Here is a 113,139-nt window from a genome sequence, read left to right on the forward strand (position 1 = left end):
TGTGGGGGATGCCCGCCATCATCGCCTCGTTCTGGGCCTGCCCGATCAGGCCCTCGGTTCCGGTCAGATAGACCTGCAAGCCCATATGCGCGTCCTGCAAAACCCGGCGGATGCGGGACACGGACGCGGCATAGCTTGGCCCTTCATAGAACTGGGCGGGGTTCAGCGCGCGCAGATCGTCGGTGAACGCAGCGCCGCGCGGGATGTAGATGACGTGGGTTGTCGCCATCAGATCGGGGGTGGCAATCCCTAGGATCGCCTCGGCCCCTTTGGCATCCGCAATCATCAGATGCGCTTTGCCCGGTCGCGCCTCAAGCGTGCCGTAGACCGGGCGGCTTTTGATCGACGGGGGAAATTCGAATTTCGACATACCTGTCCTCGTCTCGTGAAAAGGGCGCGCGGAATGACCCCGCGCGCCCTTGAAAGATATTAGCCCTTGGCGGTGCGCACGGACTTGTCCTTGTCGTAAAACGGCATCTCTTCGGCGGTGGCGGCCAGTTCCGTGCCATCGGGCTGCACCACCGTCAGCTTGGTGCCAGGCGTGGCGACGGACGGGTCAAGCCGCGCAATCGCAACCGAATAGCCGTTCAACTCCGAAGACAGACCATACGTGATGACGCCGACGTCCTTGCCGTCGTGGTGCACGCGGGCGAACATTTCCATCTGGTCCATGGCGTCGCCTTCCAGCTTCACCCCGTAGATCTTGAACCGCTCCTTGCCCTTCATGGCATAGTGGTTTTCGGCCCCGATAAAGCCGACCTTGCCGGGCGAGACGGTGAAATCCAGCCCCAGTTCCCACAGGCTGTCACCCGCAGGCGCGCCATCCTCGAACGGGAAGGTTTCGGAGTTGTCGCCGGGATAGAACAGCAGATAGCTTTCGATGCGCAGCATATCGAGGGTGCTGAACTGCGTGGGGCGCACATCGTCACCGCCGGTTTCAAGCACGTTGTCCCAGATGTGCACCGCATCCTTGGCGCGGCAGAAAATCTCGTACCCGCGCTCGCCCGTGTAGCCGGTGCGCGAGATCATCACGTCGCGGCCAAAAAGCCGCCCTTGCCAGATGCCGAAATATGCCAGATCACGGATGCCGGGGATTTCCTTGGCAAGGATATCGACCGCTTTGGGCCCCTGCAGCGACATGTCGTGCAGGTCGTCGTCCATGATCACCGAACAATTCTTGGCGGCGGCCACGGTCGTCAACTGCTCCATGCCGATGCCGGTGCCATGCACGACCAGCCATGAATTGACGGCGATGTGGTAGATCACGCAGTCGTCCACGAACAGCCCGCGATCATCGAGCATACAGGCATAGACGGCGCGGCCCGGTGCGATCTTTTCGACGTTGCGGGTTGTGACCCGGTCGATCACATAGGCGGCGTCCTCGCCCACCACATGCACCTTCTTGAGGCCCGACACATCCATCAGGCCCGCCTTGGTGCGGATCGCCTCATAGTCGGCCTTGGCGCGCTCGGGCGTGTCGTCATAGAACCACGCGGTGCCCATGCCATTCCAGTCTTCCAACTCTCCGCCGATCTCGGCGTGACGTCCGGCAAGTGCCGATGTTCTCCATAGAATGGCCATGGTGGTGTCCCCTGTGCGTTATGAGTCTTGTTTGGGCGTATTGAGCCTCAGCCCATTTTGAAAAGCAAGAATGCGATGCAACTTTTTTTCCTGATGGGCAAATTTGAACGAGAAAGGGGCGACCCGTGGCCGCCCCTTTGTGCAAGTTATGCGCGCTTACTTGTCGTATTGCTTGGTTTTGGCACGCTCGGTCTTTTGGCCGAACAGCAGGACCGCGACACAGATGCCTGCCGCGATCAGGGTGTAAAGGCCCGGCATCGCGCTGCCCCAGCCCATGAACATGGCCCCGTCAACAACCGACCAGCTTGCTTCGTCATATGGAAAACCCATGGTCTTCTCCTTTTCTGTTCAGTTACTCACCCGGCGCCAGATTGACGCCCGGTGCGGGGATGCCTTCGGGATAGCCTGCGGCCGGGACCTTAACCATGTCCATGCCAGCCAGTTCAGCGCCCTCGGGGATGCGCAACATGCCCATCATCTTGAGGATCAGCGACACGACATAACCGGGCACAAATCCAAGCAGGAAGAAGACGACCGCGCCCACGATCTGACCGATCAGGCTGATGGTCGGCACCTCGCCCGCAGCGCCTTGCAGCGCAGGATAGCCCGACGCAAAGACACCCAGCATGACAACACCGTAAAGGCCGATGGTGCCGTGCACTGTGACCGCACCCACCGCATCATCGATGCCGCGGCGTTCCAGCCAGTCTGCACAGGGTTTCAGGATCAAACCTGCCGAGAAGGCGACGATGAAGGTCAGTGCAGGGTAGTAGATATCGAGGCCAGAGGCGGTCGAGATGATCCCGGCAAGTGCGCCCGACATCATCCAGAACGGATCACGGGTCAGCACCCACGCGCCGATGATGCCACCCGCGACAGCCATCAGAATGTTAAAGGCCAGCGCCGACAGCGTGATGGGTGTCCCGTAAATGGTGGATGGCTTGTCCGCAAACCAGCTCCACGCTTCACCCGGCACGATTACGCAAGCCATGAGGAAGCCCCAGAAGCCCACGATGATCAGCATCAGCCCCGTCACAGTCAGCGGCATATTGTGCCCTGCGATGTGGTTGGCGCTGCCGTCTGGGTTGAACTTGCCGATGCGTGGGCCGAGGTTGATCAGAACGCCAAGCGCAAAGAACCCGGCAACCGCGTGTACAAGGCCCGCCGCGCCAAAGTCGTGCACACCCCATTGCGTGACCAGCCAGCCATCCGCGTGCCAGCCCCATGCGGCGGCCACGACCCATGCGAAAGACCCCAGAACCACAGCCAGAATGACAAAGCCGACCGTCTGGATGCGTTCGATCACGGCACCCGACATGATGGAGGCCGTCGTGGCGGCAAAGAGCGCAAAGGCGCCAAAGAACACGCCGGACGCCTGATCGGCGATGTTCGGGCCCATATATTGCGCGCTCTCGCCCCAGCCCCATGCGATCGCGTTGGCATATTCGACGCCCGAGATGCCCGCAGGCCCCGCAGCGCCCGGCAATCCCGTGGGAAAGCCCCAATAGACCCACCAGCCAAAGAAATAGAAAGTCGGGATCATAAAGGCGAAAGCCAGAATGTTCTTTACCCCCGAACTCAGCACGTTCTTGAGGCGCGAGGCCCCCATCTCGTAAGCCAGAAACCCCGCATGAATGATAATCATCAGCGGGATGGTCAGATAATAGAATGTTTCGGCAAACATGGTGTTTGTCACACCGCTCTTGCCCTGCAGCGCGGCAATCTGGGCCGTCAGCTCTGCGATTTGCTCTTCCACGATGAACCCCCGTGTTGGACTGTTGGCATTGTGCACCGTCGTATGCGTGTCGCGGCGCTGGCCAAATTGAAGCACGTGAACTTTATTCTGGCGACTCTTTTTTTAACTGAAGTGAAAATTAGTTTCCCATTGGTTGAGCATGTGATGTAACGATGTTAGCGTTCGAGTCGAACGACAGATCACTTTTTGGGAGGGCCTTCGCCATGTGCGGGATCGTCGGACTTTTTCTGAAAGACACCTCGCTGGAGCCCCGGCTTGGCGATATGCTGACCGACATGCTGATCACCATGACCGATCGTGGCCCCGACAGCGCCGGCATCGCGATTTATGGTGATGAAACAGTGGGTAACGCAAAGCTGACCGTGCAGTCGAGCGCGCCGGAAACCGATTTCGACAAGCTGGACAATGACTTGCGCAAACGGGTTCAGGGCAAGGTTTCGATGGCCGTCAAAGACACCCATGCGGTGCTGTCGTTGCAGGCGGATCAGGTCGCCGCCGCGCGTCAGATCCTTGCCGAAATCCGCCCCGATGTGCGGGTGATGAGCCACGGATCAACCCTTGAGATCTACAAAGAGGTCGGATTGCCTAAAGATGTGGCAGACCGCTTTGATATTCGGCAAATGTCCGGGACGCACGGGATCGGGCACACCCGCATGGCGACCGAGTCGGCGGTCACGACCATGGGCGCGCATCCCTTCAATACCGGGATCGACCAGTGCCTTGTGCACAACGGATCGCTGTCCAACCACAACTCGCTGCGCCGCAAGCTGCGCCGCCTTGGCGTGCATATCGAAACGGAAAACGACACCGAAGTCGGGGCGGCCTACCTGACGTGGAAAATGCAGAACGGCTCGACCCTGGGCGAGGCGCTGACATCTAGCCTTGATGATCTTGACGGGTTCTTTACCTTTGTGGTCGGCACCAAGGACGGGTTCGGTGTGGTGCGTGATCCGATTGCGTGCAAGCCCGCCGTGATGGCCGAAACCGATCAATTTGTGGCATTCGGCTCGGAATATCGCGCGCTGGTGAACCTACCGGGGATCGAGACCGCCAAGGTGTGGGAACCCGAGCCCGCCACCGTTTATTTCTGGTCGCACAACGCGGCCCCCACCGCGCAAGAGAAAGCGGCGTAAATGCAGACATTCGACATTGAGGCGGAGGGCCTGCGTGCCCTCAACTCCACGCTTCACGCCCAAGCGGCAAACACCAACCAGACCCATTGGGAAATCGTGAACCCCAAAGGCAGCCACGCCATCGCCGTCGGCCTTGATGCGCCCATAGAGGTGAATATCAAAGGCTCGACCGGGTATTACTGCGCGGGCATGAACAAGCAAGCGACCGTACATGTGCACGGCTCGGTTGGCCCCGGCACGGCGGAAAACATGATGTCCGGCATGGTCGTGGTCGAAGGGGACGCCTCGCAATATGCAGGCGCGACAGGCCATGGCGGCACACTGGTGATTAAGGGCAATGCATCCTCGCGCTGCGGTATTTCGATGAAGGGCATCGACATCATCGTACACGGCAATATCGGGCACATGTCGGCGTTCATGGCGCAGTCCGGCAATCTGGTTGTCTGCGGAGATGCGGGTGAGGCCCTTGGCGATTCCCTTTATGAGGCGCGCCTGTTCGTGCGCGGTTCGGTCAAATCCCTCGGGGCCGACTGCATCGAGAAAGAGATGCGGCCCGAACACCTGACCCTGCTCGAAGAGTTGCTGGGACGTGGCGGCTGCGATGCCAAGGCGTCCGAGTTCAAGCGGTATGGGTCTGCGCGCCAGCTCTACAATTTTAACATCGACAACGCGTATTAAGGGGCGACCATGAAAGACGAGCAAAAGGGCGCGCCGCGCAATACGGGCCCTCACGGCGCTCCGCGCACGATGCCGATCCAGTCGGCCACCTTTTCCAACCCGGTCAATGCTGAAATCCGGCGGGCTGCGGCCACCGGCATCTACGACATTCGCGGTGGCGGGGCCAAGCGCAAGCTGCCCCATTTTGACGATCTGCTGTTTCTGGGCGCGTCCATGTCGCGCTATCCGCTGGAAGGGTATCGCGAGAAATGCGAAACCTCCGTCACGCTTGGCACCCGCTTTGCCAAGAACCCTATCCAGCTTGATATTCCGGTCACAATCGCGGGCATGTCCTTTGGGGCATTGTCCGGCGGTGCGAAAGAAGCCTTGGGGCGCGGGGCCACAATGGCGGGCACGTCGACCACCACGGGCGATGGCGGCATGACGGAAGAGGAACGCGGCCATTCCAACAAGCTGGTCTATCAATATCTGCCCTCGCGCTATGGGATGAACCCCGACGATTTGCGCCGCGCGGACGCGATTGAAATCGTGGTGGGCCAAGGCGCCAAACCCGGTGGTGGCGGCATGCTTTTGGGCCAAAAGATCAGCGACCGCGTAGCCGAGATGCGCAACCTGCCCAAGGGGATCGACCAACGCTCTGCCTGTCGTCACCCGGATTGGACGGGACCGGACGATCTGGAAATCAAGATCCTCGAGTTGCGCGAGATCACCAATTGGGAAAAGCCGATCTATATCAAGGTCGGCGGCGCGCGGCCCTACTTTGACACCACACTTGCGGTGAAGGCCGGCGCGGATGTCGTCGTTTTGGACGGGATGCAGGGTGGCACAGCCGCCACACAGGATGTGTTTATCGAACATGTCGGCCAGCCGATCCTCGCCTGTATCCGCGAGGCGGTGCGCGCGCTGCAGGACCTCGATATGCACCGCGAGGTGCAACTGGTCGTGTCGGGCGGTATCCGGACCGGGGCGGATGTCGCCAAGGCCATGGCGCTTGGTGCGGATGCGGTTGCCATCGGCACCGCGGCCCTGATCGCGCTTGGCGACAACGACCCGAAATGGGAGGCCGAGTACAACGCGCTTGGCACCACGGCGGGCGCCTATGACGACTGGCACGAAGGACAGGACCCCGCCGGGATCACCACGCAAGACCCTGAGTTGATGGCGCGTTTTGACCCCATCGAAGGGGGACGGCGGCTGAACAACTACCTCAAGGTCATGACGCTTGAGGCGCAGACCATCGCGCGGGCCTGCGGCAAGAACCACCTGCACAACCTCGAACCCGAGGACCTGTGCGCGCTGACGATGGAGGCGGCGGCCATGGCGAAAATCCCACTGGCGGGCACAGACTGGTATCCCGGCAAGCCCGGCACCTCTTACTGATCACCAAAACGAAGGGCGCGGCCATTACGGCACGCGCCCTCACCACATAAAGACCAACAGGAACAGACAGATGACCACTGATCTTGCCAAGTTCGCCGCCGACAACGGCGTCAAGTATTTCATGATTTCCTTCACCGACCTTTTCGGGGGCCAGCGGGCCAAGCTGGTGCCTGCGCAGGCCATCGCGGACATGCAGGAAGATGGCGCAGGCTTTGCCGGTTTCGCCACCTGGCTTGATATGACGCCCGCGCACCCGGACATGCTGGCCGTGCCTGATCCGTCCTCGGTCATTCAACTGCCGTGGAAACCCGAGGTCGCGTGGGTTGCGGGCAACTGTGTGATGGAGGGCGAGGATGTCGCCCAAGCCCCGCGCAACGTGCTGCGCCGCCTGATTGACGAGGCCGCCGCCGAAGGGTTGCACGTCAAAACCGGGATCGAGGCCGAGTATTTCCTGATGACACCGGACGGCAATCAGATCAGCGATGAATATGATACCGCCGCCAAACCCTGCTATGATCAGCAGGCCGTGATGCGTCGTTATGACGTGGTGCGCGAGATCTGCGACTACATGCTCGATCTGGGCTGGGGGCCGTATCAGAACGACCACGAGGACGCGAATGGCCAGTTCGAGATGAACTGGGACTTTGACGACGCGCTGCGCACCGCCGACAAGCACTCGTTCTTCAAACTCATGACCAAGTCCGTCGCTGAAAAGCATGGCTTTCGCGCAACCTTTATGCCCAAGCCGGTTGAGGGGCTGACGGGCAACGGGTGTCACGCGCACATCTCGGTCTGGGACGCACCCGGCGGGGATGCCAAAACCAACGTGTTCGCGGTGGAACCCAATGACAGCAGCCAGACGGCTGAACTGGGCCTGTCGGAAAAGGGTCGCCACTTCCTTGGTGGGATCATGAAACATGCGAGCGCGCTTGCCGCGATCACCAACCCGACTGTGAACAGCTACAAACGCATCAACGCGCCCCGCACCATGTCCGGCGCCACCTGGGCCCCGAACACCGTTACGTGGACAGGCAACAACCGCACCCATATGGTGCGCGTGCCCGGCCCCGGTCGGTTCGAGTTGCGCCTGCCGGACGGGGCGACGAACCCCTATCTGTTGCAAGCGGTGATTATCGCTGCCGGGCTGGATGGTATTCGCACCGAGGCAGATCCCGGCAAGCGGCATGACATCGACATGTATGCTGAGGGCCACAAGGTGCGTGGCGCGCCCAAACTGCCGCTGAATATGCTGGATGCGCTGCGTGAATACGACAAGGATAAGAGCCTCAAGGCGGCGATGGGTGAAGAATTTTCAGCGTCTTATGTGAAGATGAAGACGCAGGAATGGAATGATTTCACCGCGCATTTCTCGCAGTGGGAAAAGGATAACACGCTCGACATCTGAAGGCAGGCGCGGTTCAGCGCAGCCAGTCCTTGCGCGCGGCAATCGTGGCATACCAGAACAGTGCGGCCCAGACCAAAAGTGCCAAAAGGGTGCTTGGGGTCATGCCAAGCGCGGACGTCGTCTGGATGACTGTCACCACTGTTGCAACCAAAGAGAATGCCAAGACCGGCGCGGCAACACTGCGGCATAGCAGCATCAGGATGCACCCGACCGCGCCGCCAAAAACGGCAAAGCCAAAGGCGAGCGTGGCCCATAACGCGTTCTCCGTTCGTCGTGATGACTTGCCTGAAATCAACAAGATGGGATCGAAAAAGTCACCTGCACAATTTCACTGCTGTGCAAATTAGTTGACTTGCAGGGATGATCGCAGTCGAATTGTTGCGAACCGAAACCAGTCAGGAGAGTCGCACCATGCCCAAACGTATCGCCATCATCGGGGCCGGACCATCAGGGCTGGCGCAGCTGCGCGCGTTCCAATCCGCAAAGCAAAACGGCGACGATATTCCCGAGATCGTCTGCTTTGAAAAACAGGCAAATTGGGGTGGGTTGTGGAATTATACTTGGCGCACGGGCGTCGATCAGTACGGGGAGCCGGTGCATGGGTCGATGTATCGGTATCTGTGGTCAAACGGGCCGAAAGAGGGTCTTGAGTTCGCCGACTACTCTTTTGAGGAACATTTTGGCAAACAGATCGCATCCTACCCTCCGCGTGCGGTTCTGTTTGACTACATTCAGGGCCGCGTCGAGAAGGCGGGCGTGCGCGACTGGATCCGGTTTGAAACAGCGGTGCGCCGGGTCGAATTCGAGGACGGCATGTTCACCGTCACGGTCAAGGACCTGCCTGCGGACAACGAATACAGCGAAACATTCGACCACGTGATCTGCGCCTCGGGCCACTTTTCCACCCCGAATGTGCCGGAATTCCCCGGCTTTGACAGCTTCAAGGGCCGGGTGCTGCACGCCCATGATTTCCGCGACGCGCTTGAGTTCAAGGATCAGGATATCCTGATCGTCGGCACCAGCTATTCGGCCGAGGATATCGGGTCGCAATGTTGGAAATACGGGGCCAATTCGATCACGGTGTCGCATCGGACGGCGGCCATGGGCTACGACTGGCCCGACAACTGGGCCGAGGTGCCGCTGCTGACCCACGTGGATGGCAAGACGGCGCATTTCAAGGATGGCAGCAGCCGCGATGTGGACGCGGTGATCCTGTGCACCGGCTACCAACATCACTTCCCCTTCATGGCCGAGGATTTGCGGCTGAAGACCGCCAACCGGTTGGCGACGGCAGACCTTTATAAAGGGGTGGCGTGGGTGCACAATCCCGCGCTGTTCTATCTGGGGATGCAAGACCAGTGGTTCACCTTCAACATGTTTGACGCGCAGGCGTGGTGGGTGCGCGATGCTGTCATGGGCAAGATCACGATGCCGTCGAAGGCCGAGATGGAGGCTGATGTGGTGGACCGGATTGCGCGCGAGGATGCGGGCGAAGATGACTATGACGCGATCTGGTATCAGGGCGACTACATCAAGGAATTGATCGCCGAAACGGACTATCCCTCATTCGATGTCGAAGGGGCCTGCAAGGCGTTCAAGGAATGGAAAAGCCACAAGAAGCAGGGGATCATGACCTTCCGCGACAATGGGTACACATCCGTTATGACCGGGACGATGGCGCCCAAACATCATACGCCTTGGGTCGATGCGCTGGATGACAGTCTTGAGGTCTATTTGCAGAATTAGGGTTGAGATCCCTAGGGGGGCGGGGCGACGCGCAGAAAGATGAACGTCTGCTGCAGTGCGCCCTTGTCTTTGATCGACACGCCGATGTGCGCCGTGTCCGTTTTGAATGTGCGCAAGTCGTAGCTGTCGGGGTGGTTGACGCCTTGGTCGGTGACGCCGTCAGTATCGAGGCATCGCGCCGTCGCGTCGAGCAATTCGGCGAAGGTATCCGTTGCGGCCCGTGCGCGATAGCCGAAAGGCCACCGGCAGTTGAGAGCGCGCGCGCCCATCAGATCCTGCGATACGGAGCACGTGCCAGCCGCACCAGATGGAAGGGCAATTTCGGTGACACTGCCGTTTGCAAGCGCGGTCAGATCAGCACAATACGTATCCGCATGGACGGCAGTAGCGCCAAGCATCATGGTGAATGCACAGCGGATCACCGATTGACCAACTGTTCGCCCTCGACCAGTTCAAACGGCGTGGGCGGTGTTTTCTTGCTGACCCAGTAGAACGTGCCTGCCCATTCCATCACGAACCACCCCTCCCAATCGGCATCTCGGGGCCAGATGCTTTGGTATTCATCCTTTTCCGCGTCGATGCGCCATTCACCGCGGGCCGAGCGTGCGCCTTGCTGTGCATAGATCGTGGTTCCGTCCGCATCGAAATACTGCCGATAGGATGCACCGTCCCATTTGCCGATGGCGGTATTGCCGGACAACAGCGCGTCGATCTCGTGCGCTTGCAGTTTCACCGATTGAGCGTGAGCGGGCAGGGCGAGGGTCAAAAGGCCGACCAGAAAAGCGCGGCGGATCATGAGCGGGGCCGCTCCTTTTTCGGGTCGTAATGGGCAAAGGGGACAATCTCGGCGGGCAGCCGTTTCTGGTGGCCGTCGAGCTTGCCGATCTCGACCTGCGTGCCGATATCCGCGTGGGCCACGTCGATGCGGGCGAGCGCAATGTTCTTGTCGAGCAATGGCGAGCGCATCGACGACGTCACCTCCCCGATTTGCGCGCGTCCGATATGGATGCAATCGCCGTGATCGACCTGCACATTGCTGTCGACATGGAGGCCAACAAGTTTGCGGCTTGGGTGTTCCTTGCGCCTGATCAGAGCGTCGCGACCGATGAAATCGTCGGGCTTGGATTTGAGCGGGACGGTAAACCCGATACCCGCCTCGAACGGGTCGGTCTGGTCGGAAAAGTCATACCCGGCAAAGATCAGCCCCGCCTCGATCCGCACCATATCGAGCGCCTCAAGCCCCATGGGGCGCAGGCCGTGATCCTGACCCGCCTCCCAGATCGCATCAAAAATTTCAGGCGCATCCTTGGGGTGGCACATAACCTCGTATCCCAACTCACCCGTATAGCCGGTGCGCGAGACAACAAAGGGCGTGCCGCTTTCGTTCATCAGCCGTGCGGGCGTAAAGCGGAACCAGCCAAGCTGGTCGAACTCGGGATTGTGTGGCGCGGTCCACACGATCTTGCGCAGCAGATCGCGGCTTTCCGGGCCTTGCACGGCGACATTGTGCAGCTGGTCGGTGGAGGAGCGGACCAGTACTTTCAGCCCCAGTTTGTCCGCCTGCTCGCGCAGCCATTCGCCGCCATAGTCATTGCCGCCGATCCAGCGGAAGTTGTCCTTGCCCAACCGGAACACGGTGCCGTCGTCAATCATGCCGCCATGTTCATAGCACATCGCGGTATAAACGACGCCGCCCACCGCCAGCGTCTTCATATTGCGGGTGAACACGTATTGGCACAGCGCCTCGGCGTCCGGGCCGGTGATCTCGAACTTGCGCAGAGGGGACAGGTCCATGATCGCTGCCTTTTGGCGGCAGGCCCAGTATTCTTCAATCGGGCCAGCCTCGGCAAAGCAGTTGGCCAGCCAGTAGCCATTATATTCGACAAAGTTGCGGGTGTGCTTGGCAAAACTGTCGTGAAAGGCGGTTTGTTTGGTCATTTTGGGGTCCGCATCAGGGGTGGGCCGGTAGGCGGCGCTGCGTTGAAAGGTCTCGCGCCCGCTATAGGTGCGCACGTGGATGTCGGTGGGGTTCCAGCCGTTGGCCGCCGTGGTGTCATCCGGGCAGGCGGATGAGACGCAGACGATGTCGGTCAGTGCGCGCAATAGCACGTAGTCGCCGGGCCGCGACCACGGTTCGTCCGAATACAACACACCGTGTTCGTCGAGATAAGTGTTGAAGAAGAAGTTGATCGCCATCCAGCCGGGGCGGCCTGTGACGTTGAACTTTGACAGGGCGGTGTTGAAATTTTCCGAGCAGTTGATGTGCCCGGGATAGCCGATGTCGTCATAATATTTCGCCGAGCAGGCCAGCGCAAAGGCATCATGTCGCCCGCATGTGTCCTGCACCACCTCGACCAGCGGCAGCATTTCCTGATCGTAGTATTTCGCGTGCAGCCCCGGCATGGGATAGGCGTGGCCCATCAGCGTGCGGGTGGTTGTCACATCCAGCGCGTGTTCGATCCCTTTGTCGAGCTTGCGCGCCGAGAAGCATTCAAAATCCGTACACTGGCGGCCATCCACATCGATGATCTGGATGTAGTCGCCTGCTTTAACGAAAAACGCCTCGGCTGTTTGCGTGTGGACGCGGATGTCGGCCACAGGGTCGGCCAGCGGGTCGGGCAATTCGAACTTGACGTGGCTTTTGATCGTGGCCCGCTTGATCATCACGGTCAGTGGAGTGACAGTGTTCTGCGCCTCGAAATCCATGGCCCCGCCGGGGGCGGCAATGATCAGAGCGCCATCACGCACAACGCGCATCGCCTGTTCTGCGCCAGCGCGGGTGGCGTCATCAAACAGACGCACAGCACGGGCCGCCGCGATATCCACTTTGCGCGCATCAAGGCCCATGCGCAGCCCACGTAGTGACCGGTCGTCGCCGTCAAGCAGGGCGCGCAATCCATCTGCGGGCGCGTCGGCGGACTGATCGAGCAGGCCTTGATCCGCGCGCCCTTGCGCGTCAGCCCCGATAACCTCGCAGACCTGCCCGCCCTCGTCATTGATGATCGTCACCTGATCACCCGCTTCGACCGGAACAAGTACCGCGCCGCCCCCTTGCACCACATAGCGTTCGGTGCCGCGCGGCATCGAAAACTGCGCAGGCTCAACGATCCGGCTGGGTCGCGGCGGGCCGGGCCTGACGTTTGGATAGGGGGAGTCGAGCATCTTGGCCTCCGAACGCTGCACGAATTTGCACTAGCGGAAAAAAAATTTAACTGTGAGAATACTCGGGACGTACATTCGCTGCAAACAAAAGGGGCATCGCCGCGTGAGAAAATCAATCCTTTCTGCGCGGTCCGGCCCGTGGGTGCACTGACTCTTGGGCTGATCGCGGCCCTGTGCTGGGGCGTGCATGACACGCTAGTGCGCTACATTTCGCAGCGGGTCGGCGTGTTTCAATCCCTATTTCCCGTTCTCGTGAGTGGATGCGTCGCGACCGGGTGTCTTGCAATTGCCCTCGGTGTGGGCGGCCTTGAAGGGCGCGCGGGCGCTTATGCAGCGGCGTCGGGCGTCGTGTTCGGGTTGACCGGGCTGGCGTTCTACCGCGCGCTGGCCATCGCACCGGTCCGGGTGGTCGCGCCCATTGTCGCGGCTTTTCCCATCCTGTCGGTGGGATGGGCGGTCGTGAACGGGCAGGACGTCACGGCGCTGCAGTGGATTGCGGTGCTGGTCGTGGTGGGAGGATGCGGGTTCGTTGCGGCAACATCCAAAGACGCGGACGGCGCTGGCGCGCAACCTGCCGCCATCCTGTGGTCGGTCGCGGCGGCCATTGGCTTTGCCGTGTCCTTTGCCTTGGGCCAGTTGTCGGTCGAGGGCGGGGCAGAGATGACCGCAATCGCGGTGGCGCGCATCGGCGCTGTCGCGATTGTCGGTGTGCTGGCATTGATGTGGCGTCAGCCCGTGATACCACACCTCTCGGCCCTGCCGGTCCTCATGGTGATGGGGGCGCTGGATGCCATTGCCATCGGGGCAGTGATGCTGGCCGGATCCTACGCTTATCACGCTTTTGCCTCGGTTGCGGCCTCGACCTTTGGTGTGTTAACAATCATCATGGCCGCCGTGTTTCTGCGTGAAGCGGTGGCGCGCATCCAGTGGATTGGAATGCTGATCGTCTTTGCAGCGATTGGCTATCTGGCCGTCTGACGCCCTTCGTAGGTGAGCAACTGAATGCTTTTGCGCGACCGCATCTGAGAGGGTGTTGCGCCATATTCCCCTTTGACCGCCTTGGCCATCGTCGTGCACGAGCCAAAGCCACAGGCTATGGCAATGTCGATCATGGGCAGCAGCGACTCTTCGATCATCGTGCGGGCGCGCTTGACCCGCAGGCGTTTGTAAAAGCGGGCAGGGGTATCATCGAAAGTCGCGCGGAACACCCGTTCAAGATGCCGGGTCGAGATCCTGACGCGCGCTGTGATCTCGTCCATGGACAAGGGATCGTTCACCGTGTCCTCCATTAAACGGATGACTTCGGTCAGGCGCGCGTCGAACAGACCCTCGTTGTCAGCCATGCATTTGGGTTGCTCGGCATCGCTTTTGCGGATGGTCTGCAGCAGCAGGTGATTTCCCAGTTCCGCTACCTGCGGGCCAGTCAGGTGCGGCGCAATCAGGCCGACCATGAGTTCAAGCGTTGCACCGGCGCCCGCTGCCGTGATGATCCCGTCAGAGTTTTCGCTGAGATGCGTAGTCAGTTTCGGGTGATAGCCCGTTTCGACCAGCGCAGTCACGTCGCGCCAGTGGGTGGTAACACGGCCTGCCGGCAGCTTGGTCGCCTGGATATAGGCCGTAGCGGCGTCAGATAGCAGCACGACCGTGCGGGCCTTTCGCTGCATGGCGCGGGCCCGTGGCAACCATGCGCCGATGATCGCGCCTTTGCCCCCCACAACAACCATCATATCGGCCAATCGGTGATCCGTGATGGCGGGTTCGGCGCGCACAAGAGCGCCCTGATCACCCGTGATGATCCCAGGCGCGTCTGTGGTGTAGCGCCAGGAAAACTGATCACGGCCCAGAAGTGTGTTGGCGGTGGCCAGCACGTGGGTGATAGAAGTCAGTTCAAGCCCGCTGAACCCTTTGGACACGTGAATTTCGATCACTCGCGATCGCGCTTGGGTGTCTATCGCGGCGGCGACGTCGAAACGGTTGTGCGGTTTTCCGATCTTAGTCCATCCATCCTGCGGCGACCTGGCGCTGGTGTGCCAGCGTTGCATTGCGCATCAGGATCGCCATGGTAACAGACCCCACGCCACCCGGCACGGGAGTGACCCAGCTTGCAATTTCGGCTACCGCGCCTGTGTCTACATCGCCCACGATCTGGGGCGGGCCGTCTGGTCCGTCGATCTGGTTGATGCCGATATCGATCACCGCCGCGCCCGGTTTAATCATATCGGGGCTAAGGAAGTGCGGGATGCCCATGGCCACCACCCCAACGTCCGCCCGCCGCGAGTGCATGGCCACTGACCGCGTCACATGGTGGTAGACGGTGACAGTGGCCCCTTCGGCCATCAACATCATGGCGGCAGGTTTGCCGACGATTTCCGAGTGGCCGATCATGATCACTTCGAGCCCTTTGAAGTCGAGGCCGGTTTCCTTGATCAATTCCACGCTGGCGGCGGCGGTGCAGGGGGCGAGCGCCACGTTAGAGTAAACGATGCTGCCGATGGAGGCGGGGTTCATGCCCTCGACATCCTTGAGCGGGTGGATGGCCGATTGCAGCGAGCGCAGGTTGATGTGGTCGGGCACTGGGCGTTGCAGAATGATGCCCAGAACGTGGCGATCATCATTCATGGCCTGGATGCGGGCCTTGGCCTCGTCCTGCGTGATGTCGCCGGGCCAGAAGCGGGTTTCAAAAGGCAGTTTTGCGCTCGCCGCCCCGCGCTCCTGATTGCGCACATATACTTCGATTTCGGGCACGTCGCCTATAGAGACCGAAACAAGGCAGCCCCTTGGGCCGTTGGTTTCGATAAATGCCCGGCACTGATCAAGGATCCGTCCGGCGACGCGGCGACCATCGATACGGTTGTGGCTTTGAGTGTTGTCTTTCACGCGGTGTACAGCTTTGTGATGGCTATGTGTGTCTGCGGGACCGTTACAAGCTATTTCATAAAATACAACTTTTTTTCCTATGGGTGCATAAACTCTTCCGCTTGATGGGTTGAGAATCGTGAGCCCGTTGATTTTGAAGTGCGACACCAAGCGTCCAATGCTCCTTCGAAAAGCTACGCCGCCGCTAGCCGATGTGGGTTAGGATCACCGGAATTGCCTGTCCGAGATCCCCTGTTCAGAGGCATAGGAAATTGAGCGATTTTTTTCTTTGAAGTACGGGCGGGAATCGGAAGTTCGCTGCAAGCGCAGCCAGCAAAGCAGGGGTTCGCAATACCGGACTTTCGTGAGCCTTAAGTTCGATGGACTTTTTGCTAATGCTGTCTGTGGCTCAGATTTCTCAAGTAGTCGAAGACTCCGCAAACAACGCACAAAAGAAAGAGCACTGCTAGAAATACGGAGGCGACTAGCGGGCTTTGCTCGGGGTTGGCGGTGAAGTTCCAAAAGAAAGGGAAGGGAGCAGTACGCCCATCTACGAAAAAGAAGTAGCTGACGCCGAAGTGTGAGCCGTACAGAATTGTGGCAAGTAGCGCCATTGAGAACGCTCTTCCGTACCGGTGCTGGTGGTCGAAGTACATCGCCAAGCCAACCACGATAGCTGCAGCTAGCGCACTCAGCGATAGTAATTGGCCGGTAGTCAGGTCTGTAAAGTTCCAGAACAGCAACGCAGATATCAGAAAGCTACCACATCCGGTCAGTAGTGGTTTGACAACTTTGGCCAAGAACGGTTGCTCCAGATTTTGCGCAATTTTCCTGCGGTTCATGTTGCTGATGAGCTTCTTAAGCGCGGAAGCAAAATTCGGATTACTGTCTCTGATCTCACGAAACACGCGCCCTGGAAGAACACGTGTTCTCAGTCTGTTTGAACTTGCAATCACAGATGCAGTTCTGGGTTGGCCAGGTTCGTCTGCTGCCAACTCTCCGACTGTGGAAGGTGTGCTGAGCTTATCCAGCCTACCTTTACCTTTTCGGATTACCTCCACTTCGCCAAAAAGAAGAAAATACACATCGTCAGCCTGTTCGCCCTCACCAATTAGCCGATTACCCTTACTGAAGGTGTGGACTTCCGATTCATCCAGAATTTGCTGCGCTATTTCTTCGTCTCCAGCAATGAGTTCGTTGCGCTTCAGCGTTTCCAAGTCCCGCTCAATATCGTCAGCGGCAAGAGTAGAATTGGCCTGAACTTCTGGAGGTTGTGTTAGCTTCTTCGACGCAAACATTCCTCAACCTCCTTGGAATTCAAGACCTCCAGCTGGAAGCTACTTACATTGCGCATCATGCCGTCATCGTCTCGATCGTAGGGATTGAAGCCGTATTGACGCAGTACGTAGAAGAGCATCGCCTTTGTTGTCGGAACTTCTAGGGTCCCGCACTCCATTTCATATTCATGCTCAAGCTGCTTTCTGCGCCATTCATTGAGAGTGGTTGCCGCTGACAACTTCACCGTGATTTCTTCATCCCAATCATCATCGGGCGGTATGGCCTGATCAGGCTTGGCTAACACCTTTGGAGTCGCCATGCGCGTCAGTACAAAATCGGAGAAGCGCTTTTTCTCGAAGTCGTAGGCTCTGACGTGCCAGCGATGCCCGTCACTGACCAGTGCGGTTGGAACCAGCGTGCGCTCGCTGTCTATGCCGGAACTGATGGATGCATAGACGCAATGTAATGCTGAACTAGTCGTTATCGCTTGAACCACTGTTCGAACAATCCGTTTGTCGAGAGGACGTGAAGACACCGACACCGTCGAAACTTCCGGAAGCTCTTTAATCCAAATTTCTTCCTTGGTTCTGAAGCCTCTAGAGAACATCTCAAGATGCATGAAATATTCAGATGCTTCGCCTGAAATCAGTTTGGGTTTAAAGCCTGGACTAGTGACGTACGCACGTTCCCTTGGGTCATACTGCATGTTTCCAGGGCAGCCGTCCAAATAGTTGGTCAGATCATTCGTGGCTTGCTGCGGCGAAATTCCAAACTGATTCTGCAGTTGTGGGCGACCAACGTGCCCACTCCAATTGAGGCAAAACTCGATGAACTCGAAACGTCGTTTGATGCTTGTTTTTAGGTCTTTGAATGGGTTCAAGGCGGTTTCCTCCCGTTGTACCAGATTGTAGCACCTTGACAAAAATTACTGAAGTCCTATTTTCTGTGGTAGACATACTAAATCTTACCGCCTTGTGCTGCGCGAGGTGTCATGAATAGGAGCTGCCATGCCTTGGCGACACAATGTTGCGCAGAAGCGCATAACAAAGCTCATTGATGAAGCGCCCGCTATCGAAGTCCAGAAGTTCCATGAGGACTACCTTCCCCAATTCTTGGAGAGACGCAAAGCGCTGCTAGCGGAGGGTCATCAGGGAACTCCTCCGCTCTATGAGCTGCCCAAGGGTCGCGCCGTCGTTGTGGACGCGGTGCATGTCTATGTGACTTTGGTGAACTACGACGACTACCGAATGGAAGAGCACAGGGAAACGGAAGCATCGCATGCGAAGGCGCTGAAGTTCTTACATCTGCACTATAGTGCTTGCGACCGTGCGATGGAGTTCAGCCCCGCTCAGAGGGTGGATTTTCATGGCGGCCGGATGCATGCTGTCGTTGTCGCGGAAGGGGAAAACGGCGTCACTGAGGAAACTGTGTCAAACGCCTTGGCCTTCGTACGAGACCTTCGTTATGTCGCTGAGCAGGCTAACAAAGAACTCGCAGATGGTGAATTTGAAGCGCGTTTCCGTATCGGAGTAGATGCAGGGCGCTGCGTTGCGATCAACAATGGGACCGGGCACGAGCAGGAGCCTATGTTCCTGGGCAGTCCAGCGAACCATGCAGCCAAGCTAGCAGATGGTGACGAACCGGGCATCTATCTTTCAAATCGCGTGAGGGCTGCAATAGGCCAAGCTGAACTTAGTTCGAGCTTCGAATCCCTGCTCCAGTTGGACGAGGCGACCTATGGGCGTCTTGTCGCATCAAGGGATGTCCGTGAGGGCATCGAGCTCGGCTTCGATCAGATGCCGCGCTCACTTGACGGGGTAATCAATGAATGGCGGACGGCCATCCAAGCACGTTCAGTGCCCGATCCGACCAATCCGAATTTTGTATTTCACTACAAGCGCCCGCCGCTTGCTGAGATTAAGTTCGAGGACATCTCTCCGAGCAAGTCGATTAGGATGCCGCTTGCATCAATCTATGCTGACCTGTCGGGATTCACGGACTACATCGACCGTGCTATCGCGCTTGGCATGATCGCCGATGCCGTCAAAGCCCTGCATGTGTTCCGAGAAGAGTTCCAAAACGTCGTTCATGATGACTTTGGCGGCCGCAAAGTGCGTTTCATTGGAGACTGCATTCATGCATTGCATGCGGAAGGTGATCACCGCGAGACAAGCTCTGAAGAAACCATAATGGAAGCAGCCAAGTGTGCTGGCGCAATCCGGTCTTCGTTTGAGCTGTGCAAGTCGGCTTTGATGGGCGTGAATGAATTGGGATTGGCCATTGGTGTTGAGTACGGTCAGACGCCTATCTCCAAGATCGGAATACAAGGTGACCGCTCGGTTCGTGTTGCATCAAGCAAGACCACGAGCGTCTCTGAAGCTATGCAAAAATCCTGTGATCATAACGAAACGCGTTTTGGACCAGAGGTGCTCAAACTTGCTCCTGTGGCTTTGAACGATCTGATTTCCAGTGACGGGATGGCCGGGGACCTTCAGTTTGACGATGTCAGCACAGCCGTAAGTGCTCCGGCAGTCGCGGAAGTTGCCGCACCATACGCGCGAGCCCACGCACCTTCGGTTGTTACGGATACGCGCGCGCACTTTGAGAAGAAATGAACTCGCTTGATGAACTACTCCAACAGGTACCCGAATGGGTTGAAGTCGAGTCCAGAAAATCAAAAAAGGCAGTAATCAGGGCTACCTGTGTTCGCGATAGCGGAGCGCTTGGTGACGTTTATTCACTCGCAGTCGAGCAATTGGCTTCTGATCGAATAAAAATCTATGAGACCAAGGCCGAACAGAAGTTGCCGAAGTGTTGCGTCGAGCGTCACATCAATTCCGACTCTAGCTTCTGCTTACATTTGGACTCCTCGAAGCCAGTTGGTAGCCCAAAAGCCGCGCGCGATTGGTGGAATAGTCTGGCGAGATATCTTTCCAATCAAGAGTACGCAGCCAGATTTGGTCGTTGGCCGATCAATCAAGGCTTAAGCCACGGAGATGCGGCTACCACTCAAGTTGAAATGGAACGCCTGGCAGACACTGTTGGTTGGAGAGACGAAGTTTTAAGCTCGATCTTTCGAGGGACGGGATTTCTACACGATGCGCCGCTTCGGTTAAGCAAGGACAAATCAAGATTTGTGAACCTGAGAACACCTTGCCCTCGCGGATGCAAGAGGCTTCATTTTCCATACCGCAAGAGATCCTGTGAACGTCACGAGTGCAAAACCGATTGCCAAAGAGACCATCACCCAATCTTACGCGCAAGTTGCCCGAACCGGGACGTTATTGAGAGGCTTAATCGTCTTGAAATCAAACGCCGATCCCAAGAACGGGAGTTACTGAACGATCTCAAGCAGTCAAAAACGTCGTGTTGCGGGACCATGAAGGACTGTCCTTTGGCTTAGCCGTGGTCTGAGCAGGCTGTCTCTCAGCAAGACTGGGGCGGTGAGTTTTGCTTGAAATGTGGCGCCTCGAAGCGCGATTGCGCCGCAGTACGCTAAAGAATCTGAACATGGGCATCGTATCAGCCGAATTTTCATCCTATGTTGGTTGAAAGAGAGATCAAGGAGCGGATACCTAGTGCAGATCCAATGCAACCATAGGCAAGACGGAGAGTGCATCCCAAGGTGGGTTTGCGCACCGACTTTGATGCATATGGCTGATGCAACACCAACTTTGCGCTCCGATGAAGACCTCCGTCTGAGAGATCGCGTTGCGAATGCGCTCTTGCAGACTGTGCCTCTAAAGCGATTGGAGGGCATTGGGTTTTTAGGAGCGATCGACTACGCAAAAAAAGGGTCGGGTCGACAGCCCCATCGGCGTCGCCACAACCGCAAAGAGCATTCGATTGGTGTGGCGAAGCTAGCTGAAACCTATGCCCTTGAAGTTGAGATAGAAGAAAGAGATCGCAAGACACTTGTATGCGCCGCGTTGCTCCACGATATCGGACACGGCCCGCTGTCTCATACTTTAGAACCAGTTTTTGAAGAACGATTTGGGATAAACCATCACCGGACAACCCGAGACATTGTCAAAGGCTCCACCCGATTTGGGTCGCAGATTCTCGACATCTTGAAGGAGTTCGAAGTTGATCCCGATGACGTGCTTGCTTTGATCGAAGGGCAACATGATGGAAAGCAAGCCTTTTTGTTCTCTGCGCCGATCAATATCGACACGCTCGAAGGTATTACGCGATGTCGGGCATTCGTAGGTCCGAGGTCCGCCTTTGGAAGTGCAAGCGCTGCAGTCAGGCGTTGGGCCACATCAGGTCGACTGCCCCAGAATGACTTCGATGATTTTTGGTCGTTAAAGAACAGTGTCTACAATCTGGTGATCAATGCTCCGCTTGGCCGACTGCTTGATACGGTCGCTCAGTCCTATATGGCGGCCAACATCGACAGATTTGGGCCAGACGATTTTCTGAAGACCGAGAGAAGCTTTAGGGCTTCGCATGCGGAACTCTTTTCCTATTTGAATATCGTAGTCAACGACGAGGACGATTTACGGTCGCGGTTGCCGAAATCTTGGTTGGCCGTTGATGTCAAAATTAATGATCGTAAGTTCTTCGTGGACGAAAGCGTCGAACTTGCTGGTCCCCATCAAATCGACGCACGATACAAGCAGACCCGCTCTCGCTATTCCGTGAAGCTCGAAGACCTCATTCAGGGATAGTTCGATGAAGAGTGGTGATACGTCGCCGATTTTAGCGGCTTGCAAAACCGAGTCCGAGCGCCAACTGAGTCAAATGCGGAAAATCGCAACGGACATGTTTGGAGAGCACCCGAACTATCTCTTCGGCGTAAACGGAAGTGTCGCCCGGCGGGAGTGCACAAGTGGTTCGGATGTAGACCTTTTTTTCTTGATCAATGGCAAAGTCACTATTTCTGACGCGCGCAAGGCGCAGGATGCTTATCGGTCAAAGCTGAAGGATGTAGGGCTTGTTATGCCTGCTAATGGGGGCGTTTTTGAAAACCCGTTGAAGATCAACAATCTCCTTAGGACCATTGGGGGAGACGAGGACACCAACGAGTTCATCACACGTCGCATGTTATTTCTGCTCGAAGGTGAGTGGACCTTCAATCGACAGCTGTTCGAGCAGACGCGCACCCGATTGATTGAGCGCTACGTCGCAGACGACTTAGGCGATCACAAGTTAAGCCTCTTTCTTTTGAATGACGTGATCAGGTACTGGCGCACGATCTGTGTGGATTTCGAGCATAAGACGGCGGCGGCAGACAAGCCGAGAGCAATCCGCCTCATTAAGCTGCGGTTTTCCCGCATGCTTCTTTACCTGGGAGGGGTCGCAGCGGTCAGCCAAACGAAAGGACTTGAAGTCGCTGAGAAGCGTCAGAGGCTTGAAGAGCTTTTTGCAATGTCGACGATCGCGCGCTTGCAGGCAATTTTTGGCCCGGCAATAGAAAAGCCGCTTGCGCGATACGGCCGGTTTCTTGCGCAACTCGATGACGCGGACATCCGTACGCAGCTCAAGCTACCAGGCGAACAGGGTTTGCAAACCGCCGCCTATCAGGGCCTGTCCGACGAGGCGCGCGAGTTCAAAAAAGACCTGCTCGACATGTTGATGGATGGGCTTGGAGCAGAGCACGATGTCGTCAAAGCGCTCCTGCTTTAAGCTGAGAGCATGGATCAAAGCTCTGCGTTGAAGATGCCGATATCGCTAGTTTTCCTCAGGCATGCCAGGACGCCTTGGAACAGTGATGGGCTGACGATGGGACAGTCGGACATCCCGCTTTCTGATCTCGGAAAAACGGAAGCGGACCTGGCGGCGACTGCCTTGCAAGAGTATCCGATTGACATGATCGTATGCAGCCCGCTGACTAGATGCCTAATGACGATTGCGCCGTTTCGCGCAACTGGCGATCATGAGTTCGTCTTAGAGCCCAAATTGGCTGAACGAGCTTGGGGCGTTTATGAAGGTGTCCCAAAATCGCAACGAGGTGTCGAGAAAGACCCTGAACTTGGTGAGACGGAGGGTGAATTCCGGCGTCGCGTCACTGAAGCTCTAAGCGCGCTACCAATCGAGAGAAACATCCTCTTGGTCTCACATTCCGGAGTTTTTCGCGAAATCTGCAACCTCGGTTACATTCCTAGTGTAGCTCATGCGAAGCTTCCGCACGCAATTCCTCTAGCTCTTAGTCGTGTTGCAGCGAATGTCCGCAATCTGGGCTGCACGCACAGCAATTGAAGGCTATCATCAACGGCAGCATTGGGCCGCTCGTATCACCAGCCAAAGCCAGAATTGAACAGATGCTACACCCCATCCGATGATCGTCCAGCGCCTGTCCCTCGAACTAATCGTGGGAGTAGGTACGCGCCGACACGTTGCCTTCCAACATGGAAGGGAGAATTAGCGTGTTGTCGTATGCGGCAATATCGGCAAGCCCGGCAGGGTACTCTGCCACGACCGTATGAGTGCCATCCGCGCCGACCTCGAAGAGCTGTCCCGTGATCCAGTCGCTGACCAACAGCGTGTCACCGATCCGCACAATGCCGTCGAGGTTTCCAAGGCGCGGAACGATGGTACTGATCGATTGGGTCTCAAGATCTACCGAAAGCAAAGCGCCCGGTATTTCCGTCGAGAAGTCGTCGCGCAACCCTTGTCCCCAAGACCCGATGACAAGCCGCTCTTCATCCAAGAAAAGGCCATTCGGATGCGCCAATGCCTCCTCTTCAAGCCAGACGGTCATGTCGCCTGCCTGATAGTGCCAGATTTGATTGCCCATCAAGTCGCTGACATAAGCCTGTTCGCCATCGGACGTAATATCATTGAGGAACACCGCGCCCCCGACATCCAGGCTGCGCAAAAGAGTTCCCGCCGCCAAGTCGATCTCGTGCAAACGTGTGAGATCGGCGACAAGAAGCGTTTCCCCTACAATCGCCATGCCTTTGGGCGCATCCAGCCCCGTGATCCAGCTTGGGTCTAAAATCTCGCCATCCAGCGACAGCAAGGCCAAGTGCCCGTTTCCGTCCGCTTCGCCGGGGTGCCCGTGGATGACGCTGACGATGATACGGTCGTGCGTTGCGTCGAAAACCGCACTTTCGGGCATATCGAACGGACCAGCAGTCCAACTTGCCGGATCGGCATGCAAAGACGAGGTCAGACCGATCAGAACAGTCGCGATAGATGTTGAGGCGCGGCTCATGGGTTACTCCTTCTTTCGTAAGGTAACCTCTAGTTTTTAGATACGTGTATCGCAATTCGTCTCTTTCTGGTATCTAAATACGATACCTTTTGTTTCCTTTAGCATTGCGAGGCCATCATGCAGGCGGAACTTTTCGAGCTACTGAAATCTGTCCTGAAAGCGCGCAGGATGACTTATGCCACCTTGGCCGAGCTGTTGGCATTGTCGGAGCCAACCATCAAACGCATCTTTTCGGAGCGGGACTGCAAGCTCAGCCGCATGAACGAGATTTGCGCCGCACTTGGCCTGACGCTTGATGATCTGGTAGCGGAGTCAAATCGCGTCGAGGTGCGGCCAACCCGGCTTACGGACAGCCAGGAGGCAAGACTCGCTGAGGACCGCCCAGCCTTCAACCTGTTTCTTTTGCTTCTGGATGGCATGACGATTGAAGCGATCCATGAACACTATCAGCTAGAGAAGCAGAGGATCTTCAAACTGGGCATGACGCTGGAAAAGATCGGGCTTGCCGAGGTCATGCCGGGCAACCGCATCCGACTGACCGTGCAAAGCCCAGTCGAGTTTCGTCGCGAAGGCCCTCTCCATCAGGCCCTTGTGACGTTGAACATCGCGTTTCTCCGCAGCACCTATCTTGCACAGGATACGGAACACTCGGCCTACCTGACCCAAACTCGCCGCACAACGCACCAGACAGCTCAGCACATTCTCTCGCGTCTTCGTGATGTCCAGATCGAATTGTCGAGCCTCGCCCGAAGAGATCAACTCACCCAACCTGATGATGCGCTCAGAAGCTTCAAGGTGGGCATTGCGCTCTCACCTATCGTGTTTTCCGAACTGCTTTCGCTGGAAGAAGAAGGCCCGTAGTGCCGAAGCCCATAGGTTTTTAACAACTGTCTGACGTCAGCACCAATGGGACAGATTAGGGCGATTTGATAAGAGAGGTTTTCGGGCACATCGTAACCACCAAGGAGTGGAGATTAGACAGAAACCCGGAGCACGAAAGAGCCTCGGCGAGAAGGTCTTTCGAGACATCCGTCGTGCTACCCGCAAACAGTATTCGGCGGAAGAGAAGATCCAGATCGCGCTGGACGGCCTGAAGGGCGAGGCTAGCATTGCCGAGTTGTGCCGCCGTGAGGGTATCGCGCAGAGCCTATATTACAGTTGGTCCACCGAGTTCCTCGAAGCGGGCAAGAAGCGCCTGGCCGGTGACACGGCGCGTGCGGCGACATCGACTGAAGTCAAAGACTTGCGGCGGGAATCCCGTGATTTGAAAGAGGTCGTCGCTGAACAAGCCTTAGAGCTGCCGCTGCTCAAAAAAAGCATGATCACGGATGGGGACGACTACGACTGAGGTACACCATCGCTGCTTTTTAGTGCCTCCCGATAGGTCGGTCGAAAAACGGCTGTGTCACTTGGGAGTGGGCAAAAGTTGGGGGTGTTCGGTTAAGCTACAGGAGTTTTTCAATTACTGGAGGCTGACATGGATGTTCGGATTACCGTGGAGACAAGTTCCGAGACTGGAGAGAAGCGGACGGAAGAGCTTCTTCATCTCAATCTAGCCGACAAGTGTCATAGCCATTTGGGGCTCCGGCTCGAACAAGCGAAAGCACTTCTGGTGCAACTCCAAGGATCAATTCTACGACACCAGATGGAAGAAATTTCTGCGGCGAGCCGGACCTGCCCCTGCTGTGGTCGCACCAGACCCGTTCACGATTACCGGACCAGAGTGCTCGACACGCTCTTTGGCAGGTTTCGGTTGAGGGTCCTTCGGCGTCGCAAATGTTCTTGTCGCTTGGGAGAAGGCGACGCCCTCTCACCCTTTGCACAGGTCCTCCGTGACCGCGCGACACCTGACTTGAGGATGCTTCAGGCCGAGCTCGGTGCCCGCCATTCGTTTCGGGAAGCTGCCCGGATCTTGGAGACGTTTCTGCCCTGCGCTCGGCAACACAATACGACCGTGCGGAACCGCCTCGACATAGTCGCGAAAGACATCACCGACGCAAAGCCGCCGGTGAGCAAAACCCTCTCCTCACAACCTTTAACCGTGTTCATTGACGGAGCTCACATTCGGTGCAGGCCAGAGTATCAGAAACGGCATCTCGATGTTGTGGTAGGCAAGATTGAAACCCACGACATGTGCCGCCGCTTCGGTCTTGCGCCACAAGCTGCGACTTCGTCTTCCAATCAACTTCGGCGCGATTTGGACGCCCTCGGCTGGGACGGTCGGCGACCCGTCACCGTGATTTCGGACGGGGAGGCCGCGCTCCCGAATCTCATTCGCGGGGCAACCAAAGGAAAGATACGACACATCCTCGATTGGTGGCATATCTCGATGCGGGTTCAGCATGTGCAGAACGCCATCAAGGGCCTCGTGCAGAGGAAGGACTTCCCGGGAACAACCGCTCTTCTTATGACCCCCGTCGAGACATTGAGATGGAACCTTTGGCACGGAGAAATTCAGGTTGCCGCGACCCATCTTCAATGGCTGATCGTCGATTGCGCGAGGCTTGCAAAATTCGAAACCGCGTTTCGAGACCAAGCACAGAAAGCGCTCGCCCGCTGCCATGATCTGTATAGCTATCTAGCCAACAACCTCGGCTCGCTCGTCGACTATGGTCGAAGGTATCGACGGGGCCTGCCGATCTCAACTTCTCGCGCCGAAGGGTGTGTCGACGACATCGCAAACGCACGCATGAGCAAACGTAGTCGTATGAGATGGTCGCCACGCGGAGCCCACAATGTGGCCGTCACCAGAGCCGCTGTTCTCGATGGGCGTCTGTCAGTCTCCAATCATAGGATCGCTGCATAACACCCCCAGCTTTTGCCCACTCCCTAAGTCCAGCCTCAATTATCAAAGTAAGTGCTAATTCGCATATTTAAGTGAAAAGCTAAGATGTTGAAATTGCGTAGAACAAATTATCAGCTTTAAGAGCTAAGTCACATCATAATCGCGGTGGCTGTTTGCCGGATAGAAGGTGACGCGAGCTCACCAATCTGGAGTAATAATCGGATGCTTCACTTCATCAAAACTTTCATATCGGTGGTGGCGATTGCGGGCATGCTTTGGAGTCCCACGCCGAGGGCTGCCTCTGCCGAGGACGCTGCCCCAAATCCCGCATCGCCTGCTGTCGATCTGATGTGGAACCGAACGGGGCTGGCGGCGATCTTTCTGTTGCTGGTCAAGTCGCCGCAGAGGCGGGACTATGTCCTGACGTTGATTGACAGAAAGACCGGCGCGAAGGCTTTGACAGCTTAAGTGGAGGATGGCGCGCTGTTTCCAGGTGCTGGTGCCGCCGGGCCGCTTTCGTGTGCGCTTCGCTGCACGTCGGGTCTGGGGGGGCGATGAGAAACGCTTTGGTCCGGGCGCGCTAACTGAGCGGTTTGAGTTGGAAGCGCCGCTCATCTTCGAAGTCCGCGACCCGGGCATCAAGGCCGGGCATATCATCGACCTGTCCATGGCGGCGATCGGGCAGATAGCGCAGACGTTGGCGCTTTTGGTATGTCAGACTAATCGATCGAACGTCTTCCGCTTGCCCGTTGGTCGTGAGATCGATCTTGCGTTCCCGAATGTGGAGAGTCGGCATTTGATCCCATCCTGGCGCGGGCAGTTGGTCTTTCTGAGCGGCACAGTAGTAAGGTGCTTCGTCCCCCAATCCATTTCGCGTGTCGCGGGTTAGGGCAGCATCACGCCTTGTCGACGGGGGTCTGTGGGGGATAGTGAAGCTTGGGGCATGGGGTGTGCGGGGCGTGGCAAGGTCTCGCGTTAACCATATTTGAGAAATATGGTGAATTAGTTAATGCTCGCGTTTAACGATAACTGGACTGTGATAGCGTGCGAGGCAGGAATTCCGAGCCTGTGTGCAAAGAAGTTTTGGCGCGTATTTGATCCAGGTCAAGGTCCGCATCTTGGTAAGCGTCACAGCTTAGCTTTGGGTAGGGTATGATGGGCTGCAATTTAGATAGGAATTTAACAAAGAGCGGGTGAGGGTTTTAGAACAGAAAGCAACGCAAAGAGCTTTCTTTGACAGAAGTTTCGGAGATAAAGAGGTTTTGGCGAGTTCAAAAGGAAAAGACGCCCACAATAAAGCTGGGCAAATTTAGGTTGAATGCAAAAAGTGAGTAGCTCTATTTTTCACAGTCGCCGCAACAATCCGCATACAGCGAACTAAGGTTTGGACCATGCAGGAGTAAAAGATGAAGTTCAATAAAACAAGGCAAAAACAGTTATGTTTTTTTGTCGCCGCTTGGAGTGTATTCCTGTGGTTCAAAGTATTTCCAGAATCTAGGCCAGAAAGATACTCTGATTCAGAGTATATCTTTGATTTCGGGGTTTTTGTATTTCCTATTATCGTGCTTCTGGCCTTTTTAAAGGAGCATTCTGATGGGAAAGGGAAATAGGGATCTTTGATTTCGGTGAAATATCTTCTAGGCAAGCAAACTTTGATTCATTATCAGATTAGGCATTTGTTATGTAGAAGTTTGCCTAAGACCTAAAAATCGAAACCATATATTGAGCCAAGTCTGCCAAACCCGAGTTTGCTAAGGATCCTAGAATACTTCTCAATTTCCACGCCTGTGGATTGACTGAGTATGACCCGAGAGGCTCCTCTGTGCTTAGCCCACTTCAGGTATGCTTTTGAGATTTTGCTTATCGGGAGATTCTTAGAAGATTTAGAGCTTGAGAACATTGCAATATCGACTGCGAGAAGTTCATCCGAGAAGATAAATGGAACAATTTCGGCGGCGAAGAAACCAGATGCCCATTCGCCATCAGTGGCTACCAATAACAAAGTATCTTCGTCGCCTAACAGAAACTCGAATAAGTTCGATATCTTACTGGAGTTTGGTTTGAAGTGGCGAAATTCACTGCTCTCCAGCATTTCATGAGCTAGCCGCATCAAATCAGGAAGATCGGATTCACTGCCTTCCCTTAACCTCATCAACATCCGAAACCTCACCCGAAAGAAACCACTATGCCTAAGTTGTCATATGAACTCCTACTCGTCCATCGACCTATCAACTGGTGCCCAAACGGTGGCGGTCGCTCGAGAGGGCGCGATGCGCGCACTCCTGACCAGCCGTCGTCAGAGACGCAGACTCGCGAGCATGGATATGATGACCTTGACGGTGCGCTATCAAGTCTCGGATCGTCCTCAGATCGCCGAGGTCAAGATCGACCATCCTCTGGCGATCGTGATCATGGGTACGACGATTTGGGTGATCGACTTGGCAGCCTGGGCGTGCCTTCAATGTCAAGTGATCGCGACCGTGGAGAAAGTGGTTCCGGTGGTCCCAAGGGGCGCGCGAGCGATGCGTTTCACAACGCGAATCCCGGAGGTCGGTATGGGGGCGACAGCAGAGATCAAAGTAAGAATGGAAAAAACTATGGCTTGAGCCCTGATCTACAAACAGCAATTAGTGCGGCGGCCGATGCCGTAGGCGATTTTGTAGACAATGTCTCTAACCGCCTCGATGACAGCATATTCGGCAAGGCTGTCAAGATAGGTTCGAAGATGCTTGGGGTTTTTGGTGGGACGGCTGCAAGTACTGCCCTTGCTTACGCTGACGATGGTGCAATTGATAGAATCGAGAAGGGCGGTATCGTCGGCGGTGGGCTTGGTAGCCTCGCTGCTGCGGGAGCGGTTGTTACAACTGGCATCGCTACTGGCCCTGTCGGTTTGGTGATCTCGGCAGGTGTTGTCGCGGTGGGGGGCATCCTTGGCAGTAAATTGGGGGAGGACCTAGCCGGATGGTCAGCTAAAGATAACTTTAGCCCACCCGGTAACATTACCGTCGAAGTTGAGCTGCCAGATGGCCAGATTGAAACACAGACACATACGCTGGCCGGCGAAAACCGGAATGCCGTTACCGGAGAGCACTCATATGAATACGTCAGCACATTCAAAAAGAGTGGAGAAAAACAGGGCCAAACAATACGTCAGACCTTTGATAAAAAAGATATGCGCGGTATCGCCAAAGGCTGGGAAGAAAACCAATTGGGCAAGGACAAGGACCCGGCTCCCGAAGCCCCATTTGATAGTATTATTCAGGACCTTCGGTCAACCATTGCGGAAGCGCAAAATATCCGAAATTGGACGAACTTAGACCCGGCAGACCACTATAACTGGAGGGGCTCTCTCAAGCCTGTTCTTCTTGACTTGGATGGCAATGGCATCGAAATCACCGAGCTGAGCAAATCGACGATCTTCATGGATGCAGGCGGCGATGGGCTTCTGCACCGCACTGCCTGGGCCGGCGCGGGCGACGGGGTGCTCTTCATCGATGATGACGGCGATGGCGCGATCTCGGAGAAGCGGGAGTTTGTCTTCACCGAGTGGGACCCGACTGCAACGGATGATCTGGCAGCACTGCGGGCGGTGTTCGACAGCAGTGACGATGGTGTACTGGACGCCTCGGACGACCGCTTCGCGGACTTCAAGGTCCTCGTGACCAACCCGGACGGATCGACTACAGCGAAGACGCTCACCGAATTGGGCATCACCTCAATCGACCTGACCGCGGACACCACCCGGATTGAGCTGCCGGATGGGTCGATGATCACTGGCGAGACGACGTTCACCCGCGCAGACGGCACAACCGGCAAAGTGGCCAATGCAACGCTCGTGGCCGAGGCGCAAGGATACCGGGTAGAGCAGTCCGAGGGCATCGATGGCGCGGGCAACCGGGTGGTCGTAAACACCGCCTTCAGCGCCACGGGCGATATCGCCTACGTGATCACGTCTGTGACAAGCCCGGACGGCGCGCAAATCACCAACAGCTATGATGACAACGGCGATGGTGTGGTGGATCGCCTCCAGAAGATCACCACCTTGACGGATAATAACGGGAACAAAACAGAAACAACCTCAAGTAGTATCGGCTCGGATCCGGCAACCGCCATTCTTGTCAGCCGTGTGGTCACGACCACAAGCGCGGATGGTTCGGATGTAACGATCCAGCGGGACAGCACCGGCGGTGGCTGGTTCGATCAGGAAGAGATCCGCACGACGGCACCCGACGGCAGCCGCAGCATCGTAATCAACGATCTGGCGCAGGACGGGTCGGTCATTCGCGGCTCGAGCGAGACTACGTCAGTCAACGGGCTGATCCGCACAAAAGGGACCGATGAGGACGGTGATACCGTCGCAGATGCCACGGTCAGCCACAGCATCACCGAGCATGCGGACGCGAGCCGCACTGAGAGCACCGACACACGCAATCAGGACGGCAGTCTGCGGTCCTCCGAAGTGATGGTCGTCGGCCCCGATGGCGAAAGCAAAGTGATCCGGCGAGATGCGGACGGTGACGGGCTCGCGGAAACCGTCGAGGACCTTGCCATCACGCTCAATGCCGGAGGTGACAGCACATCGCTGCTGCGGGTCGAGAATGGTGACGGCAGTCTGCGCAGCGAAACGACCCAGACCCAGTCAGCGGACGCGCTGACGAAGACGATTGCATCGGATGTGGACGGTGACGGCGACATCGACAGCACAACCGTCGATGCGACCGTGATCCACGGCGACGGGAGCCGAGAGAATACGGTGACGGTGACCAACACGGATGGTTCCGTTCGGTCGATGCAGAAGAAAACCCTCGGCGCAGACAAGGTCAGCTCGGAAACCTGGGTTGATCTGGATCAGGATGGTGTCTTCGACGCGGACGAGCGGATCCGTTCAGTCACGATCGACACGGTCACGGAGGAGCGGACCACACTGGATCAGACCCGTGCTCTCGATGGAACCGTGCTGGCCAGCACCACAACGCTCTCCTCGAAAAATGGCCTCACGATCACCACCTCTGTGGATGCGGACGGGGATGGCGATGTCGACACGATCGTCTCCGACACGACAGCGATGAATGGCGCAGGCGTGTCAATGCAGACCGTCGAGACGCGCAACCAGAATGGCACGTTGCGCGACAGAACCGTGGAGATCACCAGCACCGACGGGCTGACCACGACAACGACGGCGGATCTCGACGGGGATGGCGTGCTCGACAGCCAGACCTTGGACGTGCGGGTCCTGGAGGCGGACGGTGGCGTTACCCGCACGGTATCGGCCTATGCCGGCGATGGCACGACCCTGTTGAACCGGACGACCTCGACGGAAAGCGCGGATCGCCGGATCAAGACGACCGATCTGGATACCGATGGCGATGGCATCATCGACGAGCGGACGACCTCCACCGAGGCAGTGGACGGCGCGACGGTTGTCAGTGGCGTCAGGTCCAGCGCCGACGGCACGAAGATTTCCGCCTCGCTGACGTCGGTTAGCGCCAACGGCCTTGTCTCGAGGACCGAGCGGGACCTGGATGGAGACGATGTCGCCGACGTCATCGAGGAGACCGCTACCGTCCTGAATGCGGACGGTAGCCGGACAACCACCACGACAGTTCTGAACGGCGATCTGAGTTTGCGGGGGACGACCATCTCCACTGTCAGCGACGACACGCTGACCGCGCGCGCGCAGCGGGATGCGGATGGCGATGGCGTCTTCGAGCGGGACCAGACCAGCACGAGCCTGCTGAACGCCGACGGCACGTGGGTCACAGCGGATGAAACACGTGCGGCCGACGGCCGTCTGCTGACATCGATTGCGACCGCGGTGAGCGACGATGGTCTGACCACGCGCATGCGCTACGACAGCGATGGCGACGGCATTGCGGACCTCGAGAGCGAGGCAACGACGGTTCTGCACGACGACGGGGGTCGCACGGTGACGCGCGACTTGCGGGAAGCCGGCGGTGGTCTGCGTGACAGCACCAGGACAACTCGGAATGACAATGACAGCTCCGTTCTTGTCGAAGCGGATGTCAACGGTGACGGCGTTGTTGACATGATCACTTCGCGCGTGCTGGCGGAGAGCGGCATCCTGACCGAGACCGTCACGGAGCTTTCCGCCATGGGCGATCTGCAAAGCCGTAGCGAAACGGTCACGAGCGCCAATGGCCTTACAGTGACATCCCGGCTGGACGAGGACGGCGACGGTGTGTTCGAACGCACCAGCCAGGCGACATCCGTGCTCGACGCAGATGGCTCCAGGACCACCACGATTGTGGAAACCGGTGCCGATGGCAGCCGTTTTGCAGGATCGGCGGTGACGGTCTCGGATGATGGCACCACGACGACAGAATTGGTGGACGCAGACGGCAACGGCGCCGATGAGCGCACCACCACCTCGTCGCTGTCCTGGTCTCTCGATGGGATCTGGACCGAGACCGTTCAGGCGACGGCCGAGAACGGAGACCCGCTGAACAGCCGATCAAGCGTGACCAGCGCAGACGGTCGAACCGTCACGACAAGCCTCGACGCGGATGGAAACGGGTTTGACGACGAGATCGTCACCACATCACTCGGTGATGACGGGGCGGTCACGACGGAAACAACCTACCATTCGACGGGCGGCGCTCTGATCGCCAAACAGTCTTCCTTGCTGTCGGCAAACGGCCTGACACGGCTCACGACCCTGGATCGCGACGGCGATGGCACGTTCGAGTTGCGCAGCATGGATCGCACGACGCTGAAGCAGGACGGGGCCACGCATCGTGTGGTGGAGCACCGTGATGGTCACTATGTGGCGCTCGGTCGAGAAGAGTACCTAACCAGCGATGATGGTCTGTCGGTCACGGCGCATCTGGACCTTGACGGCGACGGTGTGGAGGAGGCCTTCACCACCGACGTCACCGAACTGCGCTCGGACGGGGGTGCCGTTCGTGCACAGTTGAGCCGAGACGCGACCGCAACGCTCATGTCCGAGATCACAACGACCACGAGCGGAAACGGCCTCGAAACATTTGTGGTCGCAGATTACGACGGCGATGGCAGGGCGGACCGCCACGTCTCGCGGATCGAAAGCGGTACTGGCGCGGTGAAGCAGACGACCCAGGACTTCGGGGCAGGATATACCCTGACCCGCGCTATTGCCGAAACGATCACTGGCGATGGACGCGCACGCACCCAAACGATCGATCTTGATGGCAACGGATTTGAGGACCGGCGTGTACAATTCAACGAGGATCTCAGTCGTGGGCTGACGTCGGTTCACTCTGACCTGAAAATGGATGGCTCGATATCTGCTGAAGTAAAGACCACGCAATCTGCAAACGGCATGGCCCGGGCGCAGCATTTTGACTTTGACGGGGACGGCTCCGCCGATCGCAGCCGGACGTGGGACACAACGTTCGCTGATGATGGCAGCGTGGTTGTCAGTTTTGCCGAGCGTTTTGGTCAAAGCAGCGTCGCGATGCGCGAAACTGTCACGACCTCCGCCAATGGCTACCGCACGGTGACCGAGACGGACATGGACGGCGACGGCGTCATCGACGGTACAAAGACCACCCTGACGACATATGGCGCGGATGGCAGCACGACCACGACGGCGGTGACGCGCTATGCGGACGATGAGCTGCGATCCAACGTCACGATCACGACCAGCGCTGACGGTCGGACCAGCAGCGAGATTGCGGACTACGACGGCAATGGCATTGCCGACAAACAAATCTCGCGCAGCCTACGATCCGACGGGCAGGAAGTGGTCATCGAGCGGTCGTTCAACGAAGGCGGCAGCGAGACCAACCGGTTCGTGACGACGACCTCGTCCGACGGGCTCGTGACCACCTTCCTCCGGGACGGCAATCTGCAAACCATCACCCGCTCCGTCGTGGATCCTCGTAGCTATGTCTGGGACAACGGCGTGACTGCCTCGGTTTCAGGAGAAAGAATCGTCGTTTCACACGAGTTCGACACGTTTGGAATCGAAACCTGGACGAGCGAAAAAAGCTATTACAGCAGCTCCGGCGTGCTTTTGAGGGAGACCGCTGAAGCGCGCCTCGATCAATCCGCCATGAACCGGGTCCTGGATGAAGCGGCGCGCATTTTCGATACGGTTCTTGATAGGGACATGGACTTCAACGAGATCGAAACTCTGGTCGAGTGGGTCGAGGATGCAGAGCTCAAGCTGGAGGATCTCGCGAGCGAACTGCTGTCATCATACGAGTTCTCGACCCGTTATGGCACCCAATCCAATGCCGAGTTTCTGACGCAGATCTACCTCAATTCCTTCGGACGGGCGCCAGACCTTCAGGAATTGCATCGCGATCTGGACGCGCTTGCAACCAGTGCCCTGTCGAAGACCGATCTTGCCTTAAGGCTGTCGGAATCAATTGAGCATCTGATCATCGGCAATGAACACCGCTCTACCAACAACTTTGACGTGATCATCAACCCTGCGGAGTTCGAGCGGACCCTCGACCGGGCCTATGTCGAAAGTCTGGTCAAAAGCCTGATTGACGTCACCTACGACCGTGACGCCACCGCGCAAGAGTTGGCTCATTTCAGCGATCTGCTGTTGGAGGATACGGACAAACTCGATGACATTGCAGTCAAGCTGCTCGCGGCGGATGCCAATATACAAGGAGTTGCCTCCACAAGCCTTGCTGGCTTGACTGGTACGGCCCTTGTTCAACAGGCGTTCCTGAACGCGCTCGGGCGTGCGCCGGATCCATCGGAGCTTGCCACGTGGGAACAGAACCTATCTTCGGGGCGGCTATCGGCTGCGCAGTTCATTGCGTCTCTTGCGCAGAGCCCGGACCATCTGGCCATTGGCAGGGCGCATGTCGCGAATACGTCCGAAACCATCACCGTCAGCACAGGATCCGCTGCGGTGAACGTGCTCACCGGTGGTGCGGGACAGGACGATCTTCGCGGATTTGATGGCAACGATACACTGACAGGTGGGGCCGGGAGCGACCGGCTCACCGGTGGTGCGGGTAACGACTACCTGAACGGTAGTTCGGGCAACGACATCTACGTCTGGTCACGTGGTCACGGGAGCGACACGATTTACGACGGTGCGACGTCTTTGTCGGACACGGACAGTCTTGTTCTGACTGACCTGACTTCCGGCGACGTAACACTGACGCGGCCCAACGATTCCAGCTACGGCATGGTGCTGGCAGTCAAGGGCTCAAACGAGGTCCTGACGTTCCAACAACAGTATTATTTCTACGATACCCGTGGTTACGGTATCGAGATGATCGAGTTCAGCGATGGAGAGGTTTGGACAAAGGAGCGGATCGAGGCAGAAACAAAAACCGAAGGCACGAATGGCAACCAGGGCCACATCGTAAACACCTTTGCGGATGACGCTCTCTACGGCTTGGGCGGAAACGATACCTTTGGTGGCGGAAAAGGTGATGACCGTCTCGTCGGTGGGCTGGGTGATGACAGAATGAACGGCGGTGAGGGCAGCGACAGCTACGTCTGGACGACGCTGGACGGCAACGACACGATCAACGACACGGCGACATCGCTTACCGATGTTGACATGCTGGTTCTAACGGACGTGAACCACGATGATGTCACGCTGATCCGTCCTAACGACAATAGCTATGATCTGCAGCTGACAATCGATACCACTGGAGAAGTCCTGACCTTTTTCGACCAATACTACTTTTACGAGACCCGCGGTTACGGGATCGAGATGATCAGCTTTGCCGATGGCATTACCTGGGCCAAGGACGACATTGAAAGGAATTCGACGACCTTTGGCACAGATGGCGTCGAAGGCGCTATCGTGAACTCTTTCGCACATGATGCGATTTACGCCCTCGGTGGAAATGACATCTTCGGCGGTGGTCGGGGCGATGATACCCTCGTTGGAGGATTGGGCGACGACCGCATGAACGGCGGTGAAGGCAACGATACCTACATCTGGTCTACTGGTGACGGCAATGACACCATTCATGACACCGCCACGTCGATGACGGATGTGGACAAGCTTGTCCTGAAAGACGTTGACTCGACCGATGTTGAACTGACGCGCCCCAATGACAGCAGCTACGGTATGAGACTTACGGTCGGCGCAACCGGTGAGGTTATCACCTTTACCCAGCAATATCTCTTCTACGATAGCCGCGGCTACGGGATCGAAATGATTGAGTTCGCCGACGGTGTCACCTGGGTGAAGGATGAGATCGAGGCGCGCACCCGTACTTACGGGACCGACGGTAACCAAGGCGCAATCATAAATACCTTCGCAGATGATAATATCTACGGACTAGACGGGAACGATGTGTTCGGGGGCGGCAAGGGCGACGATCGCCTTGTCGGCGGACTGGGCGCTGATCGCATGAACGGCGGCGAGGGCAACGACGTGTATATCTGGTCCCGGGGAGACGGCAACGATACAATCAACGATACATCGACATCACTGAGTGAGGTTGACGTCCTGAAACTGGAGAATGTGGACGTCAAGGATGCAGATCTATCGCAGGTCGGTAGCAATCTGGTCATTACCATCGTCCCAACCGGCGAAAGCCTGACTGATACCAATCGCTTCCAGTCTGCTACACTCGGGTATGGCCTCGAAGTTCTGGCGTTTGCGGATGGATCCCTGGTTGAAGTTCTCAACCAGCCGGTGGCTGAAACGGTCATCACTGGGACCAGTGCTTCGAATACGCTGGTCGGATGGGGCTTCAAAGACCGGATCTTTGGGCTTGAAGGCAATGACACGCTGGACGGCAAAGGCGGAGACGATCGGCTCGAAGGCGGCGAAGGCGTGGATCTGCTCAAAGGAGGCGGTGGGAACGACCGCTACATATGGACAACAGGAGATGGCAGCGACACCATCGATGACAGTGCAACGTCTTTAAGTGACATCGATACGCTGGTGCTTACTGATGTGTCCTCGACAGAGGTGACGCTCACCCGACCTAATGACGCTACGTTTAACTTGCTCATTACAATGGACGGAAGCCCCGAAGTACTCACGATCAAAAAGCACTTCGCCTACTACGACACGCGGGGTACGGGCATCGAAGCCATTGAGTTCAGCGACGGCGTTATCTGGACCAAAGATGAGATCGAGGCAAAGACTAAGATTTACGGTACCGCTGCCAATGATACGTCGATCCAGATCAGTTGGGCGGATGACCATATCTACGGGCTTGCGGGCAACGATACGCTGCGCGGCGACAAGGGTGACGATCACCTTTTTGGTGGTGAGGGCGTCGATCACCTGGACGGCGGCGTTGGCAATGACCGCTACGTCTGGACCCCCGGCGATGGCAATGACACGATCCACGACACGGCGACGTCTCTGAGTGAGGTAGATCGGCTTGTCCTGAAAAATGTGACGTCGGAAGATGTCACGCTTACCCGCCCTAACGACGCCACATTCGCTCTGCAAGTGAGGGTCGATACCACAGGTGAAATGATCACCGTCCATCGACACTTTGCGTTCTACGATACCGAAGGGGTCGGCATCGAAGCCATTGAGTTCAGCGACGGCGTCATCTGGACCAAGGATGAGATCGAGGCAAAGACTAAGATTTACGGTACCGCTGCCAATGATACGTCGATCCAGATCAGTTGGGCGGATGACCATATCTACGGGCTTGCGGGCAACGATACGCTGCGCGGCGACAAGGGTGACGATCACCTTTTTGGTGGTGAGGGCGTCGATCACCTGGACGGCGGCGTTGGCAATGACCGCTACGTCTGGACCCCCGGCGATGGCAATGACACGATCCACGACACGGCGAGGTCTCTGAGTGAGGTAGATCGGCTTGTCCTGAAAAATGTGACGTCGGAAGATGTCACGCTTACCCGCCCTAACGACGCCACATTCGCTCTGCAAGTGAGGGTCGATACCACAGGTGAAATGATCACCGTCCATCGACACTTTGCGTTCTACGATACCGAAGGGGTCGGCATCGAAGCCATTGAGTTCAGCGACGGCGTCATCTGGACCAAGGATGAGATCGAGGCAAAGACCACCATATCACTCACCAGTGGCAATGATGGATCCTTCTTCTACAGCTTTGCTGGGGACAATGTCTACGGTCTCGATGGCAATGACACGCTGAAGACCCACGAAGGGGATGACACTCTTGTCGGTGGCCTTGGCGCGGATCATCTGGACGGCCAAGACGGGATCGACACGGCGAGCTATCATCTCTCCGGGCAAGGGGTCATCGTCGATCTTGACATCTCTGGCGGACAGATCGGTGCTAATGGTGGCGAAGAGGTGGGTGATGTGCTTGTCAACATCGAGGCGCTGGAAGGCTCACTGTTCGATGATCAGCTGACGGCCGGATCCGCAGGTAGCATCCTCCGGGGGCTTTCGGGAGACGATGATCTGACAGGTGGGGCAGGTGCCGACCAAATGGATGGTGGAGAAGGCAGCGATACGCTGGTCGGCAACGACGGCTTTGATACCCTCGTGGGCGGAGCGGCAGACGATAGCCTGTTTGGTGGTGCCGGGAACGACCTGCTAACCGGTGGGATCGGCGCAGACGTCTTCATATTTGAGCTGAAGGATGGCAGTGATACGATCACTGACTTCGAGGATGGCATCGATCAGATTCGACTCTCCGGAACTGGGCTGAGCTTCACAGATCTTACAATCATCGGACAGAGCGGCGATGCCATGATCTCCTTTGGCACGGATAATGTGATTGTTGTCACGAACATCGACCATACCATCCTGACAGAAGCCGACTTTCAGTTCGTCTAGTTGTCAGTTGGCACCGTGTTGCGCGACGGCAGTGCTTATTGACCGAACCTGGACGGTTCTGTCGCGTTAGCCAAGCTATTGGTGCGATCCTGTCTGCAAGCAGGAGCCGCCATGCCGCGTCGTGACCCGTTCAAAGGCCATCGATTTCCGAAATTATGTGATCCTGTTCGCCGTTCAGTGGTATTGCCGGTTTCCACTTTCATATCGTGAAGTTCGTGATCTTGTTGCCGAGGGTGGGATCACCGCGTCGGATCTGGATCCATAGGTCGAAGTATCTCAACAACATCGTCAAGCAGGACCACCGGGGCGTGAAACGACGAACGCGACCAATGATCGGCTTCAAATCACTCGGATCAGCAGTGGCGACTTTGAGCGGGATTGAAACGGCGCACCTGATCAGGAAGGGGTAACTGGGCCGAGGATGCCCGTTTGACATCTTCGAAAGCCTTGCGGCGTGACGCATTCCAAACGTTCCTTTTCGGATAGCGTTCGATATCTGTGCAACAGAGCCGTTCATCTTCAGTGATAGTCTGGAAATTGATCCGGCCTTGCTTCTTGTCAATTTATCGGCGAGAGGTGTCGAAAATCAGAAATGGAAAAGACCCATGGCGAAGATAAACCTTGAAAAGATGACAATGGCGCAATTGCAGGCTCACCAAAAAGCCGTCGCAAAAGCGATTGCAAAGCTGGAAAAGCAGCAAAAGACCGAAGCTCTCAAAGCGGCCAAGACAGCTGCGAGCAAATACGGCTATTCCTTGAATGAGCTTCTTGAGTCAGCGCCGGACCCAAGTCGCGTTCGCAAAACGACCAAAGCACCAGCCAAGTATCGGCATCCGGAGAACCCCGAGGTGACCTGGACAGGTCGTGGAAGGCAGCCAGGTTGGATCAAAGAAGCCATCCAATCTGGCAAATCAGTAGACGATTTCCTGATCGCAGATTGAATTCCTAGCACTTCCCCGCAGCCAGCGGCAGCTTAAATTCAGAAGCGTTCTTCCACGACAAGGCGGAGTTTTTGGGCTCCTCGACGAGTGTTGTCTTCACGAGACCTAACTCATGATGTTTACGGCGCGGTTGCTATCACGTCTTCACCAAGGATCCGCGGTCGATGCGCCCAGCGAGTAAATCGCTTGGAGAAGAGTGTGGGCAGTTAATCGCCGGTAGTTTGGCAATGATCCGCTCAGTCATCTCGCTTGTTTCTTCTAGATCTTGGAGATCAATTGGACACGAGCGGGCGGGAAGCCAGGTAAAAGGTTGGTCTTTGCTGACTAAAGCGCAGGTATTTGGGCGCATGAGAGAAAGGAAATCTGCCTTTCCGATGAGCCTTTGATGCGGCCTTACGGGATGGTATCAATCGCAATTCCCTGCAACTGAATACCGACGCTCTTCGCGTGAGGATCTTGCCATATCTGACCAATTCTAATGAGAATTTCGGACCGACAGAACAATTCCCTAAAGCGCCTCGCGACGCTGCATCTGGCGATTTGTGCCACTTGATCACCAAGTGCAGGATCTGAGTTCTTGAGGCTTAATCTACGCACGCTCGGGCACTCCATCCCCGCAAAGAAACGCCCGGATCAACGCTCGCTAAACAGCAGCTCAAATACTGGCGATTTTGGCGTGATGTATGATTTATCACCCATTGATGTATGAGAAAAAATACGGTGCCATAGATTCAACCAGTGCGAGAAGTATCGATGACTGACATGGCAAGTGAAGTCGACGTGTTCGACGTCTTGAGGCTGCGAATAAACCCCCGCAAACGGGTAATTGCTCGAACGGTTCAATATGTCCTCGAGAAACAAGATGAGGTCGTTTGGATCATCGTTGGCTTCGTGCTCGAATGGAACAATGGCGATGTCACCGAACATGTTGAACTTGATTTGCACGGATCAGATTGCGCGACGCGACGGTACGCCCCCGCGCGTCAAGACGCCCATCCATCCATCGGGGATCAGGTTGACGAGTGCATGTCGTCACAGATGGTGGATCATCGCTATCAAACAAAAATAGGTGAAGATCTAGAAGCCCATTTTCCTGAGGCTGCAAGATCCGCTGAGCAGACGCCATCGGAGGATCGCAGTTGTCGGCCTTCTGCATCTCCCTGACACCGCAAAGCCGAGAACTAAGAGATCAGGGTGTTCGGTCTAGGCATTGCGAACAAAGCTGAGTCGACTATTGGCAACTTGGCAGAACTTGCAAAACACCGGCCAGGATAGATCTCGCGACGAACGCGTTCTTTGGGCTTCGAAGGTGGAACTTTCGCCTAAGATCGAAGGTAGTGTCCTCAACCATCAGACCCCCTAGACCCGATTTCTAGTGGAGCGTATCCACGACGTGTGTAAGCGCAGACAGTCCTGACGCAGTGCCGTCCTGTGCCTCTTCCGCAGCAGCCACCGGCTCGGGCGCAAACGGTCCGTACCTGTCCGGTCGTCTCGACGGAAGAGGAAAGGCGGCTTCCACGCCGTTGGCGCGGACCCACCGCCTTTCCTCTTTCGTCCATCCGTCAAGGGCCAGGTAAGTCCTTCTTGCGCGACCGATCCGACGGCTGACGAGCAAGTCAGACCTCACCGCCCCTGTCCACCGTCGGAATTGCAGAGACCGCTGCGCGGTCACGGGTTTTCTGGGCCCGCCAAAGCGGGCCGTGCGCTCCCTCACCTCCGGCATCAAAGCAAGCCGGATTTCAGGACTTCTGGCAAAGAGAATATTTGCATTTATGTCAAATATATCAGTATTTTAGATCGCCACGGCATGATAAAAAAGAGGAGTGGACTAGCCGACGACGACTGCCATCCGCAATCACAGGTTTTGACCATGACAGCCGCACCACCAAAGAGCATTGAGGCGAGCATGGGGGACCATGCCCAACCTGCTTGCCAAGTCTACGTTCACCCAAGCTGGCCGCGTGTCAGCGAACCCCTCGAAGGGGCAGATCTGCGCGTGCTGTCGCTTGGTGCAGGTGTCCAGAGCACCACACTCGCCCTAATGGCCGTGCATGGCGAAATTGGCCCAATGCCAGATGTAGCAGTCTTTGCCGATACTGAATGGGAACCCGAACCGGTCTACGAGCACCTCAGATGGCTCATGAGTGGCAACATCCTGCCGTTTCCTGTGCACCGCGTCAGTGCTGTCAATCTGCGCCAGCAAGTGATCGACAGGGGAGGGGGCAGGGCGTTTCATTTCGCTCCCCTTCTTTCTCGACAGCGGGGGCATGGGTCGCAGACAGTGTACGCGGGAAGCGAAGATCGCACCTATCCGCGCAGAAGTTCAGCGCCTACTAGGGCTCGCTAAGGGCGAACGCACGACCAGGTTTCGCATCGAGTAGTGAATCGGTATCTCCACGGACGAAATGGGACACATGAAGGATGCGCGCGAGGCCTGGGTGACACATCGCTGGTCACTTATCGAGGCGCGTATGTCGCGTGGCGACTGCTACGCATGACTGCAACGCCACGGATACCCAACACCCCCCAAGTCTTCCTGCATCGGCTGTCCTTACCATAGCGATGCCTTCTGGCAGCGGATGCAGTGCGAAGATCCCGTGGCTTTCAGGGATGCCGTCGCAGTTGATGCAGCTCTTCGGCAAAACGGTCGGGCGCGGGGCATGCGGCCAGGAGAATACATGTACAGATCCTATCAGCCTTTGGGAGAGGTCGACTTCGAGGCGAGGGCAGGGGGGCGTAGATGCCATTTGCGGATGAGTGCGATGGTGTTTGTGGCACCTGAACTGCAAGAGCCGGTCTGGTGGCTCACCAAGGATGGCGACCGAACCCGTTTGAGGATGTATGAGAGACACTACTCTGCCTATCGATACCGCGATGGTAGAAAGGGAAGGCTCTTTGTTGGCCCGGGTGAAAAGACTGTCCTGCGCACCAGGCGCCGAGATGCGTTCTTTGTCTGGCGAAATTTCAGCGAAGCCTCCGGTCAGACAGGCGTCAACTGCGCTGTCTTCCGTAACGAGAGCGCTCACCGATCCTCAGGCCTTATCCGACAGGCGGACCATGTCGCTTATCACGTCTGGCCTGATGCGCGGCATTACATATACTTGGGTCCGCACGCTGTCGCCTCCCCGATAGCAGGTGTGGAACGTCGCCCATCACTTACTCGATGTGCTGATTTTTCTGAATCGGATCAATGGGCCGCGTCACGCAACACTGATCTAAACGTCAAGCATTGCTGACCCAGACCGTCCATCCAGCATGGAGCTGGCTATGCCTGCCATGCGGACTCTGCCGCCATTGCCGTACCAAAAACGGATGGCCGCTGTGCGCGCTTCGCCCGGGTAACGAAAAGCTGCAACGGCGGAAAGTAGGCGTTTGCGGCGGGTGGAACCGACCACTACGGAGGGCATAAGCAGATCCACTGAACGCTACATTGAACCGCCTATAAGGGCGACAGTCGTCCTTAGGAGAGACCATTTTCCAACCTCATGTGACCGGCCTGCGGCAGATCACGACAATCATCTGGTGCGAGGCGGACGACGAAGAACATTGTAAGGTGCGAGGCCATGACAGTGGAGCGCAAGAGCCTGCACCGTCGTCTTCCGTCCCCGGTCAAGAAGGTCAATCCGTTCCGCTATTGTTCTTCTCTTCTAGATGGGCGACAATTTGCCTATTGGCCGACATTCGTACCATCGGTGATTTGCAATGGAGATTTCATGGACGCGACCATCGTTCACCTGAGCGACCTACATTTCAAGAATGATGCTGAGAACCGCCTCCGTCTGCGCTGCTTGCGGACCGATCTGAAGAAGTTGGAGGCGGAGGGAACGATATACACGGTTCTTACCGGTGATCTCGTGAATGCAGGCGATGACAACACGTTCGACCTGCTACTCGACGAGCTAGTCGGACCTTTGCTCGAAATGGGGCACGAGGTCTTCGTCGTCCCCGGAAACCACGATGTTCAGCGCGCTGTTGCCGATCGATCCTTCTGCGATCGCATCCTCGCCGATCGTGCGAGCGGCTATTTGTTCACGGGAGAGCCCATCCTCGGGACGATCACCCCGATCCCGTGTTTGACGTGCTGGCGAACTACCGCGACTTCGAAGAACTGTTTGGTCCCTACGATCAGCAGAGCTATTGGGGGTACACTGCCACTAGGGGATCGGTATCTTTCGTCGGGCTTAACTCCGCTTGGTTATGCTGCGCGCGCCCCAAGGGCGAAACCGATCGTGGCGCTTTGCGTGTCGAACCCGCCGTCTTGGAGAAGCTCGTCCAGAACCTGCCGGACGACACGCTTCGCGTGGCGCTGCTTCACCATCCGTTGGACTGGTTGGAAGAGACCACCCGCAGCGCTGTCAGCGACCTGCTTATCAACAACGCCGACCTCGTTCTCTTCGGTCACGTTCATGCTAACGATGTCGTTGGACAGATCAAGGGGAACGCGAAAAGCGTATTCCTCCAAGCGCCACCTCTCCGCGCTGATTGGTCCAAGGGGACAAATGGGTACGCGATCGTGCGGACTGATACCGAACACAAGAAGTTCGAGGTTCAATACCGGTCATACTCGAAGTCTCAGCGCACCTTCGTTTCTGGCGAGGATTTTGCGCCCACTGGCCGCATGTATCCTCGCCCTGAGGACGCAGACTTCTTTCGGAACTCGCCCCCGCTTTCCGCCCTCCTTCGCCGGTTTGCCGAAACCGAGTCCGTCGACTACCTCGACTGGTATCGGACCCACATCCGCTCTAAGTCGAAGGTGACGGGGTCGTTCGTGATTCCCAAGGTTCATCACGTTACTGCATCGCAGGAAGGACCTTTTCTCGATCCGCCGCAGTCTTTGACCCACGTCGTCGCCCAATCGGCATGCGACCAGTTTTTCGTTGCGCCGCTTGACGCGGGCTCCACGACGGCCGCATACCTCACATTCAAGCATCTCTCCGAGACGTTCTCGGTTCATCGCCAGGTGCCGGCGTACTTCGACGCCGGTCGAGAATCTATCAACAAGGCATCGATCCTTCGCAAGATCAGCCAGACGACCCCCATCCGCTACTCCCACATGGAAGCTGAGCAGCTGGTCGATGAGGCTGCTGTTGTCGTGGTCGTCGATGGGCTGTGTCTAGGTGATGTCGAACAGTTCAACTTGTTCCGTGACACCGTCGACCGGCATTTACCGAACATCCGTTTTCTCTACTTCCTAAGCACGGAGCGGCGCGGCCTGTCGCCCACCGGCGTGGGCGAACCGCGCCTCTATTCCAGTGAAGACGAGATATACGAGTTTGCCCAACTCGATGTTGACGGCATTCGATCCATGATTGCGATCCGGATTCCCGACAAGGCCGAGGCGGTGCGAGAGGGCGTCGTCAGCCACGTCGTCGAAAGCTTTCGACAGATGGACGAGCCGATCTTCGCAAGCACCGTCGCTGTGGTGATCGACACCATAACCCAAGATCCGGAATTCAAGCCACTTAACAAGGCCCGGCTGATCGAGCGATACGTCGAATGCCTCTTGGGACGGTTCGATCTGGAAGACGTGCGAGAGGGGGCGTTCTCGTCGAGCGACAAGATCAACTTCCTCGCATTCGTGGCGCGTCAGTTGCTGGAGGAGAACCGAGTGGGAATGGACGAGGGTCGATGGCATGGGCTGGTCTCGACTTATCAGGCCCGTTTCCTTATCGAGCTTCCCCGCCAGCTGCTGAAGGAATTTTTGGACAAAGGCCTTCTGACGATGGAAGGAGGCGAGATCACCTTCCGAGGTGACCATCTGTTCTCGTTCTTCGTGGCGCAAGAAATGAAGCGTGACGCCGATTTTGCTGCATCCCTTGTCGAGGGTCCGGGTCTGTTTCGGCATTACAGGGAGATCACGGTCTACGGTGAACTGGAAGGCACAAATGTCGCCAAGGTGCTCAATGGTGTTTTCCAGGAACTCTGCGCCATAGAAGAGACCCTTCTTGAAAATTATTCGCGTATCGGCGTCGACCTGACGGCAGAATGGGTGGCCGCGTGCAACGAGGCTGAGGCTAAGGCCGTCTCGGAGTCCCTCGACGAAGCGGCCGCGGGTCTAGGCACGGCGGATGCCACCGCTGAAGGAGCCGATCGACACGACAACGCGGAGCTTGCGAAGATCGACCGTCGTCGTGGCGTCTCCGAGCGTCAGGAAGTTCGGGAATCGGAAGCCAGACTCTTGGTCGGCATGCGGCTCTACGGACTACTGCTGAAGAACGCGCTGCACCTCGAGGCTCCATACAAGTTGCGTCATTTAAAAAAGCTCTATGAAGCGGCGGAACTGTGGGTCGGATTCATGTGCGCCGGCCGCGAAGCCATCGGTCGTCATCCGATCGTCATCGCAGGCGGCGTGCGCTTCATAAATCTCGGGGCCATGGTGGACAAGGAACGATCCTACAGAGACTTCAAGTTCAACGCACCGAACACGGTGTCCCGACTGATCGCCGGCACGATGCGTAATCCTCAGCTTTCCATCGCGATCAGGAACCTGATTGGCGATCTTGATCCGATGAGTCAGTTGTTTGCCCGTGATGTGCTGCTGGAGATGCCGGGTGATCAGAACAGGGACGCGTATCTCGGGTCGCTCAAGAGCGAGGAGGACATCAACCTTGTCATCTGCGCATTGCGAACGCTACGAATCCGATACCTTTCCGCCGGACGAAATCAGGATCGCAGGAACTATCTGGAGAGTATCGTGAATGCGATTGCTAAAGACCCGCGCGTCGCAAGACGCGTCGACTTCTCAAAGCTCCGAAAGGCTCGCCTTGTTCAGGACTTGCGCGGAAAGGCAGCTCAAGGTATCGAATAGCTTCTTCTCAAATTCCGCGACTAGTCCGTTATACAAACGTCTGTCTTGGGGAAGCTGCGCAGCGGCGTTGGCCATTGTGACGAACGGCCTCTGTGGGTGGCTCCTGCATTGCAAGTGTTTTCTGGTGATATTCGCGGTCATTTTTGTCAGTACTGTCGTCTGTCCGGCCTGTTTATGTTTTGGCATTGCCTCCACTGGCCCTCCTTCTCGGGACATTGCTCCGCAATGCCCTGCCAGGCGGTGGATGAATTCCGCGAGCGAGGTTCCAATCGGCTTATCGACCTCAGAGGGCCGCTGCCATTCCCGGAGTGTCCTTGCTCTTGGTTGACTTAGTTCCGCATCATCACTTCAACGTCTTGCATCGCGTGGGCAGTTGGCGTGGTTAGAACGCTGGCTGCCGGTATTCTTGTTTCTTGGTCAGTATCGCCCAGATGGTCCGGGCTGCCTTGTTTGCCATGGCGACCGTTGCCAGCCGGAACGGTTTGTCGGCGATAATCTTAGCGGTCCAAAGATCAACCTTCTCCGGCGAACGTTTCGCCATCACTGCGCGAGACGTCATGCCCACGACCAACAGTTTACGAATGTAGCGATCACCCTGCTTCGTGATCTTGCCAAGACGTTCCTTGCCGCCACTGGACTTGTTGAGCGGGGTCAGGCCCAACCAGGCCACCAAATCGCGCCCGGTGCGGAACTGTTTTGCGTCCCCGATCGTGGCGACAATCGCTGAGGCCGTGATCGGCCCAATCCCCGGCATGCGCATCAGCCAGCGCACATCTGAGCTCAGCAGGACATGTTGTTCGATCATCTTCGAATAGCCGTCGATACGTTCGTTTAGCCCGATGAATTGGTAGCACTGTATGCCAAGCATGCCGGTTGCGATCTCGGGCATGTCCGGGTGATCGCCATCAAGGTGACGCTTTGCAAAAGCCGTCACCGCTTCGATCCCGATGGGCAAGATATGCCCAAACTCGCGCAACAGGCTGCGGATCATATTGGCCAACTGAGTGCGCTGCCGGACGGCCAGATCTCGCGTGCGGTGGATTGACAGAATGGCCTGCTGATTTTCCGTTTTGATATCGACAAAACGCATGGTCGGACGGCGGACCGCCTCGCAAATCGCTTCTGCGTCGACAGCATCGTTCTTTCCGCGCTTCACATAGGCTTTGACATATCCGGCAGGCATGAGCTTCACATCATGCCCGAGCTTGCGTAGTTGACGGCCCCAATGATGGGATGAACCGCAGGCTTCCATGCCAACCGTGCACGGTGGCAACGTCTCAAAAAACGCCAGCAGCTTCGCGCGTTTGATCGCCTTGTTGAAGATCACACGGCCATTCTCCGAAATGCCGTGTACTTGAAAAACATCCTTGGCCATCCCTCTCATTGACTGCTGCGCAATCAACTGCCGGTCAAAGATCCACGCCTACGGTCTTTACTGTCATTGGGTGGCTCCTTTCCTAGCAGTCGTTGATAACTGCACTTTGGCACATTCGATGCCGGTGGAGCAGGAGCCACCCACCTCATCCGGAATGGGCCGCCCTTACATGCGCCAGTGTCGGCAGTCGGCGCTTTGCGGCTACTCGTGCAAGGTGCAGCATTCGGAGCTGTGGGCTCTCTTGAGACCTTCGCCGCAGGGTGCGTCAAGAAACGCAGCGCGGACCAAGCCGTCATCCGATTTTGGCGCTTTGCTGACGCAGCATCCCTGCGCGCACGCGGCAAGTCTTTTGTTGCAGCGCGGCGCAAGTCATCGTTGCGGTCATTCGCGGGGATCGATTTTGCCCGAACCGACACCGCCCCTTCGCCGCAGCCAGGTCCGACAGGAACGGTTCGGACCTTGCCGACTTTCACTAGGATTGCCCGAATGGACGGTCCCAGGAACGCTGGTGGCAATGCTTCGAAACGGCCGCGCCTCAAAGAAAGCGGGTTCTGGTGCACTTAAAAAGAAAGCGGCCTGACGCAGGGCCGCCAATCGGCACCCTACGTCATTTCTCCTAACATCAGCCTTTCAAGGACAGCGCTGCATAGAGGATGGCCAACGAACCGTAGAGTTCTGGTTTGTCAGTTAAAATGCAACCAGAGCTGCGGCAGATACAAAGGCCAGCGTAAATTATGCGATGTGTCATAGCCTTCGCAATGGCAGCAGACGCTCTAGTCACGGTATTTTTTATTCGCTCATACATGATGTTTGACTTTCAAAGTTGAGCCAGGCCTGACAGTGTTTCGGGTAACCGGTTCTTAGGTGTTACCTACAATCGCCTCGAAAAGAGTTCCGGAAAGTTCGGTCTTTCGGCGGGGTGCCATGAATTCTTTTGGAGCAAGATTCGGCGTTTTGGTAAAAGACCGAAGGGGAGTCGAAGGGCTCACACAACAAGCTCTTTCTGTTCTGGCGTTCGGCGAAGAAGCAAAAAAAGCGCGCATCTCCGAGCTGGAAAACGGACGGATTAAGAACCCACAGCAGCGGGTGATTGACGCTCTATCTGTTGCTCTGAATTTGTCAGATGACGATATCGCTTCTTGTCGAAAGCCGAGGGTTCCGGAACTACCCAGTGGGTATCCCGCAGAAATCGGCATGACCGATGAATTGGTTGAAGCCCTGTCATGGCGTTTCGGTTTTGAAAACCCAAAGGCTTCTTCAGAACAATATCAGCAGTTCCTCAGCGACAAGTCTGAGGAGCTAACAAACCTTCGTTCTCGTATAGGTACGATTGGCAAAACGAGTAAGAGTATCGCCAAAATGATGGCAGCTGCGAACCATGAAATCGAACAAGGTCATTTCGAAGCGGCCGACGATATTCTTCGCGACGCAGAGGAGCTTCAGCAAAAAGAACACACTTTGACCCAGGTGAGAAAGCAGGCGGAAATCCGTATAGTACGCGCAGAAGGCGCGCTACTTAAAGGTGACGATGGGCTCGCGTATTCTCACTACAAAGTCGCTGCAGAATTCTTCACTCCGTTTGATCCAATCGAAGGAGCACGCCATAGGCGTAGCCATTATACAGCATTGTACGATCACGCTATGCGGTTTGGCGGCTCAGGACTAATATATGCAACTGAACTCGCAGAGATTAATGTATCTTTATACGCGGCCTTGGATCAAAAGCCCTAACATGGCCGCGCGCTGAGCAATGTTGCTGTTTTTAAACAGCAGCGAGCACAAAGAGCTTCAGATGAGCGCAGCATGGAGCTTTTCGTTGAGACGATTGCCGCTCACCGCGAAGCACTCGAACAATTGTCTAGTAAATCCCAAGTAATTGAATGGGCTCAGGAGCAGGACAATCTCGGCATCACGTTGGTTAATCAGTCGTATCGGGTCTCTGCGGATCAGCGTCCTGAACTCGTTTCAAAGGCTGTTGCAGCTCACAAAGCGGCGATCTCGGTTCTATCGAGTGAAACTCATCCACTTGAATGGGCGAAGACACAAAACAACCTGGGTTCAAGCTTGCAAGCAAAAGCAGGTCTGGAGGAAGCGGTCGATTGCTCCAGATCCCTTGACCTTGCGATAAAAGCCCACAAAGCGGCCCTCAGTATTTTAGATTCCGGTTCTTCTTCAGATGATCGGGTGCGCACGCTGAACAACCTTGCGACTGCTTTACTTCACCTTGGATCAATCACACATGGCCAGAAGGGACTTGAGTTACTGAATGAGGCAGTCAGGAGTTTTGAAGCTCTCTTGGATATCTGTACGCGCGAAACTCACCCCTTGGTTTGGGCTGTCGTTCAAGAGAACATTGCTCAGACTACTGAGGCGATAGTTGAGCGAGGAAACGCCGATTATCGTAGAAGCGGGTTACAGAGAGTCCTCGAATTATTGGACAATGCAATAACAATCTACGCAGAAGTCTCTGATGAACACCGTTTGAAGGAATGTTCCGAGCACCGGACGCTCGTGACGCAAAAGCTTGATAATGCTTAGTTCAGATCGATTAGAAACGGCAGCCCAAAAAAACTGACTTGTTTTAGCCGTACCCCGGAGATCAGACATTCGCGCAAGGCGCAGCAACCGACAATTTGGGCTCTCAATCAGCTTCCGCTGCTGCTAGGGCAAGTTTCCCCTCTTCGGGTGCTAACGGCAGCTCATTGCTAGGGACGCAACAAGATCAGTTACCGAGAGGCTTCACCGATGGTCGCTTATGGTTCATAGCTCCAATAGCCTTTCGGCAAGTGCGTTCTAAAGCAGTAAGCCCGCGGCAGTTATGCTGCCCGTTTCACAGGGAGTGGCCTCTTTTCCCTATCGGCTTGTTCAGCCGGATGTGGGACCAATGATACCTTCAATGCCGTCTAACAGCATGTCGAGTGTCGTATCGAAGGCGCTGTTTGGGGCTTTGGTCGCTTCACGCCCGAGAAGTGCCTTCACACGGGGGTACATATCTTCGGACAGGGCATCGATCTCGTTCAATATGTCCTGCGAAGGCGACCGGATCAGTCCACTGACCTCGGCCATCGCCAACCCAAGGACGCTGGCATATAGGCCGAAGCCCAGATCTCGAATGCGCTCTCGTGCAACGCCCGCAGTCGCCAGGGCTTCGAACACCAGCTCGATGTTTCTGTAATCGGCGGAACCGGTTGCTGTGAACCGCATCAAAAGCGGCATCGTATTTGGATAATCAAGCGCGAGGTCTCGATATTGATGGCTTAGGTCTACAAGGCATTCCCGCCATGAAAGCCCAGTAGCAGGCGCACGCACCCTTGCGTTCAGCGCTTCCGCCATTGCCCGTTCCAAATCACGCTTTGATTTGAAGTGATAGAGGATCGCCATTGGATCGCACCCGACCCGTGCAGCCACCTTTCGGACGCTGAACTTATCTGCGCCGACCTCTTCCATCAGCGCAAGCGCAGCCTCAAGCATCGCGTCGACACCGAGGCCTCTTGGACCAGTCCGAGTAAATTTTTTCTGCATTGTAGAATTTCTACTTGCCCCTCTACGATGTAGAAATACATCCAGTTCCATCGAACACAACCATAAACCGACGGCCACCTAGCTGCGGTCGAAGACTGGAGACTACGATGTCACATCAAGGAACAATGGAGCTGACGCCGCGCCAGAGGATGCTCAGTGTCGCGGCCGTGATCCTGTCCACCATTGGGGTGGGCGTGTCATACGGTGTGGGCTATCCCTTGACGTCGCTGACGTTTGAAGCCTGGGCACAACCTGCCTGGCTCACCGGATTGGCGGGGAGCATGCCAGCACTTGCTATTTTGCTCTGTTTGCCGTTCTTTCCGGCGATCGTCGCGCGACTGAACACGGTTGGTGCCATGTCGCTCGGCTGCGTTCTCGTCGGGCTCAGCTTTCTTTTGATGCCGGTGTTCCCATCGCCAGAGGCTTGGCTGGTCCTGCGATTCATCATGGGCGCGGGTCTGGCCCTGCCATGGCTTGTTGGTGAAACGTGGATCAACACTGTTGCCACCAACAGGAACCGGGGGCAGCTACTGGCACTTTACGCGATTGCTCTATTCTCGGGATTTGTTGTCGGTCCCTACGTGCTGCAGTGGGTTGGTATCACCGGATGGGCTCCATTCCTGTTCGGTGCGGCCGGCATCTTTCTTGCTGTGCTCCCGCTTGTAGCTGCGCTCAAACTGGCCCCCAAGATGCCATCGCACCCTCAAACCGGGGTATTTGGTGCAATCAAGCTGGCGCCCATCGCGATGATCGGAGGCCTGGTTGGTGGCTTCCTCGAACTCGGCAATGTCTCGATGCTGCCAGTATATGGGGTCGCCATCGGCATGAGCGAGGCGGAGGCTCTGCGGATCGTCACCATGTTCATGCTCGGGGGTCTTGTGTTGATCTTCCCGATCGGGGTCCTGGCCGATAAGCTTTCTGCCCGCACCATGTTGATCGGCGTTGGCTTGATCTTTGCGGTGACAACGACGCTCGTGCCGTTTGCGCCCTCGCCGCTTTTGATGACAGTCTTGGTATTCGTCATGGGGGGCATCGGGGTTGGTTTTTATGCGCTGTCGCTGACCTTCATTGGGCAAACGGTACGCCTGGCCGATCTCGCCGTCGCAAACGCGGCGTTTCTCATCGCGTATCAGCTTGGCGCAATGGTTGCCCCAACCGCACTCGGCGTCGCGATGGAAGTGTCGTATCCCAGTGGCTACATCGTGGTACTGGTGGCCGCTGCACTGATCGGTGTGCTGGGTTTCATTACAATCGGTCGCCAGAAGGCGGGTAGCACCGTCCGGGTCACGATTGTCGATGAGAAGATCGGCGCAGGCAAGTCTGATTGATTTGCGACAGCGGACCCTACCGGCCACTGGTTGTGTGCCAAAACCCCCCACCTTTACCCTGTCATCGACCGCGTAAGTGTAGCAATTTTCGTGCTGCGTTCCTGCGCAGCACAAATTCGAGACTTCCGCTGTGGGCTCACAGGCAGATTTCGCCGCTCGGAGCGCGAACGACAGCTGCTGATCTTCCAACGAGTACTCATCGCAGGACCAGCTGCGATTTCAGTGGCTTGGCCAAACAATCAGATGGCCGGTCTTCGTCGGCCTGCCGCACCGGGATTGCCGCGTCAGCATTAGGCGGCTCTGAGCCCATAGTGCAGGATGCTACGGGCTTGTCGAATGTCCGGTCGCAGACTGCCCCGTGGCATCTGCAAGCTGGTAAGTGTAGTCGTTTAATATGAGCACTTTCGAATTAATCGTTTTCGCGATCTGTCTCTTGATCTTGGGTTTTCTTGCCGGTGCCATCGAGGCATCCAAAGGACTCCCGTTCAAAAAGAAACTAATATTTTGGTTCGGTTACCTTTGCCTGGCCGCAGCGCCGACTTTCTTTCTTGTGCAGGTCTGGCCCGATGGGAAAAGCACGGTATCGATTTACAGCTCCTCAGATGAGGAAAACTCGCTTATGGGACCAATCACCGCTTTGGCGTTATTTGCTGGTGTCGTCGCTGTCACTTGGTTTGGAAGACTGGCAGGCAATATCCTCAAGAAAAGAATATTCGGTACTGATCTTCAGTGATTGCCGAACTCTATGATCGATTGCAGACATTGGCGCAGCCGCAGCGAAAGCTCACTTCGTCCCAAGACCTGTGAGTTGCCCTGACAAATCTCGCTGCGCGATGTTCGAATGGCCGAATTTGCAGCCGCGCTGCGGCACGCCAGACTGAGCATTTGCAGAATTTTCCGCGCTGCGAGCGCATGCAGCAAAAAATGAAGACTTCCGGTGTGGGCTCATCCGGTGTTTTCGCCACCCTGTAAGTCTACGTCTGCTTCTAACACGCTGACCCTTTGGCAGAACGGATCAAATCGGGGAGGAGACGCAAATGAGCAACTTTGAAGATGCGGCAAGCGATAGAATGACGTGGTTCATTTCTTCGAAAGTGCGTCTAAACGCTGTCGGCAGAAAGCGACCAGTGCTTCCGCATCATTCAGGGCATCGACCGGATCTCTGAGAAGCAACGTGGTCTTTGCGTTCCGTAGCCAGTCCGATTTAGTGATAGCGATATGCCTGGGATCGTGATCGGGTTGCTTCGAAGGATCACTCATATGATGATATCCTTGCGGTGCGACCGCAGTAACGGGGTGCCAGTCCACGTGCCAGCCTCGATGCTTAAGATGTCATCGTTGCTCAGCGCAACTCCGCTACGCTCCATGCCTGCGAAAAGGATAACAACCCGCCCATCGTCGGAGCGCTGCAAGACCCGGCCACCAATCACGTCGCCGGTCAAATCGCTGATGATGCTTGCAGTATCAATCTTCGCTTGGGTCATCGTAATTACCCGCCTTTTTTGGGATGGCTCCTGACATTTCTATTGAAGCGGATTCTCATATGTAGTAACGTAACTACAATGGAGGGTTCGCATGAAACACCTTACAAGCCGAGAGTTTAACCAAAACGTCAGCAAGGCAAAGAGAGATGCCTTGTCCGGTCCTGTTTTTGTGACGGATAGGGGCCAGCCTTCGCATGTATTGCTTAGCTATGACGAGTACAGGCGGCTGACATCTGAGCCGACCAACATTGTCGAAGCTCTGTCAATGAAGGGACTGTCCTCGGTCGACTTTGAGACGGAGAAGGTGTCGCCTTCCATCAAACCAGTTGATCTTTCGTGATCTACCTTCTGGACACAAATGTCGTTTCAGAGCTTCGCAAGGCAGGGGATGGAAAAGCGGATGCCAATGTTGCGGAGTGGGCCTCCCTGCGAGACCCCGAAGAGCTATACATATCTGTAATTACTCTTCTGGAACTAGAAGTGGGTGTTCTCAGGATTGAGCGAAGAGACGACAAGCAAGGTCAGATGCTTCGCATTTGGCTTGAACACCATGTCATCCCCTTCTTCCAAGATCGTATTCTGCCGGTAGACGAGCATGTCGCGATTGGTTGTGCGAGGCTGCATGTTCCGAACAAGAGCCCTGAGCGTGATGCGCTGATCGCCGCAACGGCAAACGAACTCAATATGACCATCGCCACGCGTGATGAAAAAGACTTTCGAGATCTGGCTAGGAAAACCTTCAACCCCTGGAGTTCAATGAAAGGTACCCGCGGATGAACTTCGATAGATCCACGATCTTTTCTCTGAAAGCTCAGCTTGAAGAGATAGGTTACGCCAACGACGAGCAGTTTCTTGGTGCCTTTGCCTTCGAGCATCGAAGAGAGGAAGTAATCTCTGATCTTGGCGAGGCCGGATACCATCAAGACCTGGGTCATGGCGGCGCATACATCGAAGATCTCGGCGCTATTTATTGGTACTACGATCCCGAATTGACCAGCCGAGATGAAGCGAAGAAGTTGTCCGAAGAGTGGGCACGACGCGCTTACGACAAACCACCAGAGTTGGGAGGGCGCACATGACAACGCCGAGCACCGAACGCGAAGTCTGGAGCCACGCGGAGCTGTTCTTGCTCTATCACCGGGATCGGCGCGGCAAGAAACATGCAGAGCCTAAACGCTTCGTGCCGACTGACGCCGCAGCCAGACTCAGCGAGAAGTCCCAGGATCGAGAAACCTGCGTCAAACTGCTCGGACACGCAGTTGAGGACGACGTGGATATGCGGCTCATGCCGAACCGGATCATGCTTGTGCGCGAAACGCCCCATGAAGGCTGGGATGCTGTGGTCGTTGAACAGGACGTGCTGCGTGTCCGTTTCGGCGCATCGGTGATCCGGGTCAACCCGGACGGCGGCATCGTGCTCGAGCAGGAGAGCGGGACCACCTTCATCGAGGCGGACGGCACAATTCTCAAGAAGACCCACGACACGGATTTGGTGGTCGCAGGAGACGGGAGCAAGATGTCCCGTCGGACCGAGGACCAGGTCGACGCCTTTACGCTGGACGGGTTCGTCTCGCGGAGGAAATGAGCAATGGGGCAGGGTCCAAACCCGCAGCCACAGACGATAGGAGTAGAGGACCATGCGAGATAAACCCACGCCACGGCACGATCTACCTGCGCGCCGTCTGACAGAAACCCGCAAAGTGACAACACGAGATGGCCACACCGTCCATCTTTCGGTCGGCTTCGACCCTCATGAAGACGGGCGCCCGCGCGAGGTCTTCTATTCGGCAGGCTTCAAATCGGGCTCGGCGCTCGAGTTCCAGATCCAGGACTCCTGCGTTCTCATCTCGCTTCTCCTGCAGCACGGGTTCAGGCCGGAGCAGATCTCTAAGTCGCTTGCCCGAGTTGAACTGCCCGACGGCGGGTTGTCCTATGCAAGCACGACCGGTCTCATCGCCGATGAGCTGGTCTCGTCGACGCGATAGAAGCTCAGAAGATGGTGAGAGAGCAAAACGGCTACGTTCTAATCAGGAGGTAATTATGGAGTTCGTGATTTTGATCTTTGGTGTCGTGGCCCTCTATCTCGGGATAAATGGCAGGATGACCAGTCCTGGCCTGTATATGTTCGGTGGCGTACTCTTGATCCTATCCTTTATGGCCCACGACGGTGAGCTTTACGACCTGCCTCTTGCCATTGCTGAGCGACCAGTGCTTCCTGATATTTTTTAAAGCCAGCACATGACTTCATCGAGCTCTGCGAGGGTCTTGTGCTGAGGTGCTACCGATCGGGATCGTAAACGCCATTTCCAGTTTATGAAGTCATTCATGACGGCCGAACTCTTATAGCTGTCCGCACCGAATAGATGGCCCTCTCGATTGATGCTGCGGGCTCACCAGCTCGGCTTCGCGTGTCGCTGGTGAGTATTGGCCCGTGGCCAATCGCACAGTCGGGCATGCGCCCTCCGTGCAGATGTTGGCGCTGGATGTCCCGGTCCGCCCGCCTCGCGAGCGCAGCCCACCTCGGCCGCTCCGCCGGATTGCGCTCTGGTCTGTTTTGCCAGGGCAAAACGATCCCGCCACTCCATCCGTCTCCCGCGTCCGGTCAGGCTGCTTGCCTGCTCAGGTCGGGCTGACCTCGCGAAACCACACACACACATGACTGTGGAAGCATATCCTCCGGATGGCCACCGAAGCAGCCCGCGTCAAGGATCGCTAGAATTTTCGGAGAGGACCTTCTTAATCGTCAGAGGACCCGCGCGCTTGAGAGGGCAGGGACATGCGAAGCCGCCTACCATGAAAATTCGAGCGCCCAGCAAGCTGGCGGCTTCGCCGTCCCTGACCCGAACAGCTTCGGAAACCAGACATTCGGCCATGCAGCCACACTCACGTGGTGCAGATCAGAAACTCTGGAGAACACATCATGCCATACGATCAAGCAACCACATACGAGACCATCGAACTCTTCGGCCTCACCGAGAAGGACGCAGCTATGCCGATCCCGACCGACGAGATGCTGAAGGACGCCATCATCCGGGAAACCTTCGAGACGCTGCTCGGGCAGCTGCGTGCCACCGGGCTTGAGGCAGAAATCGAGCCGCTTGCCCACGGGTTGGCGACGATCCTGCAGCGGCGCAAGATCGCCCTCACCAAGGAGATCGACCGGACCACCGACAAGATCCGGGCACTGGCGAAGAGCCACGACGGATCGGAGATCGCCGAGACCGCCATGGAGGAAGCACAAGCCCGCTTCCTGCAACTCCGCGACATCACCGGCGCCATTGAGACGATGAGCGAAGCGGCTGCCGAGTGCTACGAAACCGAGACCGGCCACGCCTTCATCCCTGCAGCCGGCTCTCGCGCCAGCGCACGTGCGCAGGAGACAGGCGCCATCTTCGAAGCGCGCCAGCTCCTCGAGCAGCATGACCGAGAGACCGCCGAGAAGTCGAAGGTCGAGGGCGTCCCCCTGATCGTCTCCGGCGCCACCGACTGGACTGACGTCGACGCGATCTTCTCGACGCTCGACAAAGTCCGGGCGCGCATCCGGCAGAACCGCAATCAGGAGATCTTCGTCTGCCACAAAGGCGGCAAGCACGGTGCCGAGATGATCGCTGCCCGTTGGGCGCGCGCTCGTGGGATCCCGCAAGCCCGATTCGATCCACGTTGGTCCGCCCATGGCCGCTCGGCACCCTTCAAGTGCAACGATGAGATGCTCGACGACAAGTTCGCTGCAGCCGGGGTCGTTCTCTTTGGCGGCAACGGTGTCGCGCTCAATCTCGGGCAAAAGGCTGAGGCGAAAGGGATCACCGTCATGCGGGTCGCAGATCCGGCGAGGGCGCGCGACGGGAAGTGAATAAGAAGGGCCACCCTCGGGTGGCCCTCTTGTCGTTTTCATCCGGCGTGAGAGTCACTCTGAGTGCAGTAGCATCGCCTCCGCGCCGAACAGGCTCCGCCGGGAGGCATCCCCTCCAGTCTGGCATCATCAGCAGCCGCAGTGAAACGCGCGACAGACCAGCTCATGGACGGCGACGGCGAAGAGCGCTCCCCGCGATCACGACACGCGGGCAGGGCGTGCGTTTTGGAACATGCCTCCGACATTCTCCTCGCAGTTGCACGCGGTTTTGCTGTGCATCAGGGAAGATGCCGTTCAACGCTGAGCCATTCGGCTCTCTCCTTTTTCCTCAGTCATACGCTTCGCACGGCGGCGGCCCGGCCGTTCCCGCCGCTAAGCGTCGGCAAGCACAAATACGGCTTCCACACGCTTTGCGCGCGGACCCTCCGCATTTGCGCTTGCGCCCGGTCCTGACACCGCCGTGCTTCCGATGCCCATCGAAAAAAGGAGAAACCCAAATGTCCAACCACTTCACAGCAACCGTTCCCGTCAAATACACCGACAGCGACAACCGCGATCGCACCCGCTTCCAGCGCGTCGGCGTCATGTTCCAAAACGCCCGCCGCGACACCGGCGAGGTCTTCTACACCCTCAAGCTCGACTTCCCCGTCGCCGTCCACGAGCTGGTGATGTTCCCGCCCAACTCAAACGCGCCCGAGGACTGATCCCGACAAGACAGAAAAAGGGGGGCCGCCTGCCGGCGGCCCCCCTTTTTCTGCGCGTCCAACGACCGCCAAATAGGCGGGGCGTGCAGATCTCCGATGTCGTTCTCGACGTTCAGTCGATTGCGCAGCAGCGTGATGGAGATGCTGACGACGATGGGAATGATTTTCCGTTGGGCCCCTGCCACGGCTCAGGGCCGTGGCACCAGGCTCTAGGTTCCGTCCGCGATGCGGCCTCCACCCAGAACCACCAGGCCTCTTCCTCCCTGCCGCAATAGCCCTGTCACTGTCTCCACAGGAGCCAGTGAAAGGGCTTTGCGCCATGGTCGGCGAGACCTGCCGTTTCTGCCCTCCGGGTAACGATCCTTGGGGCGGCGCTCTACGGGCAAGTTCAGGGTAGGACGGTAGGCCGGGCATCCCACTCCGGGGATTCGTCGCTGCGCTCCGAACGCCCATCGTGGTTTCTGGCCTCTCCAGAGTTCCGCGGGCCTGCACGCCAGCCTCTGGTCAGTCGCGGGCCTTTCGCTACGAGATCTGCGCGTCCCGCCCAAGGGCTAATTTCCCCTGGCCCGTTGGGCCATTCATCGCGAAACAAATTAGCCCTTGGCCGCGCCACCCATATCCCGCAGACGAGGCCTTGCGCGACCGACCGACGGCTGACGAGCAAGCCAGCAGACGAAGCACCTGTGATCGACCGGCTTAAATCGAGGCCGCGGTGCGGCCAAGGTTATTATTGCCCGCCAAGGCGGGCGTGCGCTCCCTCTCTCCGGCATCAAAGCAAGACCATCAAGCGCCTGATTGCAAACGGTTTATTCGTCATTTTGTCAAATAAATCAGTAGGTTGAGAGGCGCTTGTAATGTAGTATGGGAGCAGCAGAAAGAGGAAGGGACAGCACCATGACAGCCCAAGTTGAGGTCCTGAATGCCAACACACCCGAGTACTGGATCGACGTCAAAGAAAGGGCCAGAACACGGAAGGTAGATGCGTTGATTGCAGACGGTCTGCGGAGATTGCGGGTCAGTTCCGTCTATGAGCAGTACGTCATGGATCAGCTTGAGGTCATCCGAGGCGCAGCGCAGAAGACCGGTATTCTGAACGAGCCCGATGCTTATCTTGCGCTGAAACAGCGGTACGCCAAGACGCTCGGCCTGCCTGAGCTTCTGGAAGACGAACAGACCACGGCGCGGTTTTGCGAGGAAGCGGTCGCAGACGCCTACACAGCTCTCTACGGAGAAGCCCTATGACCTCTTGGGAAAAGAACGCAACCGAGCACCACTCACAAGCCTGCCCTCAATGCGACGGATACGGTGAAGGGCTAGATGGGCTTTCGATGTGCCTACACTGCGACGGGACAGGATACGTCACAAAGGCAACCCGCTTGCGGATGGATAGGACGTTAACTGCTTCAGGCTTCAACTGTTGCGAGACAGCGAAGTGATGACCATCCAGAGAGCCACAAAGGCGGGCGGATGTCGATCCGGCAGTGACGCACACGGTGCCGTCATCCATCTGATCGAGGCCGACGAACACCCCTATGAGACCGGAAGCACGAGACCGGCACTCTGCGGGACCTCACCGGCCATCATGTGGTCGAGCTGGACACCCCCGGAAGGGCGGGTGTGTCCCAAGTGTCTGCGAAAGCAAGAAGCAGATAGCGGCACCACTTAACGGCTCACCGGTAAGCCAGCCAAACCGACACCCCGAAGAGTGTGGCGAGGATCGGTCGGTGAAGTAGGGCGATGGCGAGCACAAAGGCACACCATCGCCAGTTTCGTCGCAGCCACGCCTTCAGCACAGGAAGTCGGCGATAGCCGCGTTGAACATGATCACCAGCACAATCGTTGTCATCCCGATGAAGAGGGCGCCCGTGACCAACCGACCCGGGAGCGCGCCGAAGGTCGCGCGATAGAGACCGACAGCCACATGGCCGCCATCAAGGCCGGGGATCGGCAGCAGGTTGAAGAGCGCCATCAGAAACGACATCATCCCGAGAAACATCAGCATGAACCCCGGTCCCGAACGTGCCGCCTCAACCGCGACCGTCGCGACACCAGCCGGACCGGAAAGGGTGCAGCGATCGCCTCGCCCGAGGAAAATCTGCGGCAGATCGTAGCTGGCGGATGCGACCACCCCCGATAGTATTCTGATGCTCTCCGCGAAGGCGCCGCCGATGGACAGCCGGTCCTCCTGCAGCACGACCGAAGGTTGGTGGAGTACGCCGATCCGGTAGCCGGGACCGTGCGGCTCAGGCGTGACCTGTAACTCGACGAGGTCGCCACCGCGGAGGACGTCCAGAGACAGCGTGCGGCCTTCACTGGATGACACCATCGCCACCAGCTCGTCCCAGACCAGAACGGCCCTGCCATCAATCGACCGCACCACGTCGTCGGGCCGTAAGCCCGCGCTCGCAGCAGCACCGCCGAGAGACACCGCCTCGATCACGGGGCGCATGGGGTGAGGGCCGCGGACAGCCTCGATAAGGCCGTCCCGGCGGATCTGGTAAGTGACCTCTGCCGCTGGGGAGAGGCAACCGCTCAGGGCCTTCAGAGAGCCGCCAGCGGCCTCGCACCCATCGACCGATAGGATGACATCTCCGGCCTGCAGCTCGGACGCGCCGACACCTGTCGAGGTCTCTGCAACGACCCAGGGTATCGTGATCTTCGGCACCAGTGTGAGCCCGGCCGCGAAGAGCGCGACCGCCAGCAAGAGGTTCGCCACAGGGCCTGCCAAAGCGACGCTTGCGAGCGGGCCGAAGCGGGCCGCTTCGAGCGACGCGGGAAGCCGCGCCTGGTTCCGGTAGCCAGCCTCGCGCGCGGCCTCATCCTCTTCGAAGGCGACGTAGCCGCCGACCATGAACGAGCGAAATGTCCAGAGCGTGCCGCGACCATCCCGATAGCTTAGCACGAGAGGTCCGAAGCCGAGCGAGACCACCGCAGGGCGCAGACCGACGGCGCGGCCCACGAGGTAGTGACCAAGCTCGTGGAGCACGACGATGAGCGCGAACCCCGCGAAGAGGCTCAGCCAGATGGCGGGCATGGCAAAAGCGGTCATCCGAAGATCTCCTCCATATGGGCCGCGTACTCCGCGCGCGTTATGGTGGCCTTGTTCCCGGCAAAGCCGTGGTAGGCCGAGCGGCCCGAAGCCAGTGGCAGACCCGCCCAGATCTTCGCGAGGTTGTCCATGAAGGTCTCACGGGAGATTTGGTTTTTCTTGAACTGCGTCCAACCCGCTTCGGAGACGAGGATCCGCGCGAGCATGTCCTGGGTCGCCGCGTCAAACCGCGTGTCGCGTTCGAGACCGGCGATGCGGACAAGGCGCCCGAGTGTCTTGGGGATCTTCTGATACCGCCCGATGGCGTGCTGTTGTCCTGGCGTCGCATCGATCCAGTCGAAGATCTGACCGAGCGTCAGGGTCGAAGGCCGCCCCGGTGGTTTGATCCTGGCGCGAAGGTTCACGCTGTCGTAGCCCTCTCGCACCTCCGCCAGCGCGATGAGCGAGAGCAGGCGATCCATCTCAGGTCCCGGCGGCAGTGCCGCTCGGACCGGCTTCGCACGAGACGGCTTTGCGCTGCCCTCACTGCCGGACAGCGCGAAGCTGGTGATCATCGCGCCGGGCGCGCTCCAGTCGGTGCGCGACGATGCCGGCTGCCAGTCCTGCGCCGGAGAGGCCGAAGGTAGAACGAGCGCCATCGCCACTGCCGCCACAAAGCGGCGGCGCCGGCACTGCGCGGGTGGTTTGTACAAGGATGCCTTCGGCACCCCGTTGGGGCTGCACTTCGCTTGGCCTTGCACAAACCACCCGCTTGGCCTCTTCGATGACCGTAGCCAGCACGCCTGTAGGAGGTGCAACGCCAAACGACCGGCGCTCCGGAGCAGGCTCGCACAAGGATGCCTTCGGCGAACCATTGGGGCTGAGCTTCGCTTGGCCTTGCCCGACCGATCTGCTCTGCCTCGGCGCAGACGGAGCTCAGCCCGCTCGGCAGCGCCAGGACCCAGCTCACCGGCCGGCACTGCGCGGGTGGCTTGCACAAGGATGCCTTCGGCACCCCGTTGGGGCTGCGCTTCGCTTGGCCTTGCACAATCCACCCGCTTGGCCTCCTCGCCGACCTCGCACAGCCTGTCGTGGGTCGCGACGATCCTGGGCGTGATTGCTTCCGCCACGCCCAGGCTGGTGACCGCGGTGCTTCGACCCAGCGAATGGCGAGGGCTGGTGAAAGACTGTGTTGGCCTGATTGGCCGATTAAGGGGACCCAGCTCACCGGCCGGCACTGCGCGGGTGGCTTGCACAAGGATGCCTTCGGCACCCCGTTGGGGCTGCGCTTCGCTTGGCCTTGCACAATCCACCCGCTTGGCCTCCTCGCCGACCTCGCACAGCCTGTCGTGGGTCGCGACGATCCTGGGCGTGATTGCTTCCGCAAAGCCCAGGCTTGGGACCTCGGTGCCCAGACCAACGGACGAGCGAGGATTGGCGGAGAGGAGTATCGGCCCGCTGGGCCGATTAAGGGGACACACCATACGCAGCATGCTGCATTTGGCGCTTAAACCATTGGTTTCGCTAAAGAAAAGACCCTTCGGAAGGGTCAAATCCTGGTACGAAATAATTTCCCCGTATTTCCAATAGGTTAGTCTCTCTTTGGTCACGCCTGACCACTCTAAAGTCACGCGTGACTGGGCGTTGGTCACGCGTGCCCGCATGTCGGTCACGAATGACCAGGGGCTTCCACTCGTTTGGTCGAGATTGCTTGGACTATGACGGGCCCAAATAAGCAAGATCTTTTGACGAATGGTCATAGCTCTTGCTCTCGATCCATCATCTGGATCATGTCGGGTTGCAGATCCTCTGCTGGTCCAGTCCGTTCGGTCGGAACAACGGGCTGACTGATGATGCGTTGAAGTTCAGCGTCGATCCGCGCGAGCACCTTAAGTTGGTCGTGTTCCAGTTCGTTGGTAGTCCTTGTGACACGCTCGAACATCTTGTCCATCTCTGCGAAGATCGGTTCGGCGTCCTCGCCCTCAAAGAAGGTCCGAGCGATCAGGCCGCGGGTAGTGTGGTGCTGCTTATCCAAGCTGTCAAAGCGTAGTTTCATGAGGGCATAGATACCTCGCATGACGGAAGACAGCTCGTGGAGCCGGTCAACCGCTTCGCGTTGTAGTGACGCGGCCTCAGCGATCGACTGGCCGATGCGAACCAAGGCGGCGGCATTCGCGGAGGAGGTGCTGTTCGTCTTTTGAACAACATCTGCAAGTTCGGCGAGTCGATTGCTGACCGTTGCTGCCTCATTTAATTTTTCTAACTCTGCATCGAGCATTGGCCCGCGCGCATTGGATGGTACTTCAGCAACCAAGGACGTAGCGAGAGGTCCTAGATACACACGAAGTTTTTGGGAGTCGGTCTCTGTCATGTTCGGTCTCCTTTAGAGGGTTTTCTGATCAAGGTTCTTTTCTTCGAGCTGGTCGAAGAGATCGTTCATGCGCTGGTCGAGATCGGCGAGCGGATCGGGTTCGCGGTCTCGGCCGGGATGATTTTTGCCATCCTTCTGCAGGTCATTGGAGGCCTTGTCAGGAGCCTCAGATTGCCTTTCAGAAGCCGTCTCACGTGCAGCGTCTTGGACCTGTCGTTGGTCGCTTTTGGCATCTTCCTGGCGTCCGTCAGGCTGGCCAAAAAGCTCCCCTTGGGGTCGCTCAGTCTGACTGGCGGATTGTTCCTCAGTGCGGACTCTATCGCCTCTGTGAGCGTCCTCTGTCCTGTGCTCCGAGGTTTGGTTCAGGGTGGTGTGAGGGGATGTCTTCTCTGGCTCAGGCGCTGCGTTTTGGTGAAACCGGAAGGGGTCAAAGTCAGCCATTCGACCAGGCTGAACGGCCGCCTGAAACGCGGCCTGACCCCGATCCAGCAGCTGGTCGTGGAGACGTTCCTGAAACGCCTGCGGGTTCTGGGAGAGAGCCTCCAGAGCGTTGATGCGCTCACCTGTTTCCTTCTGGATTGTGTCGGCCAATTTGCTTGCACTGTCGGTCACCAGAAGCGTGTCTTCACGCATCCGCGACAGGCTCACGTAGAAGCCTTTCTGGGTCGCCAGACGTTCCTTGCTGTGCATGCCGAGGATCACGCGATCGACGGTTGAGCCTTGGTAGTCGTGGGATGTCGAAGCGTAGGCAAGCTGCATGCCGCGGGCTGCAAGGCTGTCCGTGCGGAGGGTCTTGTTTCCGTCCTCAGTGCGGACGGTGAGCTGCTTCTGGTTGATTGAAACGATGCGCCCGGAGTTGGCATTTTCGATCCCGTTGTCGCGATCGGTGATCTTGAACTTGACCGCATCGCCGACGGCGAATTGCTCGTGAGTCTTCTGGAAGGCCACAAGATGCCGGCCAAGACGCGACCCCGCTTCGAGCGTCAGAACGCGGGATTTACCCTCCTCATCGGTCAGTTCCAGTAGGCGTTTTTCGGGGTCGACAGCGGACACTTCATAGAGAGCGCCGGCGGTCAGATCCGCAGTCTTCACAGTCTTCAGGGCGGCGATGATGTTGCCGGTTTTGAAGCTTGATGCTTCGCCTGCCTCGGCCACCGTCAGGTTCCGCGGGAGGAGACTGTTTATCGTGACGGCTTGCCCAGTAACCTCGCCGGTGCGACGAAGTCCAGCCTGAACGGCAGAGTTGATGTCGCGGCGCATGCCATTGGTCATGACGACGATGCCAGTCCGGGCACGATCTTCAGACGAGCGTGAGAGGTATTTTGAAGCGACCTCGGCCGAGATGGCGGCGCGATTGTCTTCCGTCTCGGACACCTCGGAAATGCCCGAGAAGGCCGCGTGTACGTCACCGCGGTACGCGTGTAGAACCGCCGTCCGCCCTTCTGCTGTGTTCTGGCGTTGGATGTCCAGCATCTGAGCATAGGGCATGCCTGCGTCCTGCAGTTGCCGGAAGGAAGAGCCCGCGGCGACGGCATCGAGCTGGCGAACGTCCCCCACCAGGACCACACGGGCGTAGCCTTTGTCGTTGGCCATCTTGATGACGCTGTTCATCTGCCGCGATGAGAGCATCGACGCTTCGTCAACGACGAGAACCGTCTTGCTTTTGTCGGGATCGCCCGGCGCGTTCTCGTGGCGGACGAGGGCGGAGGAGACAGTGCGACTGTCGGGGACAGACTCACTCAAAGCCGAGACGGCCTTGAGGGAGGGGGCCAAACCTTCGATGGTATACTCGGCGCGCTCGAGCTGCTTTGCGACAGTCGCCAGCATGAACGTCTTGCCCGTTCCGGCCAGACCCTGGACACCGACGATCCGGTCTTCGCTCGTCAGGATCAAATGGGCTGCTTCCTTCTGACCGTCGGTGAGTGTGGTGCGGTCAAGACGTCGAGCAACGACCTTCTCTGCGGGCCGGAGCGTGAGCTTGTCGGTTGCCGATCTGACATCGACCGAGCCGTTACGACGCTCGCGCCGCATCAAACCGATGTTTTCGCGTTCGACCCGAGCCGTCTCTTTGTCGGTCAGATGCGCCCGATCATCGTGCATGACGGCAAAGAGATCACGACGGCCAAGCGCGTCTCGGATCTCACGTTCTACCTCAACGGCGCGCACCCCTTTGTCATGGGTGATGGCAGTCTGAATGACATCGGCCTTCTCGTAGATGGATTGCCGCTCAGAGAGATGCGAAACTGCGAACTGCAGGGCGGCCCGGGCATCGGAGAGTTGAGTGCGTTCCTGGGCTGGCTCTTTTGGCATCTGCAGCGTAATGCCCTGAGACTGAGCTTCCGAACGCCAGGCCGAATAAAGGTCGCCGCGTTCAACAGGTCCTTTCTTGGACCGTGTTGCGAGAGCGGCGAGTGCGGAGTTCCTGGTGGAAGGCTCCAGGTTGCGATCCTTCAGACTGGCCTCGATCTCGGACCGCCGCTTGGAGAAATGCTCAATCAGGGGTTCGGGTACATCTCTAATGTCAAAGAGCCCCTTATCGCCCCACTCTACGCTGTAGCCGAGCTTTTCGAGGCTACCAGCTAGGGCGTTCCGATAGATCTGGCCGAGCAGAAGCGTGTGGCGGTAAATGTTGTCGTTGTGGAGTGAGCGGAACCGGCCGTCGCCCGGGTCGACCATGTTGGCGATCACGGCATGGGTATGCAGTTGAGGATCGAGCGCGCGGCTTGTGTCATGCTGGAAGAGACCGGCGATGATCTTGCCGCCCGTGACGACCGTCATCTGGCCTTCCTCCCAGATCCTTGTTTGGACCACGTGCTTCTCGACATAGCCCATGGCTTCGTTCACAGCTTCGTGGTGCGCCTCAAGCACCCGGCTATCACCGCCAACAAGGGCTGCGATGCTGACGCCCTTCGGCGCTGAGAAGGTCAGATCGATACCGGATCTATGCTCCCAGGCGCCATCGCGCATTCTTCCAATGCGGGAACCATCCGGTGCCATGCCATCGAGCAGCTGCGAAAACCGGACGTCATCGATCCTTCCGGAAAGCCCGGCTTCCGCTGCTGCATCGCCGAAATAACGCGCAGCTTGTTCCGCCTCCGGTGAGCCCGCAATGTAGTAGCCTTCGGCCTTGTAGTATCCGCTTGATGCCTGTCCGCTGCTGACGTTCGACATCGAGAGCATCAAACGTCCCCTTGATATTCATCGAACCAAACGGGTGATGCAGTCACTTTTTTCTTCGAAGATCTCGTTGGCTTCTTCGACCTGCTAGAGCGCGACGGTCCCGATTTGGCACCTTTTGCGGGCTTTCGTTTCTTGTGAGCCAAGTCACGTTGGACATCTTGTTCCGCTTTTGCGGTACTCATCCAAGGTGGTTGGGGCGTCGTGGAGTGGCGCGACGCGTTTTGACGATTGCCAATCACGGGATCGGACACCATGACGATTGGCTGGATCCTGTCGGGCGGAACGCCAGCGGTGTATTGGGTGTAGAAATGCGCCCAATAGGCTGCGATATCCGTTGGAGGGCAGGTGCGGTTCTTCACCCAATCATCGCGTGAGCAGGCGAAGGCCGCGCCCGCCCAGGTCGCGAAAGCGTCGAAGAGCTCCGGGTCGTCTTGCGATGCCTCGTGTTGCTCGGCCGCGCTGCCACCATTGTCTGGGCCGCCACCATCAAGTCGGCCATCGTAGAAGCCATCACCAAGATAGGGCTGGAAGCCCGCGCAGATCTCGGGTTCGCCAGGCGCTTTGAATGTGACCCTCGCTGTCGGCGCGTTATAGGCGAAGCGAACGTAGCATTCGAACTGAGGCAGCGCCTGGATCTCCGACGCGGTGACGATTGGGCGTTCCTGACGGCTCTGAACAAAGCCAACACCATCGCGGGCCTCATGCGCACCAACTGTGATGTTGGCATTGACCTCGATGGTATCGGCCGAGCCGAGGCTGTCGCTGAAGACCTTGGCGGTCCGGGCATTGGGTGTGTTAAAGACAAGACGGTTGTTGAGTGTCCCTGTGATCGACTCAGCCGCTTCGCGCCCGTAGATCTCCTCAAGCTGGCTGTAGACCTGGTAACCCAGGACAAAGGCACCACCGAACTGCCGGATCTGCGCGAGAGAGGTCACCAGAAACGGCATCTTGTTCAGCGCCGGCACCTCATCGAAGAAGAAGAAGACCCGAGGATCCGCCGAGGGCGGTTGCGACATGAGCGCGTTGACGCCCAGCTCTGTGATGGTCGAGATGATGTTGCGGGTCGCAGCCGTATGTTCCGCGTCAGCCGTCAGAAACACGAAGCTAGGGGTGTCTTCGGCCATCCATTTGCGAATCGAGAAGCGTGGTCCATCATCCCGCATGAATTCGAGAAATCGCAGATGCGAAATCATGTTGGCGCGAATGCTGAGAGCCGTCTTCTCAATGTTGGTGTTGAAGAAGTGGGCAGAGGGTGAGTTGGCGACCAACTCGCTGAGCTGGTCCGCTGGCATGTTCAGAATAGCGTTGAGGAGGGCCTCATTTGTGCGCTCGCCGCGCTTGTAAAGTTCGCGCGCAGCGTGCTCGAAGACGATGCGCGCCGCGTTAGTCCAAAAGGGATCACTCTCTCCGGGCCTGATCGGGATCATCACTTCCGCCATCTGGGCAAAGGAGCCGAGGTCTTTGACGTCATCGAAGGGGCACCAGGCAACAGACCGGTCATCAAATGGATTGACGATGACGTCGGTTTCCTCGTTGTAGAAGCGGCTGACAAAGGTACCCATGCGGTCGTAGATCACAGCGCGGCCACCATTCTGACGAATGGTGCGCAGCATCTCGATCATCGCAGTCGTCTTGCCTACGCCGACAGTGCCAAAGAAGCCGGTTTGAGCTTCAAGCGCATTTGGAGGGAAAGGGACGCTTGCAATGGTGTAGCGCGGCGCCTTCTTGCGGTCCTTGAACTTTCGGACGTACTGCTTCCATTGATTGTTGGACCACCACTTGAGCTCACCAGCGCTGATCAGACGGGAGCCCCGAATGTAGTTGTTCCGCTCGACACGCCGCCCGCTGACATAGAAGACGACAACGCTGGCGAGGCAGATTAGAAGAGCTGGGATGAGCGAGAGGAAGGCCGCGCGGAAGGCCTTTCGAACCGTCGTGTCTCGTATCTCGCGCTGGCGATGGTCGCGGTAGAGCTCAACGGCGCTGTAGTCTCTGATCTCGCCGTTGTGGTCGGTAAGTGTAAACGTTCTCTCAGAGCCGGTCTCGTTCTGAACCAGCTGCTCCGCCCAACCGTAGAAAACCGTTACCCGAATTCGCTCCGGGTCGATCACGTCCCGTGCGAGGTAAGCAAAGCTGGCGATGTACCCGATCGCCGCCAGAACCAGAGAAAACCGCAAGACCTGTTGGGCCATGCGCCACCAGTGTTGGGTAGTCTGGCCACCACGGATCAGGGTGGTCGGCGATGAGAGAGCGCTCGATTTCATTTGTCTTTTCTCCGGGCTGGTATTTCATATAAAAGTCAAGTACGGTGAAAATATGCATCATTTATACAGAAAAAATAAACCCAAAATAGTCACTGTTGGTTTTATTTGCACACTGCTGCTCTGCTCATCAGTGCAGAGTTCAGAGCCGGATTTGCCGACTTTACCCGATGACTTCGAGGAACGCGTTCTTCGGGTGATCCTCCACAGGCCAGAGATTATCGTGGCCGCTCTGCGATTGCTTGAAGAGCAAGAAGCTTCAGCCGAGCGTGGATCCGCTTTTGACGAAAATGATCCTACACGCGCGGCTCTATTCGATCGCACGCTGCACGGGGCCATCTCGCAAGAGCGCGATCCTTTGCTGATCGAGTTTTCTGACTACCGATGCGGATACTGCGGGGTTGCGTCGGAAACGGTCCAAACCTTCACCGATGAACACGATAAGCGGATCCGGATACTCGAGTTGCCGATCCTAGGCGAGGCCTCGCGCAAACTCGCGAAGATCGCGATTGCGGTGCGGAACCTGGAAGGCCCCTTTGTCTACTATGATTTTCACATGGCGCTAATTGAGCCGGATGCCCAGCCGAAATCTGTGACTTTGGCAAGACGGATTGCGGAAGAGATGCTGATCGACTTTGATCGCGTCCTTCGAGAAACACAGAATCCCGACATCGACAAAGAACTGAGGTCAAACATGGCTTTGGCTCGGAAGCTTGGTGTTTCTGGAACACCTGCGTTCGTCTCGAAAACACGCGTCGAAGCAGGCCTGCAAGACCTTCAAACCCTCAATGAAATGGTGCGGGAGGACGACCAATGAACCAAACACTGAAACTGCCCGCGGCTTTGCTTGCGGTCGCATCCCTGAGTGCCTGCATGACGGGGACGGTTCCTGTCAGCCAGGCCCAGCCTTCGCTTCTTCAGCAAGATGATTTGTCATTATCATGCGGCGAGCTCTCAGCGCGGAATGGCCGGATCGTAGCACGGGCGCGTGAAATTGAAGCAGAGTCCCGGACCCGTGCCAGGCAGGACGCCATTGCAAACACCGCGGTCAATCTTGGCTTGGGAGTTTTGATGGGGGGGGCGGCTCGTGGTGGCCTGACCGGCGTTCAAGCGGCAGGTGCTGTGAGCCAGGCGACGACCAGGATACGCAACGCGGAAGGAAGTCAGGAACGTTTGCAGGAGGTCACCGATGCAATGGCACTGGCGCGACGCTCTGCGGAACTTCAACGAGCGATGGTCGAAAAAGGTTGTAGTGGGAGTGCTTGAGAGGAAGTGACGATCTTCTCGGTTCGAGCGGAAGATTGTCTACAAATGATCGATCTGTTGGTTCTTGCCACTTGATACCTTAGCCTGGGCCAAGACCCTACACTCCGCAGCTGGATCACACGCAAAGAGCGAAATGGGAGCATGCCATGAATTGGCTCAATCATCATAAAATGACACTGACAACAGCCCTCGCAGGATTTGGCTGTCTCTTGGCAGTACTCAGCTTTCAGGTCGAAGGAGAAGAGCTAGAGATATTGAACGTTCAAATATCTCAGTACAGCCTGTTGCGTGTCGGTTCGTGGTGCTTCCTAGTCGGCGCATTGATGAGTTTGGTCTTAAAGTGGTTTGATAAGACCCCAATCACCAACCTTGAGACAGAAGAATTGCTCCACGTTGAAGATGGGTTGATCATGCAGAGGCTGTCAGCCGATACGCCGCTTGACGAACCTCGATTTCGACGTCCGTTGAACTCAATCGTAGAGGTAAAGACCCGACGGTCTATGCTCTCTCCCAGGGAATGGATCTATGCCCGTAAGAGCCTGGTGGAGTGGTTGGCAGTCATAAGCGGTCCGTTCGGCGCGATTATCTGGGCGGTCAATGAGGGAAACTACGCAAGCCTGGGCTTTTGGGCCGGTATTTTGGTGACGTTGGTGGTGTGGTGTTTGATTCTTTTTCAGTTTGGTCCGGGTTTCCGAGCGGAACTGGAGGTTAGGTTTATTCAGGGAGAAACGCTGCTTTTGAGTGCAAACCGGGCGCAGAAAGTATCTATCGAAGAGGGAACTATTGATCGTGCGATTGCGCCATCGACAACCGTTTCATCGCTCACAAGGCACGAGATGGTGGATATTCTGAAGATGCGGCGATCAGAGAACATTGACGTTGCTTTGTTTACTGGACCGGTCAGCATTTTGGGAGTTTCGCTGTTCATGGGCTTCACGCAATATCCAGTCGTACTCTTCTATATGGTTTTACTCCTCACCCTGTGCGGGTTCTCGATGTTCAGGCTCTATCAAGGCTGCCGGCCTGGGGCTAAGCACCTGACGAAAACAATGGAAGAGCGAATTGCTTTCGAAACAGCCAACGGCGCTAAAGGTTAGATCGGCATCCCGCCGTCGACTGCGTCACTTCGAAACGGACCGCGGTAGGTTCAGAAGCGATTGACATGCAAAGGATGTCGGGCAAATCACACTCAGCTAGCAAGAAACAGTTCCAGCGGACATACACTGTTGTCGCAACCATGCTGATCTGAAACCCACAGTCCCCACTGGCTGCCTTCCGGGCGCAGCACAGTTTCGGTCGCTTTGCGCTCTTCCCGCTGGTTCGCTGCGTCGAGAGCAAACGACCGGATCAAGCCAACGCCGCCATTGGCGAGTTGGCTGCTCAACCAGAACTGTGCGGGACAAATGGTGAGTTTGCTGCGCTTGCGCAGAAGGCTGCATCCATGCGCTTTGCAGACCTTACCGTTGAATTGCACACGTAGCGCACACAACCAACAGTTATGGCACTGATTTCGAAGACAGTCCGTCCACACCTCCATCGGTACGGAGGTGCATTGAGGCGTCCAACGCATAACTTCGAAAAATTCTGTTGTCCGGCTCATCTGAAAAGCCGTCAGACGGCGACTGAACTACACAGAAACCACCTCATGTCAGGATACGATTACGTGTTGTCACGTTGCTTCTTAGACGTAGTCTGACACGAGAAGCCGGTTTGGGCTTTGATCCTCGTCCACGGACGAAAAGCGACCGATATCCATCTCAAAGACGTTGTCGGTGCGGTCGTCGTTTACCGTCGAAACTTCGCGCACTAAACAGTCACCTTTTTCCGCCCAAAAAGCGTGCCAGATGCCGGGCATCAAGGTCACACTCTGTCCTGGTGAAAGCCTCAGCTTCCCGCCGGCGGGAAGAGTGACCTCTTGTCCATCGCTGGGCACAGTCACATCGCTTTTGCGGTCAATACTGCCATCCGTATTTGGAGAGAATAATTCGATTATTAGATCTCCCCCGCCACCGTTTATGATATCCTCCGCTTTGATATTGTGGCGGTGCATTGGGGACAGTTGGTTCTCACGCGTTATCATGACTTTTTCCGCATAGAGCATTCCGCGCCCTGTACTTAGGTCAGACAACGTACCGTTGCGGGTCGTGAACAAGAACAACCCTAGTTCCTTAAATTTGCCCTGCCCATAGTCGGTGATGTCCCAACCGAGACCCCGCTCTCGGATTGGTGCGGCTGCTTCACTGCGCATTTCGTCTGATGACCAATTGGCAAACGGCGGCAGGGTTTGACCAAAGGACCGGATAAAAGCTTCGCCTTGTTTAAGGATATCGTTAATCTCGGATCGCTTCATTGTGTAAGCCCATCATGAATCCGGAGTTCGGTTTTGCAGATCCGTTGACAATCGGGAACCGGATCACCTGCGATGCGTTTCAGAAGAAGATCAGCAAGGTTCCAACCCGCTTCCTGACGCGAAAAGTACGAGTTATTGAGTGGCGTGCCGATATAAGCGCCAAGATTCGTCCCCGACCGAAGAGAAAAGCCCGCCTGTTCCGCCCGGGCGCCTAGCGTACGCCGGACCCCCGCCCGAGCGCCTAAAAACACCAGTTCGTTGACGCACACGAAAGCCTCCGCCCCGAGCTCGGCAAGCTCCATCGCTGCGTCACGCGCCTTGGCGGCATCAAAATCGATATGTCGGATCAACGCCGGATCAAGGGCGATCCCTGCGTCGGCCAAAGCCCGGCGATACCCATCCAACCGCTTGCCTACAAAGAAATATCGCCGATCCGCATCAAGAAGGGCGATCTTGCGATATCCTTGATCAATCAGGGATTTCGTCCCCTGATAGGCCGCAAATTCGTTGTCGAGGTCAAAATACGCATGATCCTGCCCACGCAAGGTTTGCCCGAAGGTCACGAAGGGGACGTTCTCGTCGATCAGGAAATTTACGCGGCTGTCGTCGGGCACCGTGTGGTCGAGAATGAAACCGTCCGCATTTCGGCCTTTCATGACTTCCTTTATTTTTTCCAATCCGTTTTCTTCCATCGCCACCGGCATCGCACGGACAGCGTATTCCGATCCCGCAAAGCGCCTATGTATCCCGTTGAGCAGGCCAATCGATCCACTATCGCCAATCTCTTCCTCGTTTGAAAAACTCAAGAACGCCATGATGACGAGGGTCTGGCCCGTGCGCAGTTTCATCCCGTCGAGGTTGCGGACATAGCCCAGACGGTTGGCTGTCTCTTTGACCTTTGCGACCATATCGTCGCTGATCCGCTCACCGCCCTTCAGGGCGCGCGCCACGGTCGTCACGGACACGCCGATCTCCTCGGCGATGGTTTTGAGCGTGACAGGCCCGCTGTCGCTCAAGTCGCTGGGCGCCATGTGTTTCATCCCCTCAGATACCAGACCTGCGCCGCCTTTTCATCCAACGGGGCGCCGCGATCTCTCAGCCTTGTAAGAGTTTTAGGCAGCCCTGGCAAAAGAGTGAAGCAATTGTCGCTATAGACCGCAGAGCCTCCGTGGTCGTAGGTCACATAAAGCGCAGGGCTGCTGGAGGTGAGGGTCACGCTCCGCCCTGCATCCTCTACCTGCACATCGATGATCGGATCGGCCAGATCATAGTCTTTCGGGCGTCGCGGCAGGTAGTCATTCTCGCCCTCGAATCTGCACTCCGTATCCACCCATGAAAAATGCAGGAAGTGCTGCGCGCCAACCCGCTCCGCCGCAAGGCGTGTGAGCTCCACGGCCATCCCTGTGGGCACGACGCCCGAAACTGTGTCCAGAGTTTCCATCGGCCCGGCCAGATCCACCGCTCGCAGACCGACCGTCAGCGAGACCGGAGCGTCGGTTTCATTGACGGCCCAGATCACGATGTCGCCGGTGACCGCGTTCGGCTGTGCGGTAACCATCACCGGATCAAAGAAACGCCGCGCGAGGTAATGTGTGCTCTTCCATGCACCGCCGTATTCAAGGCTGGCCCAGCTGGCCACTGGCCAGGTATCGTTGAGCTGCCAATACAGCGTCCCCATGCAGCGCGGCTTGCAAGTCCGCCAGAATTCAATAGAGGTTTTCATCGCCAGCCCTTGGGAAACCTGGCTGAGGTAGGCCATATCCGCAAAATTGTCGGGGAATTTGAAATACCGCTGGATCGTCTCGACAATGCGGGCATTGCCACCCTCGTTGCGCTGATGGACCTCCATCACCTTTGAGGAAATATTGCGGTCCTTTGGCGTGGTGAACGTCTTGATGCAGGCCATAGACGGCATTGATTGAAATCCGAATTCCGAACAAAATCGCGGGCGCACGGTGCGGTAATGCTCAAAGTCCTTTGCCGAATGCCAGACGTCCCAGAAATGCATGTCGCCCGCAGTGTCCGTGTGCCAGCCATCATTGAAATTGAGCCGACCAATCGACGGGGAGGACGGCCAGAACGCGACGTCCGGGGCCTCATCGTCTATCGCCTCCTCCAGCGCGTGGTTCAGACGATCATAGATCGCAAGATACCGGTCCCGGTCGGTCTCCGATTCATCAAACCAGTTGAGAGCGCCGACCAATTCATTGTCCCCGCACCAAAGCGCCAGGGACGCATGAGAGGACAGGCGGCGGATTTGCTGACGCGCCTCGGCCTGAACCGTCGCGAGAAAATCACGCTGATGGGCGGGATAGGCGTTGCAGGCAAACATGAAATCCTGCCAGATCATGATCCCCATCTCATCGCACATGTCATAGAACCAATCCGCCTCGTATTGGCCGCCGCCCCAGATGCGGATCATGTTCATATTCGCCTCAAGCGCCGAGGTGAGCAGGTCACGCGCGACCTCGGGCGTGCCCCGTTCCGGCAAGGCATCGGCTGGTATCCAGTTCGCACCGCGCATGAATATATCTCGCCCGTTGACGCGGAAGGCAAAGCGGTTGCCGATAGCATCGGCGGAGGTATCGAGGATCACCTCGCGCAGGCCGATCGTGTAGGCGCGGGTTTGCCCGTTCAGCCGCAGAGTGACATCGTATTGATGCGGCTCCCCTTCTCCCACGGGCCACCAAAGGCACGGGTTTTCGATGACCGCCAGTAGGGTCGCACGGTTCTCGCCGGGATAGGTCTGCGGGGAAAGGGTGATGGTCTGCCCGTCTACCGAGAGCGTGATCATTGGCGACGTGGGTCCGGCGGCCTCAAACACAACAGTCGCCTCAAGGGTGACACGTCCCCCTGCATGGGTCTGGCGAAACATCACGTCATCAAGCCGCGCATCATCGGTGCGGCGCAGGGTGACATCGCCATAAATCCCCAGAGGCGACAGCGCGATGTTCCAATCCCACCCCGCATGACATTGCGTTTTGCGCAGGTGGTTGAAATGCGCCAGCCGGTTGTTGCGCGCCATATAGGGGATCACGATGTCAGAGGCCGCAGCCTTGGCCTGCGCGATTTCGCTATTGGACAAGAACCGCACGGTAAGGGTATTTTGCCCCGGCAAGAGCGCCTCTGTCGCATCGAAATCCCACCGCAGGAACTGATTGTCACATCGCCCGATTTCGATGTCATTGACGCTGACGATGGCATGACAGTCCACGCTATCCAATGTCAGCGTGTAGCGCCCACCCTTCGGCGTGAATTCAAATGTGGTCTGGGCGATCCACTCGCTTTCATGGACCCAATCCAGCGACGCTTCGGTATCGCGCCAATAGGGATCAGTGATGACGCCCGCAGCCAAAAGGGCGGAATGCACATCACCGGGCACATTGAGGGCCACATCCGCGGACCCGTCAACCTGTGACACCCGCCAACCCTTCACTAGCTTCAGTTCTGCCGTTGAAGTTTGCTCGTCTTTGCTCATCGGGGATCATCCTCAAGGTCTCGCCACGGGATTTCAGCATCCCGCGCGTATAGCTCCGCCAGAAGCGGATCGATCTGTGCATCCAGCGCCAAGGCCTCTGCCAGATTATTGAATTGGAATGGGTCGTTGACGGTGTCAAAAACGCTGTGTGGTGCCCGCGACAAGGTCCGGCCCTGCTCAAAGGTGGCAAACACACTTTGCGCGACGCTGCGCAGCCCGACGCCTGTGGTGGTCTGAAACAGGGCCGTGCGGCCAGCAGTGCCTGCCTCCAAGGACGCGCCCTGCATATGGGCGGGCACGTCGATACCGGCATGGCTCAGCAGGGTCGGAGCCAGATCAATCAGGGAGGCGACCCCTTCTGTAATGCGCCGACCCTTGGGGATATTAGGGCCCGCCATCACCAGCGGAATGCGAATACTCTCGTCGTTTTCGGAACCTTTCTGGACGAGCCCGTGACTGCCGAGGTTTTCACCATGGTCAGACGTAAACAGGATCAGCGTCCTGTCATCCAGGCCTGCCCCCGTCACCGCATCCAGAATGCGCCCAACGGTGCGATCCATCCACGTCACAGCCCCGAAGTATTCTGCTGCCAAGTGACGGAGGTCATACCCGTCCGGCAAATCCATCGTGTGCGGCAGGCGAAACGCGTAATAGCGAAAATCCCAGCGATAAACCCTTAACCAGTAGTCCTTGTCTTCGATGCCATCTTCGTCCGTGTTCTCGCGCAGGGCGACTGCGGCAGGGTCATACATTGTCAGATATTCATCGGGCATATCCGCCACGGGGCAATGGGGCGGCGAGATGTTGTAATAGAGGAAAAAGGGTGCGTCGCTGTCGGCCTTTGCGGCGATATAACGCTCCGCCTCCCCGGCCTCAAAATCGACGCTGAAGCCTTCGGGTGCAAATTCCGGCCCGCCATCGCGGGAATAAATTTGCGCGGAATGGGCGTGGTGGACGCGGGGGATCAGGTAGTGATCAAACCCGATGTCATGGGGCCAGGAATGAATATGCCATTTACCAATCACACAAGTCTCATACCCCGCTGCGCCCAGGCATTCGGGCAAGGTCGGATCAATTAGATGCGGGCGTTTGTGAAACGGATATTCGGGCATGTTGAAATCGCCCCGGCGCCCCGGATAGGCCACGTTGGTCTTGCCACCCGTCGCTGTGCGGTTGTGTTGGCCCGACATTAGAATAGACCGCGCGGCCATGCAGACGGGAAAATTGGTGATCGCTGTCTTCCAGGTGACGCCGCGCGCGGCGAGCCTGTCGATATGTGGCGTCGCGACCTGCGTGCCGCCATAGCAACCCAATTCAAAGGGCCGCAGCTGATCGGAGGTGATCAGTATGATATTCGGCCGCCTCTGGGCCATCAAAGGTGCTGACCTGTGTTCGGATGAAACAGATGCGCGCCCTTAAAATCCCATGTGATCGACTGGGTACTTCCCGCGGCGAGCTTCACAAGGCCCGCGGCCCGCAGGCGGACAGGCTCACCGTTAAAGTTGAGAACGACATAGGTCTCAGAGCCCATTGGTTCGCACAGCTCAACGGAGTGATCTGTGGTGACGAATCCTTCGCCTACCCCGACAGACAGACCCTCTGGGCGCACTGCGAGGATGGCCTTGGTCCCGTCAGCAATTGCGCCTCGGGCAGCATGAGTAGGGACCGGCAAAGTGACCTCTCCGATCTTGGCCATGTATCCGTCTCCGTCGCGTGTGATTGTGCATGCCAGCGTGTTGATCTCCGGCGTCCCGATAAAGCGCGCGGCGAACAATGTATCAGGCTGCATGTACAATTCTTCTGGCGTGCCGAGTTGTTCAATCTCGCCCCCGTTGAGCAGCACGATCTTGTCGGCCAGCGTCATGGCTTCGACCTGATCGTGGGTCACATAGGCGATGGTCGCGTTGAGCGCGTGATGGATGCGTTTGATCTCAGTGCGCATTTCGCCGCGCAGCTTTGCGTCGAGGTTCGACAGGGGTTCGTCGAACAAGAAAAGCTGCGGATCGCGCACCATCGCACGCCCGATCGCGACCCGCTGGCGTTGCCCGCCAGACAGCTGGCCCGGTTTGCGTTGCAGGTAATCGCCGAGCTTTAGAACATCGGCCACGCGGCCCACCTCGGCCTTGATTTCCGCCTTGGACATGCGCCGGATCCTGAGGCCGAAGGCGATGTTATCAAACACCGACATATGCGGATAAAGCGCGTAGGATTGGAACACCATAGCGATGTTGCGGTCCTTGGGATCAAGGTGGGTGACGTTTTTGCCGCCGATCAGGATCGATCCGTCGTGGTCCTCTTCCAGCCCGGAGATCAGGCGCAACAGGGTCGATTTCCCGCAGCCGCTTTCGCCCAGCAGAACCAGAAATTCGCCGGGAGCAAGATCGATGGAAATATCCCGAAGCACGGTCAGTGCGCCAAAAGATTTGGTGACGTTTTGAATTTGTAGGCCGCCGCTCATCACGATGCCTCCTGTCGTATTGGGGTGAATCTGGTGGGGGTCGGCATGGTATGGGACAGCGCCGGCGCAACGAGGAGATGGGTGAGCCATGCAAAGCCCGACAGGCCAAAATAAAGGCCGATCAGCGGCTGTTGCACCGTGACCCAGACACCGAACACAAGGCCCGCCAGCGCCAAAAGGGTGCCATAGGGCGCAAGTGCGACGCCAAGGCGCGCATTGGCAAACCCGTCGGCCAATGTGCCCGACAGGCGCGATATCGCGAACAACCCCGACAGCAGATGCACCAACACCATCACGGCAAGTGCCATCAAGAGCCCCCGGATCAGCCCGCCTCCGATCAGGCCGATCCAGAACAGGCCTGTGACAGCGGCAATATGCGGGGCCGCCAACAGGTTGGTACGAAGGAATTCGGCGCGATACTGCGCCCACATGCCCCGGATCAGCGGACCGGTCCGTTCGTCCTCCAGCCGCGCCACCGCCCAGAACGCGGCCGTCAGCGCAGGCGCGATGCCGAACACCCCAAGGCCAAGACCGCACAGCACTATGGCAAACAGATTGATCGCGGCCAGCTGCCAGATGCGCGTTGTGATTGTGACAATAAGCCCTTGCATCATCACCCCTTTACCGCGCCGCGCATCATGCCAGAGACGATCTGTTTTTGCAGGGCAAAGAACGCGATCAACGTAGGGGCAATGACGATAACGATCCCCGCCATCAAAATAGCCTCCGTGTTGGACGACATCATGTCGGAGGCCTTGAACAACAGCATCGAAACCGTCGATTGCTCAACCCGCGGCGTGTAGAGATAGGGCAGGATGAAATCATTATACATGTGGATCGTACGCAAGATGACAACTGTGGAAATCGCGGGCGTCATCAGCGGAAGGATAATTTTCCAGTAGATCTGAAAATAGCTGGCTCCCTCGATCCGCGCACTTTCATCAATCTCGCGCGAGATTGAGCCGAGGAAGACAATGAAAATATAAAGCGATACGATATCCGCACCCGAATAGAGCACGATGAGCGCCCATTTGCTGTTCACCAGACCGAGCGACAGCATCACCTGATAAAGGGAAACCTGCGTCGTGATAGCGGGCACAGCCATCACGATCACATACAGCAACAGGATCAGTCGGCGCCCGGGAAACCGGAAGCGGTCAATCACATAGGCCGCCATCGTGCCGACCATGGTGACGATGAACAACGACACGACGATCACAAAGAGCGTATTGTAGAACGCTACGCCCACGGGCTGCCCTTCGAGGAAATCGGTATAGTTTTGCAGGTTGCCCCAATCGGCAGGCAGGTCCGTCTTCTCACCGCGCAGCATTTCCAAGGGGGTCTTGAAGGAGCTGATGAACGCAATAAGCAAGGGTGCGACCACAAGGATCGACGCGAATGTCAGCACGGCATAATGCACCGCATTCCAGAACACTTTGCGCGGGGTCAGACGGCGCATCCGTTTGGCCATATTCATTTTGTGCCCCCCCGATCAAAGACCGCGCGTTGAATAACCATAACCAGCATTACAAAGCACAGCAGGATCACGGCCATGGCGGCCGCCAAGCCGACGCGCCGGAACTCAAACGCCTCTTGCAGCGTCGCCATGATGAATGTCTTGGTTCCGTTCGCCCCGCCGGTAATCAGGAAAGGCACATCGAACACTTCCAAGGAACCGACGGTCGAAAGAATGATCTGAAGCCCAAGAATGGGCGCGATTGTGGGGAATGTGATGAAGCGGAACTGCTGCCATTCGGAGGCGCCTTCGATGCGGGCGGCCTCATACTGGTCCTGCGGCACGGCCTGCAACGCGCCATAAGTGATGAGCAATTGAAATCCGAGGTAGCGCCAGACCGACGCAAACACGAGAGACCATTTCACGATCTCGGGGTCCTGCACCCATTCGCGGGTGAACGCCCCAAGTCCGATCATGACCATCAAGGCGTCCAACCCGCCTTCGATCTGCAAGAAGTCCCGGAAAATGATCGAAACCGCGACCGAATTGAGCACAAACGGCATGAATAAAAGCATCCGGTACACATTTGAACCTGGTAGTCCGCGGTTCAGGATCACGGCAAAATACGTGGCCAGTGCCAGCTGCATCAATGAACCGATGAAGTAATAAAGAGAGTTGATCAGAGGGCGCAAAAGCTCCTGATCCTCAAAGAAGATACGCTCGTAATTCGCAAGCCCGACAAAGGTCTTCTCTGGCGAAATCCCGTCCCAGTCCGTTAGGGAAAACCAGACAAGCTGCGCAAAGGGATAGAGGCTGAAGACGGTCAACAACATCAAGGGGACCACGAGAAATCCGATGATGACCAATCGTCTCTGGGTCTGTGCTGTTGCTGTGAACATGGATCGGCCCCGCGGATTGACGTGGATAGAGTGAAACTCGCCGCCAGCCGTACGCATCCGGCCGACGGCGGTCTCAGGGAGAGGATCAGTTCGCTGTGGCGCGCGCCCAACGTCCGTTGATATCTGCAATGGCCGCGTCGAAATCCTCGGCCAGCACGAGATCGCGGATGTAGGTCCCGCTCATGAAATCAAGCCGCGCATCCGCCATCGCCTGTTTGAACGCCGAACTTGGCGTTCCGGCTTCGATCACGACCGGGTCATAGCCGAACAACTCCACCAGTTGCGGCAGGGACGGCTCAATCCGCGAATCTCCCGGGATAAAGCCAGCCTCGTTCGCGACATCAGTTTGCGTCAGCAGAAATTCGATCCAGGCCTTGGCCGTCGCCGGGTTCTCGGAATTGGCCGACACACCAAGCGCCCAGTCCGGGTTCAGCAGCACCGAAGGCGTCCCGCTGTCGTCAAGGGGGAGCGGGAACATCCCAAGGCTTTCACTCACATTATCAACGCCAAGGGATTGCCCTGCGGTGATTGCCTGCGGCACGGACCAGTTGGCCAGAAACCACATGCCCGCTTCTCCGACGCCCAGGAGCGCCTTGGACTGGTCCCAGTTGTTGGCGGTATAGTCGCGCTCGGTACAACCCGCATCGAACAGATCCTTGACGAAGCGGATGGACTGGCCGAACGGCTCATCGGCGTTGTAGGGCGTCTCGCTTGACAGGGCCTCTTCGTAGTACGCGCCATTACCGGCAAACATCAACGCGGCCTTGTCCCATTGCTGCATGGGCCACGCGGCCCCCATGTTGATCTGAAACGGCACGATGCCCACCTCCGACAAGGCCGCACAGGTGGCAAACAATTCTGTTCGTGTCGTCGGCACGGCGGTGATGCCCGCCCTCTCGAAGGCGTCTTTGTTGTAGACGACCCCTTCTGCATTTGCGCCATAGATATAGCCGTAGATGTTGCCATCAACAGTGTAGCGCTCAACGAAGCTGTGGGTCTCTGCGATCGCCATGTCATTGAGGGGCAAATAAAACGTCGCATAATCCTCGGGTGGCAGGTTATCGAGGACGTTCAGGACATCGCCGTAATCGCCCGACGCCATGCGCGTCGGCATATCGCGGCGATACCCGGCCACTGGGATAACTTCGACTTCAGTACCCGGATAGGCCGTTTCGAAGGCATCGGTCCATTCATCCCATTTGCCATTGTCCACGAAATTCCCGAAATGGGTATAGAACGTAATCTTGCCACCGATGTCCTGCGCCGAGGCGGACAGCGCGGTCATGGACACGGCCGTGGCAGCTACAGCCGAGGCGAGCTTAAGTGCGAGTTTCATGATTTCCTCCCAATAAATCTGCGACTCACCTACTGCGCAATCGATAAACCTGTCAAGGTTTATCGATAAACCTTGTCGTATTGCGAAATTTGTCTGTGTCTGACGCCAGCGCACATGAGACCAATTACGGTCACTTGCTGAGAGAGTGTTTGGTGCTTGTGGCAACCACTGAGGAGTGGACGATGAGAAGGGCAACGAAGTGTCCTGGCGAGAAGATCGTGACCGACAACAGGCGAGCGAACTGCAAGAATCATTCATCTAGAGTGAAGATCAGGATCGTGCTAAACGCCCTGCGTGACCAAGACGGCATTACCGTGCAGTGCCAGCGCGTGGACATATCCTAGGACATCTGATCGACGAGCTTTATGGAGGCCGAAATGCGCTAGCAAAAACTGGTTTCCTCGCCGAGTTTGCCCCAAGCCACCCGTGATCTGATACGAAATTGCGTACTCCATCTGTGGAAAAATGAGCCCGCCTGATTAGAGGCTTAAGGATGCGTGGGTGGCCCTCGATTGGACTAGCTGCAATTTGACTGATTGGTCGGACCGTAGAACACCGGTCTGCGCGCGCCAGGAGACGACTTCAGGTTGCATAAATTGCGCACATGACGCAAATCAACCTATTGAATTTAAACGTAAGCCTTTCCAGCTCTTCGCAGAATTTACGCAGCACGCACATTCGAATGGCCGCTTCGCAGCGTGTTCAGACACTGGTGCATGTTGCAGCATCCAAAAATAAAGGGCTCACAGGCAGATTTCGCCGCTCGGAGCGCGAACGACAGCTGCTGATCTTCCAACGAGTACTCATCGTAGGACCAGCTGCGATTTCAGTGGCTTGGCCAAACGATCAGATGGCCGGTCTTCGTCGGCCTGCCGCACCGGCATTGCCGCGTCAGCATTAGGCGGCTCTGAGCCCATAGTGCAGTATTTCCGCAATGCAGCTAATGTCGGCTTTCAGGTTTTTGCCGACTATTCATCAGTGGGCGAGTAACTGGTGAGCGAGGCGGCGTCACCTTCGCCGTGGAATGCTCTTCAATCATCGCCGACACTTTGATGTATCAACTGGCCATCCGTTCTTCGTGGGCGAAGGGGCTGAGGCCAAGCCATTTCTGCATGCAGTTTGCGATTTCGGGGGTGCCCGTCAGGACCATCCGCCCGCCTTCCACCGCTTTCTCGACGGTATCGACGCCCATCCATATTGCAGTCATCGTTCGCAAGTGGCTTTCCGCGTAGAGGTCAACTTCGTGACCTGGGTTAGAATAACAGGCCTCAACGCCGGTAATTGGATCTACCAGAAGCCAGCTATTTTGCTTTGCGGTTGCAAGATCATTGAAGACGAACTGAAGGCACACGCGTTTCTTGGGCAACGGGTCAATGTTTAAGCCTCGGTGCATGTCCCAAATCAGCAGTTCTGGGTCGAGATTGTCGAGCGAAAGCCCGCCTTCGACCCATCGTTGCCCCCACACACCGATCCCCATGATGAGGGGCCTCAATTCTTCGCCAGCCGCTGTCAGACGATATTCATTGGCGCCTTTGTCCGTCTTGGCGGACTTGATCACACCTGCCACTTCCAATTCGCCCAAACGCTTTGACAGAAGCGAAGGTGACATGCGCGGTAGGCCACGCCTGAGGTCATTGAACCGCGTGCTGCCGCACAGGCATTCCCGCAGCAAAAGAGGCGTCCAACGCGTGCACAAAATCTCCGCCGCCATCGCAATCGGGCAAAACTGACCGTAACCACTCATGATATCACTCCTTTTTTTGACTGCCAAAGCGTCTTCTTAAGCGTAGTCGGGTTGGATGAATGTCGCCAGTACAGTTTCTGGACTATCGTCGCGATGGCACTTCCGTGATCCTGAGAATGCATTTTGATGGAATGGAGAATTCACTATGAACAAATTTATTGACCGCGCTACAACTGCTGCCAACCTGAATGAGACTGCCAAAACTCTGGCAAAAACATTCGCTGCAAGGGCGGCTGACCACGATGACAATGACAGGTTTGTCGCCGCGAATTACACGGACCTGAAAAGCGCCGGGCTGATGTCGGCAGGTGTTCCTGTTGAGCTTGGTGGCGGTGGGGCCGACGTGCGCGCACTCTGTGACATGCTGCGCATTATCGCAGGGGCCTGCGGGTCAACCGGCCTTGCCCTATCAATGCATACCCACCAAGTCGCAATCCCCGCTTGGCGTTGGCATCATCAGGACCCCGCGCGTCCTATGGTCGAACCTCTCCTGCGACGCGTTGCCGACGAAAAAATCGTACTGTTGAGTTCGGGCGGATCAGATTGGATTGGTGGCTCCGGCACGGCCGAAAAAGTAGACGGCGGGTATCAAATTACCGCCCGAAAGGTGTTCTCGTCTGGCGCGCCTGCGGGTGATCTGCTCATGACTGGTGCCATTAGTGACGAAGACGGAAAAAAGACGGTCCTGCATTTCGGCGTACCACTTTCTGCGCCAGAGGTCACTGTGCTGGATACCTGGCGCACCATGGGGATGCGCGGCACTGGATCGCATGACATAACAATCGACGGGTTGTTCATCGCGGACGACAAAATCCCGCTCAAACGCGCAGCGGGCGAGTGGCACCCGGCGTTTCAAATGATCGCCACCATCGCATTTCCGCTGATCTATTCGGTTTACCTGGGCATCGCCGAAAGCGCGCGAGAAATTGCGGTCGACATTGCCGCAAAGAAACCGGTCTGCAGCCGCACCCAGTCTATTGCCGGACGTATGGATACGGCCTTGGCCGCAGCACGCATGGCGCAAACCTTTATGATCGAAGCTGTCGAGCGCAACGCACCCTCGGCAGAGACCATCAATGACGTGATGATTGGCCGACGTCTGGTCGAAGAAAACGTGATCCGAACGGTGGAACTGGCAATGGAGTTGGCAGGCGGCGCGAGCTTCTATCGCAAGACTGAGCTTGAGCGGCGTTTCCGCGACATTCAGGCAGCGCGGTATCATCCACTGCAAAAAGAGGTGCAGGCCGAATATGCCGGAGCAATGGCGCTGGAACAGCCAATCGATCAAATATTTTAGCGCCGTACTTGCTCAATTTCGAGGAAACTCAACCGCTGGGGCTGATCATAGCAAACGGGAAATCGTCATGAAAGTCGCAGTTGTCCAGGAACCGCCCGTCTATCTGAACCTCGCGGCCAGTATGGAGCGTGCGATCAACCTTGTCGCGCAGGCCGCAAAAGATGGCGGCAAATTGATGGTCTTTCCCGAAACATGGTTTCCCGGATACCCGACGTTTTGCTGGCGGCTCTCGCCAGGCGCGGACATGGGCAAGACGGATGACTTGTTTGCGTTGTCACAAGCCAATTCCATCGACCTCAGCCGCAATGGCATGGCCCCGCTGCAAGAAGCGGCCGCAGAGCACGAGATGGTCATTGTGGTCGGCTATCAGGAAATCGACGGGGATGTCTCGGGTTCGACGATTTTCAATTCCTGCGCGATCATTGATGCCGACGGTAGGATCATGAACAACCATCGCAAGCTGATGCCGACCAATCCCGAACGCATGATTTGGGGCTTTGGCGACGGGTCTGGCCTAAACGTGGTCGAAACTGCGGTCGGGCGTATCGGCGCGCTACTGTGTTGGGAAAACTACATGCCCTTAGCGCGCTATTCGCTTTATGCACAGAACATTGACATATACGTCGCCCCGACCTGGGACACAGGTGACACGTGGCTTGCCACGATGCAGCACATCGCGCGCGAAGGCGGGTGTTGGGTCATTGGATGCGCAACGGCGCTCGAGGCGTCTGACATTCCCGAAAGCATCCCTCATCGCGACATTCTATTCCAGAACAAAGATGAATGGGTCAATCCCGGCGACGCCGTCATCTATAAACCCTTCGGTGGAATCGCAGCCGGTCCGATGCACCGCGAAAAGGGGCTTCTTTGGGCCGATATAGATGTATCCGCTGCCCGCGCCTCACGTAGAAAGTTCGATGCAAGCGGCCACTATGCCCGCCCGGATGTATTCTCGCTCACCGTCGACAGAAGCCGAAAAGTGCCGGTTTCATTTAGCTGACCGACTGTCGCTAATTGCAACTACGCATGCATTTTACACGCTCAATTGGCAGGGGTATTTCAACATTGGCTCGGGCCGAACGCGTTGATCGCAGCCATTCGTGCGCGCGCAGCGAAAGCTCGGTTTGTCCCAAGACCTGTGAGTTGCCCTGACAAATCTCGCTGCGCGATGTTCGAATGGCCGAATTTGCAGCCGCGCTGCGGCACGCCAGACTGAGCATTTGCAGAATTTTCCGCGCTGCGAGCGCATGCAGCAAAAAATGAAGACTTCCGGTGTGGGCTCACAGGCAGATTTCGCCGCTCGGAGCGCGAACGACAGCTGCTGATCTTCCAACGAGTACTCATCGCAGGACCAGCTGCGATTTCGGTGGCTTGGCCAAACGATCAGATGGCCGGTCTTCGTCGGCCTGCCGCACCGGCATTGCCGCGTCAGCATTAGGCGGCTCTGAGCCCATTTTACCGATTGCTGCGATCCTAACCAACGGCTGCTTTGGCGACAGCGGTGCCACGTTTACAGCATCGCGAACTTGGTAGAAGACAGTCACAATTCACAGCGTGATCTGGCGCATCGCAACAGGGCAGTGCGCTTGACCGATGACTAGAGAGGTTTCACGTGCTCAGATTTTCTTTTCTGCAAGAAACTGACCGATTGTCTCGGCGCAGGTTTTCCATGCGGGTTCACGTTCGATCAGAATGTGATTGCGACTCTCAAGTGGCACAAAATGTGCATTCGGAATCCCAGATGCGACCTCCCGGCCAACGTTCAGAGGGATGCGTTGATCATATCTTGAATGTAGCACGATCGTCGGCACCTTGACTTGCGCGAGACGGTGGCGGACGTCGATCTCGCCAAAGGCGTTCTGGAAACGCGCGGCATTGCGTGGCGATGTGGTTTGACGTTGAAACTCATCGAACCACTCAAGCTCCTCTCGCGTCGCTTCGGGCATGAATGTCCGTGAAAAGATATGCCGGTACGCCGAATTGTCGGTGCCCCAACCAAGCTCGGTCAGGGTCAACACTGCTTCGCGTCGGGCCTGTTCCTCCGGGTCTGTCAAGTGGCGCCAACCGGCTGCATATGCGCCAACCAAGATTAAACCGGAAACGCGTTCGGGGTGGCGAACAGCATATTCAATCGACACTGCAGCGCCCTGAGATATGCCGAGCAGCGGAAACCGTTCGAGTTCCAGCTTGTCGGCGACCGCTTCAAGATCTTCGACGAAGGCGTCGAAACTCAGGTCGTCCACGTCCCAATCCGATAGTCCGCAGCCGCGTTCATCATAGCGGATGAAGTTCCGGTAGCGGGCAATTTCCGCGAAACTGCGGCCCCAAATCGGGCTGTTCCAGTCGAATTCGAGGTGATTTAGCCAGTTTGCGGCCTTCAACAGAGGCGGACCCTGCCCCAGCGTTGCGTAAGCGATCTTGGTACCGTCGCACACTTTACAAAAACCTATGCGCTGAGCACGAAGAGCGCCTGCTTTGCGGTCAGCGATGCGTTGTGCTGTTTTTGCGGCAAACGATGCAGATGCGGTTTCCGCCTGATCCGGATACGGCGACGCGAAGACTGGCAATTCTACGTCCGGGACTGAGGCAACGTTTTGTTCGGGCGGAAGCACGGCCAGCGGGTCTGCTTCTTGCCACAGACGGCGCCACTTGCGGGCGGCCATTCGATCCACATCGGGGTGCATGGCCAATTGCTTCAAGACAGTGATGTGCGCCAGCTGGGCATTCTCGCGCTCGGTGACCAGCCACATATCAAAAACGTCGTCGCCCGCGCCGTCCAGGCCATCGAGGAAGACCTGATCGAGTTGTCGTTCCATTGCCGTTAACTCAGCTACTGTCGGCACGTCGTCACGCGTAAGCAGTCTGGTGTAGATCATCTTTGTATCTATCTCGGCACCTTCGGTATCGAAAAATACCCGTTCCCGGTCGGCTACGATGCGTGATTGATCTTCGGAACCGCCCGCGCCGCGCAGCTTACTGAGCGCCCAACGTAAGGCCGCCTTTGGATCATCGGGCAGATTCCAAAACACTTCGCAAAGCCGTTCACGCCGGTGCGGACGATCTGTGGCCACAAGAAACGCTAACAAAGCGCGCGTTTTTCGTGAAGCGGGCAACGTGACCTCAGCACCGCCCCAAATGACGTGGAGTTGACCCAACAGAAATATCTGAAGGTTCTTTCGCATTTGTCACTCCAAGAATAATAACAAAAAACGCTTTCAATGTCCCGCTATCATGGGTTGCACAACGGCAGCAACGTTGATGAGGGCTTAGTGAAGCCGTACGAGCGGCCTTTCGCCTTACCCCTCGCTGAGTCCTCTCAGCGAAGCCCAATAGGTTTGCATCGAGACAGAAATCAAGAAAAAGCAGGATGAAACGGCCCGTCGTTACTCGCACAACCCCTCCGCCAATTATTGAGCCGGGCGGATTTTGTTAGTGACCCGCAGGCCTGGCCTACTGCGCTGCGCCAAGAGAGCCCTGATCGAGATTGCAGCGGGCCGATACGTAATCTTGTGCGCTGAGCATATCCTACCAGTGTTGAACGATTCAGGCATGCAATAGGTTGCCCATGTCTGGCAGTTGAGCTGCGCCTACATAACGAAAACAGCCAGCCGTCTCAAGGACATGCCATCAAAAGAACGCGGCTTTCGGGTCATCCACATACCGAGCCTGGTGGTCAAAAATACAACGCTTTTGGTGGGTCGTTACAACGGAGGCCTCACCGCTCGTGACAACGGTTGACGGGTAAGTGTGGCTGACAAACGCGCTCATGAGGTTAGGTCAAGTTTTGACCGCAAGCCTCTATCACGTTCCGAACTGCAATCTAAGGAGGGCCTCAACTGGACGGTGTAATCGAAGCAGTAACGACAGCACGGTGCATCATTATTGCACTGTTGGCGACGTTAACGGCGGCACCGTTACTTCACTCATCCTAACATCATCAACCTGATATCAGGCCGCGTTGCCGACGTTAGCCCGCCCCAATTCAAACTCTGAAAACAGCGCAATTCCATCCGGACTGCGCCTTTCAAAAAACCTTTCATTGCAACGCATCGGTCCGACAGGACGCGGTGAAAATCATTACTCGACCAAATCAACACACACAAAGGATAGACATATGACAGACCTTGCCCAGACCAGAGACGACGATACCCTCGCTGTTGGTAGCGACAACGATACCATCACCGGCAGTAGCGACGATTTTATTGTCCACCATCCTATCCGCGAGCCCATCAGTACCGTCACCAACCAGACTGCGGTTGACGCCTTTACGATCAATACCACCGAGGCGGTCGGCAATCCAAAGGTCCTCTCAAAAGCCGATGGCACACTGTTCGCAGCTTATGTAACGCGGGACGGCGATGGCAACTTCTTGACCAAGGGTCAATCTTTCGACGCATCCGGCCAGAAAATTGGAGATGAAGTCACATTCGATATGGACGGCTCGGTTGGTTTCGTAGTCGATAAGTTCGATTTCGACATCGACATTTCGCCAAATGGACAGGTCGTCGTGAGCGCTTATGTCAGCAATCCAGCCTCAGACGATTCTCCAGATAGGCTCACGACGGCGGTTTTCGAATTCAATGATTCCGCTGAACCAATACTTCAATCGCAACAGGATGTTCCTGTATTAAACGAAACGAGTGACCTCGATCAGGTAATTACCAGCACAGATGACGGCTCTCAGGCCTTTTTCGTAGAGCGCGACAGCGCCGGGAGGATGGTCGTTAAGCAAAAAATCGATGAAGATGGTGAAGTCACAATAAATACCGTAGCAAACTTCAACCGCAACGATGATGCCGAGCTTGACGCCACTACGCTTGTGAGTGGTCGTACCGTGATGATCCTGGACCGGAACGGCGACGACAGCGGTGGAGACGGCAGGATTCTGTTCAAAGTGTTTGGGTCCGACGGTCAGGAGGTCCGAAGCGGAAACACCGGCGACAGCAATGCGAATACACACGACGTTACGGTGACTGCAATGAAGAACAGCGGCATACTCGGCCTCGACTTATTATTCACCGGCTTCGTGGTCGCCTGGACCGAGGAGGACGGGTTTGACTCCGACGTTCAGTTCCAGCTTTTCGGCTCAACGGGCTTCCCCATTGGACCGGTCAAAACCGTGGGTGACTCCGGTGGGGTCGACAACAACAACGAACCGACCATTGTTGCACTGGATGACGGTGGATTCATCATCTTTTACGACGATGACAATGGTGCCAACAGTGGCATCAACGGCCAGCGCTATGACTTTGCCGGTCAAGAGGTGGGCGATGTGTTCCGAATCTCAAACGAGGGCTTCAGGCCGGACGCCACCCTGACAGAGGACAATCAGGTCGCCGTCTCTTACGTCACGAATGACCGAGAGCTGAAGGTCGAAATTATTCAGTTCGAATTGAACGAGGTCTTTGGCACCGTCGGTAGTGACGAATTAACCGGAACATCTGCTGGCGACCTTATGCGCGGCTTTGAAGGCAACGATATCCTCACAGGGCTGGATGGCGATGACGAAATTCATGGCGGTGATGGCGATGACGTCCTCATAGGCGGGTCCGGCGACGACCTGTTTTTCGGGGGTGCGGGATCGGACACATTCGTTTTCTCTGACGGTGATGGCAATAACGAGATCCGGGGCTTTAACGCAACTAACGATGCCGAAAAAATTGATCTGACCCGCGTTTCAGCAATCACGGATTTCACCGATTTGGTTCAGAACCGCATGACGCAGGTCGGCGATGATGTCTTGATCGATCTTGGAGGCGGAAATTCTCTTCTTTTGAAGAGCGTCGACAGGGATGATCTGAACGCTTCGGATTTCCTATTGCGGTTCGCCAGCATCAACGGCACGGAAAACGACGAGACACTGACGGGAACTGAAAACGCCGACGTTATTCGCGGTCTGGAAGGCGACGATGTGATCATCGGCGGGCGCGGCGACGATCTCCTGTTTGGCGGCGCCGGCTCTGACATCTTCGTTTTCGCTGACGGCGCCGGCAATGACGAAGTCCGGGGCTTTAATGCCACCAACGATGCCGAAAAGATCGACATTAGCGGCATCTCCGCGGCTGGCGCCACTGATTTCGACGCACTGCTTCGCGATCATATGCAGCAAGTGGGCGACGACGTGGTCATCGATTTCGGGTCCGGGGACACTATCACACTGCGTTCCGTGCAATTGGACGACCTCGATGTGAAAGACTTCGTCTTCAGAGGCCAGACGATTGTTGGGACCGAAGCCGACGACGTGCTTGCAGGTGGTGATGGCGATGACCAGATCAACGGGCTTGCCGGAAATGACGAGATCGATGCCGGCGATGGTGATGATGACGTAACGGGTGGCTTGGGTCGAGATACGGTGTTTCTTGGCGACGGCAACGATGTCTTTCGGGACACCGAGCAGGATGGGCCAAATGGAACGGACACTGTCTCTGGCGGTACAGGCGACGATACGTTCCACGGCGCAGGTGGCGATGACGTCTTTGACGGCGGCACAGGCAATGACCTGTTCTTCGCGGGGAGTGGTGACGAAACATTCGTGTTTGCGGACGGGTTCGGCAACGACACGATCGTTGATTTCGGTGCCGATGACGTCCTCGATCTCTCAGCAGTGTCTTCCATCGAAAGTTTGAGCGAACTGACCGATGATCACATCCGGCAGGATGGCGAAAACCTGATCATCGATGATTTGGCAGGAAATACGATCACCTTGGAAGGTATAAACATTCTGGACTTGAGCGGGGACAACTTCTTGTTTTGATCGCGTGTGAACTGACGCACCGCTTGTCCCAAACGAGGTTCAGGCGGTGCGTTGCCACCGGATGAACGGCCAGGCAACGCGCCTCAATTTTTCGGGGTCAAGCAAGACCCATCCCGAACACTTCCATCAACCAAAACTGATACGGATATTGTCGTGCCCCATACCCTACTTGTCTTCATTGCCATCGCTGTAGCGCTTCGCCTTGTCGCCCTTGCAATTTCGATCCAGAACGAAAAGCGGATGCTGCAAAGTGGCGCGATCGAACATCATGCCGCAACATCCCTAGTCCTGACGATCGCACATATCGGTTTCTACGTTGCTGCCATCGCCGAAGGGCTGTGGCGCGCTTCTCCGGTTTCTGCGATTTCTGTGGTTGGTCTGATCCTCTACGGTCTCGCGATGTGCGCGCTTGTTTGGGTTATCTGCACTTTAGGCCGGTTCTGGACGATCAAAGTGATCATAGCGAGGGATCATCAGCTGATATCGAATTGGATTTTCGACAAAATCCGGCATCCGAACTACTATCTCAACATCATTCCAGAACTTATTGGTTTTGCGCTGGCTTTGCAGGCATTTGGTGTCTTGTGCTTGGCGCTGCCTCTTTACGTTGCTGTTCTTTGGTTGCGCATCCACCAAGAGGAAAAAGTAATGCAGAACCATTTTCACAAGTATGGATCAGTAGGGCGCAGCCTTGGCGCGTGATGACCACTCCGTTGGTCTCAAAACGTTTGCAAATCTGTATTGATTGGGTTGGCTAAACCAGAAAAGCGTAGTGCCTACCTACTCTTGACTTGGCCAATCTATGTACCCCCTGACCTTGCTGGTAGCGATCTTAGGTAACGGCGAAAATACAACGCTTAGAGCTGCCAACCACAACGCTGGTTCATACGCTCAGCACAACGATCGTCAGGCATAGATCACCTAAGAGACTTGCTGCAAAGCCAAACCCTTATGCCGAAGCGCTCGGAGTCGCTTGCCATGCAATTTTTATTCTTGATTTGATAAGGTCCGGCCTCGGTAAAGCCGTTCATGCCATCAAGGGAAACCCAGTATTTGAAAGATCGGAGATCAAAAAATGAAGACGTTACCATACGAAAAAACAGTACTTCCCAAAGACGAACTGATATCTCGTTTGCTCGCTGAACGCCCACTTCCTTTGCAGTGTGAAAAATCCGTCCTGGACGCTTTGGAATACAACACCGATAACTGGGTGCGAACCTGGATCGATACAGCCCATACCATTGAACACCGTAGCGGGCGTATCAAGGCCAGCCGCGCAATTACCCAATCAGGCCGCCTGATTTGGATGATCCAGATGCACGGGAACCGCTTTGCGTTCCATGCCGATCGCGATCCAGTTGAAGATGCTTTTCGTCAAGCGTCAGAAGCCCGCAGGGCACGTAAGGCGATCGCGGCACGCTGGCCGGAAATCGTAAAGCTGCGCCGACGTATCCTGATCGGGACAGAGGGTTTGACAGTTTCAATCGACGACGCACGTCACGCAGGGTTATGCGAGCTTGGCATCCAGGGTTTTCTGCACCGCGTTGGACTGGGTGGCCGTACGCATTTCCCCGGCCGGGTGCTGGCTGTCTTGTCTTTCATGGATCGTCAGGTTGGTTATGCGATTTTTGCGGGGCATTTGCGCCAGCGAGCCGAGCGGAGCGGGAGCAATCTGATGTGGGCCGTCCCAGATGAACATTAGCGTAATAAGCCACAAAATTTCTGATCCGCACGAAACGATTGCTGTTCCTTACATCGATACCCTTCTGCATGAGCGTCGGTCTGTTCGGGCATTCACAAATACGGACGTCAGCATCAGTCAAGTACGAGCAATCTTAGGTGCTGCATCTCGCGCTCCATCTGGCGGTAACATGCAGCCTTGGCACGTTTGGATCGCTGACCGTCCCGCTATCGCCCGGATTGAGCATGCAATCCTCTCGACTGGCGTATCTCCTCATAGAGCCAAGTGGGATGATTACCGCTACTACCCCAAGCGATTTTTTGGCGCATATGACGTGCGACGAAAGGCGCTTGGTAGGGCGCTTTACGGTCATTTGGGAATAGAACGGCATGATGTGCCGGCCATGCGTGCGCAGTTTGAACAGAATTTCAGGTTCTTTGGTGCCCCGGTTGGCCTTTTGGTGACTATCGACCGTCGGCTTGAAAAAGGATCTTGGTTGGATATGGGGATGTTCTTGCAGAATATCTGTCTGGCGGCGCAGGGCCGAGGGCTGGCAACTTGCGTGCAAGCAGCCTTCGCCCCTTATCATAAAGTAATCCGTCCGATAGCAAATCTACCTGATGATCAGGTACTGGTCTGTGGGATTTCATTGGGCTGCGAAGATAGGGCGCATGCTACGAACGCCTTGCGAACCGAACGTGCTGACATGCGCGAGTGGGTTTCCATGATCCGCTCGGATAGAACTCATGTCAGCCCGCCCCAGAAGGAGACGCAGATCAATCCATCGCGTACATCTGATAGGTAACCTAAAACCATCGAAGACCGGCGGTCCGCAGGACTGACGTGTACTTCAAAACACTTTGGGATTGCAGCTGGAAAATCGCAAGCGATCCGGATTGCATGGCAGCTTACAAGGGACAAAACCGCACAGTTTAGTAGCCTTAGTGCCTTGAAGTACCATACTGCAAGACGACCGTTTGTCTCAACGCGTAAAAAAAGCGGACCTTTGCGCAAGCGCAGCAAAATGGCGCTTTGTCCGCATCCAGAACTTTGCCGACCTGCAAGCCAATCATCTCGTTCAGGGCGCGCAGGGTGCGGAGATCACCGACGGCAGAGACCTCACGATTATTCTGACAGGGGTGAACATCGCCGACCTTGACGAGAACAGTTTCATCTTCTGAAGGGCAATTTTTCCGCGGTCTCTGCACCGGTGAGGGCCGGACTGTTTCCTCCAGGTGCAGATCGTCCGGTCCGGCGGCGGGCGGCGTAAAACGGCCAATACAACGCTTCCGGGGCGGCAATACAACGGTCGTGACAACGCTCACAACAACGCTCCTCGCCGATACAGCACCGCAAGGCGGGTCCGCCCACTGATATCTCGCATGCGCAAAGCGGGCCGGTGATTGGTCGGCCAGATTGAAAGAAAAGGATCAGATAGCACAAAACCCATTGAACAAGACGCGCAGCCATTCCCGCGCAGAATTGTCCGGGTGCCGGATTTCACGAAAGGCACCGGATGTCTCTTTTTCTACTTTCAGCTGAACTGGAACCCTCACAGCCGTGCGGGCCGATTCTGACGATGACACACAACGCCATACAGGAAACTCAGATATGAAAAGACTTCTCTCCCTCACCGCCGCCGCGCTCGTTGCCGCCTCCACAGCGCAGGCTGCCCTGATCGCCAATATCTCGGGCACCCCCGGCAGCGGACAAACCACATGGACCTTCAGCGGGACAACGATTGCTGGCAGAGGTGCCTTTTTTCAAGATGGCAATTTGAACCAAGCCAACGTATGGACTGACCTCGGTGACTACACCTCTGTGGAGTTTTTCAATAATGTGAATGTCTCGGGGGATGCCGCGCTGACCATCGACGGGGAAACCCGACGGATCGATCTGGCGGCCATCGATGATGATGGCGACTTTGATGACTGGGGTATCGGCGTGGATGGTGCGGATATCTTCGTGTTCGGAGCCGGATCCGAGGTCAGCTGGACGGGCAGCCTGACGGTTTTCGGCATCGACCTCAACGATCTGAACAACAGCGGTCTGCCGATTACGTTCTTGACCTCAAGCTTTGGCTTGGTTGGCGAGGGCACGCTGGATCTCGAACTGACCATCGCGGCAGATGAAATCTCTGCCGTGCCGCTGCCGGCCGGTGGCGTGCTGTTGCTGTCCGGTCTGGCCGGGGTCGCCGCGCTGCGCCGCCGCAAGAAATCCATCACCTGATTTACGGGCGCAAAAGGCACCGGCTCTAAGGTCGCTTCAGAGACCTTTTTGCCGGATGCCGCGCAAGGTTCGGGTGTCCGTTTTTTCAACATATTGATTGACACCGCCAGCTGGAAAGCGTGCAGTTTTTTCGTGACGACTCTCGCGCATAATCGTAGTTATGTTGAGCTTAGCCATCAAATCGCCTCCCCACGCGCCACCAGCTCGTCAATCGCCGCGGCCACATCAAGACCATGTTGGGTACGCAGATCGCGGAGCTTCTGAACGGTCTCACCGCGGGAGGAAAAAACGGCGATGGAGTATGGATCGAGGACGAGCCGACCAAAAGCCCAGCCATCCGGGCCACGGATGCCCATCTCGGCGAATTGGCCGGGCACACTGATCAGCGACTTCAGAGAATGCGCCGTTCCGGCGCCGACCGACAGTCGACCGTTGGCAAGAAGGGCATCGATAGCCTCCGGCTTCTGGGCCATGAACACATTCCAGTCGCTGTTTTCCAAACAGACATTCGCCGCCGGATTGCGGTGATAATCTCCGAGGGTCTGTGTGCCGGTCACTAGCGCACCGGTGTATTTCCGGGCGCGGCGCACGACACCTTCGAGGAACTGCGCCGTCCCGCCACCAGAGAGCAGATCCCAGGCTTCATCGACCACAATGGCGACGCGCGTGGCACGACTCGTCTTGAACATCAGTTCCGTGCCAAGAAACATGATGATCTGAAGAACCACTGCCTTGAGATCACCCTGCGCCTTGAGATCCGACATCTCGAAGACTGTCAGGCGCTCCTGGATCGTGATGTTCGCAGGGCCCGAGAACATCGAGCCATAGATACCACCCACGCAGTAGCGAGAGAGCTTCATGATCACATCGCCGAGCCGAGGCTCGGCTTTTGCCTGCTCCACCAGGAGATCGCGCACGAACGTCACCTCGCCGGCATTCCCGTGCGTGTCCCAGACTTCCGCGCAAGCGTTCTGGATGTATTCCTCTTCGATGCCGGAGACCCGCCCCTCTCGCTGTTCACCGAGGGACACCATGGTTGCCAGCACGCGTGTCACGAGTTCCAGCGCATCCGTCCGGTACTCGTCCTGGTCCATCTTGTCCGCGACCAACATCGAGAAGGGATTGAGCCGGATCGCATCGCTCGCCGACATGCCGATCCACTTGCCTTCGAAGAGCTCGCAGGTCGTCTTGAAGCTTTCGCCGTCGTCAATCACGAGCACCCGTCCGCCGGTGCAGTAGAGGTTCTGGATGAGCTCCTGCATAAAGACGGATTTGCCAGATCCAGGCTTGCCGACCACGGCGACGTTGTAGTTGCCCGAGTTTTCGAAATTGTCCCACGGAAAGAGCTGTCCTTGCCGTCCGACAAGCAGCATCGAGCGATACGATCGACAGCCCGTCCACTCCCCGTGGATCGGCGCCAGTGCCGCCACCGCAGCACCCTTGCGCTTCTTGACCCGGCTCGCCTTTCGGAGATCCTTCATCAGGGAGCCTGACGCCTGGAACGGTAGGGAAGACAGAAACACGGGCAGCTGCAGGAATGTGTCCTGCTCGAGATTTACATTGGCGGAGCGGTAGATCTTCGCCATCTCTGTTAAAGCTGCCCGTGACTGCTCGATATCTCCGCGTGCGTAGGCCGACACCGTCGTGACCGTTTCGAAAAGCCGCTCGCCCTGCTCCACTTCCTGTTGAAGCGCGCGCAGCTCGCCATCCTTCTCGGTGAGGTTTTCGATGTATTTGCCCCACTTCGTTTCCTGCGCGTGGAGCACCCCTGCCCTTGCACGCACGATCTGCGACGAGGTTTTCTGCGCGTTTTGCGCCCGGGCCGTCATGCAGGTCAGCACCGGTCCATGCGGCGCATCGCCGGGCCGATCCGGCGCGCCATTAAAGAGCGATCCCAGAAAAAACGACCACTCTTTCGGAACCATGCGCACGGTCGCGGACGAGACGGACATTTGCGGCCGGTTCAGAAACTCTAATCCATCGCGTCCCACAGACACGCCGGCACCGGGTATCTGGTAGTTGAGCGGGCTTTCATCGTCGTATCCCATGCGCTCGCTCAGCCGATCTCCCCGCGCGTAGAGCCACTCGGAGAGATACTCGACGAACATCGCTGGGCCGACGTCCCGGACCATCTTCTCGCCGCCGAACGCCGTCATCAGGTTCTTGCGGAAATCGCTCAGGCTCTTGAGAACGCCCGTGTCCGGCCCGTCATCCACATAACCGGCGATCAGGATCCGACGCCGGTGCGGCACGCATTTCACCAGGCCGTCAGATCCAAAGGCCATCTTTGCCAGATGCGCCTGTCGCGCTTCGGCCATGCGCACGGTCAACGGAGATTTGACAACTTTCGCCTGCATCCAGGCGGTCGTTTCCTCGGTGAGGTTGGGCGATGTCCAATTGAGAAACTGCACCGTCCCATCCGCTGGGCAGTAGTTATTGATCGCGGCCTGGATCGTTTCAACCGTATCGGAGCCGACGAGCGGGGGCGCTTCGAGCAGAAAGCCCGTCGTGCCTTCGTTCACGTAGATCTGCTCTTTCGGATCGTAGATCCGGTAGGTCAGCAGATCCGACAACACGTGGTCGATGAAGGTCTGACGGTTGCCTTCCGTCCAGGGCGCATCATCGAAGAGCTTGGTGAACATCCGCTGAAGCATCAGCGGTTCCCCCACCGCGCTTCGCGGATCACGAAATGAACGTAAGTGGCCTCATGCAGCACCTGGTTCTCATCGAGCCGTGGTGCGACCCACAGCGCGCCGGTCTTTTCTGGAATGCGGTAGCGGGCGGAGACGTAAGCCGGACCACCGTCTCCGAGCCCCCTGCCCTGCGCTGATTTGCCGATCCCCAAAGGTTGCTGCGAGAGTGACTTGCCTTGAGCGTCACGCGGATCCTCGGCGACGGATCGGGCGTTGTGGCCCGAGACGATATCATCCACCTCCGACAGGCTTGCACAGGGCGTGCCGACCTCGGCATCGCAGAGGAAGTTCTTCTCTGTGTTTCCGGTTGTCGTACATCCTGCGGCGGCAAGGAGGATGAGGCAGAGTAGGCACGATTTGGGCGACATCAGAGATCTCCTGTCAGATATGAAGGTAAGGAAGGCGGGCACCAAGCTGGCGCCTCGCTGGCGCAAGCAGAGAGGCCAGTCAGCGCGAAGATGAGAGCGGCTCTAGTCAAGCTTCACGCCCTCCATGAAGACCAGCTCCACCTCGGTACCGCCGTAGAGAGACACGACAGGCTGATACTGCTCGGCACGCTGGATGTAGTAGTTCGCCAGGCGATCCGCGGCACCCGAGATACCGCCTGATGCAGCCCCTGCCCCGGCACTCTGCAGCACGTCCTCGAAGCCGGCCTGTTCCGCCTTCGCACCGGCAGTCGCGACCGACTGCAGCCCACCGGCAAGACCGCCGAGCGCCCCGGCAATACCTGCCGAGCGAATGAGCGGGCCTTCCCGGCTGGTCACAAGACCGCGCGAGCCAGTCTTGCCGGAGCCACTCATGTACCCAGCCACATCTGCTTCAAAGACTTCCCGATTGTCCTTGATGCACGACATCTTGATCAGGCGGACGTAGACGCGCTCGCTACTGAGATCGCCTCTTGCGGACCCCGTCACCGTGCAGCCAGTCAGGTTGACCTTGTGACCGCGCGTGGAGCGTGTCCCGGCCGTGACCGCGTGTCCCGTGATCCGAAAGATCACCGGGATCGGCTCGCCCTGAGAGGTCACCCCTGTCGAAGCATCCACACCCGACAGCACTGTCGCTGGCGCGTAAGACCCGGCAGGCAGATAGTTCTCCAGGAAGGTCGGCGCATCCTCCTCGATCATCTCGGCGCGCGCTTCCATCGGCGTCAGCTGAAACTGCCGATCGAATGACACGGTTGCGGGTTGAAAGCCCCCTCCCCCACCGGGCAACGGCGGTGGCGCACCCGGACCCGTTGGCTGACCCTGACCGAGAGGCGCCTGGATAAAATCACCACCATTAAGCTGGGTCATCGGCGAAGCGACAACTGCTTGCCTGAGATAGTCGTCCGCAAGACCAGGAGCAGAGGGGATGCGCCCTGCCCTACCCGACTGCTCCACGAGGACCGCTTTCAGAGCTTCAACCTCACCTTGCACCCTGAGAAGCTCATCGTCGTATTCGGTCGTAATCGCATCAATGCGCTTTTCCGCCTGGTCTTCGAATGTCGCCAGCGCGCGCTCAAGCCGCGAGTTAGTTTGCTCGAGCTTCTCCACGCGGCTCCGACCATTGGTCACCCAGGACATCTCGGGAGATGCACCATCGGTTTTGCGCGCCACCATAGACCGCGTGAGGCTGGCTTCTTGCAGACGAACGCCCTCCGGCGTGTCGAAAGACAGAAGCCGTGTCATTCCATAGAAGGTCGCCAGCACAATCCCGGCGCACACGGCGACGATGGCCCATTGCTTGCCTTTCCGAATGTCACTCATGTCATCTCTCCAATCTTGGCTGGCGGCTCACAGCGCTCATCGCTTCTCGACCACCACGACCCAGGTCCGATTGCTGGTTGTTTGATCATCGACCCACACGGCCACCGTCTTGCTCGTGTAGAACGCCTGCGGTCTTGGCCGCGCACCGCCGGCCACCATCACCCGCGCCCGCAGCCCGCCTTTGCTGTAGGTCGATACGTTCGCCCCGCTCCGAAACCCGGCAGCCGACTTCGTGCCAATCTTCGATGCGATGGCAGCACGCACGAAACCGACGAGCTGGCCCTCGTAGCCTGAAGAACCGCCGTCACTCACCTCGAACCCAGACCCGCTTCTTGTGGCCGCAGGCTCCTCTTTCCGCTCGGATGCTGCCTTGGCGCTCTTCACGCCGATCAGATCTATGACAACCGTCTGAGTGCCGAGACCGCGCGTCGGCGTCATCGTGAAACCGATGGTATGCCCGGCTTCCGTCACGAGATGACCGCTCTCCGGAATCTGATCGACACCCTGGAAGTCCAGAAAGATGTCCCCGGTCTTGTCGTCGTTCGCGACACGGAACTGGCTTTCCGTTTGCACCAGTCGTTTGATGCGATGACCTTTGACGGTGATCCGCGTGGGCCCGTCGGCAGAAACCTGGAAGCTCACCTCACCATCGGGCCGCACCCGAAAGGTTCCTGCGAAGGCCTCGAGACCCAGGCTCAGAATGATCGCGAGGGACAAAAGAATGGTTTTAGTCATGTCACTCACCCTTCCATCACGAGAACTTCGAAATCGGCGAGCCGCACGGAGGATGCTTCGCGGGCAAAGCGCAGCACCACCTCGCGGTCCTCGCGCGTCACGAAACTCGTCTCGATATACGTGCTGAGGCTGCCCTTGACCGTGACCTCCAGAGCGGTCCAGTCATGCTCGATCTCATTGACGAAGAAGACGGTTGTGATCTTCCTCTCGCGGATGTCATCCGCGACCTCGTCATACGCATCGAGCAAGGTCGGCCGAGTGCGAATGCTTGCAATCCGCTCAAGCGCCTGGCGCCCGTAGGCGGTCGATTCCGGGGATGAGTTGAAAAACGAATAGACAGCATCGAGCGCAATGGCTTCGACGTAGCGCGGATCCACATGACCGTTTGACACCATGCCATCCGATACACGCGATGGTACAAGCACCGTTGTCCGATGGGTTGTCATCAGTGTTGCTGAGAGGAGCATCACGATGACCAACAGCAGCATTCCAAAGGCTGCGAAGACATTCCGGCTGCGGCGAGCTACCTTCAATTGACGGTTCATCGCATCGAAGTTCATCACCCTCTCCAATGCTGGATGTGAGACGGTGGAAAACTCCGGTACGGCGTGATCGCGGGCGGACAGAACCAGTAAAGGGCTGCGACCAGTCGAGCCATGCCCCCGTCCCCTTTCACGTGCTTCCAGACGAGATAGACGACAAAACCTATGAACGCGCCCAGGAAGACCTTCTGGGTCATCCACCCCATCATGAAGGGCAGCCCGAAGGCAAAAGCATCGTCCACGGTGAAGATCAGAAAGCGGGTCTGATCTTCCAAACGTTGCTCGATCCTGACCACTTGATCGTTGGTATCCATCACATGCCCCCGAAATGAAAATGGCCCTCGCCGCTGGCAAGAGCCGTTAAGTTAGCCGCCGATCACGTCAGCCGTTGAGGCAAGCGCTGCCAAAGCTGTCGTCTCCGCAGGCGCAGCAACCTCTGCCGTGATCTCGACAAGCGGTCCGTTCAGCATGTCGACGGTCGCACTGAAGCCACCCAGGCCAGACAAGGCAGGCAGACCATAACCGGCAAAGACCGAGGCCCCGATCACGCCGAGCGCCCAGCCCATCCGGCTCGTGAAAATCCAGACAGCAATGGAGCCGATCAGCCCACCGATCATCAGTGCATTCATCAGGTTGCCCTGAAGCAAAGCGTTGAAGTCGGTGCTGAGCGTTGCGAAGGACGCATCGACGCCTGTCGCGTTGGCGTTGGCCGCCAGAGTTGGTCCAGCCAGAAGGCAAAGGGATAGTGTTGCAGCCAGACCCAAAACGGGTCGGCTGCGGTGAAAAATCACCGGCATAGCAAATTCTCCTGATGTCACGGCGAAACTGCCGTGCATACAGGGCTACAACTCAGGTGGTATTTCTGTCAATTAAAAAAGCAAGAACGTATACTTTTGGTTTTTTATTTTCCGTTCCTTGACCACGGTGGCTTCTCGATCACCGCCATTGCTTGAGTGCTACCATCGATCCCGTGCACCTCAATCTCTCTCACGCCAGCATCGAACAGCATGGCCGTTGCGCCTTCGATCTTCATCTTCTTCAACGTAGACGCAGTGTCCATCAACCAGAACTGTGTCTTTCCCATCAGCCCCAGCACGATGTACCTCGAGCCAATGAAGGTGCCGTCCGGACGCAAGCGATAAATTGCAAACCGGCCCCCGGAAGCCACAAAGTCCTCAACAGCATCAACCGACAAGAAGTATGAATTTACTCGCGTCAAAACGCGGCTCTCCTCTGGTTTTTTGACGTGCCACTCTTTGGCGAGCAAGATATGACAGGTTTGGTAAAAGCCGCAACAAAGCAAAACATCGCAACCGAGCACGAGCTACCCCGTATGAAGTTAACTCAAGATCAGACAGTCTCCGTGGCAAGTCTCTCCCAGATGCTCGGTTCTCCGGGAGCCCGGCCAATTGTCGAATGCCACGTTCAGGACGAACGTCGGGTCTGGATCGTAGGTGTTGAGCAGAATAGCGAGAAGCTGTTCCTGACGAAGGCTCGGTCCAACGAGCTAACAACGTATAAGACGATGCGGTTTCTGGAACAAATTCTTGAAACACTGCAGGTCGGACCGGTCAATCTGCCCCTGACGACTGCGGAGTACGATCCGATTGATGGCTATATTCGGGAACGGTACGATAGAATACTGGGGTACATGAAAGAGAAAAAGATGACTATGACCGAACTTAGCAAAGCGGTTGGTCACCATGGTCCGCGTATCAGCATCGTCATCAAACAAGGCATAAGAGATCGTGAGATCGAGGAGCGTGTGGCCAAAGCATTGGGCTTTGAGGTAGAAGCACTCTTTCCCACTTCAATCCTCGATACGCTAGCGCGTGAAAGCAAGGATGGCGCATGAAGATGACTTGAGATGCAGCTAGTACATGAGCTGCACACCGGGCCCTGCATCTGCAGCAAATTCAGCATCCATACTCTCGTCGCACAAGAGCGCTTCGACGCCTTGGACATATTTGAGCAGCTGGTGAGCGTCTCGCAGGGCCTCTTGCGGATCACGTTCGAGGAGCTCCTGCTTTGCCTTCCGCAGCCACTCTGTCTCCATGTTTCTCATTTGCGCACCTCCGCGTTGCGAATGTCATAAATCACGCATAGGTAGAATTCTTAATCAAGAGAGAAATTCAAGAATCAGTATTCTGGGTTTTTTTGAGCGGCATCTTGCTCCTATATCGCTACCACGTCGCGGCTTCAGAGCAAAGGTTATAGCCAAAAGTCGCTTCCGTGGGTGCCTGCGAACATGCGCGGAGACAACACTCGCAGTGTCGTCCAAGCGGATTTACTGCCACCTATTTCAGTGGATGTTCATGGGCACAAAGGTCGTTGGCGGAAGTGCACCAATTGACGGTGCTGATGCGGCGATCGTCGATTGCCTGGTGGTTTCTCGTGCGCCACGACGCAGCGTGGGTTTCAAGGAGCTGGGTGATAAAGCACCGGTGTGACAAGCGCCCTGTTCTGCCACCTGGATTGTTCGTTCTCAGTGCGGCGATGACACAATGACCAATGCTTCGACGAGATCGAGCCACTGGCACTGCTCCGTCGCCGATCTCGTCGCTGACTATTGACGCAGGACCGACGGGTTTGGTCGAGCACAACTCGCGTGATCTTCCAGCCCCGGGGAACGCAGCTTTCTCCTGTCATCGATAGACAGTGCCTTTGCCCGCGAAATCGAAATAAGCGTGGGGATTATGGGCTGTGAAAGTCGGAACGAAGGAACTGATCACCGCTGCCGAACTGCACCATGAGATCGTGTCTGCAATCGCCAAAGAGGTCGGCAACATTGCAACCGCTGCGCAGAATGAGTTTGACCAAAACGGAAGGGTCAGCGGCTCGCTGCCGTTCAACGTCGTCGCTACGGAAAGGAAAGTGCGCGAAGCATTGCGGGAGATCGCAGCAGAGCTGGAACGCAACGTCGAAGCGCTCGAACGTCTCGACAAGCCGCTGATCGGCCCTGGCGTGAGCGATGTGCTCGATCAGTATCGCAGTCTTCTGAAAGCCGACTCGCCTTATGAGCAGATATTGATCATGAAAACGGCTGCAGATAGATCGCCGGAGCAGACCATTCTGGCTGATCGTCAGTCCGCCCTGGCTCGCAACGGCAAATTCCTCGAGCGGATCGCTAGAGGTTTGACGGTTTGGTTGGCTCAGTCTTACTCAAGCATGGTAAGCGGTGCGCTGTTCACACGGGTCTAACGTAGTTCCAAGGCAGTAGTTCGTTGATGTTGGTTTGTTTGTGCCCGCCAGCAATGGCAGTGAGGGCGGCGGACAGATAGCCGTGAGGTTCGATCGCGTTGAGTTTACATGTCTCGATCAGTGACGCGATGATTGCCCAGTTTTGTGCACCCGCATCGTGACCTGCGAAGAGCGCGTTTTTGCGGTTCAGTGCGATGGGGCGGATCGTCCGCTCCACGGCGTTGGAATCCAGTTCGATACGTCCGTCGTCAAGGAACCGGCACAACCCGTCCCAGTATTTGGCGATGTATTTCAGGGCCTCCCCGGTTGGCGATTTGGCCGAGACGCGGGCGCGGTTCTGGGCGAGCCAGAGTTCGAAGGTGGCGATGATCGGTTTTGAGCGCTTTTGCCGTGCAGCGAGCCGTTGGTCGGCAGACGTGCCGCGCAAGTCTTTTTCGATGCGGTAGAGCGCTTGGATTTGAGCTAAGCCTTCCTACGCAATAGGGGCCTGGCTGGACTGGGCGACATCATGCAGTTTGCGGCGGGCATGGGCCCAGCAATAGGCCAAAGTAATGTCCTGCGCAGGCCGTTTGAGCAGGCGGTTATAGCCTGCGTAACCATCAACCTGCAGGGTGCCGCTGAAGCATTTCAAGATATTGTCTGCATGTTGGCCGGATCGTCCGGGCGCATAGGTGAAGGCTACGCCGGGCGGATCATCGCCGCCCCATGGCCGGTCATCGCGGGCAAGTGCCCAGAAGTATCCGGTTTTGGTTCGTTTGCGTCCTGGTGCCAGGACAGGCGCAGGCGTTTCATCCATGAAGAGCTTGGTTGATCGCTTCAGATTAACCATCAGAGCTTCATAAACTGGGGTCAATTCGAATGCTGATTTGCCAACCCATGCAGCCAGGGTCGAGCGATCCAGATCGATGCCCTGGCGACTATAGATTTGCGCCTGTCGATGAAGCGGCAGGTGGTCCGCATATTTTGAGACGAGCACATGGGCTAGCGTTGCTTCGGTCGGCATGCCGCCCGCGATGATGTGGGCCGGTGCCGGAGCCTGGGCAATCCCACTCTCACAAGAGCGGCAGGCGTATTTGGGGCGACGGGTGACGATCACGCGGAACTGGGCCGGAATGATATCCAGCCGTTCGCTGACATCTGCGCCAATGACATGACGTTCACTTCCACACCCACATGACAGTTCTGGCTCGATGACCACCTCCACCCGTTCCAGATGTTTGGGCAGTGACCCACGATTAGTCTTGCGCGGCTTCGGGGGGCGAACGGGCGCGGTGCGTTCGTCCGTATCAATCTCGGCTTCGACCTGCGCAATGGCGGTCTCGATATCTTCAAGTTCCAACTCATATTGAGCTGGGTCAATCTGCTCGGATTTGGACCCGAAGAGGGCCTTCTTGAAGGAAGCGACCAGGGCTTCAAGCCGTGCATTCTGATCCTGTTGCGCGCGGATGATCGCCTTCAACTCGGCAATGTCATTTGGCAATTCATCGGGCACACTCATGCCCGGGGCCATAACAAAACAAGGGCAGAATGACCCGCCCAAACGCCCTTGTGAGTCACTCCGCCGCAGCCGGAGCGGCTACCTCCAACGGCTGTACACGCCGCCAATCGAGACCCGCAAAGAGCGCCTCAAACTGCGCAGGTTCCAGGCGCATCACCCCGTTCCTGATCGCGGGCCATGTGAAGCTGTTATCCTCAAGCCGCTTGTACGCCATCACCAATCCGCTGCCATCCCAGTAGATCAGCTTCAGCCGATCCGCCCGCTTGGCACGGAACACATAGACCGACCCATCAAAAGGCTTTTGTCGCAACTGGCTCTGCACCAAAGCGGCCAGCCCGTCGTGGCCCTTGCGGAAGTCCACCGGATCACTGGCCACAAAAATCCGGACCTTGTGGGATGGCGTGATCACGGGGCCAGGGCCTTGGCGATCTCAGCAATCCGCTCCGCGGGCGTCACCGCATCAAGACGAACGACAACATCGCCCGTGATCACATCAATCGTACCGGACGAGGTGGTCAGCACAGGTTGTGCTACAGGCGCTTCAATCTCGACTGGCACAAAATCCATGCCATCCAAATTGGGCAAGACCAACTTGCCCTGACGTGCCATCCGCCGCCAATCCGACACCGTGCTCGGGATCAAATCATATCGCTGCGCGACAGCCTTGACCGTCTCGCCCTCAATCAACGTCTCCGCCACAATCCGCGCCTTCAACTCGGCAGGCCAGTTTCGCTTACCGTCCGCCCGACGCGGAACACTTGCCAGAAACTCGCTTATAGCTCCCATCGAGAAACTCCCCACAAAACAAAGAAGCCTCTGAATCGCAGATCACGCACTATGCCGTAAGTGTGGGGGCGGCGCAGCGCTTACCAAGCATGCTGTCCTCGGCACTCAGATCCTGATGTATCAGTCGTGACCGTTTCGCCTAGGCTGAACAATCCAAGCTTTCGACGCGTCGGCAGGAATGGCGACTGTCGGTCAGCTGATCAACTTGCCGCTGTTGCAACCAAGTAGAAATGTCACTGGTTCTGCAAAGCAGAAATGTCCCACCTGGGCGGTGAGGGGAGCAAAGCCTGACAGGGCGGAGACCTCAGATATCGCAGCCCTGGCTGGCTTTGCGTTGGGTAGTGGTTCCGTCGCCCCTGAAGGCCCAGAAACGCTTTTCGGCACGTCGTATCGATGATCCAAAAGTGCTTTGTTACTGGCTGAGCGCTGCTAAGAGTGCGCCTGATCTCTCGTCCATCAGGTCGTAGCGCACAAAGACACCTTCCTCTTCGCCAGTCGTAAGCAGTCGCTCGACTTCGGTAGTAAATGAACCCACAGAGCCTATCTTTGCTAACTTAGCTTTGATTTTGTCACTGTTTGGCGGCAATCCATAGTTTGTCGCGCCATAGTCTACGGTTACGATCGTGCCCGGGTCCATTTCCATTTCGAGGTCAACGAAAACTCCCTCTTCCTCGCCAAGGAGCATTCCAGTGTACACAGCATGGCTATCCCACCAGACGTTGGCCGTGTCAGACATTTCGCTGCCGACAGCTTTCATTTTAGCTTTGTTAGAAACCCAGCTCGCGACATCATAGTTGGCTGAAGACAGAGATTGAGTGTCGAAGTTCCATTGAACGAATACACCCTCTTCCTCGCCTTGAAGCAGAAGGCGCCGAATCATGGGATCTTCGACGTTCGCAATCCCAGCCGAGTAATCGTTCCACTGGACAGAATCGAATGACTGTGTCGCATCATAACCGGCCATTGCGGCTTGGTTATCTGCTGCGATTCTACTGGACCAAGCCCAGTCCCCAGCCGAAGTCTCAACTTCGAAGTCCACTGGGGCTTGGATAACGTTAGTCGTTATTTCCATGGCGCTCGCAGCACTTGGGGCGCTGAACGTTAACGCGATACCAGCAGATACTAATCCAGATTTGAAGAAGCTCGCCATGTCAGTCATCTCCTTCTTCAGTTTCAAAGTACTTGCCCGGAATTTTGCTCTCAAACTCATCACTAAGCGAAAGATAGAGCCCTTCATAAAGCGAAATTGCCACCGGGCCAGCGGTAATGTTGTAGCCGCCGTTTTTGGTCTCATACGGAGACACCAAGGCCAACCCGAGCCGCGCCATACGAAGCAACTTATTATGCGACTGGCCAGCTGCCGTGTCTGGTCCACTGTCTCCCATGGCAGCGAATTCGCCAAGGTTCATGGGCACATCACCCCAAGACCGTGTCGCGAGCTGTTTGATCCGAGACTTTGTCTCGCCAGTCCGCAAGAACGTCACCAGTTTCGGCCACTCTTTACCCGAAAGCTGTTTGGGGTCATCCAACGTTACGACCTCTGCCCGAAAAAGTTCTTTGACAAACATCGGGCAGGCGTGGCCATAGATCTTTGCGTTGAGAAGCTCGTACCGGGCCTGCCAACCCTGAGGGTGGATCAATGGGCTTTCGAGCTTGGTGACATCAAGCCATTCATCACCCTCCAAAGTTTCCCCGCGAGGCCCGATCCGGGTGGTGTTGGCCAGCATCCGTTTGTAAGTCTCTTCAGAGATCTTTTTGATATTCCCGACCACTTCGTCGGTGGTGAAATGCGCGTTCAAACGCCCATACTCATCAAACTGATCAAATGGCATCTCATCCTCCCTCGATTGCTCTTGTAACAACGGCACCCGTCGCAAGTTACCCCAAGCGCTGACCGCCTATGATTAAATTAAATGTAGGATCGCTATACGGCGATTCCAACATCCGGCTCAGCCAAAGCCTCTCCGAATCAGTGGTTTAAAGGTCGGCGTCACGGCAATCCCGCCGCGGCATTCGATCTGAAAAGGAAAGGAACAGATCATGAAACTCCAATTCTTCGCGACCGCCGCCGCCGTAGCTATCGCTTCGCAGGCAGCCGCAGTTGACTACAATCTGGGCCTCACGGGTGGCGGTGACGCCTTCAATATGACGGGTACCCTGTCCGAAAAGGGCACTGGTAGCGTGTCGGTGACTGTGCCGGTTACCGACCACTCGGACGCCTACACAGTCGGCGGCTCGGTCAACGTCACAAAAGATACCTCCATCTACGGCTCGGTGACGGAGGTCCCCGGTGACAACAACGACGTGGGCACCATCGGCATCCGCGGCTCCTTCTAACCCAGCTGGTGCGGGGGCATCTCGCCCTCGCACTTCCAAATATGAAAGGTATCATCATGCTCTGGAAGGTTCTCACATGCGCACCCGAAACGCCCTACTGTGGTCCGGTGTGCCCTACGGATTGGCCTCATTGTGACCCGATCTGCCAGCCGGACAATCCACTCTGCGATTGGCCTCCTCGGCCGATCTGGGAGCCTGGCTATCCCTGGGTTCCGGGTCTCGACGCCGACGTTCTCGCGAATATCGCGTCTGTTCTTGGTCAGTTGATCTGATCAAATCACTGGAGCCCTGCACTAGTTCTATAGGGCTCATCCTAAGTCTGGCACTCAACTCGAAAGGATATGCCATGAAACACGTTGTCTCTGCCGTTCTGACGGCTCTCTTCCCAAAGTACGACCCGACTCGTACGAATTTGGCCGGCGCGATCGCAGTTGGAATCGCAATCCTGCTGATCTCCGAATACGCCTACTAAGTGCTTGCCCAAGAGAATTGAACGGCCCGTCACTTGATGGGCCGTTCTGCACTTATAGCTAAAGCTCTTCACGTAGTACCATCAGGTACGAATGTTAGCATTTGCGTTACTCCGCAGCTTCAGCCGGTTCAGCACGTCTGCGCTCATAGTACACTTCCATCTTTGACGGACGACCCGGCGGGCGGCGGCCTGTCTTTTTGTAGCCGTTCTTTGCGCTAACAGGTTTGAACTTTGGCGGCGGTGTGGCCTTCTCCTGTTCTTCCTTGATGTGGGCGAGAACTGCGCTCAGGTGTTTGTTCTCGGTGATTGCCGCATGGGTCACGCGCCGCTGGTGCGGATCGAAGATGCTGCAGGGCAGGGCGACGCCTTTGGCGCGGACTTGAATGCGCCCGTCTGGCATCTCGTACACGTCCACGTATTTGCCAACCAATCCGCGCGTCAGATCGTTGACTTCCAGCCGGATGCGCTTGCGGTCATACTTCAGCGTCAAATCCTTTGTGACATAGCGTTTGTCGCGCAAGCAAAAGACCTCAGCGAGGCGATCCGGCTCAATGTTCAAGTCACGGTGCAGGTTGTCCGGTTTGGCTGGAGCCTTTGCAAACTTGGCGTTGTAACGCTCAACGAAGCCCAAAAGGAACGCGTTGCCGTCTTCCATGTTTGAGATGCCTGCGATGCGCAGCTCTTTGACCAGTCTGTCTTGGAGCGTCCGGTTTGCCCGTTCGACGCGGCCTTTTGCCTGAGAAGAATTGGCGCAAATGATCTCGATGTTCAGCTCTGCCAGGGCGCGCCCGAATTGGGTCATGCCCGTCATGTGTTCATTCGGCTTCGGCACCCTGAACACCGTGTGTTTGTCGCTGTAGAAGGCAACGGGGCGACCATGCTTCAGCAGATAGCTTTCCAGTGCCTCGAAATAGCTGAAGGTGCTCTCAGATGTGACGAACCGCAGTTCCATCAACGTACTGGTAGCGTCGTCGATGAAGACGAGCAGAGTGCAGGGACCGCCGCGATCCTCGAACCAACGGTGATCAGACCCATCGATCTGGATCAGCTCGCCATAGCACTCCCGACGCAAGCGCGGCTGGTGGAATGTGCGCCGTTGTTTGCGTGAGAGCCAAACCCCATCTTCCTGCATCCATTTGCGCACGGTCTCGCGGGAAACTTTGAAGCCATGATGCTCGGACAGCATCCCAGCTGCCAGTGTCGGCCCGAAATCCGCATAGCTTTCCTTGATGATGCTGAGCGCATAGTCGCGTTTGGCATGATGGATGCAATTGTTCGGAGGTTTGCCACGCGCTTTGTGCCGGATCGCCGATGCGCCATCCTGACGATACCGCTTCAATAGTCTGAAGATTTGCCGCCGTGTCAGACCCAGCATGTTCGCTGCATTGTCGACGCTCAGCCGACCATCATCAACCTGCGCCAGTACCTCCACGCGGTTCAGCTCGCGCTCGCTCATAACCACCCATCCCATGTCTGCTCACCCTCATTGATTTTTGAGGGCAGAGTGACATTCCTGAATTGCTCACGGGTGACATTTTAGCTTTGTCGCTACAGCCGCCACCCACGATAGGGTTCATTATGTTGAGTTGATGCCCGGCTAAATCGGCCGATTTAGGTGAAAAACTCGACCTACTAGATGTTGTGTTTGACCGACGCGCGGTCTCTCAACTCGCTGTAATCGCGG

The 113,139-nt window shown here is 57.0% G+C and carries 101 protein-coding genes and 4 pseudogenes (1 of these 105 cut by a window edge); 52 read left to right on the plus strand and 53 right to left on the minus strand.

Annotated features, from left to right (window positions below; translation table 11 throughout):
- From dmmA to Q1A53_RS18500, 4 genes are all read right to left on the minus strand, one after another.
- Positions 1-370: the 5' portion of a dimethylamine monooxygenase subunit DmmA gene (gene dmmA, locus Q1A53_RS18485; RefSeq protein ID WP_299969263.1), read on the minus strand. Its footprint begins 227 nt before the window's first position; 370 of the gene's 597 nt are visible here — the first part of the coding sequence; it begins with the start codon at positions 368-370; its stop codon lies beyond the left edge, outside the window.
- 59 nt (positions 371-429) lie between these two features.
- Positions 430-1,581 (minus strand): aminomethyltransferase family protein, encoded by a 1,152-nt coding sequence (locus tag Q1A53_RS18490; RefSeq protein ID WP_299969265.1) that lies wholly within the window; start codon positions 1,579-1,581, stop codon positions 430-432.
- A gap of 156 nt (positions 1,582-1,737) precedes the next feature.
- Positions 1,738-1,911 carry a hypothetical protein gene (locus Q1A53_RS18495; RefSeq protein WP_299288687.1) on the minus strand — a complete coding sequence of 58 codons (174 nt, stop codon included), beginning with the start codon at positions 1,909-1,911 and terminating at the stop codon, positions 1,738-1,740.
- A 22-nt stretch (positions 1,912-1,933) separates the two neighbouring features.
- Positions 1,934-3,337, minus strand: coding sequence for an ammonium transporter (locus Q1A53_RS18500; protein ID WP_299969449.1), 1,404 nt, complete (start codon positions 3,335-3,337; stop codon positions 1,934-1,936).
- A 203-nt stretch (positions 3,338-3,540) separates the two neighbouring features.
- Here Q1A53_RS18500 and Q1A53_RS18505 point away from each other — a divergent pair, with 203 nt between their 5' ends.
- From Q1A53_RS18505 to glnT, 4 genes are all read left to right on the plus strand, one after another.
- Entirely contained in the window at positions 3,541-4,470 is a 930-nt protein-coding gene (locus Q1A53_RS18505; RefSeq protein WP_299969267.1) for a glutamine amidotransferase family protein, read from the plus strand.
- The gene (locus Q1A53_RS18510) at positions 4,471-5,148 is read left to right on the plus strand and encodes a protein GlxC (protein WP_299969269.1); all 678 of its coding nucleotides are present in this window, start codon (positions 4,471-4,473) and stop codon (positions 5,146-5,148) included.
- Between the two features lie 9 nt (positions 5,149-5,157).
- Entirely contained in the window at positions 5,158-6,528 is a 1,371-nt protein-coding gene (locus tag Q1A53_RS18515; protein WP_299288676.1) for an FMN-binding glutamate synthase family protein, read from the plus strand.
- A 70-nt stretch (positions 6,529-6,598) separates the two neighbouring features.
- The gene (glnT, locus tag Q1A53_RS18520) at positions 6,599-7,933 is read left to right on the plus strand and encodes a type III glutamate--ammonia ligase (RefSeq protein ID WP_299969271.1); all 1,335 of its coding nucleotides are present in this window, start codon (positions 6,599-6,601) and stop codon (positions 7,931-7,933) included.
- A 13-nt stretch (positions 7,934-7,946) separates the two neighbouring features.
- Here the strand turns inward: glnT and Q1A53_RS18525 are convergent, their stop codons facing one another.
- Entirely contained in the window at positions 7,947-8,231 is a 285-nt protein-coding gene (locus tag Q1A53_RS18525; RefSeq protein WP_299969273.1) for a hypothetical protein, read from the minus strand.
- 113 nt (positions 8,232-8,344) lie between these two features.
- On the opposite strand from Q1A53_RS18525, the gene Q1A53_RS18530 reads away from it, so the two are divergent.
- The gene (locus Q1A53_RS18530) at positions 8,345-9,679 is read left to right on the plus strand and encodes an NAD(P)/FAD-dependent oxidoreductase (RefSeq protein ID WP_299969275.1); all 1,335 of its coding nucleotides are present in this window, start codon (positions 8,345-8,347) and stop codon (positions 9,677-9,679) included.
- An 11-nt stretch (positions 9,680-9,690) separates the two neighbouring features.
- Here Q1A53_RS18530 and Q1A53_RS18535 read toward each other — a convergent pair whose 3' ends face one another.
- From Q1A53_RS18535 to Q1A53_RS18545, 3 genes are read right to left on the minus strand one after another with little or no spacing between them, the layout of a single operon-like run.
- Positions 9,691-10,101 (minus strand): hypothetical protein, encoded by a 411-nt coding sequence (locus Q1A53_RS18535; protein ID WP_299969277.1) that lies wholly within the window; start codon positions 10,099-10,101, stop codon positions 9,691-9,693.
- Complete coding sequence (locus Q1A53_RS18540) at positions 10,098-10,475, minus strand: hypothetical protein (protein ID WP_299969279.1); 378 nt, start codon at positions 10,473-10,475, stop codon at positions 10,098-10,100. The genes Q1A53_RS18535 and Q1A53_RS18540 overlap by 4 nt, the downstream gene beginning before the upstream one ends.
- Positions 10,472-12,841, minus strand: a complete 2,370-nt coding sequence (locus Q1A53_RS18545) for an aminomethyltransferase family protein (RefSeq protein WP_299969451.1) — start codon at positions 12,839-12,841, stop codon at positions 10,472-10,474. The genes Q1A53_RS18540 and Q1A53_RS18545 overlap by 4 nt, the downstream gene beginning before the upstream one ends.
- A gap of 138 nt (positions 12,842-12,979) precedes the next feature.
- Between Q1A53_RS18545 and Q1A53_RS18550 the strand changes: the two genes are divergently transcribed.
- Positions 12,980-13,819 carry a DMT family transporter gene (locus Q1A53_RS18550; protein WP_299969281.1) on the plus strand — a complete coding sequence of 280 codons (840 nt, stop codon included), beginning with the start codon at positions 12,980-12,982 and terminating at the stop codon, positions 13,817-13,819.
- Here the strand turns inward: Q1A53_RS18550 and Q1A53_RS18555 are convergent.
- The 4 genes from Q1A53_RS18555 to Q1A53_RS18570 form a co-directional block, all read right to left on the minus strand.
- Entirely contained in the window at positions 13,804-14,769 is a 966-nt protein-coding gene (locus tag Q1A53_RS18555) for a helix-turn-helix domain-containing protein (RefSeq protein WP_299969283.1), read from the minus strand. The two genes, Q1A53_RS18550 and Q1A53_RS18555, sit on opposite strands and share 16 nt — an antisense overlap.
- 64 nt (positions 14,770-14,833) lie before the next feature.
- A complete protein-coding gene (locus tag Q1A53_RS18560; RefSeq protein WP_299969453.1) occupies positions 14,834-15,718 on the minus strand; it encodes a bifunctional 5,10-methylenetetrahydrofolate dehydrogenase/5,10-methenyltetrahydrofolate cyclohydrolase in 885 nt (294 codons plus the stop codon).
- Between the two features lie 371 nt (positions 15,719-16,089).
- Complete coding sequence (locus Q1A53_RS18565; protein ID WP_299969285.1) at positions 16,090-16,995, minus strand: cyclic nucleotide-binding domain-containing protein; 906 nt, start codon at positions 16,993-16,995, stop codon at positions 16,090-16,092.
- On the minus strand, positions 16,974-17,855 hold the full coding sequence (locus tag Q1A53_RS18570) for a WYL domain-containing protein (RefSeq protein ID WP_299969287.1): 882 nt from the start codon (positions 17,853-17,855) through the stop codon (positions 16,974-16,976). Before Q1A53_RS18570 ends, Q1A53_RS18565 begins: the two co-directional genes overlap by 22 nt.
- A 127-nt stretch (positions 17,856-17,982) precedes the next feature.
- On the opposite strand from Q1A53_RS18570, the gene Q1A53_RS18575 reads away from it, so the two are divergent.
- The 5 genes from Q1A53_RS18575 to Q1A53_RS18590 all read left to right on the plus strand — a co-directional run bounded on the left by Q1A53_RS18575 (position 17,983) and on the right by Q1A53_RS18590 (position 23,176).
- Positions 17,983-19,590 (plus strand): hypothetical protein, encoded by a 1,608-nt coding sequence (locus tag Q1A53_RS18575; protein WP_299648454.1) that lies wholly within the window; start codon positions 17,983-17,985, stop codon positions 19,588-19,590.
- Positions 19,587-20,378 carry an E2 domain-containing protein gene (locus Q1A53_RS23445; RefSeq protein WP_366872913.1) on the plus strand — a complete coding sequence of 264 codons (792 nt, stop codon included), beginning with the start codon at positions 19,587-19,589 and terminating at the stop codon, positions 20,376-20,378. Before Q1A53_RS18575 ends, Q1A53_RS23445 begins: the two co-directional genes overlap by 4 nt.
- A 250-nt stretch (positions 20,379-20,628) precedes the next feature.
- Positions 20,629-21,645, plus strand: coding sequence for an HD domain-containing protein (locus Q1A53_RS18580; RefSeq protein WP_299969289.1), 1,017 nt, complete (start codon positions 20,629-20,631; stop codon positions 21,643-21,645).
- Positions 21,646-21,649: 4 nt separating this feature from the next.
- Positions 21,650-22,603 (plus strand): hypothetical protein, encoded by a 954-nt coding sequence (locus Q1A53_RS18585; RefSeq protein ID WP_299969291.1) that lies wholly within the window; start codon positions 21,650-21,652, stop codon positions 22,601-22,603.
- A 33-nt stretch (positions 22,604-22,636) separates the two neighbouring features.
- The gene (locus tag Q1A53_RS18590) at positions 22,637-23,176 is read left to right on the plus strand and encodes a histidine phosphatase family protein (protein WP_299969455.1); all 540 of its coding nucleotides are present in this window, start codon (positions 22,637-22,639) and stop codon (positions 23,174-23,176) included.
- A gap of 106 nt (positions 23,177-23,282) precedes the next feature.
- Here Q1A53_RS18590 and Q1A53_RS18595 read toward each other — a convergent pair whose 3' ends face one another.
- Positions 23,283-24,134 carry a hypothetical protein gene (locus tag Q1A53_RS18595; protein ID WP_299969293.1) on the minus strand — a complete coding sequence of 284 codons (852 nt, stop codon included), beginning with the start codon at positions 24,132-24,134 and terminating at the stop codon, positions 23,283-23,285.
- Positions 24,135-24,251: 117 nt separating this feature from the next.
- Between Q1A53_RS18595 and Q1A53_RS18600 the strand changes: the two genes are divergently transcribed.
- From Q1A53_RS18600 to Q1A53_RS18625, 6 genes and pseudogenes are all read left to right on the plus strand, one after another.
- Positions 24,252-24,995, plus strand: a complete 744-nt coding sequence (locus Q1A53_RS18600) for a helix-turn-helix transcriptional regulator (protein WP_299969295.1) — start codon at positions 24,252-24,254, stop codon at positions 24,993-24,995.
- A 112-nt stretch (positions 24,996-25,107) separates the two neighbouring features.
- Positions 25,108-25,487 (plus strand): annotated as a pseudogene (locus Q1A53_RS18605) (transposase); the annotation flags it as partial.
- Positions 25,488-25,611: 124 nt separating this feature from the next.
- Positions 25,612-26,940, plus strand: coding sequence for an ISKra4 family transposase (locus Q1A53_RS18610; protein ID WP_299969297.1), 1,329 nt, complete (start codon positions 25,612-25,614; stop codon positions 26,938-26,940).
- Between the two features lie 201 nt (positions 26,941-27,141).
- Positions 27,142-27,387 carry a hypothetical protein gene (locus Q1A53_RS18615; RefSeq protein WP_299969299.1) on the plus strand — a complete coding sequence of 82 codons (246 nt, stop codon included), beginning with the start codon at positions 27,142-27,144 and terminating at the stop codon, positions 27,385-27,387.
- A 25-nt stretch (positions 27,388-27,412) separates the two neighbouring features.
- Positions 27,413-27,808: a hypothetical protein gene (locus tag Q1A53_RS18620; protein ID WP_299969301.1), complete on the plus strand. Its 396-nt coding sequence runs from the start codon at positions 27,413-27,415 to the stop codon at positions 27,806-27,808.
- Between the two features lie 517 nt (positions 27,809-28,325).
- Positions 28,326-28,529: a hypothetical protein gene (locus tag Q1A53_RS18625; protein WP_299969303.1), complete on the plus strand. Its 204-nt coding sequence runs from the start codon at positions 28,326-28,328 to the stop codon at positions 28,527-28,529.
- 92 nt (positions 28,530-28,621) lie between these two features.
- Here the strand turns inward: Q1A53_RS18625 and Q1A53_RS18630 are convergent, their stop codons facing one another.
- Entirely contained in the window at positions 28,622-29,077 is a 456-nt protein-coding gene (locus Q1A53_RS18630; protein WP_299969305.1) for a hypothetical protein, read from the minus strand.
- Positions 29,078-29,237: 160 nt separating this feature from the next.
- On the opposite strand from Q1A53_RS18630, the gene Q1A53_RS18635 reads away from it, so the two are divergent.
- From Q1A53_RS18635 to Q1A53_RS18655, 5 genes and pseudogenes are all read left to right on the plus strand, one after another.
- Positions 29,238-29,525 (plus strand): hypothetical protein, encoded by a 288-nt coding sequence (locus Q1A53_RS18635; protein WP_299969307.1) that lies wholly within the window; start codon positions 29,238-29,240, stop codon positions 29,523-29,525.
- Positions 29,526-30,289: 764 nt separating this feature from the next.
- Complete coding sequence (locus Q1A53_RS18640; protein ID WP_299969309.1) at positions 30,290-39,646, plus strand: calcium-binding protein; 9,357 nt, start codon at positions 30,290-30,292, stop codon at positions 39,644-39,646.
- Between the two features lie 245 nt (positions 39,647-39,891).
- Positions 39,892-40,056 (plus strand): annotated as a pseudogene (locus tag Q1A53_RS18645) (DDE-type integrase/transposase/recombinase); the annotation flags it as partial.
- 195 nt (positions 40,057-40,251) lie between these two features.
- Positions 40,252-40,587 (plus strand): H-NS histone family protein, encoded by a 336-nt coding sequence (locus Q1A53_RS18650; protein ID WP_299969311.1) that lies wholly within the window; start codon positions 40,252-40,254, stop codon positions 40,585-40,587.
- A gap of 762 nt (positions 40,588-41,349) precedes the next feature.
- Positions 41,350-41,751: a hypothetical protein gene (locus Q1A53_RS18655; protein ID WP_299969313.1), complete on the plus strand. Its 402-nt coding sequence runs from the start codon at positions 41,350-41,352 to the stop codon at positions 41,749-41,751.
- A gap of 874 nt (positions 41,752-42,625) precedes the next feature.
- On the opposite strand, the gene Q1A53_RS18660 is transcribed toward Q1A53_RS18655, so the two are convergent.
- Positions 42,626-42,823 carry a hypothetical protein gene (locus Q1A53_RS18660; protein WP_299969315.1) on the minus strand — a complete coding sequence of 66 codons (198 nt, stop codon included), beginning with the start codon at positions 42,821-42,823 and terminating at the stop codon, positions 42,626-42,628.
- 1,477 nt (positions 42,824-44,300) lie between these two features.
- Between Q1A53_RS18660 and Q1A53_RS23450 the strand changes: the two are divergent.
- Both Q1A53_RS23450 and Q1A53_RS18665 read left to right on the plus strand, forming a co-directional pair.
- A pseudogene (locus tag Q1A53_RS23450) lies at positions 44,301-44,552 on the plus strand (metallophosphoesterase); the annotation flags it as partial.
- Between the two features lie 104 nt (positions 44,553-44,656).
- Positions 44,657-47,395 (plus strand): hypothetical protein, encoded by a 2,739-nt coding sequence (locus Q1A53_RS18665; protein WP_299969317.1) that lies wholly within the window; start codon positions 44,657-44,659, stop codon positions 47,393-47,395.
- A gap of 382 nt (positions 47,396-47,777) precedes the next feature.
- On the opposite strand, the gene Q1A53_RS18670 is transcribed toward Q1A53_RS18665, so the two are convergent.
- On the minus strand, positions 47,778-48,770 hold the full coding sequence (locus Q1A53_RS18670; protein WP_299969318.1) for an IS110 family transposase: 993 nt from the start codon (positions 48,768-48,770) through the stop codon (positions 47,778-47,780).
- A gap of 924 nt (positions 48,771-49,694) precedes the next feature.
- On the opposite strand from Q1A53_RS18670, the gene Q1A53_RS18675 reads away from it, so the two are divergent.
- Complete coding sequence (locus Q1A53_RS18675; protein ID WP_299969319.1) at positions 49,695-50,501, plus strand: helix-turn-helix domain-containing protein; 807 nt, start codon at positions 49,695-49,697, stop codon at positions 50,499-50,501.
- Positions 50,502-50,573: 72 nt separating this feature from the next.
- The gene (locus Q1A53_RS18680; protein ID WP_299969320.1) at positions 50,574-51,308 is read left to right on the plus strand and encodes a hypothetical protein; all 735 of its coding nucleotides are present in this window, start codon (positions 50,574-50,576) and stop codon (positions 51,306-51,308) included.
- A 327-nt stretch (positions 51,309-51,635) separates the two neighbouring features.
- Here Q1A53_RS18680 and Q1A53_RS18685 read toward each other — a convergent pair whose 3' ends face one another.
- A complete protein-coding gene (locus Q1A53_RS18685) occupies positions 51,636-52,292 on the minus strand; it encodes a TetR/AcrR family transcriptional regulator (RefSeq protein WP_299969322.1) in 657 nt (218 codons plus the stop codon).
- 125 nt (positions 52,293-52,417) lie between these two features.
- Between Q1A53_RS18685 and Q1A53_RS18690 the strand changes: the two genes are divergently transcribed.
- Together Q1A53_RS18690 and Q1A53_RS18695 are read left to right on the plus strand one after the other, a co-directional pair.
- Entirely contained in the window at positions 52,418-53,620 is a 1,203-nt protein-coding gene (locus Q1A53_RS18690) for an MFS transporter (protein ID WP_299969324.1), read from the plus strand.
- A gap of 394 nt (positions 53,621-54,014) precedes the next feature.
- Positions 54,015-54,353, plus strand: a complete 339-nt coding sequence (locus Q1A53_RS18695) for a hypothetical protein (protein ID WP_299969326.1) — start codon at positions 54,015-54,017, stop codon at positions 54,351-54,353.
- 347 nt (positions 54,354-54,700) lie between these two features.
- Here Q1A53_RS18695 and Q1A53_RS18700 read toward each other — a convergent pair whose 3' ends face one another.
- Together Q1A53_RS18700 and Q1A53_RS18705 are read right to left on the minus strand one after the other, a co-directional pair.
- Positions 54,701-54,880 carry a hypothetical protein gene (locus Q1A53_RS18700; protein ID WP_299969328.1) on the minus strand — a complete coding sequence of 60 codons (180 nt, stop codon included), beginning with the start codon at positions 54,878-54,880 and terminating at the stop codon, positions 54,701-54,703.
- Positions 54,877-55,104, minus strand: coding sequence for a hypothetical protein (locus Q1A53_RS18705; RefSeq protein ID WP_299969330.1), 228 nt, complete (start codon positions 55,102-55,104; stop codon positions 54,877-54,879). Before Q1A53_RS18705 ends, Q1A53_RS18700 begins: the two co-directional genes overlap by 4 nt.
- A gap of 91 nt (positions 55,105-55,195) precedes the next feature.
- Between Q1A53_RS18705 and Q1A53_RS18710 the strand changes: the two genes are divergently transcribed.
- From Q1A53_RS18710 to Q1A53_RS18750, 9 genes are all read left to right on the plus strand, one after another.
- Positions 55,196-55,444 (plus strand): type II toxin-antitoxin system Phd/YefM family antitoxin, encoded by a 249-nt coding sequence (locus Q1A53_RS18710; protein WP_299969332.1) that lies wholly within the window; start codon positions 55,196-55,198, stop codon positions 55,442-55,444.
- Positions 55,441-55,881: a type II toxin-antitoxin system VapC family toxin gene (locus tag Q1A53_RS18715; RefSeq protein WP_299969334.1), complete on the plus strand. Its 441-nt coding sequence runs from the start codon at positions 55,441-55,443 to the stop codon at positions 55,879-55,881. Before Q1A53_RS18710 ends, Q1A53_RS18715 begins: the two co-directional genes overlap by 4 nt.
- A complete protein-coding gene (locus tag Q1A53_RS18720) occupies positions 55,878-56,183 on the plus strand; it encodes a hypothetical protein (protein ID WP_299969336.1) in 306 nt (101 codons plus the stop codon). The genes Q1A53_RS18715 and Q1A53_RS18720 overlap by 4 nt, the downstream gene beginning before the upstream one ends.
- The gene (locus Q1A53_RS18725; RefSeq protein ID WP_299969338.1) at positions 56,180-56,689 is read left to right on the plus strand and encodes a hypothetical protein; all 510 of its coding nucleotides are present in this window, start codon (positions 56,180-56,182) and stop codon (positions 56,687-56,689) included. The genes Q1A53_RS18720 and Q1A53_RS18725 overlap by 4 nt, the downstream gene beginning before the upstream one ends.
- Before the next feature lie 52 nt (positions 56,690-56,741).
- On the plus strand, positions 56,742-57,089 hold the full coding sequence (locus tag Q1A53_RS18730) for a hypothetical protein (RefSeq protein WP_299969340.1): 348 nt from the start codon (positions 56,742-56,744) through the stop codon (positions 57,087-57,089).
- A 55-nt stretch (positions 57,090-57,144) separates the two neighbouring features.
- Positions 57,145-57,333, plus strand: coding sequence for a hypothetical protein (locus Q1A53_RS18735; protein WP_299969342.1), 189 nt, complete (start codon positions 57,145-57,147; stop codon positions 57,331-57,333).
- A 691-nt stretch (positions 57,334-58,024) separates the two neighbouring features.
- Positions 58,025-58,954: a DUF2493 domain-containing protein gene (locus Q1A53_RS18740; RefSeq protein ID WP_299969344.1), complete on the plus strand. Its 930-nt coding sequence runs from the start codon at positions 58,025-58,027 to the stop codon at positions 58,952-58,954.
- 497 nt (positions 58,955-59,451) lie between these two features.
- Complete coding sequence (locus Q1A53_RS18745) at positions 59,452-59,658, plus strand: hypothetical protein (protein WP_299969346.1); 207 nt, start codon at positions 59,452-59,454, stop codon at positions 59,656-59,658.
- Between the two features lie 894 nt (positions 59,659-60,552).
- Entirely contained in the window at positions 60,553-60,900 is a 348-nt protein-coding gene (locus Q1A53_RS18750) for a hypothetical protein (protein WP_299969348.1), read from the plus strand.
- Positions 60,901-61,444: 544 nt separating this feature from the next.
- Here Q1A53_RS18750 and rseP read toward each other — a convergent pair.
- The 5 genes from rseP to Q1A53_RS18775 all read right to left on the minus strand — a co-directional run bounded on the left by rseP (position 61,445) and on the right by Q1A53_RS18775 (position 70,501).
- Complete coding sequence (gene rseP, locus Q1A53_RS18755) at positions 61,445-62,707, minus strand: RIP metalloprotease RseP (protein ID WP_299969350.1); 1,263 nt, start codon at positions 62,705-62,707, stop codon at positions 61,445-61,447.
- Complete coding sequence (locus Q1A53_RS18760; protein ID WP_299969352.1) at positions 62,704-63,414, minus strand: hypothetical protein; 711 nt, start codon at positions 63,412-63,414, stop codon at positions 62,704-62,706. The genes rseP and Q1A53_RS18760 overlap by 4 nt, the downstream gene beginning before the upstream one ends.
- Before the next feature lie 1,028 nt (positions 63,415-64,442).
- Positions 64,443-65,057: a hypothetical protein gene (locus Q1A53_RS18765; RefSeq protein WP_299969354.1), complete on the minus strand. Its 615-nt coding sequence runs from the start codon at positions 65,055-65,057 to the stop codon at positions 64,443-64,445.
- Positions 65,058-65,069: 12 nt separating this feature from the next.
- Positions 65,070-68,237 (minus strand): MobF family relaxase, encoded by a 3,168-nt coding sequence (gene mobF / locus Q1A53_RS18770; protein ID WP_299969356.1) that lies wholly within the window; start codon positions 68,235-68,237, stop codon positions 65,070-65,072.
- Positions 68,237-70,501: a type IV secretion system DNA-binding domain-containing protein gene (locus Q1A53_RS18775; protein ID WP_299969358.1), complete on the minus strand. Its 2,265-nt coding sequence runs from the start codon at positions 70,499-70,501 to the stop codon at positions 68,237-68,239. The genes mobF and Q1A53_RS18775 overlap by 1 nt, the downstream gene beginning before the upstream one ends.
- Here Q1A53_RS18775 and Q1A53_RS18780 point away from each other — a divergent pair.
- The 3 genes from Q1A53_RS18780 to Q1A53_RS18790 all read left to right on the plus strand — a co-directional run bounded on the left by Q1A53_RS18780 (position 70,470) and on the right by Q1A53_RS18790 (position 72,861).
- Complete coding sequence (locus Q1A53_RS18780; RefSeq protein WP_299969360.1) at positions 70,470-71,315, plus strand: DsbA family protein; 846 nt, start codon at positions 70,470-70,472, stop codon at positions 71,313-71,315. The genes Q1A53_RS18775 and Q1A53_RS18780 overlap by 32 nt on opposite strands.
- Positions 71,312-71,764 carry a hypothetical protein gene (locus tag Q1A53_RS18785; protein WP_299969362.1) on the plus strand — a complete coding sequence of 151 codons (453 nt, stop codon included), beginning with the start codon at positions 71,312-71,314 and terminating at the stop codon, positions 71,762-71,764. Before Q1A53_RS18780 ends, Q1A53_RS18785 begins: the two co-directional genes overlap by 4 nt.
- 146 nt (positions 71,765-71,910) lie before the next feature.
- Positions 71,911-72,861, plus strand: a complete 951-nt coding sequence (locus Q1A53_RS18790; RefSeq protein ID WP_299969365.1) for a hypothetical protein — start codon at positions 71,911-71,913, stop codon at positions 72,859-72,861.
- 92 nt (positions 72,862-72,953) lie between these two features.
- On the opposite strand, the gene Q1A53_RS18795 is transcribed toward Q1A53_RS18790, so the two are convergent.
- The 10 genes from Q1A53_RS18795 to Q1A53_RS18840 form a co-directional block, all read right to left on the minus strand.
- A complete protein-coding gene (locus tag Q1A53_RS18795) occupies positions 72,954-73,238 on the minus strand; it encodes a hypothetical protein (RefSeq protein ID WP_299969367.1) in 285 nt (94 codons plus the stop codon).
- Positions 73,239-73,445: 207 nt separating this feature from the next.
- Positions 73,446-74,114, minus strand: a complete 669-nt coding sequence (locus tag Q1A53_RS18800) for a D-lyxose/D-mannose family sugar isomerase (RefSeq protein ID WP_299969369.1) — start codon at positions 74,112-74,114, stop codon at positions 73,446-73,448.
- The gene (locus Q1A53_RS18805) at positions 74,111-75,145 is read right to left on the minus strand and encodes a LacI family DNA-binding transcriptional regulator (protein WP_299969371.1); all 1,035 of its coding nucleotides are present in this window, start codon (positions 75,143-75,145) and stop codon (positions 74,111-74,113) included. Before Q1A53_RS18805 ends, Q1A53_RS18800 begins: the two co-directional genes overlap by 4 nt.
- Positions 75,146-75,150: 5 nt before the next feature.
- Positions 75,151-77,535 (minus strand): glycoside hydrolase family 2 protein, encoded by a 2,385-nt coding sequence (locus tag Q1A53_RS18810; RefSeq protein WP_299969373.1) that lies wholly within the window; start codon positions 77,533-77,535, stop codon positions 75,151-75,153.
- A gap of 53 nt (positions 77,536-77,588) precedes the next feature.
- On the minus strand, positions 77,589-78,965 hold the full coding sequence (locus Q1A53_RS18815) for a sulfatase-like hydrolase/transferase (RefSeq protein ID WP_299969374.1): 1,377 nt from the start codon (positions 78,963-78,965) through the stop codon (positions 77,589-77,591).
- Positions 78,965-79,996, minus strand: a complete 1,032-nt coding sequence (locus tag Q1A53_RS18820; protein ID WP_299969375.1) for an ATP-binding cassette domain-containing protein — start codon at positions 79,994-79,996, stop codon at positions 78,965-78,967. Before Q1A53_RS18820 ends, Q1A53_RS18815 begins: the two co-directional genes overlap by 1 nt.
- Before the next feature lie 53 nt (positions 79,997-80,049).
- The gene (locus Q1A53_RS18825; protein WP_299969377.1) at positions 80,050-80,661 is read right to left on the minus strand and encodes a DUF624 domain-containing protein; all 612 of its coding nucleotides are present in this window, start codon (positions 80,659-80,661) and stop codon (positions 80,050-80,052) included.
- 2 nt (positions 80,662-80,663) lie between these two features.
- On the minus strand, positions 80,664-81,527 hold the full coding sequence (locus Q1A53_RS18830; protein ID WP_299969379.1) for a carbohydrate ABC transporter permease: 864 nt from the start codon (positions 81,525-81,527) through the stop codon (positions 80,664-80,666).
- Complete coding sequence (locus Q1A53_RS18835) at positions 81,524-82,405, minus strand: sugar ABC transporter permease (protein ID WP_299969381.1); 882 nt, start codon at positions 82,403-82,405, stop codon at positions 81,524-81,526. The genes Q1A53_RS18830 and Q1A53_RS18835 overlap by 4 nt, the downstream gene beginning before the upstream one ends.
- 85 nt (positions 82,406-82,490) lie before the next feature.
- Positions 82,491-83,741 carry an extracellular solute-binding protein gene (locus Q1A53_RS18840; protein ID WP_299969383.1) on the minus strand — a complete coding sequence of 417 codons (1,251 nt, stop codon included), beginning with the start codon at positions 83,739-83,741 and terminating at the stop codon, positions 82,491-82,493.
- Positions 83,742-84,345: 604 nt separating this feature from the next.
- Here Q1A53_RS18840 and Q1A53_RS18845 point away from each other — a divergent pair.
- The gene (locus tag Q1A53_RS18845; protein WP_299969385.1) at positions 84,346-84,642 is read left to right on the plus strand and encodes a hypothetical protein; all 297 of its coding nucleotides are present in this window, start codon (positions 84,346-84,348) and stop codon (positions 84,640-84,642) included.
- A gap of 156 nt (positions 84,643-84,798) precedes the next feature.
- Here Q1A53_RS18845 and Q1A53_RS18850 read toward each other — a convergent pair whose 3' ends face one another.
- Entirely contained in the window at positions 84,799-85,485 is a 687-nt protein-coding gene (locus Q1A53_RS18850; RefSeq protein ID WP_299969387.1) for a helix-turn-helix domain-containing protein, read from the minus strand.
- 145 nt (positions 85,486-85,630) lie between these two features.
- On the opposite strand from Q1A53_RS18850, the gene Q1A53_RS18855 reads away from it, so the two are divergent.
- Both Q1A53_RS18855 and Q1A53_RS18860 read left to right on the plus strand, forming a co-directional pair.
- The gene (locus Q1A53_RS18855) at positions 85,631-86,782 is read left to right on the plus strand and encodes an acyl-CoA dehydrogenase family protein (RefSeq protein WP_299969389.1); all 1,152 of its coding nucleotides are present in this window, start codon (positions 85,631-85,633) and stop codon (positions 86,780-86,782) included.
- A 67-nt stretch (positions 86,783-86,849) separates the two neighbouring features.
- Positions 86,850-87,782 carry a carbon-nitrogen hydrolase family protein gene (locus Q1A53_RS18860; protein ID WP_299969391.1) on the plus strand — a complete coding sequence of 311 codons (933 nt, stop codon included), beginning with the start codon at positions 86,850-86,852 and terminating at the stop codon, positions 87,780-87,782.
- A gap of 616 nt (positions 87,783-88,398) precedes the next feature.
- On the opposite strand, the gene Q1A53_RS18865 is transcribed toward Q1A53_RS18860, so the two are convergent.
- The gene (locus Q1A53_RS18865) at positions 88,399-89,964 is read right to left on the minus strand and encodes an alpha/beta hydrolase (RefSeq protein ID WP_299969393.1); all 1,566 of its coding nucleotides are present in this window, start codon (positions 89,962-89,964) and stop codon (positions 88,399-88,401) included.
- Between the two features lie 932 nt (positions 89,965-90,896).
- On the opposite strand from Q1A53_RS18865, the gene Q1A53_RS18870 reads away from it, so the two are divergent.
- The 4 genes from Q1A53_RS18870 (at position 90,897) to Q1A53_RS18885 (ending at position 96,022) form a co-directional block, all read left to right on the plus strand.
- Positions 90,897-93,536 carry a calcium-binding protein gene (locus Q1A53_RS18870; RefSeq protein WP_299969394.1) on the plus strand — a complete coding sequence of 880 codons (2,640 nt, stop codon included), beginning with the start codon at positions 90,897-90,899 and terminating at the stop codon, positions 93,534-93,536.
- Between the two features lie 153 nt (positions 93,537-93,689).
- Complete coding sequence (locus Q1A53_RS18875) at positions 93,690-94,238, plus strand: isoprenylcysteine carboxylmethyltransferase family protein (RefSeq protein WP_299969396.1); 549 nt, start codon at positions 93,690-93,692, stop codon at positions 94,236-94,238.
- A 373-nt stretch (positions 94,239-94,611) separates the two neighbouring features.
- Positions 94,612-95,238, plus strand: a complete 627-nt coding sequence (locus Q1A53_RS18880) for a hypothetical protein (protein WP_299969398.1) — start codon at positions 94,612-94,614, stop codon at positions 95,236-95,238.
- Entirely contained in the window at positions 95,228-96,022 is a 795-nt protein-coding gene (locus tag Q1A53_RS18885) for a nitroreductase (RefSeq protein ID WP_299969400.1), read from the plus strand. The genes Q1A53_RS18880 and Q1A53_RS18885 overlap by 11 nt, the downstream gene beginning before the upstream one ends.
- A 136-nt stretch (positions 96,023-96,158) precedes the next feature.
- On the opposite strand, the gene Q1A53_RS18890 is transcribed toward Q1A53_RS18885, so the two are convergent.
- Positions 96,159-96,542, minus strand: coding sequence for a hypothetical protein (locus Q1A53_RS18890; protein WP_299969402.1), 384 nt, complete (start codon positions 96,540-96,542; stop codon positions 96,159-96,161).
- A gap of 286 nt (positions 96,543-96,828) precedes the next feature.
- On the opposite strand from Q1A53_RS18890, the gene Q1A53_RS18895 reads away from it, so the two are divergent.
- Positions 96,829-97,446, plus strand: coding sequence for a VPLPA-CTERM sorting domain-containing protein (locus Q1A53_RS18895; RefSeq protein ID WP_298976136.1), 618 nt, complete (start codon positions 96,829-96,831; stop codon positions 97,444-97,446).
- A 36-nt stretch (positions 97,447-97,482) separates the two neighbouring features.
- Here the strand turns inward: Q1A53_RS18895 and Q1A53_RS18900 are convergent, their stop codons facing one another.
- The 9 genes from Q1A53_RS18900 to Q1A53_RS18940 form a co-directional block, all read right to left on the minus strand.
- Complete coding sequence (locus Q1A53_RS18900; RefSeq protein ID WP_299969404.1) at positions 97,483-97,623, minus strand: hypothetical protein; 141 nt, start codon at positions 97,621-97,623, stop codon at positions 97,483-97,485.
- Complete coding sequence (locus tag Q1A53_RS18905) at positions 97,623-100,100, minus strand: TraC family protein (protein WP_299969406.1); 2,478 nt, start codon at positions 100,098-100,100, stop codon at positions 97,623-97,625. Before Q1A53_RS18905 ends, Q1A53_RS18900 begins: the two co-directional genes overlap by 1 nt.
- Positions 100,100-100,507 (minus strand): TraV family lipoprotein, encoded by a 408-nt coding sequence (locus Q1A53_RS18910; RefSeq protein WP_299969407.1) that lies wholly within the window; start codon positions 100,505-100,507, stop codon positions 100,100-100,102. The genes Q1A53_RS18905 and Q1A53_RS18910 overlap by 1 nt, the downstream gene beginning before the upstream one ends.
- Positions 100,508-100,609: 102 nt before the next feature.
- A complete protein-coding gene (locus tag Q1A53_RS18915) occupies positions 100,610-101,884 on the minus strand; it encodes a TrbI/VirB10 family protein (protein ID WP_299969409.1) in 1,275 nt (424 codons plus the stop codon).
- Between the two features lie 36 nt (positions 101,885-101,920).
- Positions 101,921-102,619, minus strand: a complete 699-nt coding sequence (locus Q1A53_RS18920; RefSeq protein WP_299969411.1) for a type-F conjugative transfer system secretin TraK — start codon at positions 102,617-102,619, stop codon at positions 101,921-101,923.
- A gap of 5 nt (positions 102,620-102,624) precedes the next feature.
- Entirely contained in the window at positions 102,625-103,179 is a 555-nt protein-coding gene (locus Q1A53_RS18925; protein WP_299969413.1) for a TraE/TraK family type IV conjugative transfer system protein, read from the minus strand.
- A complete protein-coding gene (traL, locus tag Q1A53_RS18930) occupies positions 103,179-103,475 on the minus strand; it encodes a type IV conjugative transfer system protein TraL (protein WP_299969415.1) in 297 nt (98 codons plus the stop codon). Before traL ends, Q1A53_RS18925 begins: the two co-directional genes overlap by 1 nt.
- A gap of 51 nt (positions 103,476-103,526) precedes the next feature.
- Positions 103,527-103,958 carry a hypothetical protein gene (locus Q1A53_RS18935; protein ID WP_299969417.1) on the minus strand — a complete coding sequence of 144 codons (432 nt, stop codon included), beginning with the start codon at positions 103,956-103,958 and terminating at the stop codon, positions 103,527-103,529.
- A 104-nt stretch (positions 103,959-104,062) separates the two neighbouring features.
- The gene (locus tag Q1A53_RS18940) at positions 104,063-104,428 is read right to left on the minus strand and encodes a hypothetical protein (RefSeq protein ID WP_299969419.1); all 366 of its coding nucleotides are present in this window, start codon (positions 104,426-104,428) and stop codon (positions 104,063-104,065) included.
- 3 nt (positions 104,429-104,431) lie between these two features.
- Here Q1A53_RS18940 and Q1A53_RS18945 point away from each other — a divergent pair, with 3 nt between their 5' ends.
- The gene (locus tag Q1A53_RS18945) at positions 104,432-105,016 is read left to right on the plus strand and encodes a hypothetical protein (protein WP_299969421.1); all 585 of its coding nucleotides are present in this window, start codon (positions 104,432-104,434) and stop codon (positions 105,014-105,016) included.
- 18 nt (positions 105,017-105,034) lie between these two features.
- Here the strand turns inward: Q1A53_RS18945 and Q1A53_RS18950 are convergent, their stop codons facing one another.
- Complete coding sequence (locus tag Q1A53_RS18950; protein ID WP_299969423.1) at positions 105,035-105,217, minus strand: hypothetical protein; 183 nt, start codon at positions 105,215-105,217, stop codon at positions 105,035-105,037.
- Positions 105,218-105,864: 647 nt separating this feature from the next.
- Between Q1A53_RS18950 and Q1A53_RS18955 the strand changes: the two genes are divergently transcribed.
- Positions 105,865-106,362, plus strand: a complete 498-nt coding sequence (locus tag Q1A53_RS18955) for a hypothetical protein (protein ID WP_299969425.1) — start codon at positions 105,865-105,867, stop codon at positions 106,360-106,362.
- On the opposite strand, the pseudogene Q1A53_RS18960 reads toward Q1A53_RS18955, so the two are convergent.
- The 5 genes and pseudogenes from Q1A53_RS18960 to Q1A53_RS18980 all read right to left on the minus strand — a co-directional run bounded on the left by Q1A53_RS18960 (position 106,349) and on the right by Q1A53_RS18980 (position 110,478).
- Positions 106,349-107,860, minus strand: a pseudogene (locus Q1A53_RS18960) (IS66 family transposase). The gene Q1A53_RS18955 and the pseudogene Q1A53_RS18960 sit on opposite strands and share 14 nt — an antisense overlap.
- A 55-nt stretch (positions 107,861-107,915) precedes the next feature.
- Positions 107,916-108,269 carry an IS66 family insertion sequence element accessory protein TnpB gene (gene tnpB / locus Q1A53_RS18965; protein WP_299969427.1) on the minus strand — a complete coding sequence of 118 codons (354 nt, stop codon included), beginning with the start codon at positions 108,267-108,269 and terminating at the stop codon, positions 107,916-107,918.
- Positions 108,266-108,646, minus strand: a complete 381-nt coding sequence (locus Q1A53_RS18970) for a transposase (RefSeq protein WP_299969429.1) — start codon at positions 108,644-108,646, stop codon at positions 108,266-108,268. The genes tnpB and Q1A53_RS18970 overlap by 4 nt, the downstream gene beginning before the upstream one ends.
- A 412-nt stretch (positions 108,647-109,058) precedes the next feature.
- Positions 109,059-109,796: a hypothetical protein gene (locus Q1A53_RS18975; protein ID WP_299969431.1), complete on the minus strand. Its 738-nt coding sequence runs from the start codon at positions 109,794-109,796 to the stop codon at positions 109,059-109,061.
- A gap of 1 nt (position 109,797) precedes the next feature.
- Positions 109,798-110,478, minus strand: coding sequence for a hypothetical protein (locus tag Q1A53_RS18980; RefSeq protein WP_299969433.1), 681 nt, complete (start codon positions 110,476-110,478; stop codon positions 109,798-109,800).
- Positions 110,479-110,686: 208 nt separating this feature from the next.
- On the opposite strand from Q1A53_RS18980, the gene Q1A53_RS18985 reads away from it, so the two are divergent.
- On the plus strand, positions 110,687-110,983 hold the full coding sequence (locus tag Q1A53_RS18985; protein WP_299969435.1) for a hypothetical protein: 297 nt from the start codon (positions 110,687-110,689) through the stop codon (positions 110,981-110,983).
- Positions 110,984-111,329: 346 nt separating this feature from the next.
- Positions 111,330-111,455: a hypothetical protein gene (locus Q1A53_RS18990; protein WP_299969437.1), complete on the plus strand. Its 126-nt coding sequence runs from the start codon at positions 111,330-111,332 to the stop codon at positions 111,453-111,455.
- Between the two features lie 106 nt (positions 111,456-111,561).
- Here Q1A53_RS18990 and Q1A53_RS18995 read toward each other — a convergent pair whose 3' ends face one another.
- Positions 111,562-112,926, minus strand: a complete 1,365-nt coding sequence (locus Q1A53_RS18995; protein WP_299969439.1) for an ISNCY family transposase — start codon at positions 112,924-112,926, stop codon at positions 111,562-111,564.
- Between the last annotated feature and the right edge of the window lie 213 nt (positions 112,927-113,139).

It is taken from the genome of uncultured Roseobacter sp. (assembly GCF_947496515.1).
Taxonomy (GTDB): domain Bacteria; phylum Pseudomonadota; class Alphaproteobacteria; order Rhodobacterales; family Rhodobacteraceae; genus Roseobacter.

Excerpts from the sequence above, each read along its gene's own strand:
- Q1A53_RS18490 (WP_299969265.1), bottom strand. The coding sequence starts at position 1,581 with ATGGCCATTCTATGGAGAACATCGGCACTTGCCGGACGTCACGCCGAG.
- Q1A53_RS18495 (WP_299288687.1), bottom strand. The coding sequence starts at position 1,911 with ATGGGTTTTCCATATGACGAAGCAAGCTGGTCGGTTGTTGACGGGGCC.
- Q1A53_RS18505 (WP_299969267.1), top strand. The coding sequence starts at position 3,541 with ATGTGCGGGATCGTCGGACTTTTTCTGAAAGACACCTCGCTGGAGCCC.
- Q1A53_RS18510 (WP_299969269.1), top strand. The coding sequence starts at position 4,471 with ATGCAGACATTCGACATTGAGGCGGAGGGCCTGCGTGCCCTCAACTCC.
- Q1A53_RS18515 (WP_299288676.1), top strand. The coding sequence starts at position 5,158 with ATGAAAGACGAGCAAAAGGGCGCGCCGCGCAATACGGGCCCTCACGGC.
- glnT (WP_299969271.1), top strand. The coding sequence starts at position 6,599 with ATGACCACTGATCTTGCCAAGTTCGCCGCCGACAACGGCGTCAAGTAT.
- Q1A53_RS18530 (WP_299969275.1), top strand. The coding sequence starts at position 8,345 with ATGCCCAAACGTATCGCCATCATCGGGGCCGGACCATCAGGGCTGGCG.
- Q1A53_RS18540 (WP_299969279.1), bottom strand. The coding sequence starts at position 10,475 with ATGATCCGCCGCGCTTTTCTGGTCGGCCTTTTGACCCTCGCCCTGCCC.
- Q1A53_RS18545 (WP_299969451.1), bottom strand. The coding sequence starts at position 12,841 with ATGCTCGACTCCCCCTATCCAAACGTCAGGCCCGGCCCGCCGCGACCC.
- Q1A53_RS18565 (WP_299969285.1), bottom strand. The coding sequence starts at position 16,995 with ATGTTTGCGTCGAAGAAGCTAACACAACCTCCAGAAGTTCAGGCCAAT.
- Q1A53_RS18575 (WP_299648454.1), top strand. The coding sequence starts at position 17,983 with ATGCCTTGGCGACACAATGTTGCGCAGAAGCGCATAACAAAGCTCATT.
- Q1A53_RS23445 (WP_366872913.1), top strand. The coding sequence starts at position 19,587 with ATGAACTCGCTTGATGAACTACTCCAACAGGTACCCGAATGGGTTGAA.
- Q1A53_RS18580 (WP_299969289.1), top strand. The coding sequence starts at position 20,629 with ATGGCTGATGCAACACCAACTTTGCGCTCCGATGAAGACCTCCGTCTG.
- Q1A53_RS18585 (WP_299969291.1), top strand. The coding sequence starts at position 21,650 with ATGAAGAGTGGTGATACGTCGCCGATTTTAGCGGCTTGCAAAACCGAG.
- Q1A53_RS18590 (WP_299969455.1), top strand. The coding sequence starts at position 22,637 with ATGCCGATATCGCTAGTTTTCCTCAGGCATGCCAGGACGCCTTGGAAC.
- Q1A53_RS18595 (WP_299969293.1), bottom strand. The coding sequence starts at position 24,134 with ATGAGCCGCGCCTCAACATCTATCGCGACTGTTCTGATCGGTCTGACC.
- Q1A53_RS18600 (WP_299969295.1), top strand. The coding sequence starts at position 24,252 with ATGCAGGCGGAACTTTTCGAGCTACTGAAATCTGTCCTGAAAGCGCGC.
- Q1A53_RS18610 (WP_299969297.1), top strand. The coding sequence starts at position 25,612 with ATGGATGTTCGGATTACCGTGGAGACAAGTTCCGAGACTGGAGAGAAG.
- Q1A53_RS18615 (WP_299969299.1), top strand. The coding sequence starts at position 27,142 with ATGCTTCACTTCATCAAAACTTTCATATCGGTGGTGGCGATTGCGGGC.
- Q1A53_RS18625 (WP_299969303.1), top strand. The coding sequence starts at position 28,326 with ATGAAGTTCAATAAAACAAGGCAAAAACAGTTATGTTTTTTTGTCGCC.
- Q1A53_RS18630 (WP_299969305.1), bottom strand. The coding sequence starts at position 29,077 with ATGTTGATGAGGTTAAGGGAAGGCAGTGAATCCGATCTTCCTGATTTG.
- Q1A53_RS18635 (WP_299969307.1), top strand. The coding sequence starts at position 29,238 with ATGGATATGATGACCTTGACGGTGCGCTATCAAGTCTCGGATCGTCCT.
- Q1A53_RS18650 (WP_299969311.1), top strand. The coding sequence starts at position 40,252 with ATGGCGAAGATAAACCTTGAAAAGATGACAATGGCGCAATTGCAGGCT.
- Q1A53_RS18655 (WP_299969313.1), top strand. The coding sequence starts at position 41,350 with ATGGCAAGTGAAGTCGACGTGTTCGACGTCTTGAGGCTGCGAATAAAC.
- Q1A53_RS18660 (WP_299969315.1), bottom strand. The coding sequence starts at position 42,823 with ATGAAACGCCCTGCCCCCTCCCCTGTCGATCACTTGCTGGCGCAGATT.
- Q1A53_RS18670 (WP_299969318.1), bottom strand. The coding sequence starts at position 48,770 with ATGGCCAAGGATGTTTTTCAAGTACACGGCATTTCGGAGAATGGCCGT.
- Q1A53_RS18675 (WP_299969319.1), top strand. The coding sequence starts at position 49,695 with ATGAATTCTTTTGGAGCAAGATTCGGCGTTTTGGTAAAAGACCGAAGG.
- Q1A53_RS18680 (WP_299969320.1), top strand. The coding sequence starts at position 50,574 with ATGGAGCTTTTCGTTGAGACGATTGCCGCTCACCGCGAAGCACTCGAA.
- Q1A53_RS18685 (WP_299969322.1), bottom strand. The coding sequence starts at position 52,292 with ATGCAGAAAAAATTTACTCGGACTGGTCCAAGAGGCCTCGGTGTCGAC.
- Q1A53_RS18690 (WP_299969324.1), top strand. The coding sequence starts at position 52,418 with ATGGAGCTGACGCCGCGCCAGAGGATGCTCAGTGTCGCGGCCGTGATC.
- Q1A53_RS18695 (WP_299969326.1), top strand. The coding sequence starts at position 54,015 with ATGAGCACTTTCGAATTAATCGTTTTCGCGATCTGTCTCTTGATCTTG.
- Q1A53_RS18700 (WP_299969328.1), bottom strand. The coding sequence starts at position 54,880 with ATGAGTGATCCTTCGAAGCAACCCGATCACGATCCCAGGCATATCGCT.
- Q1A53_RS18705 (WP_299969330.1), bottom strand. The coding sequence starts at position 55,104 with ATGACCCAAGCGAAGATTGATACTGCAAGCATCATCAGCGATTTGACC.
- Q1A53_RS18710 (WP_299969332.1), top strand. The coding sequence starts at position 55,196 with ATGAAACACCTTACAAGCCGAGAGTTTAACCAAAACGTCAGCAAGGCA.
- Q1A53_RS18720 (WP_299969336.1), top strand. The coding sequence starts at position 55,878 with ATGAACTTCGATAGATCCACGATCTTTTCTCTGAAAGCTCAGCTTGAA.
- Q1A53_RS18725 (WP_299969338.1), top strand. The coding sequence starts at position 56,180 with ATGACAACGCCGAGCACCGAACGCGAAGTCTGGAGCCACGCGGAGCTG.
- Q1A53_RS18730 (WP_299969340.1), top strand. The coding sequence starts at position 56,742 with ATGCGAGATAAACCCACGCCACGGCACGATCTACCTGCGCGCCGTCTG.
- Q1A53_RS18735 (WP_299969342.1), top strand. The coding sequence starts at position 57,145 with ATGGAGTTCGTGATTTTGATCTTTGGTGTCGTGGCCCTCTATCTCGGG.
- Q1A53_RS18740 (WP_299969344.1), top strand. The coding sequence starts at position 58,025 with ATGCCATACGATCAAGCAACCACATACGAGACCATCGAACTCTTCGGC.
- Q1A53_RS18745 (WP_299969346.1), top strand. The coding sequence starts at position 59,452 with ATGTCCAACCACTTCACAGCAACCGTTCCCGTCAAATACACCGACAGC.
- Q1A53_RS18750 (WP_299969348.1), top strand. The coding sequence starts at position 60,553 with ATGACAGCCCAAGTTGAGGTCCTGAATGCCAACACACCCGAGTACTGG.
- rseP (WP_299969350.1), bottom strand. The coding sequence starts at position 62,707 with ATGACCGCTTTTGCCATGCCCGCCATCTGGCTGAGCCTCTTCGCGGGG.
- Q1A53_RS18765 (WP_299969354.1), bottom strand. The coding sequence starts at position 65,057 with ATGACAGAGACCGACTCCCAAAAACTTCGTGTGTATCTAGGACCTCTC.
- mobF (WP_299969356.1), bottom strand. The coding sequence starts at position 68,237 with ATGCTCTCGATGTCGAACGTCAGCAGCGGACAGGCATCAAGCGGATAC.
- Q1A53_RS18775 (WP_299969358.1), bottom strand. The coding sequence starts at position 70,501 with ATGAAATCGAGCGCTCTCTCATCGCCGACCACCCTGATCCGTGGTGGC.
- Q1A53_RS18785 (WP_299969362.1), top strand. The coding sequence starts at position 71,312 with ATGAACCAAACACTGAAACTGCCCGCGGCTTTGCTTGCGGTCGCATCC.
- Q1A53_RS18790 (WP_299969365.1), top strand. The coding sequence starts at position 71,911 with ATGAATTGGCTCAATCATCATAAAATGACACTGACAACAGCCCTCGCA.
- Q1A53_RS18800 (WP_299969369.1), bottom strand. The coding sequence starts at position 74,114 with ATGAAGCGATCCGAGATTAACGATATCCTTAAACAAGGCGAAGCTTTT.
- Q1A53_RS18805 (WP_299969371.1), bottom strand. The coding sequence starts at position 75,145 with ATGGCGCCCAGCGACTTGAGCGACAGCGGGCCTGTCACGCTCAAAACC.
- Q1A53_RS18815 (WP_299969374.1), bottom strand. The coding sequence starts at position 78,965 with ATGGCCCAGAGGCGGCCGAATATCATACTGATCACCTCCGATCAGCTG.
- Q1A53_RS18825 (WP_299969377.1), bottom strand. The coding sequence starts at position 80,661 with ATGCAAGGGCTTATTGTCACAATCACAACGCGCATCTGGCAGCTGGCC.
- Q1A53_RS18830 (WP_299969379.1), bottom strand. The coding sequence starts at position 81,527 with ATGAATATGGCCAAACGGATGCGCCGTCTGACCCCGCGCAAAGTGTTC.
- Q1A53_RS18835 (WP_299969381.1), bottom strand. The coding sequence starts at position 82,405 with ATGTTCACAGCAACAGCACAGACCCAGAGACGATTGGTCATCATCGGA.
- Q1A53_RS18840 (WP_299969383.1), bottom strand. The coding sequence starts at position 83,741 with ATGAAACTCGCACTTAAGCTCGCCTCGGCTGTAGCTGCCACGGCCGTG.
- Q1A53_RS18845 (WP_299969385.1), top strand. The coding sequence starts at position 84,346 with ATGACGCAAATCAACCTATTGAATTTAAACGTAAGCCTTTCCAGCTCT.
- Q1A53_RS18850 (WP_299969387.1), bottom strand. The coding sequence starts at position 85,485 with ATGAGTGGTTACGGTCAGTTTTGCCCGATTGCGATGGCGGCGGAGATT.
- Q1A53_RS18855 (WP_299969389.1), top strand. The coding sequence starts at position 85,631 with ATGAACAAATTTATTGACCGCGCTACAACTGCTGCCAACCTGAATGAG.
- Q1A53_RS18860 (WP_299969391.1), top strand. The coding sequence starts at position 86,850 with ATGAAAGTCGCAGTTGTCCAGGAACCGCCCGTCTATCTGAACCTCGCG.
- Q1A53_RS18865 (WP_299969393.1), bottom strand. The coding sequence starts at position 89,964 with ATGCGAAAGAACCTTCAGATATTTCTGTTGGGTCAACTCCACGTCATT.
- Q1A53_RS18870 (WP_299969394.1), top strand. The coding sequence starts at position 90,897 with ATGACAGACCTTGCCCAGACCAGAGACGACGATACCCTCGCTGTTGGT.
- Q1A53_RS18880 (WP_299969398.1), top strand. The coding sequence starts at position 94,612 with ATGAAGACGTTACCATACGAAAAAACAGTACTTCCCAAAGACGAACTG.
- Q1A53_RS18885 (WP_299969400.1), top strand. The coding sequence starts at position 95,228 with ATGAACATTAGCGTAATAAGCCACAAAATTTCTGATCCGCACGAAACG.
- Q1A53_RS18895 (WP_298976136.1), top strand. The coding sequence starts at position 96,829 with ATGAAAAGACTTCTCTCCCTCACCGCCGCCGCGCTCGTTGCCGCCTCC.
- Q1A53_RS18900 (WP_299969404.1), bottom strand. The coding sequence starts at position 97,623 with ATGGCTAAGCTCAACATAACTACGATTATGCGCGAGAGTCGTCACGAA.
- Q1A53_RS18905 (WP_299969406.1), bottom strand. The coding sequence starts at position 100,100 with ATGCTTCAGCGGATGTTCACCAAGCTCTTCGATGATGCGCCCTGGACG.
- Q1A53_RS18910 (WP_299969407.1), bottom strand. The coding sequence starts at position 100,507 with ATGTCGCCCAAATCGTGCCTACTCTGCCTCATCCTCCTTGCCGCCGCA.
- Q1A53_RS18915 (WP_299969409.1), bottom strand. The coding sequence starts at position 101,884 with ATGAGTGACATTCGGAAAGGCAAGCAATGGGCCATCGTCGCCGTGTGC.
- Q1A53_RS18920 (WP_299969411.1), bottom strand. The coding sequence starts at position 102,619 with ATGACTAAAACCATTCTTTTGTCCCTCGCGATCATTCTGAGCCTGGGT.
- Q1A53_RS18925 (WP_299969413.1), bottom strand. The coding sequence starts at position 103,179 with ATGAACTTCGATGCGATGAACCGTCAATTGAAGGTAGCTCGCCGCAGC.
- traL (WP_299969415.1), bottom strand. The coding sequence starts at position 103,475 with ATGGATACCAACGATCAAGTGGTCAGGATCGAGCAACGTTTGGAAGAT.
- Q1A53_RS18935 (WP_299969417.1), bottom strand. The coding sequence starts at position 103,958 with ATGCCGGTGATTTTTCACCGCAGCCGACCCGTTTTGGGTCTGGCTGCA.
- Q1A53_RS18945 (WP_299969421.1), top strand. The coding sequence starts at position 104,432 with ATGACAGGTTTGGTAAAAGCCGCAACAAAGCAAAACATCGCAACCGAG.
- Q1A53_RS18950 (WP_299969423.1), bottom strand. The coding sequence starts at position 105,217 with ATGGAGACAGAGTGGCTGCGGAAGGCAAAGCAGGAGCTCCTCGAACGT.
- Q1A53_RS18970 (WP_299969429.1), bottom strand. The coding sequence starts at position 108,646 with ATGGGAGCTATAAGCGAGTTTCTGGCAAGTGTTCCGCGTCGGGCGGAC.
- Q1A53_RS18975 (WP_299969431.1), bottom strand. The coding sequence starts at position 109,796 with ATGGCGAGCTTCTTCAAATCTGGATTAGTATCTGCTGGTATCGCGTTA.
- Q1A53_RS18980 (WP_299969433.1), bottom strand. The coding sequence starts at position 110,478 with ATGCCATTTGATCAGTTTGATGAGTATGGGCGTTTGAACGCGCATTTC.
- Q1A53_RS18985 (WP_299969435.1), top strand. The coding sequence starts at position 110,687 with ATGAAACTCCAATTCTTCGCGACCGCCGCCGCCGTAGCTATCGCTTCG.
- Q1A53_RS18990 (WP_299969437.1), top strand. The coding sequence starts at position 111,330 with ATGAAACACGTTGTCTCTGCCGTTCTGACGGCTCTCTTCCCAAAGTAC.
- Q1A53_RS18995 (WP_299969439.1), bottom strand. The coding sequence starts at position 112,926 with ATGGGATGGGTGGTTATGAGCGAGCGCGAGCTGAACCGCGTGGAGGTA.